Below are 115,343 nucleotides of genomic sequence, written 5' to 3' on the forward strand. Positions count from 1 at the left end.
CCGCCGACGTGGCTGCCATCCAGGACCTGCGCCCGGACATCATCGTGCTGGCGGTGGGTGGGCATTCCTTCCTGGAGCAGAACGAGCACTGGGGCGCCGCCGAAGGGCTGGTGGTCAGCAGCTGGGACGTGCTCGACGGCAAGGTTGCGCCGGGCAAGAACGTGCTGGTGTACGACACCATCTGCGAGTTCACCGGCATGTCGGTGGCTGACTTCATCGCCGACAAGGGCAGCCAGGTCGAGATCGTCACCGACGACATCAAGCCGGGTGTGGCCATGGGCGGTACTACCTTCCCGACCTACTACCGCAGCATGTACCCGAAAGAAGTGATCATGACCGGCGACATGATGCTGGAAAAGGTCTACCGCGAAGGCGACAAGCTGGTGGCGGTGCTGGAAAACGAATACACCGGCGCCAAGGAAGAGCGTGTGGTCGACCAAGTGGTGGTGGAGAACGGCGTGCGTCCTGACGAGCAGCTGTACTACGCACTGAAGGAAGGTTCGCGCAACAAAGGCCAGATCGACGTGGAGGCACTGTTCGCCATCAAGCCACAGCCGATCCTCAGCCAGCCGGGCGAAGGCTACCTGCTGTACCGCATCGGCGACTGCGTGGCCCAGCGCAACGTGCATGCGGCGATCTACGACGCCTTGCGCCTGTGCAAGGACTTCTGATCGAGAAAAATCGTCGCCACCGGGCGCGGTCCCTGTGGGAGCGGGTTCACCCGCGAAAGCGTCAGCGCAAGCAACAGAGTTGTCTGATCTGACGCATTCGCGGGTAAACCCGCTCCCACAGGGGCCAATCCCATCTTCAGAGTGGCGCAAGAATCCAGCTGTTGTGGGAGCCTCCCATGTTGAACACCCTTCTACCTATCCTGCTGTTCGCTGCCCTTGGCCTGGCAGTGCTCGGCGCCCTGCGCCGGGTGCGCATGTGGCGGCGTGGCCGGCCGTCCAAGGTCAACCTGATCGGCGGCCTGCTGGCCATGCCGCGGCGCTACCTGGTCGACCTGCACCATGTGGTCGAGCGCGACAAGTACATGTCCAAGACTCACGTGGCCACCGCTGGCGGCTTCGTGCTGTCGGCCGTGCTGGCGATCCTGGTGCACGGCTTCGGCCTGCAGAGCAAGATCCTCGGCTACGCGTTGCTGGTGGCCACGGTGATCATGTTCAGCGGCGCCATCTTCGTCTTCAAGCGCCGCCTCAACCCGCCTTCGCGCCTGTCCAAGGGCCCGTGGATGCGCCTGCCGAAGAGCCTGCTGGCGTTTGCCGTGAGCTTCTTCATCGCCACCTTGCCGGTCGCCGGCATCCTGCCGGCCAACACCGGTGGCTGGGTGATGGTGGGCATTCTCGGCCTGGGCGTGCTGTGGGGCGTGTCGGAGCTGTTCTTCGGCATGACCTGGGGCGGCCCGATGAAACACGCCTTCGCCGGTGCCCTGCACCTGGCCTGGCACCGCCGCGCCGAACGCTTCGGCGGCGGCCGTTCCACCGGCCTCAAGCCGCTGGACCTGGAAGACCCGAACGCGCCGCTGGGCGTGGAAAAGCCGGTGGACTTCACCTGGAACCAGCTGCTGGGCTTCGACGCCTGCGTGCAGTGCGGTAAATGCGAAGCCATGTGCCCGGCCTTTGCCGCCGGCCAGCCGCTGAACCCGAAAAAGCTCATCCAGGACATGGTCATCGGCCTGGCCGGTGGCACCGATGCGCAGTTCGCCGGCAGCCCATACCCGGGCAAACCGATCGGTGAGCATGGCGGCCACCCGCACCAGCCGATCGTCAATGGCCTGGTCGACGCCGAAACGCTGTGGTCGTGCACCACCTGCCGTGCCTGCGTCGAGGAATGCCCGATGATGATCGAGCACGTCGATGCCATCGTCGACATGCGCCGTCATCTCACCCTGGAAAAAGGCGCCACCCCGAACAAGGGCGCCGAAGTGCTGGACAACCTGATCGCTACCGACAACCCGGGCGGCTTCGCCCCTGGCGGGCGCATGAACTGGGCCGCCGACCTCAACCTGCAACTGCTGTCGGAGGTGAAAACCACCGAGGTACTGTTCTGGGTCGGTGACGGTGCCTTCGACATGCGCAACCAGCGCACCCTGCGCTCGTTCGTCAAAGTGCTCAAGGCGTCGGGCGTGGACTTTGCCGTGCTCGGCCTGGAAGAGCGCGACAGCGGCGACGTGGCGCGCCGTCTGGGCGATGAAGCGACCTTCCAGCAACTGGCCAAACGCAATATCCAGACCCTGGCCAAGTACAAGTTCCAGCGCATCGTCACCTGCGACCCGCACAGCTTCCATGTGCTGAAGAACGAGTACGGCGCCCTGGGTGGCGACTATCAGGTGCAGCACCACAGCACCTACATCGCCGAACTGATCGAGGCCAACAAGCTCAACCTCGGCCAGCACAAGGGCGGCAGCGTCACCTACCACGACCCGTGCTACCTGGGCCGTTACAACGGTGAGTACGAAGCTCCGCGTGCCGTGCTCAAGGCCCTGGGTATCGAAGTGCGCGAGATGCAGCGCTCGGGCTTCCGTTCCCGTTGCTGCGGCGGTGGTGGCGGTGCGCCGATCACCGACATCCCTGGCAAGCAGCGTATCCCGGACATGCGCATGGACGATATCCGCGAGACCGAGGCCGAGCTGGTGGCCGTGGGTTGCCCACAGTGCACCGCCATGCTCGAAGGTGTGGTCGAACCGCGCCCGCAGATCAAGGACCTGGCCGAACTGGTGGCCGACGTGCTGATCGAAGAGGACGCGCCCTCTGCCCCAAAGCCGCAAACGGCCAAACGTGAACCTGCGGAGGTGCACTGATGAGCGACATTATCCGCCGCGACCCACGCGCCGAGTGGATCGCCCGTAACCGTCTGCACCCGCTGCATGCAGCGATGCAGACGCAGCAGACCAGCTGGATGGGGCCCAACGGCCTCATCCGCAAGAACCCCCACGCGATTGCCGCAGGCTTCATCGGCCCGGCCGGCATCAAGCGCATCGACCGCAGCGGCGCCCAGCAGGGCACCGCCGTGGGCGGGCGACGCACGGCGGCGGCCGAAGTCAAGCTGCCGCTGCACCAGGTGCCGGCGCCGGCGTTCTACATTGCCGTGGTGCCGGACATGGTCGGTGGCCGCCTGAGCAGCCACGACCGCGACCTGCTCGGCCTGGCCCACAGCCTGGCCGGCAGCGACGGTGCAGTGCTGGCAGTGGTGTTTGGCGAGCACAAGGAAAGCAACTTTTCCACAGCCGGGGTCGACCGCCTGCTGGTCATCGAAGGCGAGGCTTTCGAAGGTTATGCACCGGAACAACTCGTTCAAGGCCTTCGGGCTGTGGATAACCAGTTCACCCCGCGCCATTGGCTGCTGCCCGACAGCCGCACCGGTGGTGGCGAACTGGGCCGGCGCCTGGGCGCGGCACTGGGTGAGCGCCCGGCAACGCGGGTATGGCAGGTCAAGGACGGCCAGTGCATCGGCCGTGCCGGTGCCGGCCAGCAAGACCTGCAGCGCGCCGTACCACGCTTGATCCTGGCGGCGGCCGAGTGCGCCGAGCCAGTCAGCGAAACCCGTCACGAAGCGCTGCCGGTGGAGTTGTCCACAAGCGTGGCACGCAGCCTGTCGCGCATCGAAGACCTCGGCTCGGTGGCCGTGGACCCGGCCACCATTGCCATGGCCGAGGCCGAGTTCATTGTCTCGGGTGGCAACGGGGTCAAGGACTGGGACCTGTATCACAAGGCCACCGCGGCCCTTGGCGCCACCGAAGGCGCCTCGCGGGTGGCGGTGGACGACGGCTTCATGCCGCGCAACCGCCAGGTGGGTGCCACCGGTACCTGGGTTACCGCGCGGGTCTACGTGGCTGTGGGTATCTCGGGCGCGATCCAGCACCTGCAGGGCATCGGCGCCTGCGACAAGGTGGTGGCGATCAACATGGACCCGGGCTGCGACATGATCAAACGGGCCGACCTGTCGGTAATTGGCGACAGTTCGGCGATTCTCCAGGCACTGATCGAGGCTGTGGACAACTACCGCAGCGGCGGCCAGCGCGACGCGGCATAAGGGCACGAGCATGAGTACGAAAGTGATCAGCCTGGTTTCCATCGGTGCCCACCCCAGCTCCGGCCGCGCTCGCCGCGCCGAGCAAGATGCGCGCGCCGTGGAGCTGGGTTTGCAGCTGGCTGGGGATAACTTGCAGGTGGTGCATGCCGGCGACCCCCGGGAAGAGGCGCTGCGCGCCTACCTGGGGATGGGTCTGGACCATCTGGACGTGCTGGAGCAGCCGGCCGGTGCCGACGTGCTGGGCGTGCTCGGGGATTACCTGCGCGATGCCGGGGCACAGCTGGTGCTGACCGGTAGCCAGGCCGAGACCGGCGAAGGGTCGGGCATGTTGCCGTTCCTGCTGGCCGAAAAGCTCGGCTGGCCGCTGATTGTGGGGTTGGCTGAAGTGGAGTCGATCGACAACGGCACCGCCCAGGTATTGCAGGCGCTGCCGCGCGGTCAGCGGCGTCGGCTGAAGGTGCGCCTGCCGTTGCTGGCGACTGTGGATAACGCTGCGCCCAAGCCGCGCCAGAGTGCTTTCGGGCCGGCGCGTCGGGGTGTGTTGGCGGCACGCAACGTGGCTATCGTCGAAGACGAACTGCTGGCCGAAGCCGAACTGCAGCCAGCCCGCCCACGGCCCAAGCGGCTTAAGGTGATCAAGGCCAAGAGCGGTGCCGACCGGATGAAGGCGGCGACGGCCAAGGCCAGTGGCGGCGGTGGCAAGGTGTTGAAGGACGTTTCTCCACAGGAAGGCGCCGATGCCATCCTCAAGCTGCTGGTGGAAGAGGGCGTGCTGCGCTAGAGCCTCACGCGGTCCCGGTGTAGGAGCGGCCTTGCGTCGCGATGGGCTGCGCAGCAGCCCCCGGCAATCTTGACTCGTAGTCGAGATACTGGGGCCGCGCTGCGGCCCATCGCGACACAAGGCCGCTCCTACATTCCATACACAGCCTCGATCGGGCGCTTTTGCCCACCAAATCTGTTCGCCAAGGTGTGGATAAAGTGTTGGCGCATGGCCGCAGCCCTTGTATGACGGGGCCTCCAAGATTATGGTCAAAAAACAACCAGTCTTATCCCTGCCTTCGCATGCAACGCGCGGCAGTACCCTCCTGATTTTGCCCACAATCGCTGTTAGCCGGTCTGTGGATAATCTGTTCGGTAGCGCCTGTAAGCCACATAGTTAAAGGCTTTGACAGGTTTGTTCAGAAAGTGATCAATCTCGCCATAATCCTGCTCGATCCTTGATAATCATGGTCGTGAGTGGCTTATCCACAATCCGATTGCACAAACTGCATCAGTTGCTCACAAACTCTGTTGGTGTTTCTGTGGACAAGGTGTAAGAAGTCCGCTGTAGCCCAATATCCACGCCATCTTGGCCGGTCTGATCAAACAATGATCAGTGGTCTGCCTGATATTTTTGCCAGTACGCAAACCTGGCGTCCGTCGTTACCCTGTCCACACGCGATCAGTGTGAGTCAACCATGGCGGCATCCCTGTTGAATATCGATCGGCAGCACTCTGTACTGGGCGTGCTTTCCTTGGGTCCGCGTGCTTACTCACCCTATGGCTTCCTTAGCGGTTCCCTGGGTTCAGGGCTGGCTTTTTGTGGCCAATACCAAGATCCGTTGACGCATAATTATCTGTTGGGCAGTGGCCATCGCTCCTACAGCCCGGGCCTGATGCGGTTCATCACGCCGGATTCGCTTAGCCCATTCTCCAAGGGCGGCATCAATGGATACGCCTATTGTGAGGGGGACCCGATTAACAGGCACGATTCAACGGGCCGCGTTTGGCAGTGGATACCTCCACTGGCTCAGGCCGCCTCTAGTGTTTCAACAGGACTCGGCGCGGTTAACCGCAGGTCGCTTGCTGTGGTTAGACAGCGGATTCAGAGGATGAACGGGGAGTTACCCGACCAGGAACTTGTGCGCGCACAGCTTGCAGACTCGCTCCAGTTTTATTCCTCTATCCCTATGGGGGCTGGTGCCAATCTCGCCCGAAATACCCTCAATGCACCTGTGTCGCCGGCAGATCCACTGGTCAGCCAGCTTGTCTGGACCGGAGCTGGGGGAAGTTCTGGCGTTGCCATAGGCACCAATTTAAACGGCTATTCGGTGTATCAAACATGGACGCAACTCGCAGATCGACATGGCATCAACCGGTGGAGCGTGGTGGCCGAGGCCATAGGGCAAGTCTTGCTCCCACCTTTCGTCAGGAGGGGGAGTTTGCAGGCGGGGCAATGGGCAGCGGAAGCGCTCGGTAGCGGAATAGCCGGGGCCTACCGTGTGCCGGGGAGGGTGATGGCCAAGGTACATAGCGATGATGGAGGAGAAGTTCTGGGAGCTGTCCTTGTCGTTAGACGGAGTTGATGCTATTAGCGCCCCTTACTGAAACGCAGGTGTGCCGTGCCTCGTCATACCGGACGAGGCACGGCATCATCGTTTACTGCGCCTGAACTTCCTTCAGATACGCCGCCGGCTCCGCCCCCAGGTTGTTCAGCAAGCGCTGGCTGTACCAGTCAATGAAGTTGACCACGCCAAACTCGTAGGTTTTCGAGTATGGCCCAGGCTGGTAAGCGGTGGAGTTGATACCACGCTGGTTTTCCTCGGCCAGGCGACGGTCCTGGTCGTTGGTGGCGTCCCACACCTTGCGCATGTTCTCGGGGTTGTAGTCCACACCCTCCACGGCATCCTTGTGCACCAGCCACTTGGTGGTAACCATGGTTTCCTGGGCGCTGATCGGCCACACGGTGAACACGATCATGTGGTCGCCCATGCAGTGGTTCCAGGAGTGCGGCAGGTGCAGGATGCGCATCGAGCCCAGGTCCGGGTTCTGGATACGACCCATCAGCTTCTGGCAGGCCTGCTTGCCGTCCATGGTCATCGACACGGTGCCCTTGAGCAGCGGCATGCGCACGATACGGTTACGCAGGCCATGGCTCTTGTGCAGGTACGGGATCTTCTCGGCTTCCCAGGCGGCGGCGGAGGCAGCCACGTGGTCCTTGAATTCCTGGCTGGCGCGCGGGTCGTTGGTGTCGTCCCATTCCAGCAGGGTTTGCAGCAGCTCCGGGTGCGAACCGTTGCAGTGGTAGCACTCGCGGTTGTTTTCCAGCACCAGCTTCCAGTTGGCCTTTTCCATCAAAGTGGTCTGTACCGCCACCTTGGTGTTTTCCATGTCGTACGGTTCCATGTAGTGGTCCAGGGTGGCCAGGAACTCGTCGATGGCAGGCGGGTTTTCCGCCAGGCTGATGAAGATGTAGCCGCCGGCGACCTTCACGTTCACAGGCTTCAGGCCATACTGGTTCATGTCGAAGTCGGCACCCATTTCGGTACCGGCGAACAGCAGGCGGCCGTCCAGCTCGTAGGTCCACTGGTGGTACGGGCAGACCAGCTTGGCCACCTTGCCCTTGTCGCTGACGCACAGGCGCGAACCGCGGTGGCGGCAGACGTTGTGGAAGGCGTGCACCTTACCTTCGGCGCCACGCACCACGATGATCGGGTTCTTGCCGATCTGCAGGGTGATGTAGTTGCCCTTGGCCGGGATCTCGCAGGTCATGCCGGCGATCAGCCACTCCTTGTGGAAGATCTCCTGCATGTCGATCTGGAACAGACGCTCGTCGGTGTAGAAAGGCTGGGGCAGCGAGTAGGTGCGCTCGCGGGTCTGCAGCATCTCGGCGGTGGCCTTGCGTGCAGGTTCCAGTGGATCGCCCAGGCTCAGGGTTGCGGTGACGTCCATCGTGTATTCCTCGGGGCCGTGTGCGGCCGGCAAAAGGTGGCTAATCGTTGTTGTGGTGCCGCAAGGCTGCTTATCAAGAAACAGCTGGTTGTTTTGCCGTGGAGTGTGCGTCCGAAGGCGTCATGAACCGTATCCATGGGCGACATGGCCGATTTGAATTACGACGCGCCAGCCCTTGCAGCGCGGGGCTGGTCGCGATAAGCACGCCGATGTCGCTGGCAGGAATGTACGTCGTCTTCAGCTTGCGCATTATCCAAGCCATAAAAAGGCCAATAGTCGGCTGCTGGAGATGAACATGTCCGATACCTTCCTCAATCCGGTCACTACCCAGACCTGGGCCAACGGCCGCCACATCGTGCGCTGCGTCAAGGTCATCCAGGAGACCTGGGACGTGCGCACGTTCTGCTTCATGGCCGATCAGCCGATCATGTTCTTCTTCAAGCCGGGGCAGTTCGTCACCCTGGAGCTGGAGATCGAAGGCAAGCCGGTGATGCGTTCCTACACCATCTCCAGTTCACCGTCGGTGCCCTACAGCTTCTCGATCACCGTCAAGCGTGTACCGGGCGGCCTGGTGTCCAACTTCCTCCACGACACCATGCACGAAGGCGCCGAGCTGCCGGTGCACGGCCCGGTGGGGCTGTTCAATGCCATCGACTTCCCTGCGCAGAAGGTGCTTTACCTCTCGGGCGGTGTCGGGATCACCCCGGTCATGTCGATGGCGCGCTGGTTCTACGACACCAACGGCAATGTCGACATGGTGTTCGTGCACAGCGCCCGTTCGCCGAAGGACATCATCTACCACCGCGAGCTGGAGCAGATGGCCTCGCGCATCCCCAATTTCAGCCTGCACATCATTTGTGAAAAGCATGGCCTGGGTGAGCCGTGGGCGGGTTATCGCGGTTACCTCAACCAGCGCCTGATGGAGCTGATCGCGCCGGACTACATGGACCGCGTGGTGTTCTGCTGCGGCCCGACGCCATACATGACTGCGGTCAAGCGCATGCTTGAAGCGGTCGGCTTCGACATGAAGAACTATCACGAGGAATCGTTCGGCGCGACGCCGCCCGAGGCCAAGGCCGATGCGGTGGAGCATGCCGAACAGGCTGCCGACGCGCCGGAACTGGATGCGGCCGATCTCAACCTGGTGGAGTTCATCGGCAGCGAGAAGAGCATCCGCATCGCCCCGGGCGAGACCGTGCACGCGGCGGCGGCCAAGGTTGGCCTGATGATCCCGAAAGCCTGCGGCATGGGCATTTGCGGTACCTGCAAGGTGCTCAAGCTGGGCGGCGAAGTGGAGATGGAGCACAACGGCGGCATTACCGAAGAGGACGAAGCCGAGGGCTACATCCTGTCGTGCTGCAGCGTGCCGAAAGGGGATGTGCGGATCGATTACTGATCCGGGTATGCAGGGGGCTGCCTTGCAGCCCATCGCCGGCAAGCGCGGCTCCCACAGGTACTGCGCTTGCGGTCGGTGTGGGAGCCGCGCTTGCCGGCGATGGGCCGCAAAGCGGCCCCAGCTTCTTCAGGTGCGGAAACGGGCTACGAGGCCGTTGAGGTCTACAGCAAGGCGCGACAACTCCGCACTCGCCGCACTGGTCTGATGCGCCCCGGTAGCACTCTGCACCGACAGGTCATTGATGTTCACCAGGTTGCGGTCCACTTCCCGCGCCACCTGCGCCTGCTCTTCCGCCGCGCTGGCAATCACCAGGTTACGCTCGTTGATCTGCGCCACCGCCCCGGCAATGGTGTCCAGCGCCATGCCTGCGCCACGGGCAATATTCAGGGTGGATTCGGCACGCTCGGTGCTGGTGCGCATCGATTCCACCGCTTCTTCCGTACCGCCTTGAATACTGCCGATCATCCGCTCGATCTCGCTGGTCGACTGCTGGGTACGATGAGCCAGCGCCCGCACCTCATCAGCCACCACGGCAAAGCCACGGCCCGCCTCACCGGCACGTGCCGCCTCGATCGCGGCGTTCAGCGCCAGCAGGTTGGTCTGGTCGGCCAGGCCACGGATCACGTCCAGCACCTTGCCGATGTCGCGCGACTGTTCGGCCAGGTGAGTGATCAGTTTGGCAGTGGCCTGCACATCGCCACTCATGCGTTCGATGGCACCCACGGTCTCCATCACCAGGTCACGTCCATCACCGGTGGAGCGGCTGGCTTCACTGGACGCTTCCGAGGTGCTCACGGCATTGCGCGCCACTTCTTCCACAGCGCTGGTCATTTCAGTTACCGCAGTGGCAGCCTGCTCGATCTCGTTGTTCTGCTGCTGCAGGCCGCGGGCACTTTCGTCGGTGACGGCATTCAACTCTTCGGCCGCCGAGGCCAGCTGGGTGGCGGAGCCGGCGATCTGTTGCAGGGTATCGCGCAGCTTGTCCTGCATGCGGGCCATGGCACGCAGCAGGCGGGCGGCTTCGTCGGTGCCTTCGGCGCGGATGACGTGGGTCAGGTCACCGTCGGCGACCTGTTCGGCGCTTTTGAGGGCTTCTTCGATCGGTTTGACGATACTGCGGGTCAGCAGCAAGGCGCAGACGAAAGTCAGCACGGTGGCGGCGACCAGCAGGCCGATCACCAGGGCGAAGGCAGCGTCGTACTGGTTGGCGGCCTTCTCGTTGGTGGCGCGGGTCTGGTCCGTGTTGATGCGCACCAGGGTGTCCATGACCTTGTTGATCTGTTCGGAGTTGGCGAGCAGGTCGCGGTTGAGCAGGTCGCGCAGTTCGTCGGTGCGGTCGGCCTGGCTCAGGCTGCGCATGCGCGACTCAAGTTGGCGGTACTGGTTGAGCAACTGGCCGTACTGGTCGAATGCAGCCTGTTCGTCGGCGGCGCCGATCAACGGCAGGTAGGCCTGGCGTGCACGGTCGATCTGGCTGTTGCGCTCGTCCAGCAGGCTCAGGGTCTCGCGCTGGGTCGCCGGCTCGCGGTTGAGCAGCAGACGGTAGGAGAGGGTGCGCATGCGCAGGTTCAGGGCGGTGAGTTCGTCGAGGATCTTGATGCTGGGCACGCTGACCTGTTCGATGACGACGCCAGCCTGGCGGATGTTGCCCATCTGGATGAGGGAGAAGATGCCGAGGCCAAGCATCAGCAGGCCGATGAGCGCGAAGCCGAGCAGCGCGCGCGGGGCGATGTTCATATTACGTAGAGACATGAAGGGACGATCCAGGCAAAGGGAAAAGGGTGCGCAAAGTGCGACAGAACATGACTTGCCGGGCTATCGGTTGTGACTGCTCAGTCTTGAGTGCTGTTGGCGAAAATTGTGAGGTTGCTAACCTTTTCCTGACCGGCGGTTGACCCATGTCGGAACAAGGGGGTGGTTCCTCTGTCAATCTGCGGGTTAGAAACCTTGTGAATCCGATATTTAATGGCGATGGGCCGCACTTTTCTTTATCGTGTGCGCCCCTCGCAACAACCTGAGATAGACCCATGCTGGAAGCTTCCCTGAACCAAATCGAGCAACTGGTCAGCGACCTGATGCAGAAGAACGCTCAACTCACCGAGCAGAACACCGCCCTCGGCCAGGAATTGGCCCAGGCCAAGGAAGAGAACGAAACCCTGCAGCTGTCGCTGATGGAGCAGGAAGAGAAGAACGGCAGCACCGCCGCACGCCTGCAGGCCCTGCTCGAGCGCGCCAACGCCGGCGTCGTAGGCGCATGACACTGCGAGCGCAGCCGATCAATGTCGTGTCGATCCTCGGCAACGACTATTCGATCAAGGCGCCTGAAGGCCAGGAAGCGACCCTGGCCCAGGCGGTGCAGATGCTCAACACCGCCCTGGCCCAGACCAAGCGTCAGTACCCGACCCTGATCGGCGACAAGCTGCTGGTGCTGGCCGCACTGAACCTGTGTTCGCGGCAGATCGAACTGCAGGATGAGCACCGCAAGACGCTGGAGCGTACCCAGGCGCAGATCGACGCCACGGTGGACGCCATCGTGCGGACCATAGCCGAACAATAAGGCCTGATGCCGAGCCCCCCTGTGGGAGCGGGCGACCCCGCGAACACCGGCGCAGCCGGTGCCAGCCACCGCGTTGAATTCTTCGCGGGCATGCCGCTCCCACAGGATCAGCGCTGTTGTTCTAGATCACTGGATTAACTGGATACGTAAGTGTATACACTTTCCGCAAAACAATAATTATGCGGGGAGTAGGGCATGCGTATCTGGCGCAAGAGCATCCAGTGGCAGTTGATCACCAGCATGGGCGCCGCCCTGCTGGCGAGCATCCTGGTGGTGGTCATCATTTTCACGGTGGCGCTAAACCGCCTCACCGAACGCTACCTGGTCGATACCGCGCTGCCCGCCAGCATCGAGGCCATCCGCAACGACATCGAGCGCATGCTCGGCCAGCCGCTGGTGGCGGCGGCGGATATTGCCGGCAACACCCTGCTGCGCGACTGGCTTGCCGCCGGTGAAGACCCCGCCCAGGCCGCTCCATTCATCGAATACCTGACCGCCGCCAAGCAGCGCAACCAGGCCTTCACCACCTTGTTCGTCTCGACCGAAACCGGCCACTACTACAACGAGAATGGACTGGACCGTACCCTCAGCCGCAGCAACCCCAAGGACAAATGGTTCTACGGCTACATCGACAGCGGTGCCGAACGCCTGATCAACATCGACATCGACGGTGCCACCGGCGAGCTCGCACTGTTCATCGACTATCGCGTGGAAAAGAACGGCCAACTGGTCGGTGTGGCTGGCATGGGCCTGCGCATGACCGAACTGTCGAAGCTGATCCATGACTTCAAATTTGGCGAGCACGGCAAGGTGTTCCTGGTGCGTAACGATGGCCTGATCCAGGTTCATCCGGACGCTGCCTTCAGCGGCAAACGCCAGCTCACCGAACAGCTCGGCGCGGATGCCGCCAAGGCGCTGATGACCGGCGGCGAAGGCCTGCGCAGCAGCCGCTTCAGCCGTGACGGCGAAAGCTACCTGGCGCTCGGCCTGCCCCTGCGCGACCTCAACTGGACCCTGGTGGCCGAGGTGCCGGAGGAGGAAATCTACGCGCCAATGCACCAGGCGGTATGGCTGACCAGCCTGATCGGTGGTGCCGTGGCCCTGGTATCGCTGCTGCTGGTGGTGCTGCTGGCGCGTGGCCTGGTGCGGCCGATCCGCCGCGTCACAGCGGCGCTGGTGCAGATTGGCAGCGGTGCGGGTGACCTCAGCCACCGGCTGGACGATTCACGCCAGGACGAACTGGGCGACCTGGCGCGTGGCTTCAACCGCTTCCTCGACAGCCAGCGCCGGTTGATCGGTGAGGTATTGCACACTTCCGAGCGGCTGCACCTGGCGGTCGAGCAGGTGACACAGGTGGTGGACAACACCGCCGAGCGTTCCGGGCGCCAGCAGGAAATGACCGAAATGGTCGCTACCGCCGTGCACGAAATGGGTTTGACCGTGCAGGACATTGCTCGCAATGCCGGCGATGCGGCCCAGGCCTCGCAGTCGGCGAGGGACGAAGCCCTGCAGGCGCGTGAAGTGGTGCAACGCTCGATCCGTGGTATCGAGGGGATGTCGGGGGATATCGGCAAGGCGGCCGATGCCGTCAGCCAGCTGGCCGATGAAGTGGCCTCGATCGACGAAGTTCTTGCGGTGATTCGTAGTATTTCCGAGCAAACCAACCTGCTGGCGCTGAATGCCGCCATCGAAGCGGCCAGGGCAGGGGAGATGGGCCGTGGGTTTGCCGTGGTGGCCGATGAGGTGCGTACTTTGGCCCGGCGCACGCAGCTGTCCACCGACGAAGTGCAGCAGATGATCCAGCGCTTGAAGCAGGGCGCGGGTTCGGCTGTGAGTTCGATGCAGGCGGGGCAGCAAGCGACGGGTAGCGGCGTGGAGTCGAGCCAGCGCACCGGGGCGTCATTGGGGGCGATCACTGACCAGGTGGAGCACATCAGCGACATGAACCACCAGGTGGCTACTGCGACCGAAGAGCAGTCGGCGGTGACCGAGGAGATCAACCGTACGGTGCAGGGGATTTCCGACCTGGCGCGGGAGACCGCGGCGGAGGTGCAGGGGTGCCGCGAGGAATGCCAGGCGCTGCGTGGCTTGGCGGAGGACCTGGCGCGGCAGATGGGTGGGTTCAGGCTTTAGATCAGTGTTGGCTTCTTCGCGGGCTTGCCCGCTCCCACAGGTACTGCACAGCTCTCGACGGCTGCGATATTCCTGTGGAAGCGGGCGAGCCCGCAAATGCGGTGTTGGCTTCTTCGCGGGCTTGCCCGCTCCCACAGGTACTGCACAGCTCTCGACGGCTGCGATATTCCTGTGGGAGCGGGCATGCCCGCGAATGCGGCCTGTCAGGCGCCGATGATGGCGCGGATATCCGCCGCCAGTTCGCGCACCCGCTCTTCCTCGGTATCCCACGAGCACATGAACCGCGCCCCGCCACTGCCAATAAAGGTATAGAACCGCCACCCCCTGCCGCGCAGTGCTTCGATCGCGTGTTCCGGCATCTGCAGGAACACCCCGTTGGCCTCAACCGGGAACATCAGCTCCACCCCCGGCAAGTCACTCACCAGCGAGGCAAGCAACTGCGCGCAATGGTTGGCATGCGCGCCATGGCGCAGCCAGGCGCCATCTTCCAGCAGGCCCACCCAAGGCGCCGACAGGAAGCGCATCTTCGATGCCAGTTGCCCGGCCTGCTTGCAGCGGTAGTCGAAGTCCTCGGCCAGTTGGCGGTTGAAGAACAGGATCGCTTCGCCCACCGCCATGCCGTTCTTGGTGCCGCCAAAGCACAGCACATCGACGCCGGCCTTCCAGGTCAGCTCTGCCGGGCTGCAGCCCAGGAACGAACAGGCATTGCTGAAGCGGGCGCCGTCCATGTGCAGGTTCAGCCCCAGCTCCTTGCAGGTGGCGCTGATCGCCTTCAGCTCGTCGGGGCGATAGACGGTGCCCACCTCGGTGGCCTGGGTAATGGTCACCACCCGTGGCTTGGGGTAGTGGATGTCCTGGCGCTTCAGCGCCACTTCGCGGATCGACTGTGGTGTCAGCTTGCCGTTGACGCTGGGCGCGGTCAGCAGTTTGGAGCCGTTGGAGAAGAACTCCGGCGCACCGCACTCGTCGGTTTCGACGTGGGCGGTCTCGGAGCAGATCACGCTGTGGTAGCTCTGGCACAGCGAGGCCAGGGCCAGGGAGTTGGCGGCGGTGCCGTTGAAGGCGAAGAACACCTCGCAGTCGGTTTCGAACAGCTTGCGGAAGTATTCCGCGGCGCGTTCGGTCCACTGGTCGTCGCCATAGGCGCGGTCGTGGCCATGGTTGGCCTTTTCCATCGCTGCCCAGGCTTCGGGGCAGATGCCGGAATAGTTGTCGCTGGCGAATTGTTGGCTCTTATCTGTCATGACACTGTCCTGTGAACGACGCAGAACAGCACTCTAAACCATCGATTCAGCAGATGCCTATACAAGCTGTGCATGGGCTGATGGCTGTGTTGTCTGTGCCGGCCTCTTCGCGGGCACGCCCGCTCCCACAAGGACCGCGCAGGCCAGGAACCATGGGCCTGTGCAGATCCCTGTGGGAGCGGGCGTGCCCGCGAAGAAGCCAACACCGCAACGAATGTCGTAAACGCGCCATTGCAAGGCGTGCGCAGGCATCTGACCCGCCCCGGCCAGTCATAACATCGCCACAAAGGGCCACAGTGCCCCACGACAAAAAATGATCGCTGCCGGGAGATACACGATGTTCAGCAAGCAAGACCAGATCCAGGGTTACGACGATGCACTGCTGGCGGCGATGAATGCCGAAGAACAGCGCCAGGAAGACCACATCGAGCTGATCGCCTCGGAAAACTACACCTCCAAGCGCGTGATGCAGGCCCAAGGCAGCGGCCTGACCAACAAGTACGCCGAAGGCTACCCGGGCAAGCGCTACTACGGTGGCTGCGAGCACGTGGACAAGGTAGAAGCCCTGGCCATCGAGCGCGCCAAGCAGCTGTTCGGTGCCGACTACGCCAACGTCCAGCCGCACTCCGGCTCCTCGGCCAACGGTGCCGTCTACCTGGCCCTGCTGCAGGCTGGTGACACCATCCTCGGCATGAGCCTGGCCCACGGCGGCCACCTGACCCACGGCGCCAAGGTGTCGTCCTCGGGCAAGCTGTACAACGCTGTGCAATACGGCATCGACACCAACACCGGCCTGATCGACTACGACGAAGTCGAGCGCCTGGCTGTCGAGCACAAGCCGAAAATGATCGTTGCCGGCTTCTCGGCCTACTCCAAGACCCTCGACTTCCCACGCTTCCGCGCTATCGCCGACAAGGTCGGTGCGCTGCTGTTCGTCGACATGGCCCACGTAGCCGGCCTGGTTGCCGCTGGCCTGTACCCGAACCCGATCCCGTTCGCCGATGTGGTTACCACCACCACCCACAAGACCCTGCGCGGCCCACGTGGCGGCCTGATCCTGGCCAAGTCGAACGAAGAGATCGAGAAGAAGCTGAACGCCGCGGTGTTCCCTGGCGCCCAGGGCGGCCCGCTGATGCACGTTATCGCCGCCAAGGCCGTGTGCTTCAAGGAAGCGCTGGAGCCTGAGTTCAAGGCCTACCAGCAACAAGTGATCGAAAACGCCCAGGCCATGGCCCAGGTGTTCATCGACCGCGGCTACGACGTGGTTTCCGGCGGCACCGACAACCACCTGTTCCTGGTCAGCCTGATCCGCCAGGGCCTCACCGGCAAAGATGCCGACGCCGCCCTGGGCCGCGCGCACATCACCGTCAACAAGAACGCCGTGCCGAATGACCCGCAGTCGCCATTCGTCACCTCGGGCCTGCGCATCGGCACCCCGGCCGTCACCACCCGCGGCTTCAAGGTCGCTCAGTGCGTGGCCCTGGCCGGCTGGATCTGCGACATCCTCGACAACCTCGGTGACGCAGACGTCGAAGCCGATGTAGCGAAGAACGTCGCGGCCCTGTGCGCAGATTTCCCTGTTTACCGCTGAGTGGAGTCACACACCATGCAACGTTACTCGGGCTTCGGCCTTTTCAAGCACTCCCTCAGCCACCACGAGAACTGGCAGCGCATGTGGCGTACGCCAACCCCTAAAAAGGTCTACGACGTGGTTATCGTCGGCGGTGGCGGCCATGGCCTGGCCACGGCCTACTACCTGGCCAAGGAACACGGCATCACCAACGTTGCCGTGATCGAGAAGGGTTACCTGGGCGGCGGCAACACCGCCCGTAACACCACCATCGTGCGTTCCAACTACCTGTGGGACGAGTCGGCGCACCTGTACGAGCACGCCATGAAGCTGTGGGAGGGCCTGTCCCAGGACCTCAACTACAACGTGATGTTCTCCCAGCGCGGTGTGTACAACCTGTGCCACACCCTGCAGGACATGCGTGACTCCGAGCGCCGGGTCAGCGCCAACCGCCTGAACGGCGTGGATGGCGAGCTGCTCAACACCGCCCAGGTCGCGGCCGAGATCCCGTACCTGGACTGCTCCAAGAACACCCGCTACCCGATCCTTGGTGCCACCGTGCAGCGCCGTGGCGGCGTGGCCCGTCACGACGCCGTGGCCTGGGGCTTCGCCCGTGCCGCCGACGCCCTGGGCGTGGACCTGATCCAGCAGACCGAAGTGATCGGCTTCCGCAAGGAAAACGGCGCGGTCATCGGTGTGGAAACCAACAAAGGCTTCATCGGCGCCAAGCGCGTCGGCGTGGTCACCGCCGGTAACTCCGGGCACATGGCCAAGCTGGCCGGCTTCCGCCTGCCGCTGGAATCGCACCCGCTGCAAGCACTGGTATCCGAGCCGATCAAGCCGATCATCGACAGCGTGATCATGTCCAACGCCGTGCACGGCTACATCAGCCAGTCCGACAAGGGCGACCTGGTGATCGGTGCCGGTATCGACGGCTGGGTCGGCTACGGCCAGCGCGGTTCGTACCCGGTGATCGAGCACACCCTGCAGGCCATCGTCGAGATGTTCCCCAACCTCTCGCGCGTGCGCATGAACCGCCAGTGGGGCGGCATCGTCGATACCTCTCCGGACGCTTGCCCGATCATCACCAAGACCCCGGTCAAGAACATGTTCTTCAACTGCGGTTGGGGTACTGGCGGCTTCAAGGCGACCCCGGGTTCGGGCAACGTCTTCGCCGCGAGCCTGGCCAAGGGCGAAATGCACCCACTGGCCGCGCCGTTCTCCATGGACCGTTTCTACAACGGCGCACTGATCGACGAACACGGCGCCGCCGCCGTCGCCCACTAACCGGAGACACCGTCATGTTGCATATTTTCTGTCCCCACTGCGGCGAGCTGCGCTCCGAAGAAGAGTTCCACGCCTCTGGCCAGGCGCACATCGCCCGCCCGCTGGACCCTAACGCCTGCTCCGACGAGGAGTGGGGTACCTACATGTTCTACCGTGACAACCCACGCGGTATTCACCACGAACTGTGGGACCACGTTGCCGGCTGCCGCCAGTATTTCAACGTCACCCGCGACACCGTGACCTACGAAATTCTGGAAACCTACAAGATTGGCGAGAAGCCGCAAGTGACCGCCAGCGGCAAGCAGAACAGCGCCGCGTCGACCGTCAAAGGCCAAGGGGAAAAAGTATGAGCCAGACCTATCGCCTCGCCAGCGGCGGCCGTATCGACCGCAGCAAGGTCCTGAACTTCACTTTCAACGGCAAGACCTACCAAGGTTATGCCGGTGACAGCCTGGCCGCCGCACTGCTGGCCAACGGCGTCGACATCGTCGGCCGCAGCTTCAAGTATTCGCGTCCACGCGGCATCATCGCCGCCGGTACCGAGGAGCCGAACGCCATCCTGCAGATCGGCTCCAGCGAAGCCACCCAGATCCCCAACGTGCGTGCCACCCAGCAGGCGCTGTACGCAGGTCTTGTAGCTACCAGCACCAACGGCTGGCCGAACGTCAACAACGACGTCATGGGCATCCTGGGCAAGGTGGGCGGCAGCATGATGCCGCCGGGCTTCTACTACAAAACCTTCATGTACCCGAAATCGTTCTGGATGACTTACGAGAAGTACATCCGCAAAGCCGCAGGCCTTGGCCGCGCGCCGCTGCAGAACGACCCGGACAGCTACGACTACATGAACCAGCACTGCGACGTGCTGATCGTCGGCGCCGGCCCTGCCGGCCTGGCCGCTGCACTGGCCGCAGCCCGCAGCGGTGCCCGCGTGATCCTGGCTGACGAGCAGGAAGAGTTCGGCGGCAGCCTGCTCGACACCCGCGAAACCCTCGACGGCAAGCCTGCTGCCGATTGGGTCAGCGCCGTGGTGAAGGAGCTGGAAAGCCTGCCGGAAGTGACCCTGCTGCCACGTGCCACGGTCAACGGCTACCACGACCATAACTTCCTGACCATCCACGAGCGCCTAACCGACCACCTCGGCGACCGCGCCCCGATCGGCCAGGTACGCCACCGCGTGCACCGCGTCCGCGCCAAGCGCGTGGTGCTGGCTGCCGGCGCCCACGAGCGCCCGCTGGTGTACGGCAACAACGACCTGCCGGGCAACATGCTGGCCGGTGCCGTGTCCACCTACGTACGCCGCTATGGCGTGGCCCCGGGCCGCAAGCTGGTGCTGTCGACCAACAACGACCACGCCTACCGCGCCGCGCTGGACTGGCACGACGCCGGCCTGCAAGTGGTCGCCATTGCCGACGCCCGCCACAACCCGCGTGGCTCGCTGGTTGAAGAAGCACGTGCCAAAGGCATCCGCATCCTCACCTCCAGCGCCGTGATCGAGGCCAAGGGCAGCAAGCACGTCACCGGCGCCCGCGTGGCCGCCATCGATGTGCAGGCACACAAGGTCACCAGCCCAGGCGAAACCCTCGAGTGCGACCTGATCGCCACCTCCGGCGGCTACAGCCCGATCGTGCACCTGGCTTCGCACCTGGGCGGTCGCCCGGTATGGCGTGAAGACATCCTCGGCTTCGTGCCGGGCGATGCCCCGCAGAAACGCGAATGCGTGGGTGGCATCAACGGCGTCTACGCCCTGGGCGACGTGATCGCCGATGGCTTCGAAGGCGGCGTTCGCGCAGCCACCGAAGCGGGCTTCAAGGCTACCGTCGGCAGCCTGCCGAAAACCGTTGCGCGCAAGGAAGAGGCCACCGTGGCGCTGTTCCAGGTGCCGCACGACAAGGGCACTGCCCGCGCACCCAAGCAGTTCGTCGACCAGCAGAACGACGTCACCGCGGCCGCCATCGAACTGGCCACCCGCGAAGGCTTCGAGTCGGTCGAGCACGTGAAACGCTACACCGCGCTGGGCTTCGGTACCGACCAGGGCAAGCTGGGCAACATCAACGGCCTGGCCATTGCCGCCCGTTCGATCGGCATTACCATCCCGGAAATGGGCACCACCATGTTCCGCCCCAACTACACGCCGGTTACCTTCGGTGCAGTAGCGGGCCGTCACTGTGGTCACCTGTTCGAGCCGGTGCGCTTCACCGCCCTGCATGCCTGGCACGTGAAGAACGGCGCCGAGTTCGAAGACGTCGGCCAGTGGAAGCGCCCATGGTACTTCCCGAAAGCCGGTGAAGACATCCACGCCGCCGTAACCCGTGAATGCAAGGCCGTGCGCGACAGCGTGGGCCTGCTGGACGCCTCGACCCTGGGCAAGATCGACATCCAGGGCCCGGATGCGCGTGAGTTCCTCAACCGCATCTACACCAACGCCTGGACCAAGCTCGATGTGGGCAAGGCCCGCTATGGCCTGATGTGCAAGGAAGACGGCATGGTCTTCGACGACGGCGTGACCGCCTGCGTCGGCGACAACCACTTCATCATGACCACCACCACTGGCGGCGCCGCCCGCGTGCTGCAGTGGATGGAGCTGTACCACCAGACCGAATGGCCGGAACTGAAGGTGTACTTCACCTCGGTCACCGACCACTGGGCCACCATGACCCTGTCCGGCCCCAACAGCCGCAAGCTGCTGAGCGAGCTGACCGACATCGACATGGACAAGGAAGCTTTCCCGTTCATGACCTGGAAGGAAGGCAACGTCGGCGGCGTACCGGCTCGGGTGTTCCGTATCTCGTTCACCGGCGAGCTGTCGTACGAAGTCAACGTGCAGGCCAACTACGCCATGGGCGTGCTGGAACAGATCATCGAGGCAGGCAAGAAGTACAACCTGACCCCGTACGGTACCGAGACCATGCACGTACTGCGTGCCGAGAAGGGCTTCATCATCGTTGGCCAGGACACCGATGGCTCGATGAACCCGGACGACCTGAACATGAGCTGGTGCGTGGGCCGTAACAAGCCGTTCTCGTGGATCGGCCTGCGTGGCATGAACCGCGAAGACTGCCTGCGCGACAACCGCAAGCAACTGGTAGGCCTGAAGCCGATCGACCCGAACCAGTGGCTGCCGGAAGGCGCCCAGCTGGTGTTCGACCCGAAACAGCCGATCCCGATGGATATGGTTGGCCACGTCACCTCCAGCTACGCGTCCAACTCCCTGGGCTACTCGTTCGCCATGGGTGTGGTCAAAGGCGGCCTCAAGCGCATGGGCGAGCGCGTCTACTCGCCGCAGGCGGATGGCAGCGTGATCGAGGCGGAGATCGTGTCTTCGGTGTTCTTCGATCCGAAGGGTGAGCGGCAGAACGTTTGACTCCGGGCCCTGTGGGGGCAGGCCAGGCCTCATCGCCGGCAAGCCGGGCTCCCACAGGATCGATGCAGCTTCGAAGGTCGGTGAGGCCCCTGTGGGAGCCGGCTTGCCGGCGATAGGGCCGGTAGATCCAGCACAGAAGCTGCGTCGCATCGACGAACAAGAATTCAAGGCAGGTAAGAAATGAGCGCTATCAACGTCTTCCAGCAAAACCCCGGCGCCGAGGCCAAGGCCCAGTCGCCACTGCACCACGCCGACCTGGCCAGCCTGGTTGGCAAAGGCCGCAAGAACGCAGGCGTGACCCTGCGTGAACGCAAGTTCCTCGGCCACCTGACCATCCGTGGCGACGGCCACAACCCGGAATTCGCCGCCGGCGTGCACAAGGCCCTGGGCCTGGAGCTGCCAGTGGCCCTGACCGTGGTCGCCAACAACGAAATGTCGCTGCAATGGGTCGGCCCTGACGAGTGGCTGCTGATCGTGCCAGGCGGCCAGGAACTGGCGGTCGAGCAGAAACTGCGCGCAGCCCTCGAAGGCCAGCACATCCAGGTAGTCAACGTCAGCGGCGGGCAGAGCCTGCTGGAACTGCGCGGCCCGAATGTGCGCGAAGTGCTGATGAAGTCCACCAGCTATGATGTTCATCCGAACAACTTCCCGGTGGGCAAGGCAGTCGGCACCGTGTTCGCCAAGTCGCAACTGGTGATCCGCCGCACCGCCGAAGACACCTGGGAACTGGTGATTCGCCGCAGCTTCGCCGACTACTGGTGGCTGTGGCTGCAGGACGCTTCGGCCGAGTACGGCCTGAGCATCGAGGCTTAAGGAGAACAGAGAATGAGTCGGGCACCGGATACCTGGATTCTCACCGCCGACTGCCCGAGCATGCTCGGCACCGTCGACGTGGTGACGCGTTACCTCTTCGAGCAGCGCTGCTACGTGACGGAGCACCACTCCTTCGATGACCGGCAGTCGGGGCGTTTCTTCATTCGCGTGGAGTTCCGCCAGCCGGACGATTTCGATGAAGCCGGCTTCCGCGCCGGCCTTGCCGAGCGCAGCGAGGCGTTCGGCATGACCTTCGAGCTGACCGCACCTAACCACCGCCCCAAAGTGGTGATCATGGTGTCCAAGGCCGACCACTGCCTTAACGACCTGCTGTATCGCCAGCGTATCGGTCAGCTGGCCATGGACGTGGTCGCGGTGGTGTCCAACCACCCCGATCTCGAACCCCTGGCGCACTGGCACAAGATCCCTTACTACCACTTTGCCCTCGACCCCAAGGACAAGCCTGGGCAAGAGCGCAAGGTACTTCAGGTGATCGAGGAAACCGGCGCCGAGCTGGTGATACTTGCGCGCTACATGCAGGTGTTGTCGCCAGAGCTGTGCCGGCGCCTGGATGGCTGGGCGATCAACATTCACCACTCGTTGCTGCCAGGGTTCAAAGGCGCCAAGCCTTACCACCAGGCGTACAACAAGGGCGTGAAGATGGTTGGCGCTACGGCGCACTACATCAACAACGACCTGGACGAAGGCCCGATCATCGCCCAGGGCGTGGAGGTGGTCGACCACAGCCATTACCCCGAAGACCTGATTGCCAAAGGGCGCGACATCGAGTGCCTGACCTTGGCGCGAGCGGTGGGGTATCACATCGAGCGACGAGTGTTCCTCAACGCCAACCGGACCGTAATTCTGTAATAACCAGTACCGGCCTCTTCGCGGGCTTGCCCGCTCCCACAGGTTCAGCGTGAACTTGAAGCCAGCGCAGGACCTGTGGGAGCGGGCAAGCCCGCGAAGAGGCCGGCACAGGTCACCCCATCCGTTCCCCCATATCCTCCAACGACAACCCTGCCGCTAAAAGGCATCTCCCTGTCGCTCCCAGTCAGTGCATCTGGCCGTATCAGGCCCACAATTCCCTGCATTCCAGTAACACATGCCGCCCACGGATGGCGGCGCGTTCAACCACCGCTGCATAAATAAAAATCAAGCGAGGTAAGAGCATGTCTGGCAATCGTGGAGTGGTATATCTCGGCGCCGGCAAGGTCGAGGTGCAGAAGATCGACTACCCGAAAATGCAGGACCCACGCGGCAAGAAGATCGAGCACGGCGTGATCCTGAAGGTGGTCTCCACCAACATCTGCGGCTCCGACCAGCACATGGTCCGCGGCCGCACCACTGCCCAGGTCGGCCTGGTCCTGGGCCACGAAATCACCGGCGAGATCGTCGAGAAGGGCCGTGACGTCGAGCGCATGCAGATTGGCGACCTGGTCTCGGTGCCATTCAACGTCGCCTGTGGCCGCTGCCGCTCCTGCAAGGAAATGCACACCGGTGTCTGCCTCACCGTCAACCCTGCCCGCGCTGGCGGTGCCTATGGTTACGTCGACATGGGCGACTGGACCGGCGGCCAGGCCGAGTACGTGCTGGTGCCGTACGCCGACTTCAACCTGCTGAAACTGCCTGAGCGCGACAAGGCCATGGAAAAGATCCGTGACCTGACCTGCCTGTCCGACATCCTGCCGACCGGCTACCACGGTGCCGTGACTGCCGGTGTAGGCCCAGGCAGCACCGTCTACGTTGCTGGTGCCGGCCCGGTCGGTCTGGCTGCCGCTGCCTCGGCACGCCTGCTGGGCGCTGCCTGCGTCATCGTCGGCGACCTCAACCAGGCCCGTCTGGCTCACGCCAAGTCCCAGGGCTTCGAAGTGGTCGACCTGTCCAAGGACACCCCGCTGCACGAGCAGATCGTCGATATCCTCGGCGAGCCTGAAGTGGACTGCGCCATCGACGCCGTTGGCTTCGAGGCCCGCGGCCATGGCCACGAAGGTGCCAAGCATGAAGCGCCGGCCACCGTGCTGAACTCGCTGATGCAGGTTACCCGCGTTGCCGGCAACATCGGTATCCCGGGCCTGTACGTGACCGAAGACCCGGGTGCAGTGGATGCTGCTGCCAAGATCGGCGCGCTGAGCATCCGCTTCGGCCTGGGCTGGGCGAAATCGCACAGCTTCCACACCGGCCAGACCCCGACCATGAAGTACAACCGCCAGCTGATGCAGGCGATCATGTGGGACCGTATCAACATCGCTGAAGTGGTGGGTGTGCAGGTGATCAACCTCGACCAGGCGCCGGAAGGTTATGGCGAGTTCGATGCGGGTGTGCCGAAGAAGTTCGTGATTGACCCGCACAAGATGTGGGGGGCGGCGTAATCAGCGCCGATTAACAAGAGCCCCTCGATTCGAGGGGCTTTTTTGTGGCTGTTGCACTGATCTCAACGCGTGCACCGCACCTGTGGGAGCGGGCTTGCCCGCAAAGACGTTCGACCAAACAGCATATAATAACCGTTGTCTACGCGGACTTAGAGCATTTATGGTGGAAGCACTTTATTGCTCGCTATATTTAGGTGGGAAGTTTTTTCGTGTTTTCATGTTGTCTCTGATGAAGTCTGCTTCCTCTAGAATTTTTTTGGCCTTACCGTAATAGTAATCGGCATTGCCTCGATGCTTGGACTTGATTTTTTTACCATCCAAACGGCGGATCAGTTCTCCGTGTACGAGTCGTTCTCTATTGCCAAGTGCTACTAGGCTTTCGGCTCGTTTTTCAAGTTTTACGAGTCTAGTAATTGTCTCGATATCCGGCGTGAATCCGGAAAACTCAACTGTTTCGGTTTTTCCATGCGGAAGCATAGAGTATCCAGGAAGGCTAACAGTTGATACTCCTATCTCGTTTTCGGTTGCCCGATTTTCGGCCGATTGCAAAGAGCGTCTTCTATCAGAAGGTCTGGTTTGGGTCTTTGTTGCTCCTTTCGTGCGAAACCCTAGCGTGTTAGCTATACCTTTAAAAAAACTTCTTATTGGATTGTTTCCAGATGGATCAATAAAATTAACTGGGTCACAGAAGCAATATGCGTAGCTGTTGAGGCCCCCTTCTTCGAAAGGACTATAATCATCCGGCGAGTTGAATCGCATTCGCAAAGGCGAAAAAATTCTATTTCCATTGCCAAGTGCGTAGCCTAATAATATAGAGTTAAAAAGCTCGGCATTGAGCCGGAGTAAAAAACTTGAGTCTTCTTGATTGAAGTAATGGCCGTATGCGGAATAGGTAAGTGAATTACTGCTTTGCTCGTCCAGTTCTTCAAGTACGGTTCCGTTCTCATTTGAGGCAAGCAGCTTTATTTCTTTTGAGCTCTCATTGATGTTTTCCGCCAAGAGTAGTTCATGGGTCCGGAAAATTCTTCTCCACTGATTTTTTGACTTTATATTGGATATTTTGCCCGTTTGATAGAAAAGCAGGTCACTGCTTGAATTCGTTTTCATGGGTTCTGGTTCCTATTCTAAGATAAGCGGATGCGCCCACCTGTAGGCAGTACCCAGTATCTCTGACCATGCTCTATGGAGATACTGATAAAAATACTAGGTAATTGTATTTCATCTCTCGCATTACGCATGTCCAGCAGTACCGGTAACGGAACTAACCATCAATCTATCGGTCGAATTTCTCGTTTCCCTCGCCACCCCGGCCCACGAGGTCCTTCCCGATGAAAGCATTCACCTTGGCAACCCTGATGACCCTGGCCGCAAGCCCGGTGTTCGCCTTCAACCTCAGCGACGCCGCCAACGCCGTGTCTGCCATGCAGAACCAGCAACAGCAGGGCCCGGTGCAGGCGCCCGAGGCGCAAGCCAACCTGCTCAACACCTTGGGCAGCCAATTGAATATCACCCCCGAACAGGCCGTGGGTGGGGCAGGGGCGATGTTGGGGCTGGCGCGCAATAATCTGAGTTCTGACGACTACGGCCAGCTGACCAAGGCCGTGCCAGGGCTGGACCTGCTTGCCGGGGCCAGTGCATTAGGTGGCTTGAGTGGGTTGGGTGAACTACTGGGCAAGAACAGCGAGAGCCAGTCGGCGTTGAGCAATGCGTTGGGCAACAATATGGAAAACCGCAGCGACCTGGACAATGCGTTCAAGGCGCTGGGGATGGATACCGGGATGATCGGGCAGTTTGCGCCGTTGCTGCTGCAGTACCTGGGGCAGCAGGGGATTGCCGGGTCGTTGTTGCAGAATTTGGGGAGTTTGTGGACCACTCCTGCTCCGTTGACCGGGCCTTCGGTCTGAGGATTTTGCCAGCATCACAGCCTTGAAGGCTGACGCCGTACCTGTAGGAGCGGCCTTGTGTCGCGAGAGGGCCGCAAAGCGGCCCCACTATTTCAGCGTCGATGCAGATATAGCCGGGGCTGCTCTGCAGCCCTTTCGCGACACAAGGCCGCTCCTACAAAGGCCAGCGCAGGCCATGAGATTGGTGTATCCCGCAAAGGCGAGTCAGGTCGCTTCGGTGAAGTCCACCAGCCGCACCGGGCGGCGGAAGCCGGCGGTCAGTACTGCCAGGTATGCAAGACCCAGCGCAAACCAGCACAGGCCGATCACCAGTGTCAGCGCCGACAGGCTGGTCCACAGCCACAAGGTCAACCCCAACCCCACCAGCGGCACCGCGCCATAACACAGCAGCCCTTTGACGCTACGCTGGCTGGCTTCGTCCACCAGATGGGTTTTAACCACCGCCAGGTTCACCGCCGAAAACGCCACCAGCGCACCAAAGCTGATCAGCGATGCAAGGGTCGCCAGGTCGATCACCAACGCCAGCAACGAGAACGCCGAAACCAGCAGAATGGCGAACACCGGCGTGCCAAAGCGCGGGGACAGGTAGCCGAACGTTCGCTGCGGCAGCACCTTGTCACGGCCCATGGTGAACAGAATGCGCGACACAGCCGCCTGCGAGGCCAGCGCCGAGCCCAGGCTGCCAGCCACATAGGCCGCAGTGAAGAAGTTGGCCAGGAACTGCCCGCCCGCCTTGAACATCACTTCGTTGGCCGCCGCATCGGCATTGGCAAAGGTGGTGCCCGGCAGTACCAGTTGGCTGACATAGGCCAGCACGGTGAACAGCAAACCGGCGAACAGGGTGGTGAGGATGATTGCCCGTGGCACATCGCGGCGGGCATCGCGGCATTCTTCGGCCAAGGTCGAGACAGCGTCAAAGCCGAGGAACGACAGGCACAGCACCGCCGCACCAGCCATCAGCGCGCCGAAGCCCGGCTGCGAACCGTCGCCCAGCAGTGGCGAAAGCAGGTCGAGCGGCTGGCCGGCCAGGGACTGGCAGGACAGGGCGACGAACACCACGATGAAGACGATCTGTGCGCCGACGATCAGGTTGCTGGTCTTGGCCACAGAGTGAATGCCGACCACGTTGAGCAGCGTGACCAGGGCAATCGAGGCCAGCGCGATAGACCATGCGGGGATGGCCGGGAAGGCGATGTTCAGGAACAGGCCGATCAGCAGGTAATTGATCATCGGCAGGAACAGGTAGTCGAGCAGCAGCGACCAGCCGGCCAGGAAGCCAACGTTCGGGCCGAAGGCCATGTTGGTGTAGGAGTACGCCGAGCCCGCGACCGGGAAGCGTTTGACCATGAAGCTGTAGGAGGTGGCGGTGAACAGCATGGCCACCAGCGTGACGATATAGGCGCCGGCCGTGCGGCCACCAGTAAGTTCGGTGACGATGCCGTAAGTGGTGAAGATGGTCAGCGGGACCATGTACACCAGGCCGAAGAACACCAAGGCGGGCAGGCCGAGGACACGGCGGAGCTGGACGGGGGTAGAGCTGGGTGGGTTGGCCATCGTTCGATCCAGAGCATTTTTTGTAGTTGTGCTTTGGTCGATTTTTATCCACTTAGGTGGTGTGTGACAAAGAAGTAATCCTAATGCTGATTATTAGCCAGGTTTTTAATCGGATTCTTGGAATGCCTGTTCCGGCCTCTTCGCGGGCTTGCCCGCTCCCACAGGACCTGCACAGAATTCGAAAACAGTGGATATCCTGTGGGAGCGGGCAAGCCCGCGAAAAGGCCGGATCAGGCAGTAAAGATCTCAGCCCATTTCGGCCCGCAGCTGCTCGATCCGCAAGTCCTTCTCCACCCACAACTGGTTCACCCAGGCCTGCACGGTCTGCCTGAACTCAGCATCATTCTCGTAATCCCCCGCCCACAGCATCGGGTCCAGTTCACGCACACGAATGTCGATAATCACCCGGCTGATGCTGCCATTGAGCAAATCCCAGAAACCAGGCGCCTTGTTGCCGGGGTAGACGATGGTCACGTCCAGCAAGGCATCCAGTTGCTCGCCCAATGCCGCCAGCACGAACGCCACGCCACCAGCCTTGGGCTTGAGCAGGTAGCGATACGGCGATTGCTGCTGCTGACGCTTGGCTTCGGTGAAGCGTGTGCCTTCCAGGTAGTTCACCACGGTCACCGGCTGGCGCTTGAACAGTTCACAAGCAGCCTTGGTGATTTCCAGATCCTTGCCCTTCAGCTCGGGGTGCTTTTCCAGGAAGGCCTTGCTGTAGCGCTTCATGAACGGGTAATCCAGCCCCCACCAGGCCAGGCCCAGCAGTGGCACCCAGATCAGCTCCTTCTTCAGGAAGAACTTGAAGAACGGTGTACGGCGGTTGAGGCTCTCGATCAGCGCGGGAATATCGACCCAGGTCTGGTGGTTGCTGACGGCCAGGTACGAAGTGTCCTTGCGCAGGTTCTCGACGCCGCGGATATCCCAATGGGTAGGAATGCACAGGGCAAAGATGGCCTTGTCGATCTCCGACCAGGTCTCGGCCACCCACATCACCGCCCATGAGGCATAGTCACGCCCACGCCCCGGCAGCACCAGTTTGAGCAGGGCGAAGACCAGCAGCGGGCAGATCAACACCAGGGTGTTGAGCAGCAGCAGGGTGGTAGTGAGGATGCCGGTCAGCAGGCGACGCATAAAGAGACTCTTGTTGTGGGAGATAAACGGTTGGCAATGATAAGCAGGGCAGTGGCCTACGCCAAATTTCCAGTGCCCTGCGGCGAGGACAAATGTTTCACATTATGTTGGTTAGGCTTGTGACAGCGAACCTATCCTGCCAGTGCAGTCTAAGCACTGACCCTCCTCAAGGAAGCTTGCCTGTGAAACCTCTGCTTGCCCTGTTGTCGTTGTTGGCGCTGCCGGTCATGGCCGCCGAGCCCACAATCTATGGCCGTTACGAGAACATAGCCCTGCCCGAACTGGGCGAAACCCTGAAAGCCAAGATGGATACCGGTGCCTTCACCGCGTCGCTGTCGGCCAAGGACATCGAGCTGTTCACCCGTGATGGCGACGAGTGGGTACGCTTCCGCCTGGCCACCAAGGATTCGGACGGCAAGGTGTACGAGCACAAGGTCTCGCGCATCAGCAAGATCAAGGGCCGTGCCGATGAAGAGGAGGAAGGCGATGCGCCGGAAATCTCCAAGCGCCCGGTGGTCGACCTGGAGCTGTGCCTGGGGGACGTGAAGCGCACCGTCGAGGTCAACCTGGTGGACCGCAGCAGCTTCAACTACCCATTGCTGGTGGGCTCCAAGGCTTTGCGCGAGTTCAAGGCGGCGGTCAACCCGGCCAAGAAGTTCACCGCTGGCAAGCCTGACTGCTGATCGCAAGCCTCGGCCTCTTCGCGGGCACGCCCGCTCCCACAGGGATGGCGCGTGTCCTTGTGGGCTGCGCGGTACCTGTGGGAGCTGGCTTGCCTGCGATGGGCCGCATAGCGGCCCCGCGATCTCAGCGCCGATGCAGAAACCGCCGGGGCCGCTCTGCGGCCCTTTCGCGACGCAAGGCCGCTCCTACACAATAGTGCGTCGCCATAGATATCTGCACAGGCCCGGACGCCATGCCCCACATCCTCATCGTCGAAGACGAAGCCGCCATCGCCGATACCCTGGTCTACGCCCTGCAGGCCGACGGCCATAGCACCGAATGGGTAACCCTGGGCAGCGCCGCCCTCGACCAGCAGCGCCAGCGCCCGGCCGACCTGGTCATCCTCGACATCGGCCTGCCCGATATCAGTGGCTTCGAAACCTGCCGCCAGCTGCGCCGCTTCAGCGAAGTGCCGGTAATGTTCCTCAGCGCCCGCGATGGCGAAATCGACCGGGTGGTGGGCCTGGAAATCGGCGCAGACGACTATGTGGTCAAACCCTTCAGCCCGCGTGAAGTGGCGGCGCGGGTACGGGCGATCCTCAAGCGCATGGGCCCCAGGGTCGAGCCCGCTGTCGAGGCCACGCTGTTCCAGCTCGACACCTTGCGCATGCAGATCACCTACCGCAGCCAGCCACTCCCCCTTACCCGCCACGAATTCCGCCTGCTGCAATGCCTGCTCGAGCAACCGCACCGGGTATTCAGCCGCGAACAGCTGCTCGACGCCGTGGGCGTGGCCTCTGACGTGGGCTACGAGCGCACCATCGACAGCCATATCAAGAGCCTGCGCGCCAAGCTGCGCCAGGTGGCCAGCGACGCCGAACCGATCCAGACCCACCGTGGCCTCGGCTACAGCTACAGCCCGGACCATGCCTGATGCGCCTGGGCATCCGGATCTTCCTGGTGTACTTCCTGTTCGTCGGGCTGGCGGGCTACTTTCTGCTCAATACGGTGCGCGAACAGATCCGTCCGGTGGTGCGCCAGTCCTCTGAAGAAACGCTGGTAGACACCGCCAACCTGCTGGCCGAGATCCTGCACGATGACGTCAAGGCCGGCACCCTGAACCAGAGCCGCCTGCCCGAAGTGCTAAAGGCCTATGGCTCGCGCAGCCCGGGTGCGCAGATCTGGGGCCTGGCCAAGAACCAGGTGAGCCACCGCATCTATGTCACCGATGCCAAGGGCACCGTGCTGCTGGACTCCAGCGGCGAGGACCTGGGCAAGGACTACTCGAAGTGGAATGACGTGTACCTGACCTTGCGTGGCCAGTACGGCGCCCGCTCCACCCGCAGTGACCCCGACGATGAAAGCACCTCGGTGATGCACGTGGGGGCACCGATCATCGACGATGGCAAGATCATCGGCGTGGTTACAGTGGCCAAGCCCAACAGCTCGCTGCAACCGTACATCGACCGCTCCGAACGGCGCTTGCTGACCCTGGGCCTGGGGCTGATCGGCCTGGGCCTGCTGATCGGTGCCGCGTTGTCGTGGTGGCTGGCGCGCTCGCTGCGCCGGCTGGCCCGCTACGCCCAGGCGGTCAGCGAGGGCGAGCGTGCCGCCCTGCCGCACTACAAGGGTGGCGAACTGGCACACCTGGCCCAGGCGGTCGAGCGCATGCGCACGCAACTGGAGGGCAAGGCCTATGTCGAGCGGTATGTGCATACCCTGACACACGAGCTGAAAAGCCCGCTGGCGGCCATTCGTGGCGCTTCCGAGCTGTTGCAGGGCGATGACATGCCGGCTGACCAGCGGGCGCGCTTTGCCGGCAACATCGAGCGCGAGAGCGAGCGTTTGCAGCAGATGATCGAACGCCTGCTCAACCTGGCCCGGGTCGAGCAGATGCAGGCGCTGGAGGATGAGCAGCAGGTGGCGCTGGCGGCGTTGGTGGACGAGTTGCTGTTGGCCCATGCGGCGCGTATCGAAGGTGCCGATTTGCAGGTGCGCCAGCGGGTGCCGGCTGGTTTGCGCTTGTTGTGTGACCCGTTCCTGATGCGCCAGGCGCTGGCCAACCTGCTCGACAACGCGTTGGACTTCACCCCGGAGGGAGGCGCGCTGTTGTTCGACCTGGAGCGCGATGGCGAACGGGTGGCGCTGAGTGTGTTCAACCAGGGGCAGGCGATACCGGCCTATGCTATTGGGCGGGTGAGCGAGCGGTTCTACTCGCTGCCGCGGCCGGGGAGTGGGCGCAAGAGCACCGGGTTGGGGCTTAATTTTGTGGCCGAGGTGATGCAGCTGCATGGCGGGGCGTTGGCGGTGGATAACGTCGATGGTGGGGTGCGGGTGAGGTTGTGGCTGCCGGTGCGGCGTATCAGTTGACATTGCCGGGGCTGCTGCGCAGCCCAATCGCCGGCAAGCCAGCTCCCACAGGTTTTCGCAGGCCTCAGGCAATGTGCATAACCTGTGGGAGCTGGCTTGCCGGCGATTGGGCCCTTGAAAAACACACAATCTCCACACCATCTCCCTGAAGCCTCCACGCAAGGCGCAGACACTGCGCCCACTGCCACAGGAGGCCCCATGAACAAGACCCTCGGTTTCAAACTCGGCATGATCGGCGTATTGATCTTGCTGCTGCTCGTCCCGCTACTGCTGATCAGCGGCCTGATCGGTGAACGCCAGGCCCTGCGCGACAGTGTGCTGCGCGATATCGCCCAGAGCGCCAGCTTCGACCAGCAACTCAGCGGCCCGCTGCTGGTGGTGCCCTACCGCAAGTACCAGCGCCGCTGGATCGAAAAGGACGGCGAGCGCACCCAGGAAACCAGCACCATTGCCGGCCACCTGTACTTCCTGCCGGAAACCTTCGACGCCGATCTGGGCGTGGACACCGAACTGCGCGCCCGTGGCATCTACCAGGCCCGGCTGTTCCATGCCAAGGGCCGTATCAGTGGCCGCTTCAAGCTCCCGGAACGTTGGGGTATCGACAAGGACTTCGACGACTACCGCTTCGACAAGCCGTTCCTGGTGGTAGGCATCAGCGATATCCGCGGCATCGAGAACGGCCTGGAGCTGAGCATGGGCGAGCAGAAAGTGCCGTTCGAAGCCGGCACCCGGCTCGACTGGATGCGTGGTGGCGTGCACGCCAGCCTGCCGGGGCTGGACGGCCTGCAGGCGCGTGAATTCAGCTACGGTTTCGATCTTGCACTGCAAGGCACCGGCCAGCTGCACGTGGTGCCGGTGGGCCGCACCAGTGCCGTGGACCTGCGCGCCAACTGGCCGCACCCGAGCTTCGTCGGCAACTACCTGCCCAGTCGTCGCGACATCGACGCCCAGGGCTTCAGTGCCCACTGGCAGACCTCGTTCTTTGCCACCAACCTCGAAGACGCCCTGCGCCAGTGCGCCATCGCCGGGCAGTGTGCGGACTTCAGCGATCGCAGCTTCGGTGTCAGCTTCGTCGACCCGGTGGACCAGTACCTGAAGAGCGAGCGGGCAATCAAGTACGCCTTGCTGTTCATCGCCCTGACCTTCGCCGGCTTCTTCCTGTTCGAAGTGCTGAAGAACCTCAGCGTGCACCCGGTGCAGTACATCCTGGTGGGGGTGGCGCTGGCGTTCTTCTACCTGCTGTTGCTGTCGTTGTCCGAGCACATCGGCTTTGGTTTGGCGTATGGGCTGTCAGCTTCGGCATGTGTGCTGCTGATCGGCTTCTACCTGAGCCATGTGTTGCGCAGCCTGGGGCGTGGGGTGGGCTTTGCGGTGGGGTTGGCGGCGCTGTATGCGCTGCTCTACGGGCTGCTGAGTGCCGAGGACTATGCGCTGTTGATGGGCTCGTTGCTGTGCTTCGGCCTGCTGGGGGTATTCATGGTGCTGACCCGGCGGCTGGATTGGGCACGGGTGGGGAGGGCGGCATGAGGGAGGACAGGGAGATCGGGCGGTGGCTGGCACTCAGGATCGGGCAGCTGTTTCCTGTGATACCGAGGTGAGGCGGGGCTGCTTTGCAGCCCAATCGCCGGCAAGCCAGCTCCCACAGGTACAGCACAGGATTCAAGAGCTGTGAGTACCTGTGGGAGCTGGCTTGCCGGCGATAGCGGCCCGTCAGGCTGCCGGTGCTGTTGCCACCATCGATGGCCGCTTGGCCACCTCGGCATACCACGCCGCCAATCCAGGCTGTTGTTCACGCCAGCCAAACTCGGGCTGGCGCAAATCCAGATACCCCAGCGCACAGGCCACGCCGATCGCTGCCAGGTCGAACCCGGACATCAACTCGGGCAAATGCTCCTGCTCCAGATTGTCCAGGCTACGGCGGATCTTGTCGCCCTGTGCCTGCAGCCAACCATCCCAGCGCTTGTCTTCAGGGCGCAGGAAGCTCTCATAGCGGCTCGACACCGCCGCATCCATGATGGCATCGGCCTGCGACACCAGTGTCATGCGCCGCCAACGCGCCGAGCCTTCGCGCGGCAGCAGCGGCAGGCCGACGTGCTGCAGGTCGAGGTACTCGCAGATCACCCTGCTGTCATGTAGCACGGTGCCGTCTTCCAGGCGCAGGGCCGGGATCTTGCCGATCGGGTTGTCCTGGTTGAGCTGTGGGTCACCGCTGACCGGGCTGATGTTCACCGGCTGCAGCTGCACGCGCGCAAGCTGGCCGGTCTCGTGCAACACCACCATGACCTTGCGCACGAAAGGCGACAACGGCGAGTGGAATAGAGTCATCGTGCTCATGCTTCAGTTACCCTGCAGGCTCGGTGGCAGGCACACGCCGGTACCGCCGATACCGCAGTAGCCGTCCGGGTTCTTGGCCAGGTACTGCTGGTGGTAGGCCTCGGCGAAGTACACGGTTGGTGCCTGGTCGATTTCGGTGGTGATCTCGCCGAAGCCGGCCTTGCTCAGTTCGGCCTGGAATGCGTCGCGGCTGGCCTTGGCCTGTTCCAGCTGTTCAGGGCTGGTGCAGTAGATGGCCGAGCGGTACTGGGTGCCGATGTCGTTGCCCTGGCGCATGCCTTGGGTCGGGTTGTGCAGCTCCCAGAACATCGCCAGCAGCTCGCGGTAGCTGACCTTGTCCTTGTCGAACACCACCAGCACCACTTCGGTGTGGCCGGTCAGGCCCGAGCAGACTTCTTCGTAGGTGGGGTGGGGGGTGAAGCCGCCGGCGTAGCCGACCACTGTGCTGACCACGCCTTCACGCTGCCAGAAGCGGCGCTCGGCGCCCCAGAAGCAACCCAGGCCGAAGATGGCGAAGTCGATGGCGCCTTCGAAGAAGGGGCCGAGCAGTGGGGTGCCTTCGAATACGTAGTGGAACTCGGGCAGCTTCATTGGCGTTTCGCGCCCAGGCAGGGCCTGTTCCGCGGTTGGCATGACGTTTTTGTTCACCAGGATTTCCGAACGCAGGACCATGGCCGTTCCTCTGTGTTTATTCAGTTGGATAGGTGGTGGGGCCATCGCCGGCAAGCCAGCTCCCACAGGGATATCACAGATTTTGAGATATGAGCGGTCCCTGTGGGAGCTGGCTTGCCGGCGATAGGGCCCGAATGGGTTCTATAGTGCCCGAGGTTTGCGCGGCTGTCAGGCCACCGGGCCACGCGGATAGCGCTTCAGCCGTTCAGCCAGCTCGCGCCCCGGAATCGGCCGGTCGAACAGGTAGCCCTGGCCCACATCGCAGCGGTGCCGGCGCAGGAACGCCAGCTGCTCCGGCGTCTCGATACCCTCGGCCACCACCTTCAGCTTGAGGTTGTGAGCCATGGCCACCACCGCAGAGGTGATTTCCATGTCGTCCTGGTTGTCCGGGATCTCGTTGATGAAGCTGCGGTCGATCTTGAGGATGTCGATCGGAAACTTCTTCAGGTAGCTCAGCGACGAATAACCGGTGCCGAAATCGTCCATGGCCAGGGTCAGGCCCAGTGCCTTCAGCTCATCCAGCTGGCGGTGGGTGTCTTCGGTGGCCTCCAGCAGCAGGCCTTCGGTCAGCTCCAGCTCCAGCAGGTGCGGGGGCAGGGCTTCTTCCTCGAGGATGGTGCTGATCGACGCCACCAGGTCCGGGTCGGAGAACTGCTTGGGGGACAGGTTGATGGCCACATGCAGGTTGCCCATGCCGGCCTCGCGCAGTTGCTGGCTCATGCGGCACGACTGGCGCACCACCCATTTGCCGATGGGGATGATCAGGCCGGTTTCTTCCGCCACGCTGATGAACTGGTCCGGGCGGATCATGCCGCGTTCGGGGTGGTTCCAGCGCAGCAGTGCTTCCAGCCCCAGCAGGCGGCCGCTGCGCAGGCACAGCTTGGGCTGGTAGAACACCTCCAGCTCGTTCTGGGTCAGGGCGCGACGCAGGTTGTTCTCGACGAACAGCTTGTAGCTGGCTTCGGCATTGAGCACTTCGGTAAACACCTGCACCTGGTGCTTGCCGTTGGCCTTGGCCTTGTGCAGCGCCAGGCCGGCGTTCTTCATCAGGCTGGCCGGGTCGGCACCATGCAGTGGTGCGCAGGCCAGGCCCACCGAGGCGGTGACGTTGATCAGCTGGTTGTCGACGAACATCGGTTTGTCGAGGGTGCGCAGCAGTTGCTGGGCGACGCCCTGGCCATCTTCCAGGCTGGTGTCGTCCAGCAGCACGGCGAACTCGTTACTGGCAAAGCGCGCCAGGATACCGCCGGTGTGCAGGCTGTTGCGCAGGCGCCGGGCCAGGCTGATCAGCAGCTTGTCGCCGGTCTGGTGGCCGAGGCTGTCGTTGATGCGTTTGAAGTTGTCGATGTCCACCAGCAGCAGGCACATCGAGTACTCGCCATCGCGGGCAAAGCGCTCGTCCAGGCTGCGGATGAACGCCGGGCGGTTGCCCAGGTTGGTCAGGTTGTCGGTGTAGGCCAGGCGCTCGATGCGCTGCTGGGCCAGCTTGGTCTGGGTGACGTCTTCGTAGATGCCGATGTAGTGGGTCAGCTCACGGTTGTCGCCGTATACCTTGGAAATCGACAGCTGGCCCCAGTAGGGCTCGAGGTTCTTGCGCCGGCTCTTGAACTCGCCCTGCCAGCTGTTGCCCATGGCCAGGCTCGACGGCGAGTCGAACAGCAGCTCGCTCAGGTTCTCCAGCGCCGGCAGCTCGCCCAGGTGGCGGCCTTGCACTTCCTCGGTGCTGTACTGGGTGATGGCGGTAAAGCTGGGGTTGACGTACTCCACCACACCGTCGCGGTTGACCAGCAGGAAGGCGTTGGCGCTCTGCTCGACCGCACGCTGGAACAGGTGCAGAGCGCTGGCGGCGGTGCGCCGGTTGTGGTTGGTGATGACCTGGGCGAACTGGTCGGCCAGTTCGCCGGCGAAGGCGATTTCGTCCGACTGCCAGGCCCGTGTCTGGCCGGTCTGTTCCAGGCACAGCACGCCGACTACCTGGCCATCGACACGGATGCTGGCATCGAGCATGGCCTTGTTTTCCGGGCGCAGGCTTTGCGCCAGGGCCCGGGTACGCGGGTCGTGGCCGGCATTGTGGGCGTCGATGGCGCGGCTGGCGTGCAGCGCGTCGAGGTAGTCGGGGAAGCGGCTGGCATCGATGGCTTCGGGCTGGCGGTGCTCCTGCGCGTCCCGGTACCAGGCGATGATCGGCTCCAGGCGCTGGTCTTCCAGGTGCCAGATGCTGGCGCTGTCGACCTTGTAGATTTCGCAGGCGCTCTGGGTAATCAGCTGGGCGGCTTCCCGCAGCGAGTTCCCGGCGCTGTAGCGCTGGCGGGCCAGGCGCAGGATCAGGTCCTGCTGGCCGCGTACCCGGTCCAGATGCTCGAGTTGTTCCTGCTGCGCGCGCTGGTTCAGTTGCAGGGCCAGTTGCAGGCGGTTGTTGCGCGATTCCAGGTCGCTGGCACCGGCTTCGCCAGTATCTTCGGCCTGGTCGTCGAGCACGCTCAGGTAGCCGCGCAACAGGTGGCGGTTGTGCTGCTTGTAGGCTTCCCCAGCCTCCAGCAGGCGTAGCGATGCAGTTGGCGTGTGCAATGTGTAGCGCACGCGGTAGTAGCCGCGCTGGGCCAGTTGCAGCTGGATCTCGTCGTGTAGCCGGTAGCGGGCTTCGGGTTCCATCAGGCTGGCATAGGGCGCGTCTACCAGGGCGCACAGGTCGCCGGCGTGCAGGCCGAACTGGCGCTCGCAGGCCGGATCGAGGTAGAGCATGGTCCAGCTGGCTTCGTTGAGCCTTTCGAAACGCAGCATGCCGAGCCGCGAGGGCACGGGTAACTGCGTGACGACCTCGGCCGCCACACGGCTGGCGGCATCGGGTTGGCTTTTCATCGAAGACTCGCTTGAAGAGGAAACGCGGCCTTGGGGGCGGCAGGTCTGGCAAGGTTGCATCATGTCCCGGGGGCTGGCAAGCAGCCATGCGTGATGCTGTGGACGGGTTATCGGCTGGTGGGTGGGAATCTGTAGTCTGGCTGATAGTTCCGGGGCCGCTTTGCGGCCTGTGGGAGCGGGTTTATCGAGGCGTCGAACCGCCGCGAACAATCCAACACAGTACATGGCACCGGCTGCGCCGGTGTTCGCGGGTGAACCCGCTCCCACAGAGGGTGCAGCCCTCCCGGAAAATCCGGGCAAAAAAAAGCCCCGCCAATCGACGGGGTTGAGGTACGAGCGTGGCAGCTCGAAAAGGGTACTGCCCCTCGCGGGGAGGGGCAGTGGGCTGCCTTACAGCAGCATGGTGCGGATATCGCCCAGCACGTCGCCCAGGCGCTTGGTGAAGCGCGCGGCGGCAGCGCCGTTGATCACACGGTGATCGTAGGACAGCGACAGCGGCAGCATCAGCTTCGGCTGGAAGGCCTTGCCATCCCATACCGGCTGCATGGTCGCCTTGGAGACGCCCAGGATAGCCACTTCCGGCGCGTTGACGATCGGCGTGAAGCCGGTGCCGCCAATGTGGCCGAGGCTGGAGATGGTGAAGCAAGCGCCTTGCATCTCGTCGGCCGACAGCTTCTTGGTGCGGGCTTTTTCGGCCAGCGCAGCCGCTTCGGCAGCCAGTTGCAGCAGGCTCTTCTGGTCGACGTTCTTGATCACAGGGACCAGCAGGCCGTCCGGGGTGTCCACGGCAAAGCCGATGTGCACGTACTTCTTGCGGATGATGGCCTTGCCGCTTGGCGCCAGCGAGCTGTTGAAGTCCGGCAGTTCCTTGAGCAGGAAGGCGCAGGCCTTGAGCAGCAGTGGCAGCACGGTCAGCTTCACGCCAGCCTTCTCGGCCACGGCCTTCTGCGCAACGCGGAAGGCTTCCAGCTCGGTGATGTCGGCGGAGTCGAACTGGGTCACGTGCGGCACGTTCAGCCAGCTGCGGTGCAGGTTGGCAGCACCGACCTGCATCAGGCGGGTCAGGGCCACTTCTTCCACTTCACCGAACTTGCTGAAGTCCACGGCAGGGATCGGCGGGATGCCGGCGCCACCGGTTGCGCCAGCGGCTGCCGGTGCTTCCTTGGCCTTCTGCATCATCGCCTTGACGTAGACCTGCACGTCTTCTTTCAGGATGCGGCCGTGCGGACCGGTCGCGGCAACCGCGCCCAGGTCGACGCCGAATTCACGGGCCAGCTGGCGAACCGCCGGGCCTGCGTGAACCTTGGCGTTGCTGCCGGCAGCCGGTGCGGTAGCAACCGGTGCAGGGGCAGCAGCCGGGGCAGCAGCGGCAGGTGCGGCGGCCGGAGCCGCCTCAGCCTTGGCCGGGGCAGCAGCAGCGGCAGGTGCCGGAGCTGCAGCCGGGGCAGCGCCCGCGACTTTCAGCTTGAAGATCAGGTCGCCAGTGCCGACTTCGTCTTCCAGCTTGCACAGGACTTCTTCGACCACGCCGGCAGCCGGCGACGGGATTTCCATGGAGGCCTTGTCGGACTCCAGGGTAATCAGCGACTGGTCGGCTTCGACGGTGTCGCCGACCTTGACCAGCACTTCGATGATCTTGGCCTTGCCCGACGAACCGATGTCCGGCACGTGGATGTCCTGCACGCTGGCGGCAGCCGGGGCTGCTGCCGGAGCAGGGGCAGGGGCGGCTTCGGCGGCCGGAGCCGGCGCAGCAGCCTGGGCCGGGGCTGCGGCCGGCGCCTCAGGGGCCGCAGCAGCGGCGCCCTCGGCTTCCAGGACCAGCAGCTCGTCGCCTTCTTTCAGGCGGTCGCCCAGCTTGACCTTCAGTTCCTTGATGACGCCGGCTTTCGGGGCCGGGATCTCCATGGAGGCCTTGTCGGACTCCAGGGTCAGCAGGCTCTGGTCAGCCTCGATACGATCACCGACCTTGACGAACAGCTCGATGATTTCACCTTCACCGCTGCCGATGTCAGGTACGCGAATGAGTTCGCTCACTTAAAAATACTCCTCAGCAGTCCAGTGGGTTGCGCTTGTCCGGGTCGATACCGAACTTGACGATAGCGTCTGCAACAACCTTTGGTTCGATCTCGCCACGGTCAGCCAGGGCTTCCAGGGCAGCCAGCACCACGAAGTGGCGGTCGACTTCGAAGAAGTGACGCAGCTTCTTGCGGCTGTCGCTGCGACCGTAACCGTCGGTACCCAGGACCTTGAACTCTTTGCTCGGTACCCACTGGCGAATCTGCTCGGCGAACAGCTTCATGTAGTCGGTGGAGGCGATGACCGGGCCCTTGCGACCGTTCAGGCACTGCTCGACGTAAGTCTGCTGTGGCTTCTGGCCAGGCTTCAGGCGGTTGGCGCGTTCCACGGCCAGGCCGTCGCGACGCAGTTCGTTGAAGCTGGTGACGCTCCACACGTCGGCACCGACGTTGAACTCTTCACGCAGGATCTTCGCTGCTTCGCGGACTTCGCGCAGGATGGTGCCGGAGCCCATCAGCTGTACGTGGTGCGCGGCTTCGCGGGTGTCTTCTTCCAGCAGGTACATGCCCTTGATGATGCCTTCCTCGACACCGGCCGGCATGGCTGGCTGCTGGTAGGATTCGTTCATCACGGTGATGTAGTAGAAGATGTCCTGTTGCTCTTCGGTCATCTTCTTCATGCCGTCCTGAATGATCACCGCCAGCTCGTAGCCGTAGGTCGGATCGTAGGTGCGGCAGTTCGGGATGGTGCCCGCCATCATGTGGCTGTGACCGTCTTCGTGCTGCAGGCCTTCACCGTTCAGGGTGGTACGGCCGGCGGTACCGCCGATCAGGAAGCCACGGGTGCGGCTGTCGCCAGCGGCCCAGGCCAGGTCGCCAATACGCTGGAAGCCGAACATCGAGTAGAAGATGTAGAACGGCAGCATCGGCTGGTTGTGGCAGCTGTACGAGGTACCGGCAGCGATGAACGACGACATGGCGCCGGCTTCGTTGATGCCTTCCTCGAGGATCTGGCCCTTCTTGTCTTCGCGGTAGAACATCACCTGGTCTTTATCGACTGGCTCGTAGAGCTGGCCGACCGACGAGTAGATGCCCAGCTGGCGGAACATGCCTTCCATACCGAAGGTACGGGCTTCGTCCGGGATGATCGGGACGATGCGCTGGCCGATTTCCTTGTCCTTGACCAGCTGCGCCAGAATACGCACGAAGGCCATGGTGGTGGAAATTTCGCGGTCGCCCGAGCCGTCCAGGATCGCTTTCAGCGTTTCCAGTGGCGGGGTCGGTACGCTGAAGCTCTTGGCGCGGCGCTGTGGCACGAAACCGCCCAGGGCAGCACGGCGCTCGGCCAGGTACTTGGCTTCGGCAGAACCTTCTTCCGGCTTGAAGAACGGCAGGTTCTCCAGGTCGGCATCCTTGACCGGGATGTCGAAGCGGTCACGGAAGTGACGCAGGCTGTCGACGTCGACCTTCTTGGTGTTGTGCGCGGTGTTCTTGGCTTCGCCGGCACCGGTACCGTAACCCTTGATGGTCTTGGCCAGGATGACGGTAGGCTGGTCCTTGTGGTTGACCGCCTGGTGGTACGCCGCGTAGACCTTGTACGGGTCGTGGCCGCCACGGTTGAGCTTCCAGATCTCTTCGTCGGACAGGTCTTCGACCATGGCCTTGAGCTCTGGGGTGTTGAAGAAGTTCTCACGAACGTACGCGCCGTCTTTGGCTTTGTAGTTCTGGTACTCGCCGTCGATGACTTCGTCCATGCGGCGCTGCAGAGCACCGTTGGTGTCCTTGGCGAACAGTGGGTCCCAGAAACGGCCCCAGACGACCTTGTTGACGTTCCAGCCACCGCCACGGAACACGCCTTCGAGTTCCTGGATGATCTTGCCGTTGCCGCGAACCGGGCCGTCGAGGCGCTGCAGGTTGCAGTTGATGACGAAGATCAGGTTGTCCAGCTTCTCGCGGCCGGCCAGGGCGATTGCGCCCAGGGATTCCGGCTCGTCGCACTCGCCGTCGCCCATGAAGCACCAGACCTTCTGCTTGCCGGCCGGGATGAAGCCACGGGCTTCCAGGTACTTCATGAAGCGTGCCTGGTAGATGGCCTGGATCGGGCCCAGACCCATCGAAACGGTCGGGAACTGCCAGAAGTCAGGCATCAGCCATGGGTGCGGGTACGAAGACAGGCCGTTGCCGTCCACTTCCTGACGGAAGTTGTTCATCTGGTCTTCGTTGATGCGGCCTTCCATGAACGCACGGGCGTAGACGCCTGGCGAAGCGTGGCCCTGGAAGAAGATCAGGTCGCCGCCGTGTTCTTCGGTCGGGGCCTGGAAGAAGTAGTTGAAGCCGATGTCGTACAGGGTGGCGCTGGAGGCGAAGCTGGAGATGTGTCCGCCCAGGTCCGAGTCTTTCAGGTTGGTACGCATGACCATGGCCAGGGCGTTCCAACGCACCATCGAGCGAATGCGGCGTTCCATGAACAGGTCGCCAGGCATGCGTGCTTCGTGGGTGACAGGGATGGTGTTGCGGTATGGCGTGGTGATCGCATACGGCAGCTGGGAGCCACTACGGGTGGCCAGCTCGCCCATACGGGTCATCAGGTAATGAGCGCGGTCTTCGCCTTCTTTGTCGAGGACCGACTCCAGGGCATCCAGCCATTCCTGGGTTTCGATTGGATCGAGGTCTTGCATGGCTTGCTCCAGGGCGGAAAGGCAACCAGAATCGATTGCCTGAGATTGCGACTGGCCTTATGGGCAGACGTCGTGAATTCTTGGATTACCGGGGTGTCCTCCGGCGCCGTGTAGTTTTACTACATTTGCTTTCGCATTTCATGCTTTTACACGACACGAGTAGTAGTAAAACTACATTTGTGCGACGTTTCGTCGCATGCTGGCTTGTGAGGAAAAACGTTCATGTTGGTTGGCATTGTGTCGCGAACGGGTAACTCTTGATGTTTGTTGCCAATTTTTCGTTTCTTTCAGCTATTTCCAACTTTTGTACGACAGTCCAACCGTGGTCCGGCTTCCCCTTGGCCGCTTCTTCCCCTCTATTTCACGCCGATCAAGGATAGACCATGCGCCTACCTTTGCCGTCCGATCTGCCCGCTACCCTGCAGCCGCTGGTCGCGCGCAACCAGCAATTCATCAGCGATGCGGTGGCTGCCCACCCGGAACTCGACCTCCAGGCCTGGAGCCCGCTGCACCGGCAACAGTTCGACCAGGTAGCCGCCGCCAGCGACTTCGTGCTCGGCCTGGTCCGGCGCGAGCCGGCCATGCTGTTCGGCCTGCTGGCCAGTGGCGAGCTGGATCGGCGTTACGCCGCGGGCGAACTGCGCGGGCACATTGCTGCAGCCGCCCAGGCGGCGCAGAGCGAGGACGAGCTGGCGCGCAACCTGCGCCGCGAGCGCAACCGCCAACAGCTGCGCATCATCTGGCGCGACATCACCCGCCAGGCCGCGCTGGGCGAAACCTGCCGCGACCTGTCCGACCTGGCCGACGCCGCCATCGACGAAGCCTACCAATGGCTGTACCCGCGCCACTGCCAGCAATTCGGCACGCCTGTCGGCAACCGCAGCGGCCAGCCGCAGCACATGGTGGTGCTGGGCATGGGCAAGCTGGGCGCGGTGGAGCTGAACCTGTCGTCGGACATCGACCTGATCTTCGCCTTCCCCGAAGGCGGCGAAACCGAAGGGGTGAAGCGCTCGCTGGACAACCAGGAGTTCTTCACCCGCCTGGGCCAGCGCCTGATCAAGGCGCTGGACCCGGTCACCGTCGACGGTTTCGTGTTCCGCGTCGACATGCGCCTGCGCCCGTATGGCTCGGCCGGCGCGCTGGTGCTCAGCTTCAATGCCCTTGAACAGTACTACCAGGACCAGGGCCGTGACTGGGAACGCTACGCGATGATCAAGGCGCGGGTGGTGGCCGGCGACCAGGCGGCCGGCGCGCAGCTGCAGGAGATGCTGCGGCCGTTCGTGTACCGGCGCTACCTGGACTTTTCCGCGATCGAAGCGCTGCGCACCATGAAGCAGCTGATCCAGCAGGAAGTGCGGCGCAAGGGCATGGCCGACAACATCAAGCTGGGTGCCGGTGGCATTCGCGAGGTGGAATTCATCGCCCAGGCCTTCCAGCTGATCCACGGCGGGCGCGACCTCAGCCTGCAACAGCGGCCGCTGCTGAAAGTGCTGGCCACCCTCGAGGGCCAGGGCTACCTGCCGCCAGCCGTGGTCGCCGAGTTGCGCGAGGGTTATGAGTTCCTGCGCTATACCGAACACGCCATCCAGGCCATCGCCGACCGCCAGACGCAGATGCTGCCGGACAGCGAGACCGATAAGGCGCGGGTGGCCTACATGCTCGGTTATGCCGACTGGCAAAGCTTCCATGACCAGCTGACGCACTGGCGTGGCCGCATTGACTGGCACTTCCGCCAGGTGATCGCCGACCCGGATGATGAAGACGGCGAGGGCGAGCTGGTGGTGGGTGGCGAATGGTCGCCGCTGTGGGAGCAGGCGCAGGATGAAGATGCTGCTGGCCGTCAGCTACAGGAGGCCGGTTTCCAGCAGCCCGCAGAAGCCCTGCGGCGCCTGGCCGCGCTGCGCTCCAGCCCGCAGCTGCGTTCGATGCAGCGGATTGGCCGTGAGCGCCTGGACGCCTTTATCCCGCGGTTGCTGGCCCAGGCTGTGGAACATGACAACCCCGACCTGGTGCTCGAGCGCGTGCTGCCGCTGGTCGAGGCGGTGGCACGCCGTTCTGCCTACCTGGTACTGCTCACCGAAAACCCCGGCGCCTTGCGCCGCCTGCTGACCCTGTGTGCCGCCAGCCCGTGGATTGCCGAGCAGATTGCCCGCTACCCGCTGCTGCTCGACGAACTGCTCAATGAAGGCCGCCTGTTCAGCCCGCCACTGGCGCCGGAGCTGGCCAGCGAACTGCGCGAGCGCCTGACGCGCATCCCCGAGGACGACCTGGAACAGCAAATGGAGGCGCTGCGCCACTTCAAGCTGGCCCACAGCCTGCGCGTGGCCGCCTCGGAAATCAGCGGCAACCTGCCGCTGATGAAAGTCAGCGACTACCTGACCTGGCTGGCCGAGGCCATCCTCGACCAGGTACTGGCCCTGGCCTGGCGCCAGACCGTGGCCCGCCACGGCCAGCCCAAGCGCAGCGACGGCAGCCTGTGCGACCCGGGCTTCATCATCATCGGCTACGGCAAGGTAGGTGGCCTGGAGCTGGGTCACGGTTCGGACCTGGACCTGGTATTCATCCATGACGGCGACCCGCAGGCGGAAACCGACGGCGCCAAGCCGATCGACAGTGCGCAGTTCTTCACCCGCCTGGGCCAGCGCATCATTCACCTGCTGACCACCCAGACCAACTCGGGCCAGCTGTATGACGTGGACATGCGCCTGCGCCCGTCAGGGGCCTCGGGCCTGCTGGTGAGTTCGCTGGGAGCGTTCGAGCGCTACCAGCAGAACGAGGCCTGGACCTGGGAGCATCAGGCCCTGGTGCGGGCCCGGGTGCTGGTGGGCTGCAAGCAGGTGGGCACGGCGTTCGAAGGCGTGCGCGCCAAGGTGTTGGGCCAGGCCCGCGACCTGGAAAAACTGCGCAGCGAAGTGAGCGAAATGCGCGCCAAGATGCGCGACAACCTCGGCACCAAGGCCACCGCAGCCGGTACCGCGGCAAACGCCTTCGAGGCCGGTGTGCCGTTCGATATCAAGCAGGATGCCGGCGGTATCGTCGATATCGAATTTATGGTGCAATACGCCGCTTTGGCCTGGTCCCACGACCACCCGGCCATACTCCGATGGACCGATAACATCCGCATTCTGGAAGAGCTGGAGCAGGCGGGTTTGATGCCGGCCAGTGACGCGGTGCTGTTGCGTGAAGTGTACAAGGCGTTCCGCTCGGCCTCGCATCGCCAGGCCCTGCAGAAGCAGGCCGGGGTTATCGATGCGGCGCAGTTTGCCGATGAACGCCGTGAGGTGCGGCGGATCTGGGGTGAATTGGGTTTGACCTGATACCGAGTTGGCTTCATTCGCGGGCATGCCCGCTCCCACAGGGAAAGCGCAGACCTAGAGGACCGTGCAATACCTGTGGGAGCGGGCGTGCCCGCGAATGGGCCATGTGAGTGGTACACTGTCCGCCACATAGCCTGAATATAAAGAGGGGAGGCCAGGCTGTACCGCAGCCTGTAGCCTCCCCGAGCGTTTCTGGACTAAGCATGAGAATACTGATCATTGGCCCCAGCTGGGTCGGCGACATGGTGATGGCGCAGACCCTGTTCCAGTGCCTGAAACAGCAGCACCCCGACTGCGTGATCGATGTGCTGGCCCCCGAGTGGAGCCGGCCGATCCTCGAACGCATGCCCGAGGTCCGTCAGGCCCTGAGCTTCCCGCTCGGCCACGGCGCACTGGAACTGGCCACGCGGCGGCGCATCGGCAAGTCCCTGGCCGGCCAGTACGACCAGGCCATCCTGCTGCCCAACTCGCTCAAGTCGGCGCTGGTGCCGTTCTTTGCCGGTATCCCCAAGCGCACCGGCTGGCGTGGCGAAATGCGCTTCGGCCTGCTCAACGACGTGCGCAAGCTGGACAAGGCCCGCTACCCGCTGATGATCGAGCGCTTCATGGCCCTGGCCTACGCGCCCGGCGCCGAGCTGCCGCAGCCGTACCCGCGCCCCAGCCTGCAGATCGAAGCGCAAAGCCGCGACGCCGCCCTGGCCAAGTTCGGCCTGGAGCTGGACCGCCCGGTGCTGGCGCTGTGCCCCGGTGCCGAGTTCGGCGAGGCCAAGCGCTGGCCTGCCGAGCACTACGCCACCGTGGCCGATGCGATGATCCGCCAGGGCTGGCAGGTGTGGCTGTTCGGCTCGAAGAACGATCACCCGGTTGGTGAGCAGATTCGCGACCGGCTGATCCCGGGCTTGCGTGAAGAATCGTCCAACCTGGCCGGCGAAACCTCGCTTGCCGAGGCTATCGACCTGATGTCCTGCGCCCATGCCGTGGTGTCCAACGACTCGGGCCTGATGCACGTGGCCGCCGCGCTGAACCGCCCGCTGGTGGCGGTGTACGGCTCGACCTCGCCAGGCTTCACCCCGCCGCTGGCCGAGCACGTGGAAGTGGTGCGCACCGGCATCGAGTGCAGCCCGTGCTTCGACCGCACCTGCCGCTTCGGCCACTACAACTGCCTGCGCTTGCTGGAACCGGGTAAAGTCATTGCTGCCCTGCACAGCCTGACCGGGCCGGACCTGATCGATACCGTGGCCGAGGTCGACTAAGTGCGGGTACTGATCATCAAGACTTCGTCGCTGGGTGATGTGATCCACACCTTGCCGGCGCTTACCGATGCCGCCCACGCCATCCCGGGCATCCGCTTCGACTGGGTGGTGGAAGAAGGCTTCGCCGAAATCCCCAGCTGGCACCCGGCGGTCGACCAGGTGATCCCGGTGGCCATTCGCCGCTGGCGCAAGAACCTCTGGCAAACCATCAAGAGCGGCGAGTGGAAGGCGTTCAAGCAACGTGTACGCGAGCGCAAGTACGACCTGGTGATCGACGCCCAGGGCCTGGTCAAATCGGCCTGGCTGACCCGCTACGTGAAGGCGCCGGTGGCTGGCCTGGACCGCTACTCGGCCCGCGAAGGCTGGGCCAGCCGCTTCTATGACCGGCGCCTGTCGGTTGCCACCGGCCAGCACGCGGTGGAGCGGGTACGCCAGCTGTTCGCCATGGCCCTGGCCTACGACCTGCCGGAAGGCATCGGCAACTACGGCCTCGACCTCGAGCGCCTGCAACTGCCGCCGGCCGCCCCCTATGTGGTGTTCCTGCATGGCACCACCTGGGCGACCAAGCACTGGCCCGAAGCCTACTGGCGCGAACTGGCCGAGCGCATGGGCCGGCGCAAGCTGGAAGTGCGCCTGCCGTGGGGCAACCCGGCCGAGAAGGCGCGGGCCGAGCGCATCGCCCAGGGCTTGAACAACTGCCAGGTGCTCCCCAAATTGAACCTTGCCGGCGTCGCACGCGTGTTGGCGGCGGCAAAAGCCTGCGTGGCGGTCGATACCGGCCTCGGCCACCTGGCGGCGGCACTCGATGTGCCCACCATTTCGCTGTTCGGCCCGACCAACCCGGGCCTGACCGGCGCCTACGGACGGACCCAGATTCACCAGGCCAGTGACTGGCCCTGCGCGCCCTGCCTGCAGAAAAAGTGCACCTACAAACCGAGCGCCGATGACCTGCGCCGGTTCGATCTGAAACGCGAGTGGCCATTGTGCTTCACTCGCCTGAATCCCGAGCATGTGGCGAGCCGCTTGAGCGCGTTGCTGCTGGCTGAGGATGTCCGTTGATGCAACTGGCTTTCGTGCTTTACAAATATTTCCCCTTCGGCGGGCTGCAGCGCGACTTCATGCGCATTGCCCTGGAATGCCAGAAGCGGGGCCACCAGATCCGTGTGTACACGTTGATCTGGGAGGGTGACATTCCGCCGGGCTTCGAAGTGCTGGTGGCGCCGGTGAAGGCGATTTTCAACCACCGCCGCAACGAGAAGCTCAGCGCCTGGATGGCCGCCGACCTGGCCAAGCGCCCGGTCGACCGCCTGATCGGTTTCAACAAGATGCCTGGGCTGGATGTGTACTACGCCGCCGACGGCTGCTTCGAGGACAAGGCGCAGACCCTGCGTGGCGGCCTGTACCGCCGCTGGGGCCGCTACCGGCACTTTGCCGAGTACGAACGTGCGGTGTTCGCCAAGGACGCCCATACCGAAGTGCTGATGATTTCCGAAGTGCAGCAGCCGCTGTTCATCAAGCACTACGGCACCCCGGTGGAGCGTTTCCACCTGCTGCCGCCGGGCATTTCCCAGGACCGCCGCGCGCCGGCCAACGCTGGCGAAATCCGCGCCGAGTTCCGCAAGGAATTCAACCTGGGCGATGACGACCTGCTGCTGGTGCAGATTGGCTCGGGCTTCAAGACCAAGGGCGTTGACCGCAGCCTCAAGGCCCTGGCCGCGCTGCCGTCGGCCCTGCGCAAGCGCACCAGGCTGATGGTGATCGGCCAGGATGACCCCAAGGTGTTCCAGCTGCAAAGCGCTACCTTGGGCCTGGGCGAGCAGGTGCAGTTCCTCAAGGGCCGCAGCGACATCCCGCGTTTCCTGCTGGGCGCCGACCTGCTGATCCACCCGGCGTACAACGAGAACACCGGCACGGTGCTGCTCGAGGCGCTGGTGGCCGGCCTGCCGGTGCTGGTGTCCAAGGTGTGCGGCTACGCCCACTACATTGCCGAGGCCGACAGCGGCCTGGTGCTGGACGAGCCGTTCGAGCAGGAACAGCTCAATGGTTACCTGCAGCGCATGCTCGAAGACCAACAGGCCCGCGCCAGCTGGTCGCGCAACGGCCTGGCGTTTGCTGAGACCGCCGATCTGTACAGCATGCCGCAGCATGCCGCCGACGTGATCCTGGGGCAGGAGTCCGCATGAAGCTGATACTGGCCGAACCGTTCAAGCGCCTGTGGGCCGGGCGTGATGCCTTCGATGCCGTGGAGGCGCTGCAAGGCGAGGTCTATCGCGAACTGGAAGGGCGCCGCACGCTGCGCACCGAGGTCGCTGGCGAGGGCTTCTTCGTCAAGATCCACCGCGGCATCGGCTGGGGCGAGATCTTCAAGAACCTGCTTACCGCCAAGCTGCCGGTGCTTGGCGCCGGCCAGGAATGGCAGGCCATCCAGCGCCTGCACCAGGTTGGCGTGCCGACCATGACTGCCGTCGCCTATGGCGAGCGTGGCAGCAACCCGGCCGCGCAGCATTCGTTCATCATCACCGAAGAACTGGCGCCGACCATCAGCCTGGAAGACTTCAGCATCGACTGGGTCAGGCAGCCGCCCGAGCCGCGCCTGAAGCGCGCGCTGATCGCCGAAGTGGCGAAGATGACCGGCGGCATGCACCGCGCCGGGGTCAACCACCGCGACTGCTACATCTGCCACTTCCTGCTGCACACCGACCGCCCGGTGACGGCGGACGACTTCAAACTGTCGGTGATCGACCTGCACCGCGCGCAGACCCGGGCGAAAATCAGCCGACGCTGGCGCGACAAGGACCTGGCCGCGCTGTACTTCTCGGCGCTGGACATCGGCCTGACCCAGCGCGACAAGCTGCGCTTCCTGCGCGGTTACTTCCAGCGGCCGCTGCGGCAGGTCCTGAAGGATGAAGCCGCGCTGCTCGCCTGGCTGGAGCGCAAGGCGCAGAAACTCTATGACCGCAAGCAACGTTATGGGGATGCACTCTGATGGCGGGGTGGACACTGGCGCCAGGCTATGAACACCTGGCGGCGGACTTCGGCAGCCTGGAAGCGGTATTTGCCCTGCAAGGCGAGCGCCTGACCCGCGACCCGATCAGCGAGGTGGTGCGTATCGAGCGTGACGGGGTCAATTACTACGTCAAGCGCTACACCGGGGCAGGCAAGCACATGCGCCGTTACCTGGGCCGGCCGCGGATCAAGGCCGAATGGCAGAACCTCAAGCAGTTCGACAAGTGGGGCATCCCCACTGCCGAAGTGGTGGCCTGGGGCCTGGAGCGCAATGGCCTGGCCTTTGGCCGGGGGGCCATGATCACCCGCGAACTGCCGCGCACCGAAGACCTGTCGGCGCTGGCCGAGCGCAACGATGCACGCCTGGCCGATCGCGCCTGGGTCGGGCATGTCAGCAGCCAGCTGGCGCGCCACACCCGGGTCATGCACCAGCACCACTTCGCCCACAACGACCTGAAATGGCGCAACCTGCTGGTCGACGACCAGGGCACGCTATTCTTCATCGACTGCCCCACCGGCGATTTCTGGCGCGGCTTCATGTGGCGGCACCGGATGATCAAGGACTTGGCGTGTCTGGACAAAGTGGCCAAATACCACCTGTCGGCAACCCAGCGCCTGCGTTTCTACCTGCAATACCGTGGCCGCGACCGGCTGAATGCGCGTGACAAGAAGCGCATTCGCCAGGTGGTGAGCTTTTTCGAGGGAAGGGAATGACCGATTACCTGGCCAGCGCGGACCTCGCGCTGCTCAAACGCCATGGCCTGGACGACTTCGAGGCGCTGTGGGCGCTGCAACTGGATGCCGTGGACGAACCGAACACCGGCCGCGGTGGCTGGAGCAGCGTGTTCCGCCTGGAGCTCGAAGGCAAGGGCTACTACCTCAAGCGCCAGAGCGACTACCTGACCCGTACCCTGCACCGGCCATTCGGCGAGCCGACCTTCGCCCGCGAATTCCGCAACATCAGCCGTTACCAGAAGCTGCAGATTCCGGCCTTGCAGGCGGTGTTCTATGGCGAGCGCAAGAAAGGCGGCACGCACCGGGCGATCCTGATGACTCGCGCCCTGGACGAATGGGCCGACCTCGACAGCCTGCTGGCCCAGTGGCCACAACTGAGCGATGCTGAACGCAATGGCGTCCTGCAGGCCTGCGGCCAGCTGGCGCGCACCCTGCACAGCGCCGGCCAGGTGCATGGTTGCTTCTACCCCAAGCACATCTTCCTGCGCCAGCGCCGCGAAGGCTGGGACGCGCAACTGATCGACCTGGAGAAGACCCGCCCCCTGCTGTTCGGCATGCGTGACCGTCTCAAGGACCTGGAGCCGCTGCTGCGTCGTGCCCCGGTCTGGAGCGAGCGTGATGTACGTACCTTGCTGGCCAGCTACCTGGCGCAGCCTGCCGATGGCACGCTGGTCGATACCTGGCTGCAACGCCTGACGCAACGCCGTCGTGAAAAAGAGGCCCGCTGATGCGTTTGTCTGAATTGAAAGAGGCCGGGCGCAGCCCCTCGTTGCCCCTGAGCATCACCCTGGCCGATGCTGCCGGCACGGCCGACCTGCAATTGCTCAGCCTGCTGCGCGTGCTGCCGGGCCAGCGCTATGTGGGCGCCGGCGTGTGGCGCGGTACCCCGGTGCTTGCCAAGCTGCTGGTCGGTGGTAACGCTGCACGGCATTTCCAGCGCGAACTGCAAGGCGTGAAGCTGCTGGCCGAGCAGGGCCTGACCACGCCGAAGCTGCTGGCCGACGGCCTCAAGGAAGGCGAGGGCGGCTGGCTGCTGTTCGAATTCCTCGACGGCGCCGAAAGCCTGGCCGATGCCTGGGCGGCAGTGGAGAGCTTGCCGGTACTGGCCGACGAGCAGCACCTGGTGCTGGGCGAGGCGCTCACCGCAGTGGCGCACATGCACGCCCGGGGCCTGTGGCAGGAAGACCTGCACCTGGACAACCTGCTGCGCCACGGCGGCAAGCTGTACCTGATCGACGGCGCCGGCATCAAGGCCGAAACGCCTGGCCAGCAGCTGTCGCGCCCACGTGTGCTGGAAAACCTGGGGGTGTTCTTCGCCCAGCTACCCAAGCGCCTGGAGCCGTTCATCGAAGAACTGCTGGTGCACTACCTGCTGGCCAACGCCGAGCATGCGCTGCCGCTGGAAGCCTTGCAGAAGCAGGTGGACAAGGTGCGCAGCTGGCGCCAGAAGGATTACCTGGAAAAGGCTGGTCGTGAATGCAGCCTGTTCAGTGTCGAGCGCAGCCTTTCGGGCTTGCGGGCAGTCCGCCGCGACGAGGCCGAAGCCATGTTGCCGGTGCTGGAGCAGGCCGACGCGTTGATCGACCAGGGCCACCTGTACAAGACCGGTGGTGCGGCCAGCGTGGCGCGCATCGAGGTTGGCGGCCGCACGCTGGTGCTCAAACGCTACAACATCAAGAACACCGCGCACTGGTTCAAGCGCTTCTGGCGCCCGAGCCGGGCCTGGCATTCCTGGATCGAAGGCCACCGCCTGGAATTCCTCGACATTGCCACGCCGCGTCCACTCGCGGTGCTGGAACAGCGGGTGATGGGGCTGCGAAGCCGTGCCTACCTGGTCACCGAGTATATCGATGGCCCAGACCTGGCCGAATGCTTCGCGCCCTACGTGGATAACGGCGATGCGCCCGAGGAGCAGGTGGATGCCCTGGTGCATGTGATGCAGCAGCTGATTCGCGAGCGTATCAGCCATGGTGACTTCAAGGGCCACAACCTGTTCTGGCACAACGGCCAGTGGTCGCTGATCGACCTCGACGCCATGTGCCAGCACGCCACCCAGCTCAGCTTCGCCCCGGCCTACGCCCGTGATCGGGCGCGGCTGCTGCGCAACTGGCCGAGTGGCAGTGCCTTGCATCAGCGGCTGGACCGGCTGCTGCCCAAGCTGGCCGAGTAATCCGCCGGCAGTGCCAGCCAGTCGCTGCTGCGGCCTGGCTGGCGCACGCGAATACGCCATTGGCCGCCCTGTTGGCGCAGTACTGCCCAGGCGTGGACTGCGCCCAGTGCCTTCTCGGGCAGCAGCAGATGGTAATGCCCGGCGAGCAGGTGCCGACGAACCGGCAACTGCTGGTCACCCAGCTGCAGATAGAGTTGCCCCCCGGCGTCGTGCAGGTCGGCTTCCCCTGCCACCGGTTCGCCCTCGAGCGGCGGTTGCAGGCGTACCTCTTCCAACAGCTGGGCTACGTCAGGTAGCCCGTCATGCCATAGCACGATGGAATCGACCACCCAATTGCCATTGCGCAGCCGTTTGATCGGCAGCTGCGCGTAGGCATCCGGCTGCCTGGGGTCGAGCACCCGCCAGCGATAGCCGTCGAAGTGGACGTTGTACAACCGCCCTTGGCTGTCCTTGACGAAGTAACGGTCCGGGCCTGGCACGCTGTTGATCTGTTCGTACACTTCCTCGCCATGAACCCCGTCGATCCGGTAGCGCAGCTTGCTCACGTCCACGGCCGCTTCGTGGGTTTTCGGCAGTGGGCGCGGGGGTTGCGGTGGCAGGCCGCGCATCGCCCTGCGCATGAGGGGCGAGCCAGCGAAACTGGACAACCCGTCGGCGCTGTGGCTCAAAGCGGCCATGGCGTGGTGGAAGGTTGCTGCGTAATCCTCTTTTTCCAGGGCTTCGAAGCCGTCCCACAGCGAAATCGACATACGGCCGAAGGCCAGGGCTGACATTGTCGGGGCCGGTAGCACGAGGCTGATCATGTCGAGAACCAGGCGCAGCGTCGACAGCCCGTACTCGCCGAGCAGCTCGCGGTTGCTGCGGCTGTTGGTATCGGCCTCGGCGATCATGGCGTGGACCTGGGCCTTGTAAAGGGCATCGAAGAGGTTGCCGTTGATCATTGGCCTTTGCACATATGGCCCGAGGCGGCCCTTGCGCACCAATTTGTCGAGCCGCTTGCCATCAGCCAGAGGCGCGCGCTGGATCAGGTACTTTCGCAAGGACGGCGTGCTGCGAAGGGTTCTGAGCAGCGCCCGGGTATCGGGGTATTCACGCCATGCGCGCCGGTCGGGTGCGTCCGGCGTATACAGCACCAGCGACGGGTGGTTGTCGCTTTCGGCGTTGAGCAGCAGCACCCCTTGCAGCGTGTGCCCGTCGATGATCAGCTGGCGCACCGCGATACGATGCTCATCGATGGTAGGGCGCCAATTGTTGTCGGGGTGGTCGGTGACGGCTTTGACCCAGCGATAGCCTCGCTCGTGGGTATCGTTCAGAAAGTGCCTGGCATAGCGGGCCTTGGCCGCCTCGGCGCGCATGCGGGCGCGGTTCATGTTGCCGTGGCATTGCATGCGCCAGCGCGCACCGGGAGACTCCAGCAGGTGGGTTCGCAGGTAGCGGATGTAGCCACTGCCGGCGTCAAGCTCGCGCACCAGGCGCTTTACCCCTTCCGCGGATATCGATTCCAGCGTGGAACCGTCTTCGTGGTGTATTCGGGCAGTCAGCCAGTAATCGACGTCGAACCAGCCGATGTTCAGCAGGGCCAGCTCGTCCAGGCGGTAGGTGGTGGTTACCAGCTCGATGGTGCCACCGACATGGCGACGGTTGGCAACGGCCACGTAACCCGAAGGTGCCAGCGGGTTGATCAGCGGGCCGGTGCGGTGTGCAAGCGTGACGGTTATGCAGACTTTTTCGGCAGGCAAGTCGATGGAGAATTCGCGCCGCAGCGCCTTGCCAAGGCGTTCACGCACCCATGCCAGCAGGTGGTGGCGATTGCCGAACGCCTCCAGGGTCAAAAGGCCGGGTGCAGCAGCCTGGGTGATGGCCCCGGCGAGCTCCTGGATCGTTTGCATGATGTGCGTCAGGCTTTGCGTGGAGCTCTGGCGCAGCCAAGCGGGAAGGTGTTTTTCCAGCAGCAGCGCATAACGGGTGGACAACGCATATTGGCTGCCCATGAGAGCGGTCAGTGACCCCTGTTTGGACAGGGTGCTTTTCAGTGCCGGCAGATCCGGGTTCTGGTCAAGCGCCCAGGCGGCGTGCCAGGCGATGGTGAGCCGTTGATGCTGCGCGTCGATCACGTCAGTGGCCTGTTGCTCGACCAGGTCGCCGGTAAACCACTCGTAGCGCAGCCGGTCGGCACACCGGACCAGTTGCTGGTCCTGCAGGCGGGGTAGCAGTTGCAGCATTGGCCGGCTTTGCATGGGGTCGTCCAGGCGCTCGCACAGCTCCCTGTGCAGTTCGGCCAGGTTGGCGAAGCCTTCAACGCCATGAGAAACGCTGCACAGCAGTGCCTGGCCTGTGGCTGTTGCGGGCTCGGCAATGGCCCCTTCCGGTGCTTCTGCCACCAGTACCAGCACGCCGGGTAACGGCAACCGGCCATGGGGGCTTGAACGGTTGAATACCGGCCGATAAACCTGCGCCCGGTGGGTGTCTGGCAGGTGGTTGCGCTGCCAGGGTAGCGGCAGCTCCAGGGAGGTGCGCAGCAGGCTGATGTGGCTGTAGTCCAGGGTCTGGTCGGCGAGGCGCAGTTCCAGTTCGGCCAGAAGTTGCTCATGACGCAGTTCGCGCAGTTGCCGGACGCGACTGTGGCCTGCTTCGACAGGGTCGTTCCAGAACGCTGCCAGGTCACCGAAAAAACGCTGACGCATGGCGGCCGGTTCCGTTTCGCCCGCCAGTTCGGGTTTGCCTTGCTCAAGGGCGATGAGTTGTTGATCGAGCGCTTCGAGGCGCTGCAAAGGTGTCATGGTATGGCTCCTTGGAAAATGGGAGCCAACCATGTCGCGGCAAAAGAGGGTGCGGGTATTACCCGGTTACTGCCGTGGACGAGGGTAGAAACCTTGCAGGCCGAGAGCCGCCGACACCCCCAGGCCGAGCCAGGCCAGGCTGTCCCAGACCCCGTCCCCCAGCAAGGCGGCAAACAGCCCCACGGCAGTGAGCAGGGCCATGACCATTGGCCAGACGAAGATGCGCCAGGTCGGCTGTGACTTGTGGCTCATGCCCGCGCCTCCCGCTTCGTGCGTTGTTTGCCCCACCACAGGTACAAGCCGCTGCCGAGGACGATGATGGTCAGCACATCGAGTAGCGCCCACAGGACTTGCATTGGCCGGCCGCCGTAGTCGCCGAAGTGCAGTGGTTGCGACAGGCCCATGGCATCCATGTACCAGGGGCGTTCGCCGACGGCGGTCACCGTTAGTGTTCGCGCATCGATCAGCACGGGCGTGAGTAGGTGCGAGGTCAGGTGCGTGGCGCCCTTCATGAACACCGCATAGTGGTGCTCACTGGAAAAGCGTGTGCCGGGGAAGGCGATGAAGTCCGGGCGCATGCCGGGGGTGGCCTGTTCGGCGATGGTCAGCAGGTGGGTGGCCGGGGCGCGTTCGGTGAGCGGTGGGGCATCACGGTATGGGGCAACCATGGCGGCCAGGCTGTCGTTGCGCCAGGCGGCGATGACCAGGTCCGACAGCGCGCTGATGACACCGGTCACGCCTACCGTCAGTGCCCAGGCCAAGGTGACCACGCCGACCAGGTTGTGCAGGTCGAGCCAGCGCAGGCGACGGGATTTGCCGTGGCGCACCGTGCCGAAGTCCAGACGGCGCATGAACGGTGCATAGAGCACGGTGCCGGAGATGATCGCCACGACGAACAGCACGCCCATGAAGGCCAGCAGCAGCTTGCCGGGCAGGCCGGCGAACATGTCCACGTGCAGGCGCAGCATGGTCATCATGAAGCCGCCGTTGGCGGCCGGCATGGCCACGGCTTCACCGGTGCGGGCGTCGAGCATGAAGGTGTGCGACGAATTGGGTTCGGTGCCGGCGGTGGCGGCGGTTATGGCCACTACGCCGTTGGCTTCGTCCTCGTCGTAGCCGAAGTACTGCATGACCTCGCCGGGTCGGTGCTGCTCGGCCTTGATCACCAACTGCTGCAGGTCGAGGTGTGGTGTATCGGCTGGCATTTCCCGCAGTTCGGGGGCGTCGCCGAGCAGGTGTTCGAGTTCGTGGTGGAAGATCAGCGGCAGGCCGGTGACTGCCAGCAACAGCAGGAACAGGGTGCAGACCAGGCTGCTCCAGGTGTGGATTACCGACCAGCGGCGGATGGTTGGGCTTTTCATCACGGTACCGATTTTTGCCTGTTGGAAGCTGGGGCTGCTGCGCAGCCCTTTCGCGACACAAGGCCGCTCCTACAGGGGAGCACGTTTTCCTGTAGGAGCGGCCTTGTGTCGCGAAAGGGCCGCAAAGCGGCCCCCGTTCACTCAGAACTTGTAATTGACACTGGCCACCACGTTGCGCTCGTCGCCGTAGTAGCAGTAGTAACCGTCACAGGTAGACAAGTAGTCCTTGTTGAACAGGTTCTTCGCATCCACGGCTACGGTCACTCCCTTGAGAGTGCTGTTCAGGCGGCCCAGGTCGTAGTGCACCGATGCGTCGTAGACGGTGTAGGACCCCACATGCCCCCAATCGGTGTTAGTGGTATTACCGTAGGTATCGCCCACGTAGCGCACGCCAACGCCGACCCCAAACCCATCCAGTGGTCCGCTGTGCCAGGTGTAGTCAGCCCAGGCAGTGGCCTGGTTGCGCGGCACCTGCGCCATGCGCTTGCCTTTTTCGTCACTGGTGCCTTTGATGATTTCGCTGTCGTTGTAGGTGTACGAACCCACCAGTTTGAGGTTCTCGGTCACATCCGAGGTAGCCTCCAGCTCCAGGCCTTTGACACGCACTTCGCCAACCTGGCGGGTTACACCACCCTCGGTCACCGACATGTTCTCCTGCGTCAGGTCGAACACAGCAGCGGTGAACAGGCTATTGCTGCCTGGTGGCTGGTACTTGATGCCCAGTTCGTATTGCTTGCCTTCGGTCGGTTTGAAGGCATCGGTGCTGTTGACGGTGGAGCCGGTGGCAGCCTGGAACGACTCGGCATAGGAGATGTAAGGCGTCAGGCCGTTATCGAATACATAGCTGAGTGCTGCGTTACCACTGAATTTCTTGTCGCGTTGGGTGTTGGTGGCGTCGCCTTTGTTGTGGAAGGTGGTGCCGGTGTGCACCCAGTCCTCACGGCCACCAAGGGTCAGGCGCCAATTGTCCAGGGCCATCTGGTCCTGGATATACAGGCCGGTCTGCTGGGTTTTCTGGTCGTAGTCGTACATGTCGAAGTACTGAACGTTCGAGAAATCCTGACCGTAGATTGGGTTGTGGATATTGCTCGGTGGCACACCAGCCGAGCCCCAGCGCCAGCGGGCATTGCTGTCCGAGCGCTGGTGGTCGAGACCCAACAGCAGGGTATGGGCAACCTGGCCGGTCTGGAAGTCGGCCTGGAAGTTGTTGTCCAGGGCGAACTGGGAGATGTCCTCCTCGACGATACCGGCAGTGCGTTGCACGGTGCCATCGGCGCTGACAGCTTCGTCCGGGCCGGCTGGCCAGATCGAACCACCGGCGGTAATGCCCTTGAAGTCCAGTTCGTTACGCGCGTAGCGCAGGTTCTGACGGAACTGCCAGGTATCGTTCAGGCGAGTCTCGAACGCATAGCCCAGGTGGTAGTAGGTGCGGTCGTAGGACTCCCAATCCGGGTCGCCCAGGTTCTTGTGGTGCGAAATCTTGCCTGCGGGGCTATCCAGCTTGGTGCCTTGCAGTGGCAGGAACTGGCCGGTGATGCCGGTGTCATCGCGGGTGTACTGGCTGATGAACGTCAGCTTGGTATCGTCGTTGATGTTCCAGGTCAGGCTGGGCGCGATGTTGTAGCGCTTGTCCGGGATGTGGTCTACCGGCGCACCGCTGTCACGCACGGTGCCGCTCACTCGGTACAGGAACTGGCCTGCATCGTCGAGCTTGCCGGTGCTGTCGAAGTTGATCTGCTTGTGGTTGTTGCTGCCAACCTGGGCTTCGACTTCGTGGCTGCTTTCCAATTGCGGCCGACGGCTGGTCATGTCCAGCAGGCCGCCTGGTGGAGTCTGGCCGTAGACCGAAGAAGCCGGGCCGCGCAGCACGGCGATGCGCTCCAGGTTCCAGGGCTCGATCTTGGGGGTGGCGTAGTTGCCCTTGGGCAATGGCAGGCCATCGAGGAACTGGGTAGGCTCAAAACCACGTACCAGCAACCAGTCGCTGCGCGAGTCGGAGCCATAGCCGCTGCTTTGCACGCCAGCGGTGTAGCGAAGGGCATCGTTCAGGCTGAGCACCGGCCGGTCTTCCATCTGCTGGCGGGTGATCACGCTTACCGAGCGGGGGAGTTCGGCGATGGCGGTGTCGGTCTTGGTGCCAGCTGCTGTCCGGGCCGCGGTGTAACCTTCTACCGGCCCCCAGGCGCTTTCATAGTTGGAAGTCGCATTGATCGCAGTCTCCGGCAACGCCAGTGTCCCTTCCGGCGTAGCCACCAGGCTGTAACTGCCCACGCTGCTTTGCTGCAGCTGCAGGCCGGTGCCGCGCAGGGCGGCCTGCAGGGCACCAAGGCCATCGTACTGCCCGCTCACCGGGGCCGAGGTGCGACCACTGACCAGTGCCGGGTCGATGGCCAGGGTAATGCCGGACTGGCTGGCGATCTGGTTGAGAGTGGTGGCCAGCGGGGCGCTGGGCAGGTCGTAGGCGCGCTGAGCGGATTGCTCGGCGGCGAACAGGGCAGGGCTGGCCAATGGCGCGGCCACGGCGATGGCCAGGGCCATCAGGCTGGGGCGCAGGATACGATCAACAGCACGGAACATGCAGCGGCTCCTCGACGGATAAGTGCTTTCTGCTTCCTTGCCGAGCGAGATTTGAAAAGTGACAGGGCGAATCTGAAAAAAATTGAGAATTATTTGAAATTGGTTTTTGCCTGTACCGGCCCTTTCGCGGGCTTGCCCGCTCCCACAGGTACCACACAGGTTTCAAGCACGGTGGGGTACTTGTGGGAGCGGGCAAGCCCGCGAAGAGGCCGGTACAGGTTTATTTGGGAACGACGGTCACCCACCACGGCGTATGCCGCTCGACCTTCACCGGCAGTGCCGGCACCAGCGACGACAGCGCCAGGTCGGTGTCGGTCAGCGGGAAGCTGCCGGTCACCCGCAGGTCGGCGACTTGCTCGTCCACCCCAAGGTAACCGCTGCGGTACTGGCCGAGCGCGGCCAGCAGGTCAGCCAGGCGCACGTTGTCCACCACCAGCATGCCGCGGGTCCAGGCGTCGGCACCGGCTGGCACCGTGCCGATCCGGCCAAGGCCGTTAGCGTTCATCAGCACCTGCTGGCCTTCGCGCAGCACCTGTTCGTCGCCGCTGTTCAGCGGCATGGCGGCGACAGAGGCTTGCAGCACTTCGAGGCGCGTGCCGTCGTCCTCGCGGCGTACCAGGAAGCGCGTGCCCAATGGGCGCAGGCGGCCATCGTCGGTGCGCACCAGCAGCGGGCGCGGGTCCTGATGGCCGGTTTCGACCGAAATCTCGCCCTGGTGCAGCACGATCACCCGTTGCTCGCCGGCGTAGTCGATATCCACGGCAGAGTGGCTGTTCAGGCTCAGCAGGGTGCCGTCTTCCAGGCGCAGGGTGCGCAGCTCGCCGGTGGCGGTACGCTGGTCGGCCAGCCAGTAGCTCGGTGCCAGCGATGGTGCGCCGACCCAGGCCAGCAGCGAGCCCAAAAGAAACATGCCGGCCAGCCCGCCGCCAACCTTGCCGATACGTCGGCGCAGGCCGGCGCGCGATTGCAGCAGGGCCTGGCGTGCCGGGCCGGCAGCGGCGCTCACGCGCTGGTCCATGGCGCCGAGCTGGCGCCAGGCGCGGGCGTGCTCCTCGCTGGCGGCATGCCAGCGCATGAATTCGCTGCGCTCGTCGGGTGTGCCGCTGCTGTTGTCGAGGCTGAGTTTCCAGGCAATGGCAGCTTCCAGCACCCGCGACGAAACCGGTGCACTGCTCACGTCGGCTCCCCGTACAGGGCCACGTAGCACTGGCGCATGCCCTGGGCGATGTACTGGCGCACCCGCGACACCGAAACCCCCATGCGCTCGGCGATTTCGGCATGGCTCATACCGTCCAGGCGATTGTGCAGAAATGCTGCGCGGGCCTTGCTCGACAGCTTGCCGAGCAGGCGGTCGATGGCCTTGAGGTCCTCGAGGATCAGGTGCTGCACTTCCGGGGAAGGTTGTTCGGCTTCCGGCATCAGGGCCAGTTCGGCCAGGTAGGCCTGTTCCAGCGCGGCGCGGCGGAAGTGGTCGAACATCAGGCCCTTGGCCACGGCGGCCAGGAATGCGCGGGGTTCGCGGGGCGTATCCAGTTGCTCACGGCCGAGCAGGCGCACGAAGGTGTCCTGGCTCACGTCTTCGGCACGTTGGCGGCAGGCCATGCTGCGTTGCAGCCAGGCGAGCAGCCAGCCGCGGTGGTCGCGGTACAGCGCACCGACCAGATCGGCGTGTGGGCTCTGTGCAGAAGACAAGCAGCGTCCCCCCGGAACGAATGCATTAACTAACGATAATTATTCGCGATTGTTGCAGAGGGGAGGGGGTGGGTGCAATGGACGCTTATCGGATGGCCATCATGAAAAAGGCAGGTGGCCAATCGCCGGCAAGCCAGCTCCCACAGGAAACGCGTTGATTCTGGAACTTGTGCAGTACCTGTGGGAGCTGGCTTGCCGGCGATTGGCCCTGTCAGGTCAATACAAATCTACAGGCCGTGGTTGTGCACCTTGCGCCTGCGCCACCCACGCAGCCGCTGCTCCAGCTGCAGCGGGCTGTCCAGCTGCTGGCGCCGGGCCTGGCTGAACAGGATCAGCGCCAGCTCGGCGGTCACCAAGGCATCGGCGCTGGCATGATGGCGCTCCTCTACCTGCAGGCCAAACCGCGCCACCCAGTCATCCAGCCCGGCCTCGCGCAGCACTGTGTCGGGGTTGAGCATCGGTGCCAGCTCGGCAACATCCAGGAAGGGCGAGTGCAAGCGATAGCCCAGGCTTTCCTTCAGCGCACGAGCCAGCATGCGCTGGTCGAACGGCGCGTGGAATGCCAGCACCGGGCTATTGCCAATGAAGTCGAGCAGATCGAGCAAGGCCTCGGCCGGGTCGCAACCGGCAGCCAGGGCACTCGGGCCCAGGCCATGGATCAGCACGCTGGCGTTGGTCTTCTGCAAAGGCCGGTGCAGGGTGCGTTCGAACTGCTGGGCAAAGTCGATGGCGCCATCTTCGATGGCCACGGCGCCAACCGACAGCACCTGGTCACGGTTGGGGTTCAGGCCGCTGGTCTCCAAATCGAGCACCACCCAGCGCTGCTCGCGCAGGGTACACACCCCCAGGGGCGCGGCCTTGGGCAGCCGGGCCAGGCGCTGGCGCGTGGCATGGTCCAGTTCGGGCGCACTGGGGCGCAACCAGGCGAACAGGCTCATAGCTGGTACCGCAAGGCCAGGCTGCTTTGCAGGCGCTGGGCCTGGCGCAGGGACTCGCGCAGGATGCGCCGGTCCAGGTGGTTGAGGCTGTCCGGGTCCAGGCGGTTGGAATAGGGCAGGTTGTCGCGGGTCTGGCGCTGGTGCTGCTGCATGCGGGTTTGCTGGATGAAGTGGTAGGCCTCTTCATACGCTGCGCCGTCCAGTGCCTCGATCACGCCCTTGGCCACCAGCTGGCGCAGGCGTTCCAGGGTATTGCAGGCACCGATGCCGTTGGCCAGGGCCAGCAGCCGGGCACCATCGACGAAGGGCGTCAGGCCCTGGACCTTGAGGTCGAGGGTAGCGGCCTTGTCGTTGCCCTGGCGGGTCAGCACGAACTCGCGCAGGCGGCCCACCGGCGGGCGCTGGCGCAGGGCGTTGTCAGCCATCATGCGCTGGAAGATGCGGTTGTCGGCCACCTGCTCGAGCAGGCCTTGGCGCAGCTGCTCGCAACCTTGCTCGTCGCCCCACACTACGCGCAGGTCGAAATAGATGCTCGAGCCCAGCAGGTTCTCCGGGCTGGCTTCACGGACAAAACCGGCAAAACGCCGCGCCCACTCACTACGCGAAAGGCACAGCTCGGGGTTGCCGGCCATGACGTTGCCCTTGCACAGGGTGAAGCCGCACTGGGCCAGGCACTGGTTGATGTATTGCGCCAGCGGCAGCAGGCGGGCGCGGATGGCGTCGGCTTCGGCGCTGTCGGCGGCTTCGAAGAGGATGCCGTTGTCCTGGTCGGTGTGCAGGGTTTGTTCACGTCGCCCTTCGCTGCCAAAGCACAGCCAGCTGAACGGCACGCCCGGGTCACCGCGCTCGGCCAGCGCCAGTTCGATCACCCGGCACACGGTGTGGTCATTGAGCAGGGTGATGATCTGGGTGATCTGCGTGGAGGACGCGCCATGGGCCAGCATGCGCTCGACCAGTTGGCTGATTTCGCCGCGCAGCGAGACCAGGGTATCCAGGCGTGGCGCATGGCGGATGGTGCGCGCCAGGTGCACCAGGTCGACCCGTTGCAGGGAGAACAGGTCGCGCTCCGAAACCACACCGCACAGGCGTCGGTTTTCCACCAGGCATACGTGGGCGATATGCCGCTCGGTCATGGCCATGGCTGCGTCGAAGGCGCTGGCCTGGGGGCTGAGGTAGAACGGCTGGGCGGTCATGTGCCGCGCGATGGGCGCGCCCAGGTCGGCATCGGCCGCCGCCACCACCTGGCGCAGGTCGCGCAGGGTGAAGATACCGGTGGGGTAGCGCTGCGGGTCGACCACCACGATGCTGCCGACCTGCTGCTCGTGCATCAGCCGCACGGCGTCGCGCAGGGGCGTGTCGGGGCTGCACACCACCGGGTGGCGCATGGCCAGTTCACCCAGTGGCGTGTTCAGCGAATACTGGGTGCCGAGGGTTTCCACCGCGCGCTGGCGTACCTGCTGGTTGACCTGGTCGAGCAGGCTGCTGACCCCGCGCAGGGCAAAATCCCGAAACACTTCCGACATCGAGAACACGCGGATGAACGCGGCCTTGTTCAGCTGCAGGCAGAAGGTGTCCTCACCGGCCAAGTGCTCGGTACGGGTCGCTCGCTCGCCGAGCAGGGCAGCCAGCGGGAAGCATTCGCCGCTGGTGATTTCGAAGGTGGTCTCCACACCAGGCTTGACCAGGTGCTGGCGCTCACCCACCACGCGGCCCTGCTTGACGATGTAGAAGTGCTCGACCGGCCCGTCGGCAGGTTTGACGATGCTTTCGCCGCTGGCATAGAAGCGCAGCTGGCACTGTTCGACCAGGTAGGCCAGGTGGCTGTGTTCCATCTGGTTGAACGGCGGAAAACGCTGCAGGAACTGCAGGGTGCCCTGGATGTTCTGCAGCACTGCTGTCCTGCCCGCCTGGGTGTAGGCGTCCTTTTTGCTCATGAAACTGACCGTATCGCTATGCCGAACTATATATATCTATATATAGGTGCCGGCCATGTTGTTCTCTGCCTCCATGGTCGGCTTGCGGCGGGGTGGTGCCCATTGGACGTAAGTCTATGAGCGCCCCTGTCAAAGACCCGACGAAAGGCCAGCCGGGTTACGCAAGTTCTGCGGTCCTAATGCTGAAGCGGAATTTTTTTGACGAGATGAGCATGCCTGAGCAACACGACATCCTGAGCGACGCCGAGCGCGAGGCATTGGCAGTCGTAAGTGCGCCTGTGGCAGCCAAGCCACTGGTGCTGGTGGTGGATGACAATGCGGTGAATCGTGAGGCGCTGATCCTGTACCTGAAAAGCCGGGGGATCGACTGTGTCGGAGCGGATGGGGCCGAGGAAGCCAGGCTATACCTGCACTACCAGCAACGAATCGGCTTGATGATCACGGATTTGCGCATGCAGCCCGAGGATGGCCTGGACCTGATCCGGCAGATTCGCGAGTCGGAACGGGCGGCGTTGTCGATCATCGTGGTGTCGGGCGACACCGATGTGAAAGAGGCGGTGGATGTGATGCACCTGGGGGTTGTGGATTTTCTGCTGAAGCCGGTCGATCTGGACAGGTTGCTGGAGCTGGTGAAGAAAGAACTGAAGATCGAGTAGTGCAGGATTGGGGCTGCTTTGCAGCCCTTTCGCGACACAAGGCCGCTCCTACAAGTACCGCGCAAGGCTGAGGTCTGGCGCGTGCTTGTAGGAGCGGCCTTGTGTCGCGAAAGGGCCGCAAAGCGGCCCCTGTCGCAGATGTCGCTTACAACCCGTTACGCGCCTTGAACTCGCGGCGACGGCGGTGCAGTACCGGCTCGGTATAGCCGTTCGGCTGCTTGCCACCTTCCACCACCAGCTCTACCGCAGCCTGGAACGCGACGTTGTCGTCGAAGTTCGGTGCCATCGGGCGATACAGGGCGTCGCCGGCGTTCTGCTGGTCGACAACCACGGCCATGCGCTTGAGGCTTTCCAGCACCTGCTCCTGGCTGACCACGCCATGGCGCAGCCAGTTGGCCAGCAGCTGGGCCGAGATGCGCAGGGTGGCGCGGTCTTCCATCAGGCCGACGTTGTTGATGTCCGGCACCTTCGAGCAACCCACACCCTGGTCGATCCAGCGCACCACGTAGCCGAGGATGCCCTGGGCGTTGTTGTCCAGTTCGTTGCGGATCTCTTCGGCCGACCAGTTAGTGTCGGCGGCCAGCGGGATGGACAGGATGTCGTCCACCGACGCCGGGGTGCGCGAAGCCAGTTCACGCTGACGCGCCTGTACGTCCACCTTGTGGTAGTGCAAGGCATGCAGGGTGGCGGCGGTCGGCGACGGCACCCAGGCGGTGTTGGCACCGGCCAGCGGGTGGGCGATCTTCTGCTCGAGCATGGCCGCCATCAGGTCGGGCATGGCCCACATGCCTTTGCCGATCTGCGCACGGCCTTGCAGGCCGGTGGCCAGGCCGACGTCGACGTTGTTGTTCTCGTAGGCACCGATCCACTTCTCGTTCTTCATGGCGCCCTTGCGCACCACGGCGCCGGCTTCCATCGAGGTGTGGATTTCATCGCCGGTGCGGTCAAGGAAGCCGGTGTTGATGAACACCACGCGCTCGGCGGCGGCCTTGATGCACGACTTGAGGTTGACCGTGGTACGGCGCTCCTCGTCCATGATGCCGACCTTGACGGTGTTGCGCTTCATGCCCAGCAGGTCTTCGACCTGGCTGAAGATCTCGGCGGCGAAGGCTACTTCCTCCGGGCCGTGCATCTTCGGCTTGACGATGTACACGCTGCCGCTGCGGGTGTTCTTGCGGCTGGTGTTGCCATTGAGGTTGTGCAGGGCGATCAGGTTGGTGAACAGGCCGTCCTGGATGCCTTCGGGGATTTCGTTGCCTTGGGCGTCGAGGATCGCCGGGTTGGTCATCAGGTGGCCAACGTTGCGCACGAACAGCAGCGAGCGGCCGTGCAGGGTCACGCTGCCGCCGTTGGGCGCGGCGTACTCGCGGTCCGGGTTCATGGTGCGGGTGAAGGTCTTGCCACCCTTGCTCACGCTTTCGGCCAGGTCGCCTTTCATCAGGCCCAGCCAGTTGCGGTAGACGATCACCTTGTCGTCGGCGTCGACGGCGGCAACCGAGTCTTCGCAGTCCATGATGGTGGTCAGCGCCGATTCCATCAGGATGTCTTTCACGCCGGCGGCGTCGGTGCTGCCGACCGGGGTGCTGGCATCGACCTGGATTTCGAAGTGCAGGCCGTTGTGCTTGAGCAGCACAGCAGTCGGCGCGGCGGCATCGCCATGGAAGCCGATCAGCTGGGCGTCGTCGCGCAGGCCGCTGTTGCTGCCACCTTTCAGGGCAACTACCAGCTTGCCGCCTTCGATGCGGTAGCCGGTGGAGTCGACGTGCGAGCCGGCCGCCAGTGGCGCGGCTTCGTCGAGGAAGGCGCGGGCGAAGGCGATGACCTTGTCGCCACGTACCTTGTTGTAGCCTTGGCCTTTCTCGGCGCCGCCTTCATCGCTGATGGCATCGGTGCCATACAGCGCGTCGTACAGCGAACCCCAACGGGCGTTGGCGGCGTTCAGGGCAAAGCGGGCGTTCATCACCGGTACGACCAGCTGCGGGCCGGCCATGTGGGCGATTTCTTCGTCCACGTTCTGGGTGGTGGCCTGGAAATCGTCGGCTTGTGGCAGCAGGTAGCCGATTTCCTGGAGGAATGCTTTGTAGGCTACGGCGTCGTGGGCCTGGCCTTTGCGTGCCTGGTGCCAGGCGTCGATCTTGGCTTGCAGCTCGTCGCGCTTGGCGAGCAGGGCTTTGTTCTTTGGAGCGAGGTCATTGATGATCTTCTCTGCACCCGCCCAGAACTGCTCGGCGACGATGCCGGTCCCTGGGATGGCTTCGTTGTTCACGAAGTCGTACAGGACCTTGGCGACCTGAAGGCCACCGACTTGAACGTATCCAGTCATTGCTTGCCTCACTCTGCTCAGCTATTTCGCTCTTCTGTATTAAGCCTGTAGCGCTTCTCTAAACACGGCACCAGTGCATGCCCCCGAGTAAAGCCCCGAGCGCGGCTGGGTGCGGCCTGCCAGACCGGCTGGCAGACAGTGTGCGTATTTTCACAGGCGCCTTGGCAGACATCCAAACGACGTTTTGTAGTCCGCGCCACGGGATACTACATGAAGCAGTAGGCGGGGCAAAATCAGACTAAAAGCGCCGTTATGCGACCCGTTGGTCGCGTATGGTCACGCTGGGAGTGAGTATGTTCGCAAAAAACAGGTGGATTGTTCCAGATAAATCTTGAAACAGTACACGATTCGTTATGCGGATTGCCCTGCGGCAGGTTGCCGCGCCTTGCCTATACTGAGTCGATCCCCCGATTTTCTGCCGCACGGCGCGGTCCGACACGAGGAAGGGCTTGTGGATCATCTTGTACTGACTGTGATTGCCCCTGACAAGGCCGGCCAGGTCGAGCGCATTGCCCAGTGCATCGCCGACCACAGTGGCAACTGGCTGGAAAGCCGCATGTCGCGCATGGCCGGGCAGTTTGCCGGCATCCTGCGGGTGGCGGTGCCGGCGGAAAACTACGACGAGCTGGTTGCTTCGCTGCAGGGGTTGGTCCGATATGACATTCGCGTGCTGATCGCCGAGAGCGGCATCGAGCCGTCGTGTACCTGGAAGCCGATTGCCATGGAGCTGGTAGGTAATGACCGGCCGGGGATCGTGCGTGATATCACCCGCTTGCTGGCGGACCTGGGGGTGAACCTTGAGCGGTTTACCACTGAGGTGCGGCCGGCGCCCATGAGCAGCGAGCCACTGTTCCATGCCGATGCCTTGCTGGCATTGCCGTTGACCCTGTCGCTGGAGGATTTGCAGCAGAAGCTGGAGAGCCTGGCGGACGACTTGATGGTGGAGTTGAAGCTGCGGCCGGAGGATTGATCCGAGATTGCCGGGGCCGCGAAGCGGCCCCCCCTGCGGTTATCCCGATATCACGGGGAAGGCCCTGTGGATAACCTGGGGGTTCCCCTCTCCAGCCCAGGCCGCGCGCGCCTTGCACGGCTTTGATCAAAAAACACTCAGAAATCAGCAGCTTGTGCACAAAGCACGGGGACGAGGGTGTGGATAACCTTTGGAGATGTCTCTGCAGGCCACGAATCATAAGGCCTGCAGAGTTATGATCATTTTTTGATCAGCTGCGCTTGCGCAAACTGACCCACGCATCGACGCTGTAAATCGCCAAACCCGCCCAGATGAACATGAACGCCACCAAGTTACTCGACGACAAGTGCTCATCGAACAGCAGCACCGCCTGCAGCAGCACCAGGGTCGGCGCCAGGTACTGCAGGAAGCCCAGCGTGGTATACGGCAAGTGCCGCGCGGCAGCGTTGAAGCACACCAGCGGCACCAGTGTCACCGGCCCCGCAGCCATCAGCCACAACGCTTCGCTGCTGGTGTAGAACGCGCCCTGGGCACTTGTCGCCGCCGGGTGCAGCAACAGCCAGCCAAGGGCCAGCGGTACCAGCATCCAGGTTTCCACCACCAGGCCCGGCAGTGCCGCGACCGGTGCCTGTTTGCGAATCAGCCCATAGAAGCCGAAGCTCAGCGCCAGTACCAGCGACACCCACGGCAGGCTGCCCACCTGCCACACCTGCTGGGCCACACCCACGGCGGCCATGGCCACGGCCAGCCACTGCAGGCGGCGCAGGCGCTCGCCGAGAATCAGCATGCCCAGCAGCACATTGATCAGTGGGTTGATGTAGTAACCAAGGCTGGCCTCGAGCATGCGCCCGTTGTTCACCGACCATACGTAGGTCAGCCAGTTGCCGGCGATCAGCGCCCCGCTCAGGGCCAGGATGCCCAGCCGGCGCGGGTTGTCACGCAGTTCACGCCACCAGCCCGGGTGTTTCCACACCAGTAGCAGCAACGAGCCGAACAAAGCCGACCAGAGCACCCGGTGGACAATGATCTCCACCGCCGGGACGCTCTGGATTGCCTTGAAGTACAGGGGGAACAGCCCCCAGATGATGTAGGCGCTGAGGCCCAGTAGGTACCCGCGACGCGGGTTTGCGGCGTGCATGCAGAATCCTTGCTTAGGTAGCTAAATAAAGCGACGCCTATTGTAGACAGAGGTGGGCGTGCTTCTAGAACAATTTCAGCGGCGCTTCATCCAGTGCGGCCATTTGCTCGCGCAGGGCGAGAATCTGGTCTCCCCAGTAGCGTGGCTGGCCGAACCAGGGGAAGCTCGGCGGGAATGCCGGGTCGTCCCAGCGCCGCGCCAGCCAGGCGCTGTAGTGCAGCTGGCGCAGGGCGCGCAGGGGCTCGATCAGGGCCAGCTCGCGCGGGTCGAAGTCGTGGAACTCGTTGTAGCCGTCGATCAGTTCGGCCAGTTGCCCCAGGCGCTCCTCGCGGCTGCCGGCCAGCATCATCCACAGGTCCTGCACCGCCGGGCCCATGCGGCAGTCGTCGAGGTCGACCACGTGGTACACCTCGTCGCGGTGCATCAGGTTGCCGGGGTGCAGGTCGCCATGCAGACGGATGAGCTGGTGCGGCGTGCGGGCATAGATGTCCTCCACCCGCTTGAGCAGGTCGCGCGCCACCGATTCGAACGCAGGCAGCAGTTCCCGGGGGACGAAGTCGCCTTCCAGCAGGGTATTCAGCGATGCATGGCCGAAGTTGTCCACAGCCAGCGCTTCGCGGTGCTCGAACGGTTTGCTGGCGCCCACGGCGTGCAGGCGGCCGAGCAACTGGCCGAGGCGGTAGAGCTGGTCGAGGTTGCCCGGCTCTGGCGCGTGGCCGCCGCGGCGGGGGAACAGGGTGAAGCGGAAGCCCTGGTGTTCGAACAGGGTGCGGCCGTCGTGCTGCAGCGGGGCGACCACCGGCACTTCGCAGTCGGCCAGTTCGGCGGTGAAGCTGTGCTCTTCGAGGATGGCCGCGTCGCTCCAGCGGCCTGGGCGGTAGAACTTGGCGATCAGCGGTTGCGCGCCCTCGATGCCCACCTGGTAGACGCGGTTTTCGTAGCTGTTCAGCGCCAGCACCCGGGCATCGCTGAGAAAGCCCAGGCTTTCCACGGCGTCCAGGACCAGGTCGGGGGTAAGGGTGTCGAAGGGGTGGGACATGGTGGCTCCGGGGGTAGGCGGCGTGGGGGCCATGGTAACCCGTTATGCCTGTACCGGCCTCTTCGCGGGTAAACCCGCTCCCACATGGACGGCGCAGCCGCCAGGGAAACGATGCACCTGTGGGAGCGGGTTTACCCGCGAACCGCGCAAAGCGCGGCCAGGCTATGCAGGAACCCCAAGCAATACATAAGAGGGATGAAATTGAACCCGCACCGAACTGCCTGCTGCCACCCGCTGCCCAGCCAACCAATCCGTCTCGGCAAACGCACACAACGTCTGCCCATTCCCCAACGCCAACCGGACCTCACCAGGCCCATCAGCCTCCGCCAGTACCTCCTCCACTGTCGCCCGCAGGCAGTTATTCCCCGCTTCGGCCTGTTCCTCGTCGGCCAGCAACCTCACCCACCCCGCCTTGAGCAGCGCCACTACCGTCGTCCCCAGCGTCAGCTCCAGCCGTGCGGTGCTGTCGTGGGTGATCAATGCCTCGATCTCCAACCCGCCACCCAACGCCAGGCTGACGCGATCATGCCGTCCCTCGCGGCGCAGGCCACTGACCTGGCCCTGCAACTGGTTGCGCGCGCTGGTACGCAGCATCAGCCGGCCGAGCAGGTCGAGGTCACTGGACTCCTCGGCCGCTTCGAGGATTTGCGCCTGAAGGGCCTGCAGCCTCTGATACAGGCGCAGAACCCGCTGGCCTTCTGGCGACAGACGGGCACCACCGCCGCCACGCCCGCCGGTACTGCGCTCGACGAGGGGCTGGCTGGCCAGGTTGTTGAGTTCGTCGATGGCGTCCCAGGCGGCCTTGTAGCTGATGCCCGCAGCCTTGGCGGCGCGGGTGATCGAACCTTCTTCGGCAATGTGCTGCAGCAGCGCGATGCGCTGGGGGCGGCGGGCGATGTGCTGGGTGAGGTGGGGGGGCAGGGACATGGGCATTCGGTCATTGTAAGTGGCAGCGAAGTGTAGCTTGTGTGGGAGCGGCCTTGTGTCGCGAAAGGGCTGCGTAGCAGCCCCAGGATCTCTGCCACGGCAAAAATCGCTGGGGCTGCTACGCACCCTCTTCGCGACACAAGGCCGCTCCCACACGTCATACATACCCCGGCTTGGGCGTGCGCGCCAGGCAATACACATCCACCCGCCGCGCACCGGCCTTGCGCAGCACTTGGGCAACCGCCTGCGCGGTCGCACCGGTGGTCAACACGTCATCGACAATGGCGACATGCTTGCCCGTCAGCTTGCCCGTGACGGTAAACGCCTGGCGCAAGTTGCGTCGCCTGGCCTTGGCGTCCAGTTGTTGCTGCGCAGGTGTCTCCCGTGTACGCAACAGTAGCCGCTCGTCGCAACGTACCCCCACGTGCGACGACAGCCAGCGCCCGAGCATCCCCGCCTGGTTGAACCCCCGCTCCCGTAGTCGACGTCTGGCCAAGGGTACAGGCAACAACAGGTCGGGGCGCGGCAGCCCTTCGGTAAAGCGGTGCAGCAGCCCATGCGCGAGCAATTCGGCCATCAGGCGCCCCAAGGGCCACTGGCGGTTGTGCTTGAAACGGCTGATCAGCGTGTCCACCGGAAAGCCGAAATGCCACAGTGCAAGCACCTGCTCGAAGGCCGGTGCGCGGCGCTGGCACTGAGCGCAGGTCAGGCCGGCCATGGGCAACGGCAGGGCGCAGCGCAGGCAATGATCGCCCAGCCAGGGCAGTTCCTGCTCGCAGGCGACGCACAGCGGGTAGGCCTGCTCGGCAGGTTCATCGCACAGTAAACACGATTGGTTAATAAGTGAGCACTTGTAAACCAGTCTTTTCCAATGTGGTTGACAGTTCATAGGCCTTCCATGACTATGCGAGCTATCCGTGATGCGCTGGCGGGCTTTCCTGTCCCGGCGCCTGCTTCAGCCTAAACAAGGAAACGCCAATGAGCGCCAGCACAACTGCAACAACACGTCACGACTGGTCCCTGGCCGAGGTCAAGGCGCTGTTCCAGCAACCATTCAATGACCTGCTGTTCCAGGCGCAGACCGTGCACCGCGCGCATTTCGACCCGAACCGCGTGCAGGTTTCGACCCTGCTGTCGATCAAGACCGGCGCCTGCCCGGAAGATTGCAAATATTGTCCACAGTCCGGCCACTACAACACCGGGCTGGAAAAACAGAAGCTGATGGAAGTGCAGAAGGTGCTGGAAGAAGCCGCCCGCGCCAAAGCCATCGGTTCTACCCGCTTCTGCATGGGCGCGGCGTGGAAGCACCCGTCGGCCAAAGACATGCCCTACGTGCTGGAGATGGTCAAAGGCGTGAAGGCCATGGGCCTGGAAACCTGCATGACCCTCGGCAAGCTTGACCAGGAACAGACCAAGGCCCTGGCCCAGGCCGGCCTGGACTACTACAACCACAACCTCGACACCTCGCCGGAGTTCTACGGCAGCATCATCACCACCCGCACCTACAGCGAGCGTCTGCAGACCCTGGCCTACGTGCGCGATGCCGGGATGAAGATCTGCTCCGGCGGCATCCTCGGCATGGGCGAGTCGCTGGACGACCGCGCCGGCCTGCTGATCCAGCTGGCCAACCTGCCCGAGCACCCGGAATCGGTGCCGATCAACATGCTGGTCAAGGTGGCCGGCACGCCGCTGGCCGAGGAAGAAGACGTCGACCCGTTCGACTTCATCCGCATGCTGGCCGTGGCCCGTATCCTCATGCCCAAGTCGCACGTGCGCCTGTCCGCTGGCCGCGAGCAGATGAACGAGCAGATGCAGGCCCTGGCCTTCATGGCTGGCGCCAACTCGATCTTCTACGGCGAAAAACTGCTGACCACCGCCAACCCGCAGGCCGACAAGGACATGCAGCTGTTCGCACGCCTGGGCATCAAACCCGAAGCGCGTGAAGAGCACGCCGACGAAGTGCACCAGGCGGCCATCGAGCAGGCGCTGGTCGAGCAGCGCAGCAGCGAGATGTTCTACAACGCCGCGACAGCCTGAAATGGCCTTCGACCTGGCGGCGCGCCTGGCCGAACGGCGCGCCGCAGACCTGTATCGGCAGCGGCCACTGCTGGAAAGCCCGCATGGGCCGGAAGTGGTGGTCGATGGCCAGCGCCTGCTGGCCTTCTGCAGCAATGACTACCTGGGCCTGGCCAACCACCCCGAGGTGATTGCCGCCTGGCAGGCCGGCGCCGAGCGCTGGGGTGTCGGTGGCGGTGCCTCGCACCTGGTGATCGGCCACAGCACGCCGCACCACCAGGTGGAGGAGGCCTTGGCCGAACTCACCGGGCGCCCGCGCGCGCTGCTGTTCTCCACCGGCTACATGGCCAACCTGGGCGCCATCACTGCGCTGGTGGGGCAGGGCGACACGGTGCTGCAGGACCGCCTGAACCACGCGTCGCTGCTGGATGGCGGGTTGCTCAGCGGCGCCCGTTTCAACCGCTACCTGCACAACGACCCGGCCAGCCTGGCCAGCCGCCTGGACAAGGCCGTCGGCAATACCCTGGTAGTGACCGATGGTGTGTTCAGCATGGACGGCGACCTGGCCGACCTGCCGGCGCTGGCCGATGTCGCCCGCGCTCGTGGTGCCTGGTTGATGGTCGATGATGCCCATGGCCTGGGCACCCTCGGCACCCAGGGTGGCGGTATCGTCGAGCACTTCGGCCTGGGCGTTGAAGATGTGCCGGTGTTGATCGGTACGCTGGGCAAGGCCTGTGGTACCGCTGGCGCCTTTGTGGCCGGCAGCGAAGAGCTGATCGAGGCGCTGGTGCAGTTCGCCCGCCCGTACATCTACACCACCAGCCAGCCACCGGCGCTGGCCTGCGCCACCCTCAAGAGCTTGGAACTGCTGCGCCGCGAGGCCTGGCGCCGAGAGCACCTGGCCGCGCTGATCCGCCAGTTCCGCGAAGGCGCGCAGCAGATCGGCCTGGCATTGATGGACAGCCCGACGCCGATCCAGCCGATCGTCATCGGTGACAGCGCGCAGGCCCTGCGGCTGTCACGCATGCTGCGCGAGCGCGGCTTGCTGGTGACGGCCATCCGCCCGCCCACCGTGCCGGCGGGCAGCGCACGCCTGCGGGTGACATTGAGCGCCGCGCACAGCGAGGCGCAGGTGCAGCTATTGTTGAATGCATTGGCCGAGTGTTATCCACAGTTGGAGAGCGCCGATGCGTAATCGACTTGTTCTGTTGCCCGGCTGGGGGCTGGGCACTGCTTCCCTGGAGCCGCTGGCCGCCAGCCTGCGTGCCCAGGACGCCCGCCTGCAGGTAGAGCTGATGCCCTTGCCGGAACTGGCCCACAGCGATGTGCAGGCCTGGGTCGACCACCTCGACCGCAAGCTGCCGAGCGATGTCTGGCTGGGCGGCTGGTCGTTAGGCGGCATGCTGGCCAGCGCGCTGGCGCACAAGCGCGGCGACCATTGCTGCGGCCTGCTGACCCTGGCCAGCAACCCCAGTTTCGTGGCTCGCCCCGACTGGCCCCACGGCATGGCCGAAGATACTTTCGGCACCTTCCTCGACGGCTGCCGCAGCCATACCCAGGTCACCCTGAAGCGCTTCCGTACCTTGTGCAGCGACGGTGCCCTGCAACCGCGCACCCTGCTGCGCCAGCTGGGTGTAGGCGTGCCGGACACCGACCCGCTGTACCTGGCCACCGGCCTTGAGGTGCTGGCCAAGCTGGATACCCGCGAAGCATTGCAGGCCTACGGTGGCCCGCAGTTGCACCTGTTCGCCGGCAGCGATGCGCTGGTGCCGGCAGAGGCGGCAAAAGCGCTGAGCGAGCTGCTGCCCGATGTGGAAGTGGGCCTGGTCGAAGACAGTTCCCACGCATTCCTGCTGGAGTACCCGCAGGAACTGGCGGCGGGCATCAAGAGTTTCCTGCATGAGAGTGGCGATGACTGACCTTTCCCGTCCGACCCTGCCCGGCGCGCTGCCCGACAAGCGCCAGGTAGCGGCCTCGTTCTCCCGCGCCGCAGCCAGTTACGACAGCGTGGCAGCCTTGCAGCGTGCGGTGGGTTCGAGCTTGCTGGAGCAGTTGCCGGAAGGCCTGCAGCCGTCGCGCTGGCTGGACCTGGGCAGCGGCACCGGCCATTTCAGCCGGGCGCTGGCCGAGCGTTTCACCCAGGCCAGCGGTGTGGCGGTGGATATCGCCGAGGGCATGTTGTGCCATGCCCGCAACGAACAGGGCGGGGCGCTCTATCACGTGGCCGGTGACGCCGAGCGTTTGCCGCTGCGTGATGCCAGCGTCGACCTGGTGTTCACCAGCCTGGCCGTGCAGTGGTGCGACCAGTTCGCCAGCGTGCTGGCAGAAGCGCTGCGAGTGCTGCGCCCGGGCGGCGTGCTGGCCTTCAGCAGCCTGTGTGTGGGTACCCTCGATGAACTGCGCGCCAGTTGGCAGGCGGTGGATGGCCTGGTGCATGTGAACCGCTTCCGCCGTTTCGAGGACTATCAGCGCCTGTGCGCAGCCAGCGGCTTCGAACAGCTCGGGCTGCAGCGCTGCCCGCACGTGCTGCACTACCCGGATGTACGCAGCCTGACCCATGAACTCAAGGCCCTCGGTGCCCACAACCTGAACCCTGGCCGACCTTCCGGGCTTACCGGCCGGGCACGCATGCAGGGCCTGCTGCAGGCTTATGAGGCGTTTCGCCAGCCTGAGGGGCTGCCAGCCACCTATCAGGTGGTCTATGGTTTGTTGCGCAAGCCACAGGTGTAAGGGGAGCGAGATGAACCAGGCCTATTTCATTGCCGGTACCGATACCGATGTTGGCAAGACCACCATCGCTGCCGGGCTGTTGCATGCGGCACGGTTGCAGGGCATGAGCACGCTGGGGGCCAAGCCGGTGGCCTCCGGTTGCACGATGACACCGAAAGGCTTGCGCAACAGTGACGCCCAGGCGCTGATCGATGAAAGCACGATCAAGCTGCCCTACGAGCAGGTCAACCCGTTTGCCTTCGAGCCCGCGATTGCGCCGCATGTGGCAGCACGTGAGGCAGGGGTGACGCTGGCCGTGTCGGACCTGCTGGCGGCGATGCGGAATGTGCTGCAACAAAATGCCGATTTCACCCTGATCGAGGGGGCCGGTGGCTGGCGCGTGCCGTTGTCGGGGCTGGAAAACCTGTCCGACCTTGCGGTGGCCCTGCGGCTGCCGGTGATTCTGGTGGTCGGGGTGCGGCTCGGCTGTATCAGCCATGCCTTGTTAAGCGCTGAGGCGATCGAGCGTGACGGGCTGCAATTGGCGGGATGGGTGGCGAACATCATCGAGCCACGTACTTCGCGCCTGGAAGAGAACCTGGCCAGTCTGGCCGAGCGTTTGCCGGCGCCATGCCTGGGGCGGGTGCCCAAATTGAAGCAGGCCAGTGCCGACATGGTGGCTGAACACCTTCAGCTGGATCTGCTGGATTAACCGTTTCCAGGCTTGGCCCTTTCGCGGGCTTGCCCGCTCCCACAGGTACAGCGCAGGGTTCAGGTATTGTGCGGTCCCTGTGGGAGCGGGCAAGCCAGCGAAGAGGCCGGTACAGGAATACCCAAGGCCTATCAACTGGCACCAGGCCATTAGGGATTTAAACGGGCCTTTTCACCTCTGGCCTGCTTTAATTGGGCCTGTTCGTCATCCAGCGTCAATGGAGTCCTGACATGGAAATCACCGGTAGCTCCGCCTACTACGCGGGCCTGAGCGCAATCCAGACCGGCCAGAACCGCGTCGATCAGGCCGCCAGCCAGATCGCCAGCACCACCGCCGAACGTAGCGCCACCAGCCAGTCCAGCGATTTTCAGGCCGAACGCCTGCGCGCGGTCGACCGCAGCCAGCAGATGGACCTGGCCACCAGCACCGTGCAGCTGGCCGTGGGCAAACTCGAAGTCGAGCTTGGCGCAAAGGTCGCCAAGGCATCCGACGAAATGCTCGGTCGGATCATCGACACCTACGCCTGACAGGGCGCTCACCCGATTTACACGCAGCCCCTGTGGGAGCGGGCGTGCCCGCGAATGCGTCAGATCAGGCACCTCTACTGCCTGGCCGGACCCTTTCGCGGGCACGCCCGCTCCCACAGGGGCGTCTTTATTTTTCAAGGCTTGGCATGAATGCCGTTTTTCGTGGCGTAAATGGCACCATAGTCCATCCTTGACATAAGGCGGAGCTAAACGTAAGTTTCAAACAACTGTTTGATCGACGGCCGCCAAGTGCGGGTCACCCCACAGAACTCACCTAGAGGTTCATCGCAATGCCTGATTACAAAGCTCCCTTGCGTGATATCCGCTTCGTTCGCGACGAGCTGCTCGGCTATGAGGCGCACTATCAGAGCCTGCCGGGTTGCCAGGACGCCACGCCCGACATGGTCGACGCGATCCTCGAAGAAGGCGCGAAGTTCTGTGAGCAGGTGCTGTCGCCGCTGAACCGCGTGGGAGACCAGGAAGGTTGCACCTGGAGCGAATCGGGCGTGAAAACCCCTACCGGCTTCAAAGAGGCCTACCAGCAGTTCGTCGAAGGCGGCTGGCCGAGCCTGGCGCATGACGTCGAGCACGGCGGCCAGGGCCTGCCGGAGTCGCTGGGCCTGGCCCTGAGCGAAATGGTCGGCGGTTCGAACTGGTCGTGGGGCATGTACCCGGGCCTGTCGCATGGCGCGATGAACACCATCTCTGCGCACGGTACTGCCGAGCAGCAGCACACCTACCTGACCAAGCTGGTATCCGGCGAGTGGACCGGCACCATGTGCCTGACCGAGCCGCACTGCGGTACCGACCTGGGCATGCTGCGCACCAAGGCCGAGCCACAGGCAGACGGCAGCTACAAGGTGTCGGGCACCAAGATCTTCATTTCGGCCGGTGAGCACGACATGGCCGACAACATTGTCCATATCGTCCTGGCCCGCCTGCCGGACGCACCGGCTGGCACCAAGGGCATCTCGCTGTTCATCGTGCCGAAGTTCCTGCCCAACGCCGAAGGCGGTGTGGGCGAGCGCAACGGCGTGAGCTGCGGCTCGATCGAACACAAGATGGGTATCCACGGCAACGCCACCTGCGTGATGAACTTCGACGGCGCTACCGGCTACCTGATCGGCCCGGCCAACAAAGGCCTGAACTGCATGTTCACCTTCATGAACACCGCTCGCCTGGGTACCGCGCTGCAAGGCCTGGCCCACGCCGAAGTAGCGTTCCAGGGTGGCCTGAAGTACGCCCGTGAGCGCCTGCAGATGCGCTCCCTGACCGGCCCGAAAGCACCGGACAAGGCTGCTGACCCGATCATCGTCCACCCGGACGTGCGTCGCATGCTGCTGACCATGAAGGCCTTCGCCGAAGGCAACCGCGCGATGGTGTACTTCACTGCCAAGCAGGTGGACATCGTCAAGTACAGCCAGGATGAAGAAGAGCGCAAGAAGGCCGATGCCCTGCTGGCGTTCCTGACTCCGATCGCCAAGGCGTTCATGACCGAGGTCGGCTTCGAAGCCGCCAACCATGGCGTGCAGATCTACGGTGGCCACGGCTTCATCGCCGAGTGGGGCATGGAGCAGAACGTGCGCGACAGCCGCATTTCCATGCTGTACGAAGGCACCACCGGCATCCAGGCCCTGGACCTGCTCGGCCGCAAGGTGCTGATGACCCAGGGCGAAGCACTGAAGGGCTTCACCAAGATCGTGCACAAGTTCTGCCAGGCGCAGGAAGGCAACGAAGCGGTCAAGGAGTTCGTCGAACCGCTGGCGGCGCTGAACAAGGAATGGGGCGAGCTGACCATGAAAGTGGGTATGGCCGCCATGAAGGACCGCGAAGAAGTGGGTGCGGCCTCGGTCGACTACCTGATGTATTCCGGCTACGCCTGCCTGGCCTACTTCTGGGCCGACATCGCCCGCCTGGCGGCCGAGAAACTGGCTGCCGGCACCAGCGAAGAAGCGTTCTACACCGCCAAGCTGCAGACCGCGCGCTTCTACTTCCAGCGCATCCTGCCGCGTACCCGTACCCACGTGGCGACCATGCTGTCGGGTGCCAACAACCTGATGGCGATGGACGAAGAGCACTTCGGCCTGTCGTACTGATCCTGCCGCTGTAATCCAAACCCGCCTGCCTTCACCGGCAGGCGGGTTTTTGCATTTTGGGGCGGGCGCAATTCCTGTGGGAGCGGGCGTGTCGAGGCGTCGAACCGCCGCGAACACCGGCAAAGCCGGTGCCAGCCACCGCGTCGCCTGTTTCGCGGGCATGCCCGCTCCCACAAGAGATAGCGTGCACGCCGGAATTTCCTGTTCATTCCATCCGCATATTCAACTGTTCATGTGCACTGCCGATGAAGTAAGGGCACAATGCCACCATTGATCTGCCGGGTTGGAGATTACCCTTGTTTCGTTTTAACGCTGTTCGCGCGAGCCACTTCCTGCCTTCGCTGATTCTTTTGCTGGCAGGCCTCGCCGCGGCCTATGTGAGAGACCTGAGTGTCTTTTTCACATCGCTGTTCAACGTCCTGCCCACCTTGGTCCTGCTGCTGGGCGGAGCCTACTGTGCGGTGTACCGTCGCCAGCGCGAGCTGTTCCTGATGCTCACGGTGTACATTGCCTACTACCTGCTCGACACCCAGACCGACTTCTACCGTGACCATGGCCGCGTGCGCGAGGACGCGGCGGTGATCTTCCACCTGGTGTGCCTGCTGCTGCCCGCCCTGTTCGGGCTGTATGGTGCCTGGCAGGAGCGCACCCACCTGCTGCAGGACCTGGTCGCCCGTGGCGCCGTGCTGTTTGCCGTGGGCAGCGTGGCAGTGGCCCTGGAGCAAAGCTACCCCGAAGCGCTGCTGACCTGGTTGGCGGAAATCCGCTGGCCAACCTTGCATGGCCAGTGGATGAGCCTGATCCAGATGGTCTACCCGCTGTTCCTCGGCGTATTCATCCTGCTGGTGGTGCAATACCTGCGTGCGCCACGGCCGCTGCACGCTGCGCAGGTGATGGGCCTGCTGGGCATCTTCTGGATGCTGCCGCAAACCTTCATCCTGCCGTTCACCCTGAATATCATGTGCAGCCAGGTGATGCTGATGATCGCCGCAGCGGTGGCGCACGAGGCCTACCAGATGGCCTTCCGCGACGAGCTGACCGGCCTGCCGGGGCGCCGTGCGCTGAACGAGCGCATGCAGCGCCTGGGGCGCAACTATGTGATCGCCATGACCGATGTCGACCACTTCAAGAAATTCAACGACACCCACGGCCACGACGTTGGCGACCAGGTGCTGCGCCTGGTCGCCAGCCGCCTGTCCAAGGTCACCGGGGGTGGCCGCGCCTACCGCTATGGCGGCGAGGAATTCGCCCTCGTGTTTGCTGGCAAGACCGCCGAGGAATGCGTGCCGCACGTGGAGGCCGTGCGCGAAGTGATCGCCAATTACGTGATGCACCTGCGCGACCAGCACAACCGCCCGCAGGACGATACCACCGGACGCCAGCGGCGGGCGGGCAGCAGTGGCGGCACGGTGTCGGTCACCATCAGCATCGGCGTGGCCGAGCGCCAGGCCGATCATCGTAACCCCGAAGCCGTGCTGAAATCCGCCGACCAGGCGCTGTACAGCGCCAAGGGCGCGGGGCGCAATTGTGTCATGGTGCATGGGCAACAATCGCAGCGAGGGGCAGTGCGCACGGCGTGACCGAAATAGACTATACGGTCTAGTGATGACCCTATGTCTCGTAAAAGTTGTTCGGTTACACTGCCTGCAACCCAGTGTCGCGGTTCCCCGAGACCGCCCCGACCCGACTAGCGAGAGGTTGTCATGGCTGAATATAAAGCGCCCCTGCGCGACATGCGCTTCGTACTGAATGAAGTCTTCAACGTGGCCGAGCAGTGGGCGCAGTTGCCCGGGCTGGCCGAGGTTGTCGATGCCGACACGGCCATGGCGGTGCTGGAAGAAGCCGGCAAGGTCACTGCCAGATCCATTGCGCCGCTCAGCCGCGCCGCAGATGAAGAGGGCTGCCACTGGGACAACGGCGTAGTGCGCACACCGGCCGGTTTCATCGAGGCCTACAACACCTACGCCGAAGGCGGTTGGGTGGGCGTGGGCGGCGACCCGCTGTTCGGCGGCATGGGCATGCCCAAGGTCATCTCGGCCCAGGTCGAGGAAATGGTCAACGCCTCCAGCCTGTCCTTCGGCCTGTACCCGATGCTGACTGCTGGCGCCTGCCTGTCGATCAATGCCCACGCCAGTGATGCGCTGAAGGAAAAGTACCTGCCGAACATGTACGCCGGCGTGTGGGCCGGTTCCATGTGCCTGACCGAGCCGCATGCCGGTACCGACCTGGGCATCATCCGCACCAAGGCCGAGCCCCAGGCCGACGGCAGCTACAAGGTCAGCGGGACCAAGATCTTCATCACCGGCGGCGAGCACGACCTGACCGAGAACATCATCCACCTGGTGCTGGCCAAGCTGCCGGACGCACCGGCGGGGCCGAAAGGTATTTCGCTGTTCCTGGTGCCGAAGTTCCTGGTCAATGAAGACGGCAGCCTGGGTGCGCGCAACCCGGCCACCTGTGGCTCGATCGAGCACAAGATGGGCATCCAGGCCTCGGCCACTTGCGTGATGAACTTCGACGAAGCGGTCGGCTATATCGTCGGTGAGCCGAACAAGGGCCTGGCGGCCATGTTCACCATGATGAACTACGAGCGCCTGGGTGTTGGTATCCAGGGCCTGGCTTCGGCCGAGCGCTCCTACCAGAACGCCGTGGAGTATGCCCGCGACCGCCTGCAAAGCCGCGCCCCGACCGGGCCGCAAGCCAAGGACAAGGCCGCTGACCCGATCATCGTCCACCCGGACGTGCGCCGCATGCTGCTGACCATGAAGGCGCTGATCGAGGGTGGCCGTGCCTTCTCCAGCTACGTGGCCATGCAGCTGGACAGTGCCAAGTACAGCCAAGACCCCGCCGTGCGCAAGCGCAGCGAAGAGCTGGTGGCACTGCTGACGCCGGTGGCCAAGGCCTTCCTCACCGACCTGGGCCTGGAGTGCGCGGTGCACGGCCAGCAGGTGTTCGGCGGGCATGGCTACATTCGCGAATGGGGGCAGGAGCAACTGGTGCGCGATGTGCGTATTACGCAGATCTACGAAGGCACCAACGGCATCCAGGCCCTCGACCTGATGGGGCGCAAGGTGGTGGCCAGTGGTGGGGCGTACTACCGGCTGTTCTCCGACGAGATTCGCCAGTTCATTGCCAGCGCGGGTAGCGAGCTGGAGGAATTTGCCAAGCCGTTGGCTGCCTATCTCGATCAGCTCGACGGGCTGACCGAGTGGGTGCTGGAACAGGCCAAGGGCAACCCGAACGAGATTGGCGCGGCTTCTGTCGAGTACCTGCATGCCTTTGGTTATGTCGCCTATGCCTACATGTGGGCATTGATGGCGCGGGCGGCGAAGGCGGGTGAGGGGGATGAAGCGTTCTATGCGGGCAAGCTGGGTACGGCGCGGTTCTACTTTGCGCGGTTGCTGCCGCGGGTGGATTCGCTGGTGGCTTCGGTGAAGGCGGGGAGTGAGTCGTTGTACCTGCTGGATGCCGAGCAGTTCTGAGGGATTTTGGGGCTGCTTTGCAGCCCATCGCGACACAAGGCCGCTCCTACAGGTAACGCGCAAGCTCGAATGGCTATGCGTTCCCCTGTAGGAGCGGCCTTGTGTCGCGATGGGCCGCAAAGCGGCCCCTGCCGTGTAAGCTTTTTCCTACACAACGCGGTGACTTTTCGCCACTGTTCTCAGATTGGATCCACGGCTATTCTTTACCACATGGACGTTGCGCAGGAAGCGCAAAGGACAGATCACGGATGACGACGAAGGACCACCTGCCAGGATGGCGGGGCGATACGGATGTCACAGGGAAACAGTCTGGAAAACCCCGCTTCGGCGGGGTTTTCTTTGTGCGCGTGTTTTTCAGCCCAGCACATCCAGCGGTGATGCCCCCAACAGGCGGGCGTCCGTCTCTTCCTCCAGCAGCGTGCGCAGCAGCTCCACAGAGGCCTGCTGGCGCTGGGCATCGCGGAACACCAAGCCAACCTTCAGCGGTACCCGCGGCTCGCTCAACGGCTTCCACAGCAGCCCCTGGTCATCCTCGGCGGCCTCCTTGGCCCGCCCCGGCAGGATGGTGGCCAGCGCGGTATGGGCCAGGCTGTCGAGAATCCCCGCCATGTTGTTCATCTCTGCCTGCACCTGCGGCCGACGCCCCTGGCTGGCCAGCTGCGCCTGCCAGATCTGGCGGATCTGGAACTCCTCGCCCAGCATCAGCATGGGCAGCTCGGCGGCCTGGCGGATGGACACCTTCTTGAAGTCCTTCAGCGGGTGGGTAGCGGGGATGACCAGTTGCAGCTCATCTTCGTACAGCAGCAGACCATGCAGCCCCGGCTGGCGTGGCGGCAGGTAGCTGATACCGATGTCCAGGCTGCCATTGAGCAAGCGCCGTTCGATCTCCAGCCCCGACAATTCGTAGATCTGCACCACAAGGTGCGGCTGTGCCCTGCGCAGGCGTTCGAGCAGCTGCGGCACCAGGCTCGGTCGCACGGTCTGCAGCACGCCGATGGCCAAAGTACGCAGCGACTGGCCCTTGAAGTTGCGCATGGCCTCGTGGGCTCGCTGCAGGCCGTCGAGCAGCGGCAGGGCGTGGTTGTACAGGGTATGGGCGGCCAGAGTCGGCAGCAGCCGCTTGTTGCTGCGTTCGAACAGGCTCAGGTCGAGGCTGTGCTCCAGCTGGCGGATCTGCTGGGAAAGCGCTGGCTGGGACAGCGACAGGCGCTCGGCGGCGCGGCCCACGTGGCCTTCTTCATACACCGCGACGAAATAACGCAGTTGGCGGAAATCCATAAGTGATACTTATCGAAAATGCTGGAAAAACGAAATGGTCGAAAACCCTGGCGAGGCCTAGTCTATCGCCGTATTCCAATGGGTTACAGCGATGAATCGGTCGATTGTTACCCCGGATGAAAAACACTTTTGATAGGCAAGGCAAAATATCGAGTGCCGGCACCCAGACCGCACCGTGGCCGCCCCTGTCGTGATTGGTTGGAGCCCTGATGAACCTGTTCAACCTGCGCCGCCCGGCCCCTGCCGCCGTCGCCGAGCCCAAGCGTGCGCCGGTGATCGTGCCGGAAGCGCCGCAGCTGTCGCGTGAGCGCCTGATGCCAAGCACCGAACGCGCAGCGCAGGTGTTCGTGCGTGGCCAGGGCTCCTGGTTGTGGGACAACGAAGGGCATGCCTACCTGGACTTCACCCAGGGTGGTGCAGTCAACAGCCTGGGCCACAGCCCCAGTGTGCTGGTGAAGGCGCTGGGCAACCAGGCCCAGGCGCTGATCAACCCGGGCTCGGGCTTCCACAGCCGTGGCCTGCTGGGGCTGGTCAACCGCCTGTGCCAGAGCACCGGCAGCGACCAGGCCTACCTGCTCAACAGCGGTGCCGAAGCCTGCGAAGGTGCGATCAAGCTGGCGCGCAAGTGGGGCCAACTGCACCGCAACGGCGCCTATCACATCATTACCGCCAGCCAGGCCTGCCATGGCCGCAGCCTGGGCGCGTTGTCGGCGTCCGACCCGCTGCCATGCAACCGCTGCGAGCCGGGCCTGCCGGGCTTCAGCAAGGTGCCGTTCAATGACCTGGCGGCGCTGCACGCCGAGGTGGACTCGCGCACCGTGGCGATCATGCTCGAGCCGATCCAGGGCGAGGCAGGTGTCATCCCGGCCACGCAGGAATACCTCAAGGGTGTGGAAACGCTGTGCCGCGAACTGGGCATCCTGCTGATCCTCGACGAGGTGCAGACCGGCATCGGCCGCTGTGGCGCGCTGCTGGCCGAGGAAACCTACGGCGTGCGCGCCGACATCATCACCCTGGGCAAGGGCCTGGGCGGTGGCGTGCCGCTGGCGGCCTTGCTGGCCCGGGGCACGGCGTGCTGCGCCGAGCCTGGCGAACTGGAAGGCAGCCACCATGGCAACGCGCTGATGTGCGCCGCCGGCCTGGCCGTGCTGGATACCGTGCTGGAGCCTGGCTTCTTCGTTCAGGTACAGGACAACGGCCGCCACCTGCGTGAAGGCCTGAGCCGGCTGGCCGGGCGTTATGGCCAGGGCGAAGTGCGCGGGCAAGGCCTGCTGTGGGCCCTGCAGATGAAAGAAAACCTGGCCCGCGAGCTGGTGGCGGCTGCCCTGCACGAAGGCCTGCTGCTCAACGCACCGCAGGCGGATGTGGTGCGTTTTTCGCCAGCGCTGACCGTGAGCAAGGGCAACATCGACGAAATGCTGCTGCGCCTGGCCCGTGCCTTTGCCCGCCTGCACGCCCAGCAGCAGGCCCGCCGCGAAATGCCAGCCTAGCGGCCTGGTGACATCGAGAATTCTACGAACCGTCTGGCGTTCCTGCGCATCGCCCTTGGCCTGTTTCATTCGGCCCGGGGCGTTTTTTTTTGCCTGTTGAACCTCTGTGGCGGGCGGCTAGTCTCTGATGTAACCCCTTCAGGAGAGACTCGCATGGACTTTATACGCATCATCATCGCCATCATCCTGCCACCGCTGGGCGTGTTCCTGCAGGTGGGGTTTGGCGGGGCGTTCTGGCTGAATATCTTGCTGACCTTGCTGGGGTACATTCCGGGGATCGTGCATGCGGTGTATATCATCGCCAAGCGCTAGCCTACCAGGGCCTCATCGCCGGCAAGCCGGGCTCCCACAGGACTGCGCAGCGCTCCTTGTGGGAGCTGGCTTGCCGGCGATTGGGCTGCAAAGCAGCCCCCAGATGCTCAGCCCCCCAACACCCGGCAATAGAATTTCCATTCTTCTTCTAGCGCATGCGCCAGGTTCTCCGCCTTGCGGAACCCATGACGCTCCCCCGCATAGAAGTGCCCTTCGGCCTCTATCCCGTTAGCCTGCAGCGCCGCCAGCATCGACCTTGTCTGCTCCGGCACCACCACCGCATCCAGTTCGCCCTGGAAGAAAATCACCGGTACCTTGATCTGCCCCGCATGCAGCAGCGGGGTACGCTGGCGATAGCGCTCGGCATCCTGCAGCGGGTCGCCGATCAGCCAGTCCAGGTAGTCCCCTTCGAACTTGTGGGTGGCCCGGCCCAGGGCAACCGGGTCGCTGACCCCGTACAGGCTGGCGCCGGCGCGGAACACATCATGGAATGCCAGGGCGCACAGTGTGGTGTAGCCGCCCGCGCTACCGCCGCGGATGAACGCCTTGCGGCTGTCGACCAGCCCACGTCCGGCCAGGTGTTCCACCGCCGCGCAAGCATCGGCCACATCGCTTTCGCCCCAGCGCAGATGCAAGGCCTGGCGGTATTCACGGCCATAGCCGGTGCTGCCCCGGTAGTTCAGGTCGGCGACGGCGAAGCCGCGTTGGGTCCAGTACTGGATGCGCGGGTCGAGCACGGGATAACAGGCCGAAGTCGGCCCGCCGTGGATGAACACCACCAGCGGCGCGGCCCCTTGCGAGCGGGCTGCCGGGTAGAAGAAGCCATGGGCGCGGTGGCCGTCACTGCCGTAGTGGATCGACTGCGGCAGGCTGATATGCCTTGCCGGCAGCATTTCGGCGCCACCAGCCAATACGCTGACCTCGTGGTTGCTACGGGCGATGGCGATGACCGCCGGCGGGCTGATCGGCGAGGCGGCAATCGCGTACAGGTGTTCGGCATCCATGGCCAGGCTGCGAAAACGCGTGTAGGCGCTGGCGAAACGCTCCAGGCGGCCATCGGCAGTACGCAGCCCCAGTTGCCCGAAGCCGTCTTCGAACCAGCTGGCCAGATAGCTTTGCTGTCCCAGTGGCAACCAGGTGCTGGCGCCCAGTTGCCAGGGCGCCGCAGCGTGGTCCGCGGGCTCGGCAGGCAGGGCCTGCCAGCAGCCATCGATCTCGCCCCAGGGTTGCCAGAAGCCATTGCGGTCAGACAGGCAGAAGAGTCGGCCTTCGCTATCGAAGCGCGGCTGCTGCAGCGATTCGTCAGCGCCGGCCACACATTGCGCGGGCCCCCAGTGGCCACTTGCATCACGTGTGCGGCACATCAGCCTGGTGACGGTCCAGGGTTGTGCCGGGCGGTCCCATTCGACCCACGCCAGGCGCTGGCCGTCGGTACTCACCGTAGGCGAGGCATAGAAGTCGGCACCCTCGGCGAGCACTTCGCGGGCTCGTTCACCCAGGGCGACCAAGCGATGCTCGACCCGTTCGCCATGCTGCTCCTCGACCGCCAGCACCAGGCCGTCGTGCCACTGCACATCGCCGTAGCGGCAGCTGGCATCATCGGTCAGGGCACGTGGTACCGCGCCTTCCAGGTCCTGGGTATAGACCTGCTGGTCCTTTTCGTTGACGAACAGTAGCCCGTCACCACCCAGGCAAAAACTGCCACCGCCGTATTCGTACACCCGGCTACGCACGCTGAAGCCATCGGGGGTCAGGCAGCGGGCCTGCTGGTGCTGCCAGTGCCAGATGCGACAGGCACCATCGGCCGGGCGAAACTCGTTCCAGAACAGCCCCGCGGCGCTGACCTTGAGTTCGGCGAAGTCGGTGCCGGCGGCAACTGCCTGGGCCGCGCTGAACTCAGCCGCGGACGATGACACGGGAGTTTCGTTCATTGCGGAAGGTCATCTCTTCAATGGTGAGCTGGGCGCTTTCCGCCTCGTCGCGGGCCTTGAGGATGATGCCGTGGTCGGCCGACTTGGCGCACACCGGGTCGGCGTTGCTGGCATCGCCGGTGAGCATGAAGGCCTGGCAGCGGCAGCCGCCGAAGTCCTTTTCCTTCTCGTCGCAGGAACGGCAGGGTTCGGGCATCCACTCATAGCCACGGAAGCGGTTGAAGCCGAACGAGTCGTACCAGATGTGGTGCAGGTCGTGGTCGCGCACGTTGGGGAACTGCACCGGCAGCTGGCGCGCGCCGTGGCAGGGCAGGGCGGTACCGTCCGGGGTGATGGTGAGGAACAGGCTGCCCCAGCCATTCATGCAGGCCTTGGGGCGCTCCTCGTAGTAGTCCGGGGTGACGAAGATCAGCTTGCACGGGTTGCCCTCGGTCTTGAGCTTGTCCCGGTACTCGTTGGTGATGCGTTCGGCCCGTTCCAGCTGCGCGCGGGTCGGCAGCAGGCCCAGCCGGTTGAGGTGGGCCCAGCCGTAGAACTGGCAGGTGGCAAGCTCGACGAAGTCGGCTTCCAGTGCGATGCACAGCTCGATGATGCGGTCGATCTTGTCGATGTTGTGCCGGTGGGTGACGAAGTTGAGCACCATCGGGTAGCCATGGGCCTTCACCGCACGGGCCATTTCCAGCTTTTGCGCAAAGGCCTTTTTCGAGCCGGCCAGCAGGTTGTTGACCTGCTCGTCACTGGCCTGGAAGCTGATCTGGATATGGTCGAGGCCGGCCTTCTTGAAGTCGGCGATGCGCGCCTCGGTCAGGCCGATGCCCGAGGTGATCAGGTTGGTGTAGTAGCCCAGCCGGCGGGCCTCGCCGATCAGTTCGGCGAGGTCTTGGCGTACCAGCGGTTCTCCGCCGGAAAAGCCGATTTGCGCGGCACCCATTTCCCGGGCTTCGGCCATCACCTTGAACCATTGCGCGGTGCTCAGCTCCTGGCCCTGGGCGGCGAAGTCCAGCGGGTTGGAGCAGTACGGACACTGCAGCGGGCAACGATAGGTCAGCTCGGCCAACAGCCACAGTGGCAGGCCGACTGCGGGCGTGGGCGGTAACTCAGGCGAGGACGATCCAGTGTTCGGCACGGGCCACCTCCATGAACTGCTCGATGTCATCGGCCACTTCCGGGACACCGGGGAACTGTTGTTCGAGTTCGCTGATGATCGCGGCAACGTCGCGTTGGCCGTCGATCAGGCCACCGATCAGGGCCGCGCTGTCGTTGAGCTTGATCATGCCCTCGGGGTACAGCAGCACATGGCCCTTTTGCGCCGGCTCGTACTGGAAGCGGTAGCCGGGGCGCCAGGCTGGCACTTGATTACGGTCGAAACTCATAGGGCGATCCCTTTGTGCCACACCCGTTCCTGGGTGACGGAGTGATAGGGCGGGCGGTTCAGCTCGTAGGCCATGCTCATGGCGTCGAGCATGCTCCAGAGAATGTCCAGCTTGAACTGCAGTATCTCCAGCATACGCTCCTGGCCCGCGCGGGTGGTGTAGTGCTGCAAGGTAATCGCCAGGCCGTGCTCCACGTCACGCCGGGCCTGGCCCAGGCGGGTGCGGAAGTATTCGTAGCCGGCCGGGTCGATCCACGGGTAGTGCTGCGGCCAGCTGTCCAGGCGCGACTGGTGGATCTGCGGGGCGAACAGCTCGGTCAGCGAGCTGCTGGCCGCTTCCTGCCAACTGGCCCGGCGGGCGAAGTTGACGTAGGCGTCCACGGCAAAGCGCACACCGGGCAGTACCAGCTCCTGGGAGCGCAGCTGGTCCGGGTCCAGGCCCACGGCCTGGCCCAGGCGCAGCCAGGCTTCGATACCACCGTCCTCGCCGGGCGCGCCATCGTGGTCGAGCAGGCGCTGGATCCACTCGCGGCGCACTTCGCGGTCCGGGCAGTTGGCCAGGATCGCGGCATCCTTCATCGGGATGTTGACCTGGTAGTAGAAGCGGTTGGCTACCCAGCCCTGGATCTGTTCGCGGGTGGCGCGACCCTGGTACATCGCCACGTGGTACGGGTGATGAATGTGATAGTAGGCGCCCTTGGCGCGCAGGGCCTGCTCGAATTCGGCAGGGGACATTGGCAGTGCGTCGCTCATTCGGCTGGCTCCTGTATAGCTGAGTCTGGGCTCACCTCGCCCCCTGTGGGAGCGGGCATGCCCGCGAACACCGGCGAAGCCGGTGCCATACACCGTGTTGGATTTTTCGCGGGCATGCCCGCTCCCACAGGGGGTTGTGTAACTCGCAGACCTTTTTACAACTCGATACTCATGCCATCAAAGGCCACTTCCACACCCCGGCGCAGCACTTCGGCACGCTCGGGCGAGTCTTCGTCGAGAATCGGGTTGGTGTTGTTGATGTGGATAAGTACCTTGCGCTGGCGCGGGAAGCCATCCAGCACCTCCAGCATGCCGCCTGGGCCGTTCTGCGCCAGGTGGCCCATCTCGCGGCCGGTACGGGTGCCCACGCCACGGCGCTGCATTTCATCATCTTCCCACAGGGTGCCGTCGACCAGCAGGCAGTCGGCGCCGTGCATCATCGTCAGCAGCTTTTCGTCCACCTGGCCCAGGCCCGGGGCGTAGAACAGCTTGCCGCCGGTGCGGGTGTCCTCGACCAGCAGGCCAAGGTTGTCGCCCGGGTGCGGGTCGAAGCGGTGCGGCGAGTAGGGCGGCGCGGCGCTGCGCAGGGGGAACGGGGTGAAGCGCAGGTTGGGGCAGGCGTCGATGACGAAGCTGCCTTCCAGCTCGATGCGGTTCCACTGCAGGCCGCCGTTCCAGTGGCTGAGCATGTTGAACAGCGGGAAGCCGGTGGTCAGGTCCTGGTGGACCATGTCGGTGCACCACACCTGGTGCGGGCAGCCTTCGCGCAGGCTGAGCAGGCCGGTGGTGTGGTCGATCTGGCTGTCCAGCAGGATGATGGCGTTGATGCCGGTGTCGCGCAGGGCGCGGGCCGGCTGCATCGGCGCAAAGGCCTGGAGTTGGGCGCGAATGTCGGGCGAGGCATTGCACAGCACCCAGTGCACGCCGTCGTCGGACAGGGCGATGGACGACTGGGTGCGTGGCGTGGCTCGCAGGGTGCCGTCACGCAAGCCCTTGCAGTTGACGCAGTTGCAGTTCCACTGTGGGAACCCGCCGCCGGCGGCGGAACCGAGAACCTGGATGTACATGGCCACTCTCTCTGCAGAAACCGTAGCGAAAAAACGAAAACGCCCCGGCAGGCCGAGGCGTTGAACCGTAAGCCGGGCTTAGCGGTTGGCGAAGTACATGGTGACTTCGAAGCCGATGCGCAGATCAGTGTATGCAGGTTTGGTCCACATGGAATTACTCCTTCCGGATGAGGGGGTGGGTTTGTCAGCTACTACTTGGGTACCGCCATTGGCTGGAGGTTCCCATGGCTGGGATTGCGCTATCTTACAAGAAAAATTTGTACCGAAAGGTTAATTATTCGAAAACTCCGTTGCGGTTTTCGTAACAATCATGGGGTTGTACCCAGCCAGGAAGCATCTGGTGCCGCAGCGTTGGCAAGGCATAGCCAAGTGGAGCCTGTATCGAGCAAGTGGCTCAGCAACTGGTCCAGATCCGTCTGCCGCGTTTTCAGGATAGACCTGCGCAGCGCATCCAGCCTGCCGGGTTGTGTGGCCAGGAATGTCTGCCACGCCCATTCGGCGACTTCGGCGTTGCCCATCGCCGGTTCATCGAATTGCCCGGCCAGGGCCTGACCAGCGGCAGGGGCCAGGGTAACGCCCTGGCGCAGCAAGGTGAGCAGGTGGTCGAGGATCTGTACCTGGCTGGCATGAGGCGACTGGACCCCGAACAGCAGGCCGCCGACCCCCTCGACCTGACGAAAGGTACTGAATACCGCATAGCCGAGTTGCAATTCTACCCGCAGCCGTTGGTAAACCGGCCCTTGCAGCAATTGGGTGAGCAGGCGGCCAGCGGCCTCCATGGCCGCCGGCAGTGGGCAGAACAGCAGCAGGGCATGCTCACTGCCAGGTACTTCGGCATGTTGCCAACGGTGGTTGGCCCAGGCGGGCAGAGGGGCAGGCGCCGAGCCTTGGCCAGGGCAGTGCTGAAGCGCGGTGCCCAATGCGTTCAGGGCGGCATCGTCGAAGCCGGCAGCCAGGCCGTGCCAGCGTGCTTGCTGCCACAGGCTGTCGAGATGCGTCTGTGCCAGGGTGCAGGCCGGAGCAGGTGCAGGCGCGGCGCCCAGCACGGCGTCGGGCAGCTGCTTGAGCAGGGCCCGGATGGGGATCAGTGCCGGAGGCTGCGTCGAACTCGGCAGCCAGCTTCCTGCCGGGGGCTTGAGCATCAGTGCCAAGGCCTGTTCCACAGTGCGCAATACCGCTGCCGGCAGCCCGGCGCAGCGCAGTTGCCAATATTCGCCAGCGGTACTGAACTGCAACTGCACCGATACGCGCTCGCAGCGCTCCTGCAGGGGGTGCAAGGCGCGGTCGAGCAGCGCATGCAGGCGCTGGCGCAAGAGGGACGGGACATGCCAGCGCAGGTACAGCGCCGCGTACTGACGGGCGCCAGGCAGCTGGTCGCTGACCTTCAGTGCCGCTGGCAGCGGCTGCGGCCTGGCATCAGGCAAGTCGGCCAGGAGCAAGGTGTCGACAGCGGGCAGTTGCCAATGCCCATGTTCGCGGGCCGGCAGGCCTTCCAGCAGGGCACGGAGCGCCTGCAAGCCTTGTGTGTCCAAACCGGCGAACGGCTGGCCGGCGCTGTCCCGGCGGGCCAGCTCAAGCGCGCTGGCGCTGCGTTCGCGGCTTTGCTGCAGCAGCTCGAATTCGGTACTCAATTGCTCAGGGGCGGCCTGGCGGATGAAGCCGAACCAGCCCTGCAACAGGGCATCGGCTTCCTCTGGGCAGGCGTCCTCGCTCAGCTTCAGGTCAATGTGCCACAGCAACTGCCCGGCGAAGGCATACATCGCCTCGGCCTTGAAACCTTGCAGCCAGCCACGCTGGCGAAGCGCATGCAGCCAGGTGCCCGGGCGGCTATCGCCGAGGCAGGCGATGAGCAACTCAAGGGCCTGCTCGGCACCTGCCGGCAGGTTCTCGTGGCTGAACAGCAGGTGCGTGTCGGTCGCCGATAAAGGCGGTGGCAGAGCTTGTGGCACCCGTTCACCCGTTGCGAACAGCTTGGCATGCTGCCGGCCCAGCAATTCCAGTTCATCCAGCGATTGCGGGCCGCACAGGCTCAGAGTGACCTGGCCGCCTTGGTAGAAGCGCTGGTGAAAGCCACCGAGCGCTTGCTGGAAGGTAGGATCCTGCAAGGCCAGGGTGTGCCGGTTACCGGCATGAAAAGCGCCCAATGGATGGCCGGGCGCTGCCGATTGCAGCAAGGCGAACTGCTGCTGGGCCTGAGGGCTGCGCGACCAGGCAATGAACTCGGCATGGATTACTTCGCGTTCGCGGCGTTGGCGCTCGATGCCCAGGTCTGGCTCGGCCAACATCTGGCACAGGCGCTCCAGCCCCCCGGCCAGGGCGCTGGGCGGGACCTCGAAGAAAAAGTCGGTGGTGCGTTCGCGGGTGCTGGCATTGACCTGGCCGCCGAGGGCCTGCACGTAGCGCATCAGGCCGTCGTCCAGAGGGAAGCACGAGGTGCCGAGGAAGAACAGGTGCTCCAGGAAGTGGGCCAGGCCGGGCCATCTGGTCGGCGCGTCGTGACTGCCCGCGTGCACCCGCAGGGCGGCGGCCGAGCGCTTCAGGCGCGGGGCGTGGCGCAGGGTCAGCTGCAGGCCGTTGGCGAGGGTGAGGTGGCGGGTGGCGTCAGGCATGGAAACTCCGGGGCAGGTGTTCATGCTAACCCATTTGTGTTGGCAGGCCTGGCCCTATCGCCGGCAAGCCGGCTCCCACAGGGACTGCACATGCCTTGAAACCGGTGCGGTCGAAGTGGGAGCTGGCAAGCCGGCTCCCACAGGGACTGCACATGCCTTGGAACCGGTGCGGTCGAGGTGGGAGCTGGCTTGCCGGCGATTGGGCCGCACAGCGGCCCCTGTCAGCCTTTACGCAGATGCAGCTCCTGGCGCAGATCGCTCAGGTAAGGAAACGCCCCGCGCCCCTGCACCACCCGCTCATGCTCCAGCTCCGCCAGCAACTGGCATTCGTCCCGCCCGGCCATGGCCAGCAGGCTGCCATCCGGGCCGATGATGCTGCTCTGCCCGCAATACTGGATCTCGCCTTCCGAGCCGCAGTAGTTGGCATACACCAGGTAGCACTGGTTCTCCTGCGCCCGCGCCCTCACGGTCACCTGGCAGATGAAGTCGTACGGCGACATGTTCGCCGTCGGCACCAAGATCAGCTCGGCACCGTCCAGCGCCAGGCGCCGGGCATTCTCCGGGAACTCGATGTCGTAGCAGATCAGCAGGCCGACCTTCCAGCCATCCAGCTCCACCACCGGGAAGTGATCGGAACCTGCGCTGAACATCGAGCGGTCCAGCTCGCCGAACAGGTGGGTCTTGCGATAGTTGCTCAGGCTGCGGCCGTGCGCATCGATCAACTGCACGCTGTTGTAGATCGCGCCATCATCACCGAGCTCCGGGTAGCCATAGACGATGGCGATGCGGTGCGCCTGGGCGATCTCCACCACCTCCATGGCCGCCGGGCCATCGACGGCCTCGGCCAGGCGCTCGACCTGGGCCAGGCCGATGTTGTAGCCGGTCAGGAACATCTCCGGGCACACCAGCAACCGGGCGCCGCGTTCGGCCGCCAGTTGCGCCTGGTGGCGCAACCGTTGCAGGTTGCCGGGCACGTCCAGTGGCTTGGGTGCGCCCTGGAACAGAGCGATGCGCATGCTGCCTCCTTGTCTCAGTCCGGCAGGGCGATCGGGCCGATTTCGTCGAACACGTCGCCTGGGCCGGGGTTGTCCGGGTGGGTGCGGCCACCGAAGTGATTCATGATACCCCACACCGCATTCAGCGATGTCTGTACCGCGCCTTCCACCCAGGCCGGCGTCCACGACACATCGTCACCGGCAATGAACATGCCGCGCTGCTCGGCAGGCATGTCCTGCTGCATGAAGTGCGCGTACATGCGTTGGTTGTAGCGGTAGTGCCCAGGCAGCGCGCCCTTGAAGGCGCCGAGGAAGTGCGGGTCGGCTTCCCAGGAAACGGTGATCGGGTCGCCGATGATGTGCCCGGCGATGTCGGTCTTCGGGTAGATCTTCTTCAGTGCATCCAGGGCCAGTTGCACGCGTTTTTCCACCGGGTGCGGCAGCATCTTCAGCGCATCGCTCATCCATGAGTACGACAGGCAGATCACCCCCGGCTTGTCGTCACCGTTGTCGAACAGGTAGGTGCCACGGGTGAGGCGATCGGTGAGGGTCATGCTCATCAGGTCGCGGCCGGTTTCCGGGTCCTTGTCCTTCCAGAACGGCCGGTCGACCATGACGAAGGTCTTCGACGACTGCATGTAGCGGGTGCGGTCCAGGGCCATCCACATCTTTTGCGAGAACAGCGATTCCTCGCAGTCGATCTGGGTGGTCAGCAGCCAGGTCTGGCAGGTGGCGAGCACGGCACTGTAGTGACGGGTGTCGCCCCAGTTGTCGGTGACCGCCAGGCGGCCATCGGCAGCGCGGGCGATGCGCTTGACCCCGGTACGCGGTGCGCCGCCATGCAGCCCGCTCAGGCTGGTGCCTTCCGGCCAATGCACGCAGCGCTCCGGTACATGGCGCCAGATACCTTGCGGTACCTGCTCCACACCGCCGACCACCAGGTGTTGGTGGTCGTCGCAGTTGGTCATCACCACGCGGAAGATTTCCAGCATCGAGTTGGGGAAGTCCGAGTCCCAGCCGCCGGTGCCGAAGCCGACCTGGCCGAACACTTCGCGGTGCTGGAAGCTCAGCTGGGCGAACGAGCGCGAGGTGGCGACGAAGTCGTAGAAGGTGCGGTCATCCCACAGCGGTACCAGCTTGTTCCACAGCTCTTTCAGGCGCGGTACGTCACGGTCGCGGATGGCCTGCTGGATGTCGGCGAACCGGGCACCGCTTTCCAGCGCGTCGGCCCAGGCATCGGCCACTTCGTGGAACAGCTTGGGCAGGTCGGTGGGTTTTTCGGCGTAGTAGGTCTGGCCTTCCAGGTCGATCACCGTGCTGCCCGAGGCCGGGGTCAGCGGGTTGGGGAACGGTTTGGTCTCCAGGCCCAGCTTGTCCACGTAGTGGTAGAAGGCAGTGGATGACACCGGGAAGCGCATGCCACCCAGTTCGGCGATGATCCCGTCGGTGCCGTTGAAGGTTTGCGAGCGCAGCCGGCCACCCAGCTTGGATGCTTCGTACACCACCGGCTTGAGGCCCAGCTTCATCAGCTCGTAGGCCGCCACCAGGCCGGCGATACCGGCGCCCACGATTGCCACTTCCTCACCATGGCGCTCGGCCGGGATGCTGCCCAGGCCTGCGGGGTGTTCCAGCCAGTCGTCGAAGGCGAAGGGGAAGTCCGGGCCGAAGATGGTGACCGGTTTTTTACCATCGGCGGGGTGGCGGTTTTTCTTGTTCATGAAGTGACCTTGCCAGAGAGGCTGCGCAGCGGGCGGAGCCTGAGTATAGGAGATGCCTGGGGGCCATTTTAGGGAGTGGGGTGTTCGTTATTAAGGTGCAGATTGTTGTCTGAATGTAGCTTGTGCCGTCGAAATGTATAAACAAGATAGCTTTATGACGAACAGGAAACCTACCCATCTCAAGCACAGCATCGGTCCCTGTGGGAGCGGGCGAGCCCCGCGAAGAGCCCCCGCGGTGTATGGCACGGGCTGCGCCCGTGTTCGCGGGCACGCCCGCTCCCACAGGGTGTGATCAGACAGTTCCTACACCCATGCCATGAATTAAAGAATTACCCTACGCCCGCTATAGCCTCGGTCTGGCTGCGTGGGAAACGCCTCATCGTTAACTTCACTGGGTCGCCGCTGTTCGGGCGACTGGGTGTGAGAACCCATCTCCAACTTCGCACCAAGGCTTATGTCATGGCAGCTGTGCGCGGGCAGGCTTTCGCCTGGCCGGATTTCCAAGTTGGCCGGTTCTCACCCCGTGCATGGCTGCCACCTATTTCCCGTGAGAAGGAGTTGGTAGGCGGTTTCCTCAAGACTCAATTTGGAAATTGCATCATGAAGAAGACTTATTCCGACCAACCCGAAAAACTGAAACCCACCGCAGAAAAAACCTTCTGCAACTGCGAATCCAGCCATCCGCCATTATTCGCCATACGCCCCGGCATCGATGCCGCAGACGCCTTGGTCCACGCCTGCCTGCTGGCCCGTGGCCTCAATCAGATCGCCACCGACTACGCCCAGCATCACGCCCCCGAGCGCAGCCGTGACATTGTCTGGTCGATGCAGCATTCCGCCGAAAGCCTTTCGGCGATTCTGGAAGGCCTGCTCGACGGCCAGGAGGCCTGACCGCCAGCCAGGTTCAGAGCGGCTGCCCGCGGTCCACCTTGCTGCTGAGAATGATCGACGTGGTGGTCTTCTCCACCCCGTCGACACTGCCGATCTGGTCAAGCAACTGGTCCAGTTGCTCGGGCGAATCCGTACGCAGCCAAGCCACATAGTCGAACTCGCCGCTCACTGCGCACAGCTGCTGCACCTGGCCCATGGCACTCAGGCGCCGCACCACCTCCTTGCCCGAGCGCGGCTGCACCTTGATCCCCACATACGCCTGCAGCCCGCCACCCATCACCCGCTGGCCCAGGCGCACGCCATAGCCGGAGATGACCTTGTTCTTCTCCAACCGCTCCAGGCGCGAGTTGACGGTGGTGCGGGCGATACCCAACTGGCGGGCGAGGGTGGCGACGCTTTCGCGGGCATTTATCTGCAGCAGGGCGATCAGCTGGCGATCGATTTCATCCAGCGTGATGGAGCGGGAATCCGACATGGCGAGTCTCTACGGTTGACCCGCTAGCCTAGCCAGCCAGGGCTGGCCAGAGCAAGGGCAGTCACAGCTGGCTGCGCTGACGCGGTCCAATCTGGGGCGACCTGATGATCGGGGCGATGTCGCTGGGCACGCAGGACTTTACGGCGGGTATGACCTTCTGCAATCGGCGGCAGGCTGAGACGCGGTCGAGAGGGGAATAACCAAAAGAGTTACATTTTTGGGGCTGTGAACAGATTGGTCGGATGGTACTGTTTGGTGCAACCATTGCACTATATGATGAGCTCATGCCCACGATCCATCGATTATCCAATTGCGTAATCTATCTCTATGCAAACGACCATCTACCACCGCATTTCCATCTGCGTTTCAGTGATGGCCGTCAGGCACTGATTGGGATCAATGACCTGTCCCCGCTGGCCGGTTTCGGTGGTTCACGGGTTTCCTTGCGCGAGATGAGCGAGGCGCTTGAATGGGCTTCGCGGAACAGGGCTCGACTACTAGCAATGTGGGAGGAGCTGAATCCATGACCAACAAACATTTTCAACTCACAGAGGTGGCCGTCACTGCCCCTTGCACCTTGCTACTGACTTTTGCGGATGGGCAGCAATTCACCGTGGCGCTGGATGAAATCATTGAGAAGCACGCGACTCTGGGCCCGCTTGCGGATCCCAAGGTATTTGCAACGGCTGCGATTGGTGAGTGGCATGACACAGTCATCTGGGCCAATGACGACAGTCTTGAACTTGCTGCGGACAACCTGCGCGCACGGGCGGTGGAGCAGGCAGGGGAGTGTTCACATGAGCTCATCTGGAACTGGATGGCTAAGCATGAGCTGACATTGGATCGCGCAGCTCGGGAATTGGGCTTGAGCAGGCGCATGTTGGCTTACTATCGTAGTGGAGAAAAACCTGTGCCGAGGACGGTCGCTTTGGCGATGAAGGGATGGGAAGCACTTCGAATGGCTGACATGGAAGTGAGCCGTGTGCCCTATCACCTGCCTGGAAGCTTCGCAAATGAGGCGGCCGGGCATGCCCCGAAGAAGCGAGCGTGATTCACCGCCTGAACACAGACAAAAAAAGCCGCGCAATCGCGCGGCTTTGTCGCATCTGGTGGGCCCACACGGACTCGAACCGTGGACCAAAGGATTATGAGTCCTCTGCTCTAACCGACTGAGCTATAGGCCCTCAGTAAGTGGCCGGATTATAACGAGGGTTTCGCACCTGTGCCATCTGAAAGATCCGATAGTGCTATGCGAAGAAACGTCGCCGCGAAGTCGTCCGGGGGCAGGGGCAGGCTGACAATGTAGCCCTGGATCTGCTCACAGCCTTCAGCCGCCAGGAAGCGTTGCTGGGCCTGGTTTTCCACACCCTCGGCAATGATGGTCAGCTGCATGCTGCGGCCCAGGGCGATGATCGCGCGGGCGATGGCGGCGTCGTGGGGATCGTCGGGCAGGCCGCGGATGAACGACTTGTCGATCTTGAGGATGTCCAGCGGCAGGCGCTTGAGGTAGCTCAGCGATGAATAACCGGTGCCGAAGTCGTCGATGGCCAGCTGCACGCCCAGCTTCTTCAGCTGGTGCAGCACGGCCAGGGCTTCCTCTGCCTGGCTCATGATGAAGTTTTCGGTGATTTCCAGCTGCAGGTCGCCGGCCTTGAGCTGGTAGTGCTTCAGCAACTGTTCGATGCGCCGGGCAAGGTGGGGGTGGCGCAGCTGGGCGCCGGCGAGGTTGATCGACAGCGGGCCAAAGGGGTCGTAGTGCATCTTCCAGGCCTGCATCTGCCGGCAGGCCTGTTCCAGCACCCAGTCGCCGATCTGGAGGATGGTGCCGTTCTCTTCCGCCAGGTGGATGAAGTGCTCTGGCGGCACTTCACCAAAGGTCGGGTGGCTCCAGCGGATCAGCGCTTCGGCGCCGACCAGGCTCTGGGTCTTGAGGCTGAGCTTGGGCTGGAAGCACAGGCTCAGTTCGTTGCGCTCGATGGCGCGGCGCAGTTCGTGCTCCAGGGCGATGCGTTCGCTGGCCTGGGCGGTGAGGTCGAGGGTGTAGGCTTCGACGCGGTTACGGCCCTTGGCCTTGGAGCGGTACATGGCTGCGTCGGCGTTGCGAATCAGTGTGGCAACGTCGGTGCCGTCCTGTGGATAAAGGCTGATGCCGATGCTGGCGCTGGTGAAGAACTCGTGCTCGCCGGCCTGGAACGGCGCGTTGAAGCAGGCCAGCAGCTTGTTGGCGATGGCGCTGGCGTCACTGGGTTTGTGCAGGCCGGGCAACAGGATGATGAACTCGTCGCCGCCCAGGCGGGCCACGGTGTCGACATCACGCACCTGCTCCTTCAGGCGTTGGGCGATGCCCTTGAGCAGCAGATCGCCGACCGGGTGGCCGAGGCTGTCGTTGATGTGCTTGAAACGGTCGAGGTCGAGGAACAGCACCGCGCCCTTGCGGTTGGACACTTGCGAGCAGGTGAGTGCGGCCTGCAGGCGGTTCTCGAACAGGGCACGATTGGGCAGGCCGGTCAGCGGGTCGTGGTGGGCCTGGTAGTCGAGCTTGGCCTGGGCATGCTTGAGGCTGGAGATGTCGGCGAACACGGCGACGAAGTGGGTGATCTCGCGTTCTCTGTTGCGCACGGCGCTGATGGTCAGCCAGCCGGGGTACAGCTCGCCGTTCTTGCGCTTGTTGTAGATCTCGCCTTGCCAGTGGCCTTCGTCGGTCAGCTGGTGCCACATGGCGACATAGAACGCGCTGTCGTGCTGGCCGGAGGCAAGCAGGCGCGGAGTCTGGCCGAGGGCTTCGATCTCGCTGTAGCCGGTGATTTCGCTGAAGGCGCGGTTGACGGCACTGATGCGCTGGTCGATGTCGGTGATCAGCACGCCTTCGGCGGTGTTCTCGAACACGGTGGCGGCCAGCTGCAGCTTTTCCTGCATCAGGTGGCGCTCGGTGATGTCGCGGGCGATGGTCAGCATGCAGTCGTCGCCAGCAATCGGCAGCGGCCGTGCAGAGAGCTCGCAGAGGCGAATCTGCCCATCACTGCGGCGCAGGTGGCACGTGAAGTCGCGTACGAAGCCGTCGCGGTTGAGCTGTTCGACCAGGCGCTTGCGCTCGTTGAGGTCGACCCAGATGCCCAGGTCCAGCGAGGTCTGGTCGAGGGTCGGGCTGAGGTCATAGCCGGTCAAGCGGCAGAAGCCCTCGTTCACTTCAAGCAGCAAGCCGTCGCTCTGGCGCGACAGCAGCAGGCCATCGGGCGAGGCATGGAAGGCCTTGGCGAATTTCTCTTCCGAGATTTGCAGCTGCTCCTGGGTTTCCTTGAGCTGGCTGATATCGCGTACCGCTACCACCAGCGCGAGGTTGCCGTCGAGCTCGAAGGTTTCGGCCGAGGTCAGGCCGGTGAACAGTTGGCCGTTGCTGCGGCGGAAGCTCATTTCCAGGTTGCGGATACCGCCCCGGTGCAGGCGTTCGAGCAGCCGCGGGCCGGTGCCTTCGACGCCCCACAGGTTGAGCTCGGTGGCAGTGCGGCCGATTACCTGGCCCGGGGTGAGGCCGATCTGCTCTTCGAAGGCTTCGTTCACCTCCAGCAGGCAGCCGTCGCTGTGGCGGGCGATCAGCAGGATGTCGGGGCACTGCTGGAACACCGAGGCGAACTTCTGCTCGGACAGGCGCAGGGCGTCCTCGGTGCGCTTGGTCTCGCTGATGTCGATCATCAGGCCACGCATCACCGGCTGGTGGCCATGCTCGATCATGCTGACGATGTTGCGTACCCAAAGTGGCTGGCCATCGGCCCGGATTACCCGGTAGTCGAGGCTGTGGTCGCGCCCGGCGGCGGTTTCGCTGTCGCAGTAGGCCTGGGCCCAGAGGGCATCCTCCGGGTGCAGGATGCTGCGCCAGAAGCCGGGCTTGAGCCAGTCGGCCAGTGGGTAGCCGAGCAGGCCTTCGGCGTGGGGTGAGACGTAGCTGTAGGTGAAGTCGTTGGCGTCGGCCTCCCAGGCGATGGCGGACAGGCTCTCGACCAGGCTGCGGTAGTGGTACTCGCTGCTGCGCAGTTCCTGTTCCAGGGCGATGCGCCGGGAAATTTCCGAACTGAGCCGGCGGTTGATGCGGATGACCACTGCCAGCACGGCCATCAATACCAGCACCGCCGGCAGGCCGTATACCAGCAGGTCCGACCAGAACATCCGTTGGTCGACCACATTGCCTACCCAGCGTTGCTGGATCTGGCTGACTTCAGCGCTGCTCATGTCGGCCATCACTTTGTCGAGAATGCCGACCAGCACCTTCTTGTCGCGCGGGGCGGCCATGGCCAGCTGGTAGCGGTAGGGCGTTTCACCGCTGACGTAGAGGCCATCGAGCTTGAGCTGGCGCAGGCTCCAGATGCTTGAAGCGAGGTCACCGACCACCGCGTCCACTTCGTCGGTGGCCAGGGCCTGCAGGGTGGAGCTGACGTTGGGCAGGGCCACCAGGTTGAGGTCCGGGTGGTGGGTGCGCAGCAGTTCGTGCGGGGCGTAGTTTTCGACCACGGCAATCTTCAGACCGTACAGGTCGTCCAGGTTGCGCGGCTGTGCGCCGCCTTTGTGGGCGAGGATGACGATGGGGAAGTCGAGGTACGGCCGGGTGAAGGCCAGGTAGCCTTGGCGTTCGGGGGTGGACATGATGCCGGGCAGCAGGTCGATGCGGCTTTCGCGGGCTTGCGCCAGTACCTCGGTCCAGCTGCTGGGTTCGACCGGTTTGAGCGTCACACCCAGGCGTTGCTGGATCGTGGCGATGTAATCGGCGGCCAATCCCTGGTATCGGCCCTCCTGGTCGCGAAACTCGAACGGTGGCCAAGAGGCGTCTACACCCAGGCTCAGCTGCGGGTGGGCAGCCAACCAGGCTTTCTCCTCGTCTGTCAGGGTCAGGGCGCCGGCCGCTGTGTTCCACAAAATCAGGAGCAGCAACAGGATGGCCGGCATCAGCGGCATAGCGGCCTCACATTCAAGTGGTATGAAGTCGAGTGTAGACGGGCATTGCTGCAGGTGTGCGGTGGAAGGGCGGGCTTTGTGTTCTGGCTGTCGGAAGGGGTAGGTAATGAGGAAATGGGGTTGCTGCGCAGCCCATCGCCGGCAAGCCGGCTCCCACAGGGATCGCGCAGGGCCGGAAAAGAAAAACCCCGGCCTGGGCCGGGGTTTTGTCATCACTCGTCGAGGAAGGAGCGCAGATGCTCGCTGCGAGTCGGGTGGCGCAGTTTGCGCAACGCCTTCGCTTCGATCTGACGGATCCGCTCGCGGGTCACGTCGAACTGCTTGCCGACCTCTTCGAGGGTGTGGTCGGTGTTCATGTCGATACCGAAACGCATGCGCAGCACCTTGGCTTCGCGTGCGGTCAGGCCCGAGAGCACGTCACGGGTGGCTTCCTTGAGGCTTTCGACCGTGGCCACGTCGATCGGGGACTGCATGGTCGAGTCCTCGATGAAGTCGCCCAGGTGCGAATCTTCGTCGTCACCGATCGGGGTTTCCATGGAGATCGGCTCTTTGGCGATCTTCAGTACCTTGCGGATCTTGTCCTCAGGCATTTCCATGCGCTCGCCCAGCTCTTCCGGGGTCGGTTCGCGACCCATTTCCTGCAGCATCTGGCGGGAAATACGGTTGAGCTTGTTGATCGTCTCGATCATGTGCACCGGAATACGGATGGTGCGCGCCTGGTCGGCGATCGAACGGGTGATCGCCTGGCGGATCCACCAGGTGGCGTAGGTCGAGAACTTGTAGCCGCGACGGTATTCGAACTTGTCCACCGCTTTCATCAAGCCGATGTTGCCTTCCTGGATCAGGTCGAGGAACTGCAGGCCACGGTTGGTGTACTTCTTGGCGATGGAGATCACCAGACGCAGGTTCGCCTCGACCATTTCTTTCTTGGCGCGGCGGGCCTTGGCTTCACCGATCGACATGCGACGGTTGATTTCCTTGATCTCGGCAACGGTCAGGCCGGTTTCGGTCTCAAGGTCGATCAGCTTCTGCTGGCAAGCGACGATGGCAGCGTCCTTTTCACCCAGGGCGGCAGCCCACTTGGTGTTGCGCTTGGCCAGGTCACCGCTCCAGGTCTGGTCGGTTTCGTTGCTCGGGAACATGCGCAGGAAGTCGGCACGCGGCATGCGGGCATCACGCACGCACAGCTGCATGATGGCGCGTTCCTGCTGGCGCAGGCGGTTCAGGGCGTCACGAACACGCTCTACCAGTACCTCGAACTGCTTCGGCACCAGCTTGATCGGCATGAACAGGTCGGCCAGGGCCTGCAGGGCGTCGATGCTTTCCTTGTGGGCGCGACCGTTCTTCTTCAGGACCTTGTTGGTGGCCTGAAGCTGGTCGTTGACCGCACCGAAACGCTGGCGAGCGACTTCCGGGTCCGGGCCGCTCTCGGCCTCTTCCTCGTCGTCACCGCTTTCGGATTCTTCCTCGTCGTCGTCGGACTCTTCCTTCGCGGCGGCGGCCTTGGTGCCCGGGATCGGCACTTCTTCGGTCGGCGCGGCGATATTGTCATCAGGGTCGATGTAACCGCTGAGAACGTCGGACAGACGGCCACCTTCGGTGGTGACACGGTCATATTCGCCGAGAATGTAGTCGACAGTGCCCGGGAAGTGGGCGATGGCGCCCATGACTTCACGGATGCCTTCCTCGATACGCTTGGCGATTTCGATCTCGCCTTCGCGGGTCAGCAGCTCGACGGTACCCATTTCGCGCATGTACATGCGCACCGGGTCGGTCGTGCGGCCGATATCGGTTTCAACTGCCGCCAACGCAGCAGCGGCTTCTTCTGCCGCGGCTTCGTCGGTGTCGGCTTCCGCCAACAGAAGGGCATCCGCATCCGGAGCACTCTCGAATACGTTGATCCCCATGTCGTTGATCATGCGGATGATGTCTTCCACCTGTTCCGGATCTGAAATATCCTCAGGCAGGTGGTCGTTGACCTCCGCGTAAGTCAGGTAGCCCTGCTCACGACCGCGGGTGATCAACTCTTTGATACGAGACTGCTGTTGCGCTTTTCCGGACATAACACCCTATCCACTGAAGGTCTTGGCGGGCAAAAAACAAGCCGAGGATTATACCCGAGCATGGGCCTCACGCGCCAGATGAGGTCGGCGTTTGTGCGGGAACATTCCGGCTCAGCAGGGCGAGGAGCTGGGTTTTTTCCTCGCTGGTCAATTCGCTTTGACGTGATTTCCTGAGCAGTTGTTCCAGGCTGCGCTCGCGTTGGCGGGCGGACAAGCTAGTTATAGTGTCGAAAAACTGTTGTTCAAGGTTGTCGGCCACGATCAGCCATTCCTTTTCCGCCAGAGCCCGCAGCAGGCGCCCCTGTTCGGTGCCGTGCCAACGTGCGATCAACTGCATTGAGCTTAGCCCAGGATTTTTCTGCGCGGCTTCGATCAGTGCCACCAGAAGCTGGCTGTACAGGTGTTCTTCGTCGGCGAAGTGGCTGGCATCCTCCACCTTGCCGGCCAGCAGCGGGTGGTGCAGCAGGGTGCGCAGGGCGGCCAGGGTGGGCGGCTCGACCGGGGCCGGTACGCGTGGTGGTGCTTCGTCACGTTGCTGCCATGGCTTGCCACCCTTGCGGTTCTTGTCCCAGGGCTTGTCGCTCCACTGCTTCTTGCCTGCGCCCTTGTTAGGCTTCCACTCCTGTTCCTGATGAACGGGGGCGAAGTCGTGCTGCGGCATGTCGCCGTAGTCGGGGGTGTAGCTGGCCATGGCGTCGTAGTCGTAGCCAGGGTCGTAGTCCGGCACGCTGCTGGTGGCCGGGGCGTGTTGCGCCAGTTGCTCGACCTGCTGCGGGTCGAGGCCGGTGATTTCCTTCAGGCGGTTGCGCATCAGCTGGCGCAGGTTGGCGCCGGGGATCTTTTCGATCAGCGGTGCGGCCAGGGTCGCCATATGTGCCTTGCCTTCCAGCGAGCGCGGGTCGGCTTCGACGCCTAGTTGCTCGAAGAAGTAATCGGCCAGCGGCTGGGCGTGCTGGTTGATGCGGGCCATGAAGGCATCGGTGCCTTCGGCGCGCACCAGGCTGTCCGGGTCTTCGCCTTCGGGCAGGAACAGGAAGCGCGCGCGGCGGCCGTCCTGCAGGTTCGACAGGGTCGACTCCAGGGCGCGCCAGGCGGCCTTGCGCCCGGCCTGGTCACCGTCGAAGCAGAACAGCACGCTGGGTACCACGCGGAACAGGCGCTTGAGGTGCTCTTCGCTGGTGGCGGTACCGAGGGTGGCCACGGCGTTGCGCAGGCCCTGCTGGGCCAGGGCAATGACGTCCATGTAGCCCTCGACGACGATGATTTCGTCGAGGTTGCGGTTGTGCTTGCGTGCCTCGTACAGGCCGTAGAGTTCCTGGCCCTTGTGGAACACCGGGGTTTCCGGGGAGTTCAGGTACTTGGGTTTGTCGTCGCCGAGCACCCGGCCACCGAAGGCGATGATGCGCCCGCGGCTGTCGCGGATCGGGAACATCACCCGGTCGCGGAAGCGGTCATAGCGCTTGCCGCTTTCGGCGTTCTCGATCAGCAGGCCGGCATCGATCATCACCTTCTGCTGCAGGGTGTCGGCACCCAGGTGCTTGAGCAGGTTGTCCCAGCCTGGCGGGGCGAAGCCCAGGCCGAAATCGCGAGCGATTTCCCCGGACAGGCCACGGCCCTTGAGGTAATCCACCGCCGCCTTGCGGGTCGGGTGGCTGCGCAGGGCCTGGCGGTAGAACTCCGAGGCGGCGTCCAGCAGCGGGTACAGCGGCGAATCGGTTGGCTGGCGCGGCTTGTGGTCGCGGCGGCCTTGCTCGCGGGGCACTTCCATGCCAGCGGCGCGGGCCAGCTCCTCGACGGCCTGGGGGAAGTCCAGGTTGTCGTGGTCCATTACGAAGCCCAGGGCGTTGCCGCCGGCACCGCAGCCGAAGCAGTAGTAGAACTGCTTGTCGGGGCTGACCGTGAAGGAAGGGGTCTTTTCCTTGTGGAACGGGCAGCAGGCGGAGTAGTTCTTGCCGGTTTTTTTCAGCTGGACGCGCGAACTCACCACGTCGACGATGTCGAGGCGGTTGATAAGGTCGTCGATGAAACTCTGGGGAATCAGCCCGGCCATGGCAGTCTCGTCATCTGGCAGCTGGCAAGTCTAATCGCTCACGCGCCGGATGGGGCGAGTGCCGCTTGGGAAAGTGCGAGGGAATGTGTGCTCGTCGCCGGCCCCTGAGGGCCCGTCAGTCGGACGTGCACGTCTGGTCATACAACAAGAAGGACCAGCTCTGACGTTTCAGGCAGGTTGCCCATGTGCAGTTCGCATGAAGCTTGTGCAGGGCCTTGAGCTAGCTGCTCAAGTTTGAAGCGACCACTGCCATCGCCCGGCGGTTAGCCGGGCAGGGCAGAAGCTTTGCGTAGAACGTCTGTATTAGTACAGACGAACGGCGCGGCGCTGTTCGCGCTGAACTTTCTTGGCGTGACGCTTAACAGCAGCAGCTGCTTTGCGCTTACGCTCGGCGGTCGGCTTCTCGTAAAACTCGCGGCTACGAACTTCAGCCAGTACACCGGCTTTTTCGCAGGAGCGCTTGAAACGACGCAGAGCTACGTCGAAGGGTTCGTTCTCTTTAACTTTGACGGCTGGCATCCAGGGCTACCTTAATTCATTACCGGGGTAGACGTGCTCCTGGCAAAACAAAGGTGTGCTGGAGAACGTCGGTTTTCAAGGGTTGCGGATGTTAACCCTTAGCAAGCCGGAATGCAAAGCCTCTGATCGAAAACCGCTGGTCGGCATCCGACACGGGGACTATCATGCGCGGCTTCGAATTCAGCCCCCACAAGGGACGAACCCATGCTAGTACTGGGATTGGAAACATCCTGCGACGAAACTGGCGTCGCATTATACGACAGCGAACGCGGTTTGTTGGCCGACGCGCTGTTCAGCCAGATCGACCTGCACCGCGTGTTCGGCGGTGTGGTGCCAGAGCTTGCCTCGCGTGACCACGTCAAGCGCATGCTGCCACTCATCCGCCAGGTGCTGGATGAGGCCGGCTGCGTCGCCACCGAGATCGACGCCATCGCCTACACCGCGGGCCCTGGCCTGGTCGGTGCCCTGCTGGTGGGGGCCTCCTGCGCCCAGGCGCTGGCCTTTGCCTGGGACATCCCGGCGATTGGCGTACACCACATGGAAGGCCACTTGCTGGCACCCATGCTGGAAGAAAACCCGCCGGAGTTTCCGTTCGTCGCTTTGTTGGTTTCCGGTGGCCACACGCAGTTGGTGCGGGTCGATGGCATCGGCCAGTACGAGCTGCTGGGCGAGAGCCTGGACGACGCCGCTGGCGAAGCGTTCGACAAGACCGCCAAGCTGATCGGCCTGAACTACCCCGGTGGCCCGGAAATCGCCCGCCTGGCCGAGCGCGGCGTGCCTGGCCGCTTCGTGTTCCCGCGGCCGATGACCGACCGCCCGGGCCTGGAGTTCAGCTTCAGCGGCCTGAAAACCTTTGCCCTGAACACCTGGCAGCAGTGCCGCGATGCCGGCGACGACAGTGAGCAAACCCGTTGCGACCTGTCCCTGGCATTCCAGCAGGCGGTGGTGGAGACTTTGACCATCAAGTGCAAGCGGGCGTTGAAGCAGACTGGCCTCAAGCGCCTGGTCATTGCTGGTGGCGTCAGCGCCAACAAGGCCCTGCGTGCGTCCCTCGAGGGCATGCTCGGCAGCATCAAGGGCAACGTTTACTACGCGCGCCCGCAGTTCTGCACCGACAACGGCGCGATGATCGCCTATGCCGGCTGCCAGCGGTTGTTGGCCGGGCAAAAGCAGGACCTGGCAATCAGCGTGCAGGCACGCTGGCCGATGGAGCAGTTGCCGCCGGTTTAAGCGTTAGAAGTGCCGTTCGCGGCCGGCGAACAGGTCGCGCAGGTTGCTGCGGTGGCGCCATACGATCATCGCTGTCAGCACAGTGATCGGCAGCAGGGCCTCTGGCTCGCGCCAGGCCAGCAACGGCAAGGTCAGCGGTGTGGCGATCAGCGCCGCCAGCGAGCTGGTGCGGGTGAGGTAGAAGGTCAGCAGCCAGGCGCCAATGGCCAGCAGCGCGGCCGGGAAGTACAGGGCCATGAGCATGCCGGCGGCGGTTGCCACGCCCTTGCCGCCCTGGAAGCGGAAGTACAGCGGGAACAGGTGGCCCAGCACTGCGCACACGCCAACCCAGGCCTGCGCGTGCAGGTCCAGCCCGGCACCGCGGGCGAGCAATACCGGCAACAGGCCCTTGCACAGGTCGCCAAGCAGGGTCAGGATCGCCAGTTTGCGGCCCGCCAGGCGTAGCATGTTGGTGGCGCCGGCATTGCCTGAACCGCTGGAACGCGGGTCCGGGCTGCCCGTAAGGCGGCTGAGGACGATGGCGAAGGACAGCGAGCCGAGCAGGTAGGCGAGCAACGCCAGTAACCAAAACATGCTAACTATTCCGGGCGAGGACGCCCTGATTCTAACGGCGCCAGTCGCCCTTGTCGTGCTGTGGAGAGAAGTGCTTGGACAGAGTGTTCATCGAAGGCCTGGAAGTCGATACCGTCATCGGTGCCTATGACTGGGAGCGGGATATTCGCCAGTGCTTGCGCCTGGACCTGAGCTTTGCCTGGGACAACCGCCCGGCTGCGGCCGGTGACGACCTGAACCTGGCGCTGGACTATGCCAGTGTGTCGGCGCGCATCCAGGCGTTTGCCGAACAGGCCCGTTTCGAGTTGGTGGAAACCTTCGCCGAGCGCCTGGTGGCGACGTTGATGGAAGAGTTCCACATCCCGTGGGTGCGGTTGAAACTGACCAAGCCGGGTGCGGTGCCGGCGGCCCGTGGTGGTGTTGGCGTGGAGATCGAGCGCGGATGTCTCTGAGCACGGTTTACCTGGGCCTTGGCAGCAACATCGACCGCGAGGTGCATTTGTGCGCCGGGCTCGATGCGTTGGCGGGCATCCTGACCGACATGCGCTGTTCGCCGGCGTTCGAAAGCCAGGCGGTGGGGATCAAGAGCGGGCCGTTCATCAACTTTGTGGTGACCGGGCAGACTGCGTTGCCGTTGATCGAACTGGACCGCCGGTTGAAGTTCATCGAGGCCGACAATGGCCGCTATGCGCCGGACCGCAAGGGCCTTCCGCTGGATATCGACGTGCTGATGTATGACGGCCTGCACGGCACGTTCGATGGGCTGGTGTTGCCTCGGGCCGAGATCCTGAAGAACGCCTTTGTGCTGTGGCCGCTGTCGCTGCTGGCGCCGGAGCTGGTGCATCCGGGGGTAGGCAAGACAATGGCGCAGTTGTGGCAGGAGGCGCGGATTGATCAGGTGTTGGCCCCGGTTGCCTTTGAGTGGCGTGGGTTGCAGCTGACTCCCGCGTAAGCCTGTACCGGCCCTTTCGCGGCTAAAGCCGCTCCCACAGGGATCGCACAACCCTTGGCATCATGCGATCCCTGTGGGAGCGGGCGAGCCTTAATGCCGGTCAGTTAAGAAAATTGGGGCCGCTTTGCGGCCCTTCGCGGGCTTGCCCGCTCCCACAGGTTAGGTGCGAGGCTCGGAAAATGCGCGGTTCCTGTGGGAGCGGGCGAGCCCGCGAAAGGGCCGGTATGTTCAGCCGAGCTTGTAAGCCTCGAGCGCTCTCAGCCGTTCACCTTTGAGCGCTTCCCCCAAGGCCTGGCCAGTAAGCCCAGCCTGCACCAACGGCTTGACATCCACTGCCCGCGCCGCTGCCGCTGCCCCTCGCAGGTAGTCGGCCTGTGGATAACCCGCTTTGCCCTCGCCCAGCGCTGTCATCTCGCAAGCGATCAGGAAGTCTTCGAACCGCTGTGGCCGCCGGTACACATCGAACTTCTGCAACAGCTCCAGCAGTGCCGTGGCAGGCAGTTCCAGCGCCTGGTTGCCCAGCTTCAGGCACTCACCCGTCAGCAGCGCCAGCTCCTGGCACTCTCGCGGTGCCTTGAGGCGCTGGTTGACGGCTTTGATCGCGGCCGGTGTCAGCGACTGCAGCAGGCAGGCCCAGCGTACATGCAGGGGCCGTTCGTGCATTACCGCTTGTTCCAGCGCCGCCAGGGCCTGGGGAGCGTCATCAAGCTCCGGCAGCAGCTCCCGCAGGGCTCCACAAGCATGCAGCACCTGGAAGAACACCTGCGGCTGCGCCTCCATCAGTGCCCGCTCGATTTCCTTCCAGCTGCGCTCGGCGGTCAGTGCTTGCAGTTCGCCCGAGGCGCTGATCTGGCGCATCAGCTCAAGCGTCTCATCGGCAACCCGGAAACCCAGCGGCGCATAACGGGCAGCAAAGCGCGCAACACGCAACACGCGCAACGGATCTTCGGCGAATGCCGGGGAAACATGACGCAAAAGGCGCCGATCGAGATCGTCCTGGCCATGATAGGGGTCGTACACCGTACCCGTCTCGTCCTCGGCCATCGCATTGATGGTCAGGTCACGACGGATCAGGTCTTCTTCCAGGGTCACATCGGGGCTGGCGTGGAAGGTGAAGCCGCCGTAGCCGCGCCCGCTCTTGCGCTCGGTGCGCGCCAAGGCATATTCCTCGCCGGTTTTCGGATGCAGGAACACCGGGAAATCAGCGCCGACCGGACGAAAGCCCTTGGCGTGCATTTCCTCGACCGTGGCGCCGACCACCAGCCAGTCGATATCGCTGACAGGGCGGCCGAGCAGGCGGTCGCGCACGGCGCCGCCGACTTTGTAGATGTGCATGTGCAGCTCTCCATAACTGCCGACAGGATACCCTGTCGGCACTCATGGCGTGGCACTAGAGGTGGTGGATGACAGCCAGGTCCATGCGGCCGTAGTCGGCACTTTCGCCGTGCTCGCCGCGTGGTGGCATGTGGTGGGTCTTCATCACCTGCTCGCCCTGGACGGTCTCCAGGTGGATGTCGAAGCCCCACAGGCGGTGCAGGTGCTTGAGCACTTCATCGGTAGAGTCGCCCAGCGGTTTGCGGTTGTGTTGCTGGTGACGCAAGGTCAGCGAGCGGTCGCCGCGGCGGTCGACGCTCCAGATCTGCACGTTCGGCTCGCGGTTGCCCAGGTTGTACTGCGCCGCCAGCAGTTCGCGAATGGTCCGGTAGCCGGCCTCGTCGTGGATGGCAGGTACATACAGGTCGTCGCGCTGGTCGTCATCGAGGATGCTGAACAGCTTCAGATCGCGCATGACCTTCGGCGACAGGTACTGCAGGATGAAGCTCTCGTCCTTGAAGCTGCTCATGGCGAACTTGATGGTAGAAAGCCAGTCACTGCCGGCAATGTCGGGGAACCAGCGGCGATCTTCTTCAGTCGGGTTCTCGCACATGCGGCGGATGTCGGTGTACATCGCAAAGCCCAGTGCGTAGGGGTTGATGCCGTTGTAATAGGGGCTGTCGAAGCCGGGCTGGAACACCACGCTGGTGTGCGACTGCAGGAACTCCATCATGAAGCCTTCGGTGATCAGCCCCTCGTCGTACAGGTCGTTCATCAGTGTGTAGTGCCAGAACGTCGCCCAGCCTTCGTTCATCACCTGGGTCTGGCGCTGCGGGTAGAAATACTGGGCGATCTTGCGCACGATGCGCACCACTTCACGTTGCCAGGGCTCCAGCAGCGGGGCGTTCTTCTCGATGAAATACAGGATGTTTTCCTGCGGCTCGGCGGGGAAGCGCGCATCATCGCGCTCGTTACCCTTGTCGGCACTCTTCGGAATGGTCCGCCACAGGTCATTGATCTGCCGCTGCAGATGCTCCTCGCGCTCCTTCTGCCGCCGCCGCTCCTCTTCGGCGGAAATCGGATAAGGCCGCTTGTAACGGTCGACGCCGTAGTTCATCAGGGCGTGGCAGGAGTCGATCAGGTCTTCCACGGCATCGATGCCATGGCGCTCTTCGCACTGGGCGATGTACTGCTTGGCGAACACCAGATAGTCGATGATCGAGCTGGCGTCGGTCCAGGTGCGGAACAGGTAGTTGCCCTTGAAGAAACTGTTATGGCCGTAGCAGGCATGGGCGATCACCAGTGCCTGCATGCACATGGTGTTTTCTTCCATCAGATAGGCGATGCACGGGTCGGAGTTGATCACGATCTCGTAGGCCAGGCCCATCTGGCCACGGCTGTAGGACTTCTCCGTGCTGAGGAACTGCTTGCCGTAGGACCAGTGGTGATAACCCAGCGGCATGCCTACCGAGGCGTAGGCGTCCATCATCTGCTCGGCGGTAATCACCTCGATCTGGTTGGGGTAGGTGTCCAGGGCGTAACGCTCGGCCAGGCGGCTGATTTCCCGGTCGTAGGTCTGGATCAGTTCGAACGTCCACTCGGACCCGGTGGAAATAGGTTGGCGTCTCTGTGCTCTGGCGGTCATGTGGCTAACCTGCGCTGGAAGAGTTCACGGAAGACCGGGTAGATATCGCCGGCCGATACCAACTGCTGCTGGGCGAACGTGTCGGGGAAGGCTTCGCCGATGCGCTCGTACTCGTACCACAGCGCCTGGTGTTCACGCGGGGTGATTTCAACGTAAGTGTAGTACTGCACATGCGGCATGATCTGCTTGGCCAGGATGTCGCGGCAGATCGGCGAGTCGTCGTTCCAGTTGTCGCCGTCGGAAGCCTGGGCGGCGTAGATGTTCCAGTCGCTGGCCGGGTAGCGTTCGGCCATGACCTCCTGCATCAATTTGAGTGCGCTGGAAACGATGGTGCCGCCGGTTTCCCGCGAATAGAAGAATTCTTCCTCGTCGACTTCACGAGCGCTGGTGTGGTGGCGGATGAACACCACTTCGATGCGGTCGTAGTTACGCTTGAGGAACAGGTACAGCAGGATGAAGAAGCGCTTGGCGATGTCCTTGGTGGCCTGGGTCATCGAGCCGGACACGTCCATCAGGCAGAACATCACCGCCTTGGAGCTGGGGTTGGGCTGCTTGACCAGCAAGTTGTACTTGAGGTCGAAGGTGTCGAGGAAGGGCAGGCGGTTGATGCGTGCCTTCAGGCGTTCGATCTCGTGTTCGACTTCCTGGATATCGGTGAAGTTGTCGGGTTCCTCGACCTTCAGGCGGGCGAGTTCCTTCTGCGCTTCGCGCAGCAGTGCGCGGCTGCTGCCGGTCAGGGCAATGCGCCGGGCATGGGCCGAACGCAGGGTGCGCACGATGTTGATGCGGGACGGGTTGCCTTCGTTGGCGATACCGGCGCGCACGGTCTTGAAGGTGTCGGCCCCGGTCAGGTGACGTTTGACCAGGTTGGGTAGCTCGAGGTCCTCGAACATGAACTCGAGGAATTCTTCCTGGGTGATCTGGAAGACGAAGTCGTCCATGCCTTCGCCGGAGTTGCCGGCCTTGCCTCGGCCGCTGCCACCGCCACCGCCTTGTGGCCTGGGGATGTGTTCACCGGCGGTGAATTCCTTGTTGCCTGGGTGCACGATGGTCTGCTTGCCCCCGCGACCATGGTGCAACACCGGTTCGTCGATGTCGCGCCCCGGAATGCTGATCTGCTCGCCATGTTCCATGTCCATGATGGAACGGCGGCTTACCGCCTCTTCGACGGCTTTCTTGATGTGTTCGCGGTACCGCCGCAGGAAGCGCTGGCGGTTCACCGTGCTCTTGTTCTTGCCGTTCAGGCGTCGATCTATAACGTAGCTCATGGTCCCTCCGGTAGCTGGGAACAGCTGCACGCTTCAAGCTACGAGCTGCTGCACGTAAAGGCAGCAAAGCAGCTGCCGCCGCCCAGGGCTGGCATAGCAGCCCTGGGCGCGCGGTGGGTAGCTTGTCGCTTTATTGCGATTTCCTGACCCGCAGGTACCATTCCGACAGCAGACGAACCTGTTTGTCGGTGTAGCCACGCTCCACCATCCGTGTGACGAAGTCGTTGTGTTTCTGTTGGTCCTCCTTGCTTGCCTTGGCGTTGAAGCTGATGACCGGCAGCAGGTCCTCGGTGTTGGAGAACATTTTCTTCTCGATCACCACCCGCAGCTTTTCGTAGCTCAGCCAGCTCGGGTTCTTGCCGTTGTTGTTGGCACGGGCACGCAGCACGAAGTTGACGATTTCGTTGCGGAAATCTTTCGGGTTGCTGATGCCGGCCGGCTTCTCGATCTTCTCCAGTTCTTCGTTGAGGGCGATACGGTTGAGGATTTCGCCGGTTTCCGGGTCGCGGTATTCCTGGTCCTGGATCCAGAAGTCTGCGTACAGCACGTAGCGGTCGAAGATGTTCTGGCCGTATTCGCTGTAGGATTCCAGGTAGGCGGTCTGGATTTCCTTGCCGATGAACTCGATGTAGCGCGGGGCCAGGTACTCCTTCAGGTAGCGCAGGTAGCGTTCGCGCACCTCGGCCGGGAACTGTTCCTGCTCGATCTGCTGCTCCAGCACATACAGCAGGTGCACCGGGTTGGCGGCCACTTCATGCGGGTCGAAGTTGAACACCTTGGACAGGATCTTGAAGGCGAAGCGGGTCGACAGGCCGTTCATGCCTTCGTCGACGCCGGCGGCATCGCGGTACTCCTGGATCGACTTGGCCTTCGGATCGGTGTCCTTGAGGTTTTC

The 115,343-nt window shown here is 63.7% G+C and carries 92 protein-coding genes, 1 tRNA gene and 1 pseudogene (2 of these 94 only partly in view); 49 read left to right on the top strand and 45 right to left on the bottom strand.

Annotated features, from left to right (window positions below):
- The 5 genes from dgcA to CAG22_RS12020 all read left to right on the top strand — a co-directional run.
- Positions 1–671, top strand: partial view of a dimethylglycine demethylation protein DgcA gene (gene dgcA, locus CAG22_RS12000; protein ID WP_025337383.1) — the 3' portion only. It extends 1,390 nt beyond the left edge of the window; only the last 671 of its 2,061 coding nucleotides appear in the window; the start codon falls outside the window, past its left edge; the stop codon is at positions 669–671.
- Between the two features lie 176 nt (positions 672–847).
- Positions 848–2,800: a dimethylglycine demethylation protein DgcB gene (dgcB, locus tag CAG22_RS12005; RefSeq protein WP_085691996.1), complete on the top strand. Its 1,953-nt coding sequence runs from the start codon at positions 848–850 to the stop codon at positions 2,798–2,800.
- Complete coding sequence (locus CAG22_RS12010) at positions 2,800–4,032, top strand: electron transfer flavoprotein subunit alpha/FixB family protein (RefSeq protein WP_039613190.1); 1,233 nt, start codon at positions 2,800–2,802, stop codon at positions 4,030–4,032. Before dgcB ends, CAG22_RS12010 begins: the two co-directional genes overlap by 1 nt.
- A gap of 10 nt (positions 4,033–4,042) precedes the next feature.
- Positions 4,043–4,813, top strand: a complete 771-nt coding sequence (locus tag CAG22_RS12015; RefSeq protein ID WP_085705525.1) for an electron transfer flavoprotein subunit beta — start codon at positions 4,043–4,045, stop codon at positions 4,811–4,813.
- Positions 4,814–5,489: 676 nt separating this feature from the next.
- Positions 5,490–6,377, top strand: a complete 888-nt coding sequence (locus tag CAG22_RS12020) for an RHS repeat-associated core domain-containing protein (protein ID WP_085705526.1) — start codon at positions 5,490–5,492, stop codon at positions 6,375–6,377.
- Positions 6,378–6,450: 73 nt separating this feature from the next.
- Here CAG22_RS12020 and gbcA read toward each other — a convergent pair whose 3' ends face one another.
- Entirely contained in the window at positions 6,451–7,743 is a 1,293-nt protein-coding gene (gbcA, locus tag CAG22_RS12025) for a glycine-betaine demethylase subunit GbcA (protein ID WP_013970512.1), read from the bottom strand.
- 295 nt (positions 7,744–8,038) lie between these two features.
- On the opposite strand from gbcA, the gene gbcB reads away from it, so the two are divergent.
- Positions 8,039–9,139 (top strand): glycine-betaine demethylase subunit GbcB, encoded by a 1,101-nt coding sequence (gene gbcB / locus CAG22_RS12035; RefSeq protein ID WP_015268654.1) that lies wholly within the window; start codon positions 8,039–8,041, stop codon positions 9,137–9,139.
- Between the two features lie 126 nt (positions 9,140–9,265).
- Here gbcB and CAG22_RS12040 read toward each other — a convergent pair whose 3' ends face one another.
- Complete coding sequence (locus CAG22_RS12040; RefSeq protein ID WP_085691997.1) at positions 9,266–10,891, bottom strand: methyl-accepting chemotaxis protein; 1,626 nt, start codon at positions 10,889–10,891, stop codon at positions 9,266–9,268.
- A gap of 275 nt (positions 10,892–11,166) precedes the next feature.
- On the opposite strand from CAG22_RS12040, the gene CAG22_RS12045 reads away from it, so the two are divergent.
- The 4 genes and pseudogenes from CAG22_RS12045 (at position 11,167) to CAG22_RS28975 (ending at position 13,829) form a co-directional block, all read left to right on the top strand.
- Positions 11,167–11,397: a hypothetical protein gene (locus tag CAG22_RS12045; protein ID WP_025337390.1), complete on the top strand. Its 231-nt coding sequence runs from the start codon at positions 11,167–11,169 to the stop codon at positions 11,395–11,397.
- Entirely contained in the window at positions 11,394–11,696 is a 303-nt protein-coding gene (locus CAG22_RS12050) for a cell division protein ZapA (protein WP_003257516.1), read from the top strand. The genes CAG22_RS12045 and CAG22_RS12050 overlap by 4 nt, the downstream gene beginning before the upstream one ends.
- Positions 11,697–11,936: 240 nt before the next feature.
- A pseudogene (locus tag CAG22_RS28970) lies at positions 11,937–12,965 on the top strand (cache domain-containing protein); the annotation flags it as partial.
- Between the two features lie 135 nt (positions 12,966–13,100).
- Positions 13,101–13,829 (top strand): methyl-accepting chemotaxis protein, encoded by a 729-nt coding sequence (locus CAG22_RS28975; protein ID WP_371916853.1) that lies wholly within the window; start codon positions 13,101–13,103, stop codon positions 13,827–13,829.
- Positions 13,830–14,032: 203 nt separating this feature from the next.
- Here CAG22_RS28975 and CAG22_RS12060 read toward each other — a convergent pair whose 3' ends face one another.
- On the bottom strand, positions 14,033–15,073 hold the full coding sequence (locus CAG22_RS12060) for a low specificity L-threonine aldolase (RefSeq protein WP_025337393.1): 1,041 nt from the start codon (positions 15,071–15,073) through the stop codon (positions 14,033–14,035).
- A 337-nt stretch (positions 15,074–15,410) separates the two neighbouring features.
- Between CAG22_RS12060 and CAG22_RS12065 the strand changes: the two genes are divergently transcribed.
- The 7 genes from CAG22_RS12065 (at position 15,411) to fdhA (ending at position 24,479) form a co-directional block, all read left to right on the top strand.
- Entirely contained in the window at positions 15,411–16,664 is a 1,254-nt protein-coding gene (locus CAG22_RS12065; RefSeq protein WP_025337394.1) for a serine hydroxymethyltransferase, read from the top strand.
- A 15-nt stretch (positions 16,665–16,679) separates the two neighbouring features.
- Positions 16,680–17,930: a sarcosine oxidase subunit beta family protein gene (locus CAG22_RS12070; RefSeq protein ID WP_003255680.1), complete on the top strand. Its 1,251-nt coding sequence runs from the start codon at positions 16,680–16,682 to the stop codon at positions 17,928–17,930.
- A 14-nt stretch (positions 17,931–17,944) separates the two neighbouring features.
- Entirely contained in the window at positions 17,945–18,280 is a 336-nt protein-coding gene (locus CAG22_RS12075) for a sarcosine oxidase subunit delta (protein WP_013970519.1), read from the top strand.
- Entirely contained in the window at positions 18,277–21,294 is a 3,018-nt protein-coding gene (locus CAG22_RS12080; RefSeq protein ID WP_085705528.1) for a sarcosine oxidase subunit alpha, read from the top strand. Before CAG22_RS12075 ends, CAG22_RS12080 begins: the two co-directional genes overlap by 4 nt.
- Positions 21,295–21,474: 180 nt before the next feature.
- A complete protein-coding gene (locus CAG22_RS12085) occupies positions 21,475–22,107 on the top strand; it encodes a sarcosine oxidase subunit gamma (RefSeq protein ID WP_025337396.1) in 633 nt (210 codons plus the stop codon).
- 12 nt (positions 22,108–22,119) lie between these two features.
- A complete protein-coding gene (gene purU, locus CAG22_RS12090; protein WP_085705529.1) occupies positions 22,120–22,977 on the top strand; it encodes a formyltetrahydrofolate deformylase in 858 nt (285 codons plus the stop codon).
- Positions 22,978–23,279: 302 nt separating this feature from the next.
- Positions 23,280–24,479 carry a formaldehyde dehydrogenase, glutathione-independent gene (fdhA, locus tag CAG22_RS12095; RefSeq protein WP_039613198.1) on the top strand — a complete coding sequence of 400 codons (1,200 nt, stop codon included), beginning with the start codon at positions 23,280–23,282 and terminating at the stop codon, positions 24,477–24,479.
- Positions 24,480–24,653: 174 nt separating this feature from the next.
- On the opposite strand, the gene CAG22_RS12100 is transcribed toward fdhA, so the two are convergent.
- Positions 24,654–25,586 carry an RHS repeat-associated core domain-containing protein gene (locus CAG22_RS12100; RefSeq protein ID WP_085705530.1) on the bottom strand — a complete coding sequence of 311 codons (933 nt, stop codon included), beginning with the start codon at positions 25,584–25,586 and terminating at the stop codon, positions 24,654–24,656.
- A gap of 221 nt (positions 25,587–25,807) precedes the next feature.
- Here CAG22_RS12100 and CAG22_RS12105 point away from each other — a divergent pair, with 221 nt between their 5' ends.
- Positions 25,808–26,383 carry a DUF2780 domain-containing protein gene (locus CAG22_RS12105; protein ID WP_085705531.1) on the top strand — a complete coding sequence of 192 codons (576 nt, stop codon included), beginning with the start codon at positions 25,808–25,810 and terminating at the stop codon, positions 26,381–26,383.
- A gap of 204 nt (positions 26,384–26,587) precedes the next feature.
- Here CAG22_RS12105 and CAG22_RS12110 read toward each other — a convergent pair whose 3' ends face one another.
- Together CAG22_RS12110 and CAG22_RS12115 are read right to left on the bottom strand one after the other, a co-directional pair.
- Positions 26,588–27,937, bottom strand: coding sequence for an APC family permease (locus CAG22_RS12110; RefSeq protein ID WP_085591319.1), 1,350 nt, complete (start codon positions 27,935–27,937; stop codon positions 26,588–26,590).
- A 246-nt stretch (positions 27,938–28,183) separates the two neighbouring features.
- A complete protein-coding gene (locus CAG22_RS12115; RefSeq protein ID WP_085705532.1) occupies positions 28,184–29,071 on the bottom strand; it encodes an acyltransferase in 888 nt (295 codons plus the stop codon).
- A 182-nt stretch (positions 29,072–29,253) separates the two neighbouring features.
- Here CAG22_RS12115 and CAG22_RS12120 point away from each other — a divergent pair, with 182 nt between their 5' ends.
- The 4 genes from CAG22_RS12120 (at position 29,254) to creD (ending at position 33,631) form a co-directional block, all read left to right on the top strand.
- A complete protein-coding gene (locus CAG22_RS12120) occupies positions 29,254–29,754 on the top strand; it encodes an ATP-dependent zinc protease (RefSeq protein ID WP_003257529.1) in 501 nt (166 codons plus the stop codon).
- A 233-nt stretch (positions 29,755–29,987) separates the two neighbouring features.
- Positions 29,988–30,668 carry a two-component system response regulator CreB gene (gene creB, locus CAG22_RS12125; protein ID WP_085591323.1) on the top strand — a complete coding sequence of 227 codons (681 nt, stop codon included), beginning with the start codon at positions 29,988–29,990 and terminating at the stop codon, positions 30,666–30,668.
- Positions 30,668–32,104: a two-component system sensor histidine kinase CreC gene (creC, locus tag CAG22_RS12130; RefSeq protein WP_013970529.1), complete on the top strand. Its 1,437-nt coding sequence runs from the start codon at positions 30,668–30,670 to the stop codon at positions 32,102–32,104. Before creB ends, creC begins: the two co-directional genes overlap by 1 nt.
- A 198-nt stretch (positions 32,105–32,302) precedes the next feature.
- Entirely contained in the window at positions 32,303–33,631 is a 1,329-nt protein-coding gene (gene creD / locus CAG22_RS12135) for a cell envelope integrity protein CreD (protein WP_085591325.1), read from the top strand.
- Positions 33,632–33,814: 183 nt separating this feature from the next.
- Here creD and CAG22_RS12140 read toward each other — a convergent pair whose 3' ends face one another.
- The 5 genes from CAG22_RS12140 to aceE form a co-directional block, all read right to left on the bottom strand.
- Positions 33,815–34,438: a glutathione S-transferase gene (locus CAG22_RS12140; protein ID WP_085705533.1), complete on the bottom strand. Its 624-nt coding sequence runs from the start codon at positions 34,436–34,438 to the stop codon at positions 33,815–33,817.
- A 3-nt stretch (positions 34,439–34,441) separates the two neighbouring features.
- Entirely contained in the window at positions 34,442–35,110 is a 669-nt protein-coding gene (msrA, locus tag CAG22_RS12145) for a peptide-methionine (S)-S-oxide reductase MsrA (RefSeq protein ID WP_085692003.1), read from the bottom strand.
- A gap of 168 nt (positions 35,111–35,278) precedes the next feature.
- Positions 35,279–37,969, bottom strand: a complete 2,691-nt coding sequence (locus CAG22_RS12150; RefSeq protein WP_085692004.1) for a bifunctional diguanylate cyclase/phosphodiesterase — start codon at positions 37,967–37,969, stop codon at positions 35,279–35,281.
- 390 nt (positions 37,970–38,359) lie between these two features.
- Positions 38,360–40,003, bottom strand: coding sequence for a dihydrolipoyllysine-residue acetyltransferase (aceF, locus tag CAG22_RS12155; RefSeq protein WP_046614466.1), 1,644 nt, complete (start codon positions 40,001–40,003; stop codon positions 38,360–38,362).
- A 13-nt stretch (positions 40,004–40,016) separates the two neighbouring features.
- A complete protein-coding gene (gene aceE, locus CAG22_RS12160; protein ID WP_025337408.1) occupies positions 40,017–42,662 on the bottom strand; it encodes a pyruvate dehydrogenase (acetyl-transferring), homodimeric type in 2,646 nt (881 codons plus the stop codon).
- Between the two features lie 383 nt (positions 42,663–43,045).
- Here aceE and glnE point away from each other — a divergent pair, with 383 nt between their 5' ends.
- The 8 genes from glnE (at position 43,046) to CAG22_RS12200 (ending at position 53,143) form a co-directional block, all read left to right on the top strand.
- Positions 43,046–45,979, top strand: a complete 2,934-nt coding sequence (gene glnE / locus CAG22_RS12165) for a bifunctional [glutamate--ammonia ligase]-adenylyl-L-tyrosine phosphorylase/[glutamate--ammonia-ligase] adenylyltransferase (RefSeq protein WP_085664112.1) — start codon at positions 43,046–43,048, stop codon at positions 45,977–45,979.
- A 203-nt stretch (positions 45,980–46,182) separates the two neighbouring features.
- Positions 46,183–47,232: a lipopolysaccharide heptosyltransferase II gene (gene waaF / locus CAG22_RS12170; RefSeq protein WP_013970536.1), complete on the top strand. Its 1,050-nt coding sequence runs from the start codon at positions 46,183–46,185 to the stop codon at positions 47,230–47,232.
- Positions 47,233–48,291 carry a lipopolysaccharide heptosyltransferase I gene (gene waaC / locus CAG22_RS12175; RefSeq protein WP_015268679.1) on the top strand — a complete coding sequence of 353 codons (1,059 nt, stop codon included), beginning with the start codon at positions 47,233–47,235 and terminating at the stop codon, positions 48,289–48,291.
- Complete coding sequence (locus CAG22_RS12180) at positions 48,291–49,415, top strand: glycosyltransferase family 4 protein (protein ID WP_013970538.1); 1,125 nt, start codon at positions 48,291–48,293, stop codon at positions 49,413–49,415. The genes waaC and CAG22_RS12180 overlap by 1 nt, the downstream gene beginning before the upstream one ends.
- Complete coding sequence (gene rfaP, locus CAG22_RS12185) at positions 49,412–50,218, top strand: lipopolysaccharide core heptose(I) kinase RfaP (protein WP_025337411.1); 807 nt, start codon at positions 49,412–49,414, stop codon at positions 50,216–50,218. Before CAG22_RS12180 ends, rfaP begins: the two co-directional genes overlap by 4 nt.
- Positions 50,218–50,952 carry a lipopolysaccharide kinase InaA family protein gene (locus CAG22_RS12190; protein WP_085591333.1) on the top strand — a complete coding sequence of 245 codons (735 nt, stop codon included), beginning with the start codon at positions 50,218–50,220 and terminating at the stop codon, positions 50,950–50,952. Before rfaP ends, CAG22_RS12190 begins: the two co-directional genes overlap by 1 nt.
- A complete protein-coding gene (locus CAG22_RS12195) occupies positions 50,949–51,701 on the top strand; it encodes a lipopolysaccharide kinase InaA family protein (protein WP_025337413.1) in 753 nt (250 codons plus the stop codon). Before CAG22_RS12190 ends, CAG22_RS12195 begins: the two co-directional genes overlap by 4 nt.
- A complete protein-coding gene (locus CAG22_RS12200) occupies positions 51,701–53,143 on the top strand; it encodes a lipopolysaccharide kinase InaA family protein (protein ID WP_085705534.1) in 1,443 nt (480 codons plus the stop codon). Before CAG22_RS12195 ends, CAG22_RS12200 begins: the two co-directional genes overlap by 1 nt.
- On the opposite strand, the gene CAG22_RS12205 is transcribed toward CAG22_RS12200, so the two are convergent.
- The 8 genes from CAG22_RS12205 to CAG22_RS12240 form a co-directional block, all read right to left on the bottom strand.
- On the bottom strand, positions 53,104–55,923 hold the full coding sequence (locus CAG22_RS12205; protein ID WP_085705535.1) for a dermonecrotic toxin domain-containing protein: 2,820 nt from the start codon (positions 55,921–55,923) through the stop codon (positions 53,104–53,106). The genes CAG22_RS12200 and CAG22_RS12205 overlap by 40 nt on opposite strands.
- 66 nt (positions 55,924–55,989) lie before the next feature.
- Positions 55,990–56,175: a hypothetical protein gene (locus CAG22_RS12210; protein ID WP_085705536.1), complete on the bottom strand. Its 186-nt coding sequence runs from the start codon at positions 56,173–56,175 to the stop codon at positions 55,990–55,992.
- Positions 56,172–57,284 carry a PepSY domain-containing protein gene (locus CAG22_RS12215; protein WP_085705537.1) on the bottom strand — a complete coding sequence of 371 codons (1,113 nt, stop codon included), beginning with the start codon at positions 57,282–57,284 and terminating at the stop codon, positions 56,172–56,174. Before CAG22_RS12215 ends, CAG22_RS12210 begins: the two co-directional genes overlap by 4 nt.
- Before the next feature lie 141 nt (positions 57,285–57,425).
- On the bottom strand, positions 57,426–59,861 hold the full coding sequence (locus tag CAG22_RS12220; protein ID WP_085705538.1) for a TonB-dependent siderophore receptor: 2,436 nt from the start codon (positions 59,859–59,861) through the stop codon (positions 57,426–57,428).
- 220 nt (positions 59,862–60,081) lie between these two features.
- Positions 60,082–61,038 (bottom strand): FecR domain-containing protein, encoded by a 957-nt coding sequence (locus CAG22_RS12225; protein WP_085705539.1) that lies wholly within the window; start codon positions 61,036–61,038, stop codon positions 60,082–60,084.
- Complete coding sequence (locus CAG22_RS12230) at positions 61,035–61,553, bottom strand: RNA polymerase sigma factor (RefSeq protein ID WP_085591343.1); 519 nt, start codon at positions 61,551–61,553, stop codon at positions 61,035–61,037. Before CAG22_RS12230 ends, CAG22_RS12225 begins: the two co-directional genes overlap by 4 nt.
- 227 nt (positions 61,554–61,780) lie before the next feature.
- A complete protein-coding gene (locus tag CAG22_RS12235) occupies positions 61,781–62,491 on the bottom strand; it encodes a PolC-type DNA polymerase III (protein ID WP_075044380.1) in 711 nt (236 codons plus the stop codon).
- Positions 62,488–64,425, bottom strand: a complete 1,938-nt coding sequence (locus CAG22_RS12240) for a DUF294 nucleotidyltransferase-like domain-containing protein (protein ID WP_085692010.1) — start codon at positions 64,423–64,425, stop codon at positions 62,488–62,490. Before CAG22_RS12240 ends, CAG22_RS12235 begins: the two co-directional genes overlap by 4 nt.
- Before the next feature lie 116 nt (positions 64,426–64,541).
- Between CAG22_RS12240 and CAG22_RS12245 the strand changes: the two genes are divergently transcribed.
- Positions 64,542–65,081 (top strand): response regulator, encoded by a 540-nt coding sequence (locus CAG22_RS12245; RefSeq protein ID WP_025337423.1) that lies wholly within the window; start codon positions 64,542–64,544, stop codon positions 65,079–65,081.
- Positions 65,082–65,226: 145 nt separating this feature from the next.
- Here CAG22_RS12245 and CAG22_RS12250 read toward each other — a convergent pair whose 3' ends face one another.
- Entirely contained in the window at positions 65,227–67,404 is a 2,178-nt protein-coding gene (locus tag CAG22_RS12250; protein WP_085618463.1) for a malate synthase G, read from the bottom strand.
- 451 nt (positions 67,405–67,855) lie between these two features.
- Between CAG22_RS12250 and CAG22_RS12255 the strand changes: the two genes are divergently transcribed.
- Positions 67,856–68,374, top strand: a complete 519-nt coding sequence (locus CAG22_RS12255) for a glycine cleavage system protein R (RefSeq protein ID WP_085591348.1) — start codon at positions 67,856–67,858, stop codon at positions 68,372–68,374.
- Between the two features lie 250 nt (positions 68,375–68,624).
- Here CAG22_RS12255 and rarD read toward each other — a convergent pair whose 3' ends face one another.
- The 4 genes from rarD to CAG22_RS12275 all read right to left on the bottom strand — a co-directional run bounded on the left by rarD (position 68,625) and on the right by CAG22_RS12275 (position 72,367).
- On the bottom strand, positions 68,625–69,512 hold the full coding sequence (gene rarD, locus CAG22_RS12260; protein WP_013970552.1) for an EamA family transporter RarD: 888 nt from the start codon (positions 69,510–69,512) through the stop codon (positions 68,625–68,627).
- A 64-nt stretch (positions 69,513–69,576) separates the two neighbouring features.
- Positions 69,577–70,551, bottom strand: a complete 975-nt coding sequence (locus tag CAG22_RS12265; protein ID WP_075044386.1) for a serine/threonine protein kinase — start codon at positions 70,549–70,551, stop codon at positions 69,577–69,579.
- Positions 70,552–70,713: 162 nt separating this feature from the next.
- Positions 70,714–71,478: a TOBE domain-containing protein gene (locus tag CAG22_RS12270; protein ID WP_085705540.1), complete on the bottom strand. Its 765-nt coding sequence runs from the start codon at positions 71,476–71,478 to the stop codon at positions 70,714–70,716.
- A 157-nt stretch (positions 71,479–71,635) separates the two neighbouring features.
- Complete coding sequence (locus tag CAG22_RS12275) at positions 71,636–72,367, bottom strand: ComF family protein (RefSeq protein WP_085705541.1); 732 nt, start codon at positions 72,365–72,367, stop codon at positions 71,636–71,638.
- An 89-nt stretch (positions 72,368–72,456) separates the two neighbouring features.
- On the opposite strand from CAG22_RS12275, the gene bioB reads away from it, so the two are divergent.
- From bioB to CAG22_RS12325, 9 genes are all read left to right on the top strand, one after another.
- The gene (gene bioB / locus CAG22_RS12280) at positions 72,457–73,515 is read left to right on the top strand and encodes a biotin synthase BioB (RefSeq protein ID WP_013970556.1); all 1,059 of its coding nucleotides are present in this window, start codon (positions 72,457–72,459) and stop codon (positions 73,513–73,515) included.
- 1 nt (position 73,516) lies between these two features.
- The gene (bioF, locus tag CAG22_RS12285) at positions 73,517–74,689 is read left to right on the top strand and encodes an 8-amino-7-oxononanoate synthase (protein WP_085705542.1); all 1,173 of its coding nucleotides are present in this window, start codon (positions 73,517–73,519) and stop codon (positions 74,687–74,689) included.
- Positions 74,682–75,413: an alpha/beta fold hydrolase gene (locus tag CAG22_RS12290; protein ID WP_054573687.1), complete on the top strand. Its 732-nt coding sequence runs from the start codon at positions 74,682–74,684 to the stop codon at positions 75,411–75,413. Before bioF ends, CAG22_RS12290 begins: the two co-directional genes overlap by 8 nt.
- Positions 75,406–76,224 carry a malonyl-ACP O-methyltransferase BioC gene (bioC, locus tag CAG22_RS12295; RefSeq protein WP_075044392.1) on the top strand — a complete coding sequence of 273 codons (819 nt, stop codon included), beginning with the start codon at positions 75,406–75,408 and terminating at the stop codon, positions 76,222–76,224. Before CAG22_RS12290 ends, bioC begins: the two co-directional genes overlap by 8 nt.
- A 10-nt stretch (positions 76,225–76,234) precedes the next feature.
- Positions 76,235–76,915, top strand: a complete 681-nt coding sequence (gene bioD / locus CAG22_RS12300) for a dethiobiotin synthase (protein WP_085705543.1) — start codon at positions 76,235–76,237, stop codon at positions 76,913–76,915.
- A gap of 230 nt (positions 76,916–77,145) precedes the next feature.
- Positions 77,146–77,442: a hypothetical protein gene (locus CAG22_RS12305; RefSeq protein ID WP_003258614.1), complete on the top strand. Its 297-nt coding sequence runs from the start codon at positions 77,146–77,148 to the stop codon at positions 77,440–77,442.
- A gap of 290 nt (positions 77,443–77,732) precedes the next feature.
- A complete protein-coding gene (locus CAG22_RS12310) occupies positions 77,733–79,538 on the top strand; it encodes a phenylacyl-CoA dehydrogenase (RefSeq protein ID WP_025337435.1) in 1,806 nt (601 codons plus the stop codon).
- 296 nt (positions 79,539–79,834) lie between these two features.
- Positions 79,835–81,118 (top strand): diguanylate cyclase, encoded by a 1,284-nt coding sequence (locus CAG22_RS12320; protein WP_085692016.1) that lies wholly within the window; start codon positions 79,835–79,837, stop codon positions 81,116–81,118.
- A 123-nt stretch (positions 81,119–81,241) separates the two neighbouring features.
- A complete protein-coding gene (locus CAG22_RS12325) occupies positions 81,242–83,020 on the top strand; it encodes an acyl-CoA dehydrogenase C-terminal domain-containing protein (RefSeq protein ID WP_085591362.1) in 1,779 nt (592 codons plus the stop codon).
- Between the two features lie 354 nt (positions 83,021–83,374).
- Here the strand turns inward: CAG22_RS12325 and CAG22_RS12330 are convergent, their stop codons facing one another.
- Positions 83,375–84,298, bottom strand: coding sequence for a LysR family transcriptional regulator (locus CAG22_RS12330; protein ID WP_004375209.1), 924 nt, complete (start codon positions 84,296–84,298; stop codon positions 83,375–83,377).
- A gap of 209 nt (positions 84,299–84,507) precedes the next feature.
- Between CAG22_RS12330 and CAG22_RS12335 the strand changes: the two genes are divergently transcribed.
- Together CAG22_RS12335 and CAG22_RS12340 are read left to right on the top strand one after the other, a co-directional pair.
- Positions 84,508–85,788: an aspartate aminotransferase family protein gene (locus CAG22_RS12335; RefSeq protein ID WP_085591364.1), complete on the top strand. Its 1,281-nt coding sequence runs from the start codon at positions 84,508–84,510 to the stop codon at positions 85,786–85,788.
- Positions 85,789–85,941: 153 nt separating this feature from the next.
- Positions 85,942–86,100 (top strand): YqaE/Pmp3 family membrane protein, encoded by a 159-nt coding sequence (locus CAG22_RS12340; RefSeq protein ID WP_009681539.1) that lies wholly within the window; start codon positions 85,942–85,944, stop codon positions 86,098–86,100.
- 107 nt (positions 86,101–86,207) lie between these two features.
- On the opposite strand, the gene CAG22_RS12345 is transcribed toward CAG22_RS12340, so the two are convergent.
- The 9 genes from CAG22_RS12345 to CAG22_RS12385 all read right to left on the bottom strand — a co-directional run bounded on the left by CAG22_RS12345 (position 86,208) and on the right by CAG22_RS12385 (position 96,545).
- Entirely contained in the window at positions 86,208–88,031 is a 1,824-nt protein-coding gene (locus CAG22_RS12345) for a S9 family peptidase (protein WP_085705545.1), read from the bottom strand.
- Positions 87,997–89,157, bottom strand: a complete 1,161-nt coding sequence (pqqE, locus tag CAG22_RS12350) for a pyrroloquinoline quinone biosynthesis protein PqqE (RefSeq protein ID WP_085705546.1) — start codon at positions 89,155–89,157, stop codon at positions 87,997–87,999. The genes CAG22_RS12345 and pqqE overlap by 35 nt, the downstream gene beginning before the upstream one ends.
- A complete protein-coding gene (gene pqqD, locus CAG22_RS12355) occupies positions 89,129–89,404 on the bottom strand; it encodes a pyrroloquinoline quinone biosynthesis peptide chaperone PqqD (RefSeq protein WP_004375207.1) in 276 nt (91 codons plus the stop codon). The genes pqqE and pqqD overlap by 29 nt, the downstream gene beginning before the upstream one ends.
- The gene (gene pqqC / locus CAG22_RS12360) at positions 89,401–90,156 is read right to left on the bottom strand and encodes a pyrroloquinoline-quinone synthase PqqC (RefSeq protein ID WP_085591369.1); all 756 of its coding nucleotides are present in this window, start codon (positions 90,154–90,156) and stop codon (positions 89,401–89,403) included. The genes pqqD and pqqC overlap by 4 nt, the downstream gene beginning before the upstream one ends.
- Before the next feature lie 155 nt (positions 90,157–90,311).
- Positions 90,312–91,223 carry a pyrroloquinoline quinone biosynthesis protein PqqB gene (pqqB, locus tag CAG22_RS12365; protein WP_061303871.1) on the bottom strand — a complete coding sequence of 304 codons (912 nt, stop codon included), beginning with the start codon at positions 91,221–91,223 and terminating at the stop codon, positions 90,312–90,314.
- 78 nt (positions 91,224–91,301) lie between these two features.
- Positions 91,302–91,373: a pyrroloquinoline quinone precursor peptide PqqA gene (gene pqqA / locus CAG22_RS12370; RefSeq protein WP_003243383.1), complete on the bottom strand. Its 72-nt coding sequence runs from the start codon at positions 91,371–91,373 to the stop codon at positions 91,302–91,304.
- A 158-nt stretch (positions 91,374–91,531) separates the two neighbouring features.
- Positions 91,532–93,832 carry a pyrroloquinoline quinone biosynthesis protein PqqF gene (pqqF, locus tag CAG22_RS12375; protein ID WP_085705547.1) on the bottom strand — a complete coding sequence of 767 codons (2,301 nt, stop codon included), beginning with the start codon at positions 93,830–93,832 and terminating at the stop codon, positions 91,532–91,534.
- Positions 93,833–94,053: 221 nt separating this feature from the next.
- Entirely contained in the window at positions 94,054–94,848 is a 795-nt protein-coding gene (locus CAG22_RS12380; RefSeq protein ID WP_085705548.1) for a carbon-nitrogen hydrolase family protein, read from the bottom strand.
- A gap of 14 nt (positions 94,849–94,862) precedes the next feature.
- Positions 94,863–96,545 carry an NAD(P)/FAD-dependent oxidoreductase gene (locus CAG22_RS12385; RefSeq protein WP_013970572.1) on the bottom strand — a complete coding sequence of 561 codons (1,683 nt, stop codon included), beginning with the start codon at positions 96,543–96,545 and terminating at the stop codon, positions 94,863–94,865.
- A 459-nt stretch (positions 96,546–97,004) separates the two neighbouring features.
- Here CAG22_RS12385 and CAG22_RS12390 point away from each other — a divergent pair, with 459 nt between their 5' ends.
- The gene (locus tag CAG22_RS12390) at positions 97,005–97,436 is read left to right on the top strand and encodes a hypothetical protein (protein WP_232880970.1); all 432 of its coding nucleotides are present in this window, start codon (positions 97,005–97,007) and stop codon (positions 97,434–97,436) included.
- Positions 97,437–97,449: 13 nt separating this feature from the next.
- On the opposite strand, the gene CAG22_RS12395 is transcribed toward CAG22_RS12390, so the two are convergent.
- Entirely contained in the window at positions 97,450–97,911 is a 462-nt protein-coding gene (locus CAG22_RS12395) for an Lrp/AsnC family transcriptional regulator (RefSeq protein WP_015268712.1), read from the bottom strand.
- Positions 97,912–98,195: 284 nt separating this feature from the next.
- Here CAG22_RS12395 and CAG22_RS12400 point away from each other — a divergent pair, with 284 nt between their 5' ends.
- Together CAG22_RS12400 and CAG22_RS12405 are read left to right on the top strand one after the other, a co-directional pair.
- Positions 98,196–98,438 carry a DUF4160 domain-containing protein gene (locus tag CAG22_RS12400; RefSeq protein ID WP_075046929.1) on the top strand — a complete coding sequence of 81 codons (243 nt, stop codon included), beginning with the start codon at positions 98,196–98,198 and terminating at the stop codon, positions 98,436–98,438.
- Entirely contained in the window at positions 98,435–98,962 is a 528-nt protein-coding gene (locus CAG22_RS12405; protein WP_170929291.1) for a DUF2442 domain-containing protein, read from the top strand. Before CAG22_RS12400 ends, CAG22_RS12405 begins: the two co-directional genes overlap by 4 nt.
- Before the next feature lie 56 nt (positions 98,963–99,018).
- On the opposite strand, the gene CAG22_RS12410 is transcribed toward CAG22_RS12405, so the two are convergent.
- From CAG22_RS12410 to rpsU, 5 genes are all read right to left on the bottom strand, one after another.
- Positions 99,019–99,095, bottom strand: a tRNA-Ile gene (locus tag CAG22_RS12410).
- A gap of 16 nt (positions 99,096–99,111) precedes the next feature.
- Positions 99,112–102,855, bottom strand: coding sequence for an EAL domain-containing protein (locus tag CAG22_RS12415; RefSeq protein ID WP_085705550.1), 3,744 nt, complete (start codon positions 102,853–102,855; stop codon positions 99,112–99,114).
- Positions 102,856–103,067: 212 nt separating this feature from the next.
- Positions 103,068–104,918 (bottom strand): RNA polymerase sigma factor RpoD, encoded by a 1,851-nt coding sequence (gene rpoD, locus CAG22_RS12420; RefSeq protein ID WP_025337450.1) that lies wholly within the window; start codon positions 104,916–104,918, stop codon positions 103,068–103,070.
- 67 nt (positions 104,919–104,985) lie between these two features.
- A complete protein-coding gene (gene dnaG, locus CAG22_RS12425; RefSeq protein ID WP_085705551.1) occupies positions 104,986–106,968 on the bottom strand; it encodes a DNA primase in 1,983 nt (660 codons plus the stop codon).
- A gap of 303 nt (positions 106,969–107,271) precedes the next feature.
- On the bottom strand, positions 107,272–107,487 hold the full coding sequence (rpsU, locus tag CAG22_RS12430; protein ID WP_003255575.1) for a 30S ribosomal protein S21: 216 nt from the start codon (positions 107,485–107,487) through the stop codon (positions 107,272–107,274).
- A gap of 204 nt (positions 107,488–107,691) precedes the next feature.
- Here rpsU and tsaD point away from each other — a divergent pair, with 204 nt between their 5' ends.
- Entirely contained in the window at positions 107,692–108,717 is a 1,026-nt protein-coding gene (tsaD, locus tag CAG22_RS12435; protein ID WP_085591378.1) for a tRNA (adenosine(37)-N6)-threonylcarbamoyltransferase complex transferase subunit TsaD, read from the top strand.
- 3 nt (positions 108,718–108,720) lie between these two features.
- On the opposite strand, the gene plsY is transcribed toward tsaD, so the two are convergent.
- Positions 108,721–109,290, bottom strand: a complete 570-nt coding sequence (plsY, locus tag CAG22_RS12440) for a glycerol-3-phosphate 1-O-acyltransferase PlsY (protein WP_013970581.1) — start codon at positions 109,288–109,290, stop codon at positions 108,721–108,723.
- 74 nt (positions 109,291–109,364) lie between these two features.
- Between plsY and folB the strand changes: the two genes are divergently transcribed.
- Positions 109,365–109,721 carry a dihydroneopterin aldolase gene (gene folB / locus CAG22_RS12445; RefSeq protein WP_004375185.1) on the top strand — a complete coding sequence of 119 codons (357 nt, stop codon included), beginning with the start codon at positions 109,365–109,367 and terminating at the stop codon, positions 109,719–109,721.
- Positions 109,712–110,221 carry a 2-amino-4-hydroxy-6-hydroxymethyldihydropteridine diphosphokinase gene (gene folK / locus CAG22_RS12450; RefSeq protein WP_025337453.1) on the top strand — a complete coding sequence of 170 codons (510 nt, stop codon included), beginning with the start codon at positions 109,712–109,714 and terminating at the stop codon, positions 110,219–110,221. The genes folB and folK overlap by 10 nt, the downstream gene beginning before the upstream one ends.
- A gap of 228 nt (positions 110,222–110,449) precedes the next feature.
- Here folK and CAG22_RS12455 read toward each other — a convergent pair whose 3' ends face one another.
- From CAG22_RS12455 to CAG22_RS12470, 4 genes are all read right to left on the bottom strand, one after another.
- Positions 110,450–111,556 carry a multifunctional CCA addition/repair protein gene (locus CAG22_RS12455; RefSeq protein WP_085705552.1) on the bottom strand — a complete coding sequence of 369 codons (1,107 nt, stop codon included), beginning with the start codon at positions 111,554–111,556 and terminating at the stop codon, positions 110,450–110,452.
- A gap of 55 nt (positions 111,557–111,611) precedes the next feature.
- Positions 111,612–113,180: a SpoVR family protein gene (locus CAG22_RS12460; RefSeq protein WP_025337455.1), complete on the bottom strand. Its 1,569-nt coding sequence runs from the start codon at positions 113,178–113,180 to the stop codon at positions 111,612–111,614.
- The gene (locus tag CAG22_RS12465; protein WP_013970586.1) at positions 113,177–114,448 is read right to left on the bottom strand and encodes a YeaH/YhbH family protein; all 1,272 of its coding nucleotides are present in this window, start codon (positions 114,446–114,448) and stop codon (positions 113,177–113,179) included. Before CAG22_RS12465 ends, CAG22_RS12460 begins: the two co-directional genes overlap by 4 nt.
- A 130-nt stretch (positions 114,449–114,578) precedes the next feature.
- Positions 114,579–115,343 carry the end of a PrkA family serine protein kinase gene (locus CAG22_RS12470; RefSeq protein ID WP_015268718.1) on the bottom strand. 1,158 nt of this gene lie beyond the right edge of the window, so only the last 765 of its 1,923 coding nucleotides appear in the window; its start codon lies beyond the right edge, outside the window — the gene reads right to left on this strand; its stop codon occupies positions 114,579–114,581.

It is taken from the genome of Pseudomonas sp. B8(2017), from assembly GCF_002113575.1.
In the GTDB taxonomy this organism is placed as follows: domain Bacteria; phylum Pseudomonadota; class Gammaproteobacteria; order Pseudomonadales; family Pseudomonadaceae; genus Aquipseudomonas; species Aquipseudomonas putida_Z.

Coding starts and splice junctions, on each gene's coding strand:
- CAG22_RS12040 (WP_085691997.1), bottom strand. CDS start 10,891: ATGTCTCTACGTAATATGAACATCGCCCCGCGCGCGCTGCTCGGCTTC.
- CAG22_RS28975 (WP_371916853.1), top strand. CDS start 13,101: ATGGTCGCTACCGCCGTGCACGAAATGGGTTTGACCGTGCAGGACATT.
- CAG22_RS12190 (WP_085591333.1), top strand. CDS start 50,218: ATGGCGGGGTGGACACTGGCGCCAGGCTATGAACACCTGGCGGCGGAC.
- CAG22_RS12180 (WP_013970538.1), top strand. CDS start 48,291: ATGCAACTGGCTTTCGTGCTTTACAAATATTTCCCCTTCGGCGGGCTG.
- creC (WP_013970529.1), top strand. CDS start 30,668: ATGCGCCTGGGCATCCGGATCTTCCTGGTGTACTTCCTGTTCGTCGGG.
- gbcA (WP_013970512.1), bottom strand. CDS start 7,743: ATGGACGTCACCGCAACCCTGAGCCTGGGCGATCCACTGGAACCTGCA.
- CAG22_RS12465 (WP_013970586.1), bottom strand. CDS start 114,448: ATGAGCTACGTTATAGATCGACGCCTGAACGGCAAGAACAAGAGCACG.
- CAG22_RS12340 (WP_009681539.1), top strand. CDS start 85,942: ATGGACTTTATACGCATCATCATCGCCATCATCCTGCCACCGCTGGGC.
- CAG22_RS12065 (WP_025337394.1), top strand. CDS start 15,411: ATGTTCAGCAAGCAAGACCAGATCCAGGGTTACGACGATGCACTGCTG.
- CAG22_RS12010 (WP_039613190.1), top strand. CDS start 2,800: ATGAGCGACATTATCCGCCGCGACCCACGCGCCGAGTGGATCGCCCGT.
- creD (WP_085591325.1), top strand. CDS start 32,303: ATGAACAAGACCCTCGGTTTCAAACTCGGCATGATCGGCGTATTGATC.
- CAG22_RS12075 (WP_013970519.1), top strand. CDS start 17,945: ATGTTGCATATTTTCTGTCCCCACTGCGGCGAGCTGCGCTCCGAAGAA.
- CAG22_RS12070 (WP_003255680.1), top strand. CDS start 16,680: ATGCAACGTTACTCGGGCTTCGGCCTTTTCAAGCACTCCCTCAGCCAC.
- CAG22_RS12265 (WP_075044386.1), bottom strand. CDS start 70,551: ATGTCCCACCCCTTCGACACCCTTACCCCCGACCTGGTCCTGGACGCC.
- pqqB (WP_061303871.1), bottom strand. CDS start 91,223: ATGTACATCCAGGTTCTCGGTTCCGCCGCCGGCGGCGGGTTCCCACAG.
- CAG22_RS12400 (WP_075046929.1), top strand. CDS start 98,196: ATGCCCACGATCCATCGATTATCCAATTGCGTAATCTATCTCTATGCA.
- rarD (WP_013970552.1), bottom strand. CDS start 69,512: ATGCACGCCGCAAACCCGCGTCGCGGGTACCTACTGGGCCTCAGCGCC.
- CAG22_RS12050 (WP_003257516.1), top strand. CDS start 11,394: ATGACACTGCGAGCGCAGCCGATCAATGTCGTGTCGATCCTCGGCAAC.
- CAG22_RS12460 (WP_025337455.1), bottom strand. CDS start 113,180: ATGACCGCCAGAGCACAGAGACGCCAACCTATTTCCACCGGGTCCGAG.
- CAG22_RS12100 (WP_085705530.1), bottom strand. CDS start 25,586: ATGAAAACGAATTCAAGCAGTGACCTGCTTTTCTATCAAACGGGCAAA.
- CAG22_RS12290 (WP_054573687.1), top strand. CDS start 74,682: ATGCGTAATCGACTTGTTCTGTTGCCCGGCTGGGGGCTGGGCACTGCT.
- dgcB (WP_085691996.1), top strand. CDS start 848: ATGTTGAACACCCTTCTACCTATCCTGCTGTTCGCTGCCCTTGGCCTG.
- CAG22_RS12045 (WP_025337390.1), top strand. CDS start 11,167: ATGCTGGAAGCTTCCCTGAACCAAATCGAGCAACTGGTCAGCGACCTG.
- CAG22_RS12195 (WP_025337413.1), top strand. CDS start 50,949: ATGACCGATTACCTGGCCAGCGCGGACCTCGCGCTGCTCAAACGCCAT.
- CAG22_RS12105 (WP_085705531.1), top strand. CDS start 25,808: ATGAAAGCATTCACCTTGGCAACCCTGATGACCCTGGCCGCAAGCCCG.
- CAG22_RS12200 (WP_085705534.1), top strand. CDS start 51,701: ATGCGTTTGTCTGAATTGAAAGAGGCCGGGCGCAGCCCCTCGTTGCCC.
- pqqD (WP_004375207.1), bottom strand. CDS start 89,404: ATGAGTTTCGACCGTAATCAAGTGCCAGCCTGGCGCCCCGGCTACCGC.
- CAG22_RS12110 (WP_085591319.1), bottom strand. CDS start 27,937: ATGGCCAACCCACCCAGCTCTACCCCCGTCCAGCTCCGCCGTGTCCTC.
- plsY (WP_013970581.1), bottom strand. CDS start 109,290: ATGTTTTGGTTACTGGCGTTGCTCGCCTACCTGCTCGGCTCGCTGTCC.
- CAG22_RS12220 (WP_085705538.1), bottom strand. CDS start 59,861: ATGTTCCGTGCTGTTGATCGTATCCTGCGCCCCAGCCTGATGGCCCTG.
- CAG22_RS12240 (WP_085692010.1), bottom strand. CDS start 64,425: ATGAGCAAAAAGGACGCCTACACCCAGGCGGGCAGGACAGCAGTGCTG.
- CAG22_RS12310 (WP_025337435.1), top strand. CDS start 77,733: ATGCCTGATTACAAAGCTCCCTTGCGTGATATCCGCTTCGTTCGCGAC.
- CAG22_RS12060 (WP_025337393.1), bottom strand. CDS start 15,073: ATGACAGATAAGAGCCAACAATTCGCCAGCGACAACTATTCCGGCATC.
- CAG22_RS12205 (WP_085705535.1), bottom strand. CDS start 55,923: ATGACACCTTTGCAGCGCCTCGAAGCGCTCGATCAACAACTCATCGCC.
- tsaD (WP_085591378.1), top strand. CDS start 107,692: ATGCTAGTACTGGGATTGGAAACATCCTGCGACGAAACTGGCGTCGCA.
- CAG22_RS12085 (WP_025337396.1), top strand. CDS start 21,475: ATGAGCGCTATCAACGTCTTCCAGCAAAACCCCGGCGCCGAGGCCAAG.
- rpsU (WP_003255575.1), bottom strand. CDS start 107,487: ATGCCAGCCGTCAAAGTTAAAGAGAACGAACCCTTCGACGTAGCTCTG.
- glnE (WP_085664112.1), top strand. CDS start 43,046: ATGCGCCTACCTTTGCCGTCCGATCTGCCCGCTACCCTGCAGCCGCTG.
- CAG22_RS12210 (WP_085705536.1), bottom strand. CDS start 56,175: ATGAGCCACAAGTCACAGCCGACCTGGCGCATCTTCGTCTGGCCAATG.
- CAG22_RS12345 (WP_085705545.1), bottom strand. CDS start 88,031: ATGAACGAAACTCCCGTGTCATCGTCCGCGGCTGAGTTCAGCGCGGCC.
- rfaP (WP_025337411.1), top strand. CDS start 49,412: ATGAAGCTGATACTGGCCGAACCGTTCAAGCGCCTGTGGGCCGGGCGT.
- bioD (WP_085705543.1), top strand. CDS start 76,235: ATGAACCAGGCCTATTTCATTGCCGGTACCGATACCGATGTTGGCAAG.
- CAG22_RS12330 (WP_004375209.1), bottom strand. CDS start 84,298: ATGGATTTCCGCCAACTGCGTTATTTCGTCGCGGTGTATGAAGAAGGC.
- CAG22_RS12395 (WP_015268712.1), bottom strand. CDS start 97,911: ATGTCGGATTCCCGCTCCATCACGCTGGATGAAATCGATCGCCAGCTG.
- CAG22_RS12325 (WP_085591362.1), top strand. CDS start 81,242: ATGGCTGAATATAAAGCGCCCCTGCGCGACATGCGCTTCGTACTGAAT.
- bioF (WP_085705542.1), top strand. CDS start 73,517: ATGGCCTTCGACCTGGCGGCGCGCCTGGCCGAACGGCGCGCCGCAGAC.
- CAG22_RS12390 (WP_232880970.1), top strand. CDS start 97,005: ATGGCAGCTGTGCGCGGGCAGGCTTTCGCCTGGCCGGATTTCCAAGTT.
- CAG22_RS12335 (WP_085591364.1), top strand. CDS start 84,508: ATGAACCTGTTCAACCTGCGCCGCCCGGCCCCTGCCGCCGTCGCCGAG.
- aceE (WP_025337408.1), bottom strand. CDS start 42,662: ATGCAAGACCTCGATCCAATCGAAACCCAGGAATGGCTGGATGCCCTG.
- CAG22_RS12150 (WP_085692004.1), bottom strand. CDS start 37,969: ATGAAAAGCCAACCCGATGCCGCCAGCCGTGTGGCGGCCGAGGTCGTC.
- msrA (WP_085692003.1), bottom strand. CDS start 35,110: ATGGTCCTGCGTTCGGAAATCCTGGTGAACAAAAACGTCATGCCAACC.
- CAG22_RS12380 (WP_085705548.1), bottom strand. CDS start 94,848: ATGCGCATCGCTCTGTTCCAGGGCGCACCCAAGCCACTGGACGTGCCC.
- rpoD (WP_025337450.1), bottom strand. CDS start 104,918: ATGTCCGGAAAAGCGCAACAGCAGTCTCGTATCAAAGAGTTGATCACC.
- purU (WP_085705529.1), top strand. CDS start 22,120: ATGAGTCGGGCACCGGATACCTGGATTCTCACCGCCGACTGCCCGAGC.
- folK (WP_025337453.1), top strand. CDS start 109,712: ATGTCTCTGAGCACGGTTTACCTGGGCCTTGGCAGCAACATCGACCGC.
- CAG22_RS12250 (WP_085618463.1), bottom strand. CDS start 67,404: ATGACTGGATACGTTCAAGTCGGTGGCCTTCAGGTCGCCAAGGTCCTG.
- CAG22_RS12215 (WP_085705537.1), bottom strand. CDS start 57,284: ATGAAAAGCCCAACCATCCGCCGCTGGTCGGTAATCCACACCTGGAGC.
- CAG22_RS12270 (WP_085705540.1), bottom strand. CDS start 71,478: ATGTCCCTGCCCCCCCACCTCACCCAGCACATCGCCCGCCGCCCCCAG.
- CAG22_RS12080 (WP_085705528.1), top strand. CDS start 18,277: ATGAGCCAGACCTATCGCCTCGCCAGCGGCGGCCGTATCGACCGCAGC.
- creB (WP_085591323.1), top strand. CDS start 29,988: ATGCCCCACATCCTCATCGTCGAAGACGAAGCCGCCATCGCCGATACC.
- CAG22_RS12115 (WP_085705532.1), bottom strand. CDS start 29,071: ATGCGTCGCCTGCTGACCGGCATCCTCACTACCACCCTGCTGCTGCTC.
- CAG22_RS12405 (WP_170929291.1), top strand. CDS start 98,435: ATGACCAACAAACATTTTCAACTCACAGAGGTGGCCGTCACTGCCCCT.
- CAG22_RS12245 (WP_025337423.1), top strand. CDS start 64,542: ATGAGCGCCCCTGTCAAAGACCCGACGAAAGGCCAGCCGGGTTACGCA.
- pqqC (WP_085591369.1), bottom strand. CDS start 90,156: ATGAGCGACGCACTGCCAATGTCCCCTGCCGAATTCGAGCAGGCCCTG.
- CAG22_RS12140 (WP_085705533.1), bottom strand. CDS start 34,438: ATGAGCACGATGACTCTATTCCACTCGCCGTTGTCGCCTTTCGTGCGC.
- bioB (WP_013970556.1), top strand. CDS start 72,457: ATGAGCGCCAGCACAACTGCAACAACACGTCACGACTGGTCCCTGGCC.
- waaF (WP_013970536.1), top strand. CDS start 46,183: ATGAGAATACTGATCATTGGCCCCAGCTGGGTCGGCGACATGGTGATG.
- dnaG (WP_085705551.1), bottom strand. CDS start 106,968: ATGGCCGGGCTGATTCCCCAGAGTTTCATCGACGACCTTATCAACCGC.
- CAG22_RS12015 (WP_085705525.1), top strand. CDS start 4,043: ATGAGTACGAAAGTGATCAGCCTGGTTTCCATCGGTGCCCACCCCAGC.
- gbcB (WP_015268654.1), top strand. CDS start 8,039: ATGTCCGATACCTTCCTCAATCCGGTCACTACCCAGACCTGGGCCAAC.
- CAG22_RS12020 (WP_085705526.1), top strand. CDS start 5,490: ATGGCGGCATCCCTGTTGAATATCGATCGGCAGCACTCTGTACTGGGC.
- CAG22_RS12455 (WP_085705552.1), bottom strand. CDS start 111,556: ATGCACATCTACAAAGTCGGCGGCGCCGTGCGCGACCGCCTGCTCGGC.
- CAG22_RS12235 (WP_075044380.1), bottom strand. CDS start 62,491: ATGAGCCTGTTCGCCTGGTTGCGCCCCAGTGCGCCCGAACTGGACCAT.
- fdhA (WP_039613198.1), top strand. CDS start 23,280: ATGTCTGGCAATCGTGGAGTGGTATATCTCGGCGCCGGCAAGGTCGAG.
- CAG22_RS12305 (WP_003258614.1), top strand. CDS start 77,146: ATGGAAATCACCGGTAGCTCCGCCTACTACGCGGGCCTGAGCGCAATC.
- pqqF (WP_085705547.1), bottom strand. CDS start 93,832: ATGCCTGACGCCACCCGCCACCTCACCCTCGCCAACGGCCTGCAGCTG.
- CAG22_RS12275 (WP_085705541.1), bottom strand. CDS start 72,367: ATGAACTGTCAACCACATTGGAAAAGACTGGTTTACAAGTGCTCACTT.
- CAG22_RS12385 (WP_013970572.1), bottom strand. CDS start 96,545: ATGAACAAGAAAAACCGCCACCCCGCCGATGGTAAAAAACCGGTCACC.
- bioC (WP_075044392.1), top strand. CDS start 75,406: ATGACTGACCTTTCCCGTCCGACCCTGCCCGGCGCGCTGCCCGACAAG.
- CAG22_RS12415 (WP_085705550.1), bottom strand. CDS start 102,855: ATGCCGCTGATGCCGGCCATCCTGTTGCTGCTCCTGATTTTGTGGAAC.